Annotated in this window: 99 protein-coding genes, 1 tRNA gene, 2 other RNA genes and 1 pseudogene (1 of these 103 running past the window's edge); 19 read left to right on the top strand and 84 right to left on the bottom strand. The window is 42.3% G+C overall.

Going from position 1 to position 115,343, the window contains the following annotated elements:
• From ODU39_RS00515 to ODU39_RS00495, 5 genes are all read right to left on the bottom strand, one after another.
• On the bottom strand, positions 1-160 hold the 5' portion of the coding sequence (locus ODU39_RS00515; protein ID WP_398579619.1) for a 5-formyltetrahydrofolate cyclo-ligase. It extends 383 nt beyond the left edge of the window; the window shows 160 of its 543 coding nt (coding positions 1-160); it begins with the start codon at positions 158-160; the stop codon falls past the left edge of the window.
• 41 nt (positions 161-201) lie between these two features.
• Positions 202-1,329 (bottom strand): N-acetyldiaminopimelate deacetylase, encoded by a 1,128-nt coding sequence (locus tag ODU39_RS00510; RefSeq protein ID WP_398579618.1) that lies wholly within the window; start codon positions 1,327-1,329, stop codon positions 202-204.
• A 9-nt stretch (positions 1,330-1,338) separates the two neighbouring features.
• Complete coding sequence (dapD, locus tag ODU39_RS00505; RefSeq protein WP_136670536.1) at positions 1,339-2,037, bottom strand: 2,3,4,5-tetrahydropyridine-2,6-dicarboxylate N-acetyltransferase; 699 nt, start codon at positions 2,035-2,037, stop codon at positions 1,339-1,341.
• A 157-nt stretch (positions 2,038-2,194) separates the two neighbouring features.
• Complete coding sequence (locus tag ODU39_RS00500; protein WP_024399695.1) at positions 2,195-2,728, bottom strand: hypothetical protein; 534 nt, start codon at positions 2,726-2,728, stop codon at positions 2,195-2,197.
• 327 nt (positions 2,729-3,055) lie between these two features.
• Entirely contained in the window at positions 3,056-3,784 is a 729-nt protein-coding gene (locus ODU39_RS00495; RefSeq protein WP_398579617.1) for a metallophosphoesterase family protein, read from the bottom strand.
• A gap of 310 nt (positions 3,785-4,094) precedes the next feature.
• Between ODU39_RS00495 and ODU39_RS00490 the strand changes: the two genes are divergently transcribed.
• Positions 4,095-5,297, top strand: coding sequence for an IS110 family transposase (locus ODU39_RS00490; RefSeq protein ID WP_398579616.1), 1,203 nt, complete (start codon positions 4,095-4,097; stop codon positions 5,295-5,297).
• A 425-nt stretch (positions 5,298-5,722) separates the two neighbouring features.
• Here ODU39_RS00490 and ODU39_RS00485 read toward each other — a convergent pair whose 3' ends face one another.
• From ODU39_RS00485 to ODU39_RS00325, 33 genes are all read right to left on the bottom strand, one after another.
• The gene (locus tag ODU39_RS00485; RefSeq protein ID WP_398579615.1) at positions 5,723-7,072 is read right to left on the bottom strand and encodes a glucose-6-phosphate isomerase; all 1,350 of its coding nucleotides are present in this window, start codon (positions 7,070-7,072) and stop codon (positions 5,723-5,725) included.
• 81 nt (positions 7,073-7,153) lie between these two features.
• Positions 7,154-7,696, bottom strand: a complete 543-nt coding sequence (locus ODU39_RS00480) for a hypothetical protein (protein WP_105249389.1) — start codon at positions 7,694-7,696, stop codon at positions 7,154-7,156.
• A gap of 138 nt (positions 7,697-7,834) precedes the next feature.
• Positions 7,835-7,924, bottom strand: an RNA gene (gene ffs, locus ODU39_RS00475) — signal recognition particle sRNA small type.
• A 36-nt stretch (positions 7,925-7,960) separates the two neighbouring features.
• Positions 7,961-8,488: a tRNA adenosine(34) deaminase TadA gene (gene tadA / locus ODU39_RS00470; RefSeq protein ID WP_029170954.1), complete on the bottom strand. Its 528-nt coding sequence runs from the start codon at positions 8,486-8,488 to the stop codon at positions 7,961-7,963.
• A gap of 280 nt (positions 8,489-8,768) precedes the next feature.
• Positions 8,769-10,739, bottom strand: coding sequence for a transketolase (gene tkt, locus ODU39_RS00465; RefSeq protein ID WP_024399690.1), 1,971 nt, complete (start codon positions 10,737-10,739; stop codon positions 8,769-8,771).
• A gap of 211 nt (positions 10,740-10,950) precedes the next feature.
• Positions 10,951-12,042: an L-ascorbate 6-phosphate lactonase gene (gene ulaG / locus ODU39_RS00460; protein WP_002938500.1), complete on the bottom strand. Its 1,092-nt coding sequence runs from the start codon at positions 12,040-12,042 to the stop codon at positions 10,951-10,953.
• A 109-nt stretch (positions 12,043-12,151) separates the two neighbouring features.
• On the bottom strand, positions 12,152-13,840 hold the full coding sequence (locus ODU39_RS00455; protein ID WP_398579614.1) for a BglG family transcription antiterminator: 1,689 nt from the start codon (positions 13,838-13,840) through the stop codon (positions 12,152-12,154).
• Positions 13,841-13,964: 124 nt separating this feature from the next.
• Entirely contained in the window at positions 13,965-14,582 is a 618-nt protein-coding gene (locus tag ODU39_RS00450; RefSeq protein WP_398579613.1) for a hypothetical protein, read from the bottom strand.
• An 84-nt stretch (positions 14,583-14,666) separates the two neighbouring features.
• Positions 14,667-15,383, bottom strand: a complete 717-nt coding sequence (locus tag ODU39_RS00445) for an L-ribulose-5-phosphate 4-epimerase (RefSeq protein WP_398579612.1) — start codon at positions 15,381-15,383, stop codon at positions 14,667-14,669.
• Positions 15,383-16,246, bottom strand: a complete 864-nt coding sequence (locus ODU39_RS00440; RefSeq protein ID WP_398579611.1) for an L-ribulose-5-phosphate 3-epimerase — start codon at positions 16,244-16,246, stop codon at positions 15,383-15,385. The genes ODU39_RS00445 and ODU39_RS00440 overlap by 1 nt, the downstream gene beginning before the upstream one ends.
• Positions 16,247-16,251: 5 nt before the next feature.
• Positions 16,252-16,914: a 3-keto-L-gulonate-6-phosphate decarboxylase UlaD gene (locus tag ODU39_RS00435; RefSeq protein WP_002939878.1), complete on the bottom strand. Its 663-nt coding sequence runs from the start codon at positions 16,912-16,914 to the stop codon at positions 16,252-16,254.
• Positions 16,915-16,924: 10 nt separating this feature from the next.
• Positions 16,925-17,410, bottom strand: coding sequence for a PTS sugar transporter subunit IIA (locus ODU39_RS00430; RefSeq protein WP_014736516.1), 486 nt, complete (start codon positions 17,408-17,410; stop codon positions 16,925-16,927).
• Between the two features lie 62 nt (positions 17,411-17,472).
• Positions 17,473-17,751, bottom strand: coding sequence for a PTS sugar transporter subunit IIB (locus ODU39_RS00425; protein ID WP_009910950.1), 279 nt, complete (start codon positions 17,749-17,751; stop codon positions 17,473-17,475).
• Between the two features lie 58 nt (positions 17,752-17,809).
• Positions 17,810-19,258 carry a PTS ascorbate transporter subunit IIC gene (locus tag ODU39_RS00420; RefSeq protein WP_398579610.1) on the bottom strand — a complete coding sequence of 483 codons (1,449 nt, stop codon included), beginning with the start codon at positions 19,256-19,258 and terminating at the stop codon, positions 17,810-17,812.
• A 347-nt stretch (positions 19,259-19,605) separates the two neighbouring features.
• Positions 19,606-25,911 carry a pullulanase gene (locus ODU39_RS00415; RefSeq protein ID WP_398579609.1) on the bottom strand — a complete coding sequence of 2,102 codons (6,306 nt, stop codon included), beginning with the start codon at positions 25,909-25,911 and terminating at the stop codon, positions 19,606-19,608.
• Between the two features lie 184 nt (positions 25,912-26,095).
• Positions 26,096-27,034, bottom strand: coding sequence for a LacI family DNA-binding transcriptional regulator (locus tag ODU39_RS00410; RefSeq protein ID WP_398579608.1), 939 nt, complete (start codon positions 27,032-27,034; stop codon positions 26,096-26,098).
• Positions 27,035-27,399: 365 nt separating this feature from the next.
• Positions 27,400-28,146 (bottom strand): amino acid ABC transporter ATP-binding protein, encoded by a 747-nt coding sequence (locus ODU39_RS00405; protein ID WP_398579607.1) that lies wholly within the window; start codon positions 28,144-28,146, stop codon positions 27,400-27,402.
• Between the two features lie 9 nt (positions 28,147-28,155).
• Positions 28,156-28,815: an amino acid ABC transporter permease gene (locus ODU39_RS00400; RefSeq protein WP_136670464.1), complete on the bottom strand. Its 660-nt coding sequence runs from the start codon at positions 28,813-28,815 to the stop codon at positions 28,156-28,158.
• A gap of 12 nt (positions 28,816-28,827) precedes the next feature.
• Positions 28,828-29,631, bottom strand: coding sequence for an amino acid ABC transporter substrate-binding protein (locus tag ODU39_RS00395; protein WP_367303169.1), 804 nt, complete (start codon positions 29,629-29,631; stop codon positions 28,828-28,830).
• A gap of 341 nt (positions 29,632-29,972) precedes the next feature.
• A complete protein-coding gene (locus tag ODU39_RS00390; RefSeq protein WP_398579606.1) occupies positions 29,973-30,581 on the bottom strand; it encodes a CHAP domain-containing protein in 609 nt (202 codons plus the stop codon).
• A gap of 325 nt (positions 30,582-30,906) precedes the next feature.
• The gene (locus tag ODU39_RS00385) at positions 30,907-32,283 is read right to left on the bottom strand and encodes a PTS sugar transporter subunit IIC (RefSeq protein WP_253212901.1); all 1,377 of its coding nucleotides are present in this window, start codon (positions 32,281-32,283) and stop codon (positions 30,907-30,909) included.
• Positions 32,284-32,327: 44 nt separating this feature from the next.
• Positions 32,328-32,768: a DUF3284 domain-containing protein gene (locus tag ODU39_RS00380; protein ID WP_114866943.1), complete on the bottom strand. Its 441-nt coding sequence runs from the start codon at positions 32,766-32,768 to the stop codon at positions 32,328-32,330.
• A gap of 18 nt (positions 32,769-32,786) precedes the next feature.
• Complete coding sequence (locus ODU39_RS00375; protein WP_136670467.1) at positions 32,787-33,101, bottom strand: PTS lactose/cellobiose transporter subunit IIA; 315 nt, start codon at positions 33,099-33,101, stop codon at positions 32,787-32,789.
• Position 33,102: 1 nt separating this feature from the next.
• On the bottom strand, positions 33,103-33,414 hold the full coding sequence (locus tag ODU39_RS00370) for a PTS sugar transporter subunit IIB (protein WP_014638782.1): 312 nt from the start codon (positions 33,412-33,414) through the stop codon (positions 33,103-33,105).
• A gap of 12 nt (positions 33,415-33,426) precedes the next feature.
• The gene (locus ODU39_RS00365; RefSeq protein WP_398579605.1) at positions 33,427-35,421 is read right to left on the bottom strand and encodes a BglG family transcription antiterminator; all 1,995 of its coding nucleotides are present in this window, start codon (positions 35,419-35,421) and stop codon (positions 33,427-33,429) included.
• A 91-nt stretch (positions 35,422-35,512) separates the two neighbouring features.
• Positions 35,513-36,619 (bottom strand): DUF871 domain-containing protein, encoded by a 1,107-nt coding sequence (locus ODU39_RS00360; protein ID WP_398579604.1) that lies wholly within the window; start codon positions 36,617-36,619, stop codon positions 35,513-35,515.
• Positions 36,620-36,628: 9 nt separating this feature from the next.
• Positions 36,629-38,029, bottom strand: coding sequence for a glycoside hydrolase family 1 protein (locus tag ODU39_RS00355; protein ID WP_160864330.1), 1,401 nt, complete (start codon positions 38,027-38,029; stop codon positions 36,629-36,631).
• Positions 38,026-39,384 (bottom strand): 6-phospho-beta-glucosidase, encoded by a 1,359-nt coding sequence (locus ODU39_RS00350; RefSeq protein WP_105249375.1) that lies wholly within the window; start codon positions 39,382-39,384, stop codon positions 38,026-38,028. Before ODU39_RS00350 ends, ODU39_RS00355 begins: the two co-directional genes overlap by 4 nt.
• Before the next feature lie 205 nt (positions 39,385-39,589).
• A complete protein-coding gene (gene leuS / locus ODU39_RS00345) occupies positions 39,590-42,091 on the bottom strand; it encodes a leucine--tRNA ligase (protein ID WP_398579603.1) in 2,502 nt (833 codons plus the stop codon).
• A 102-nt stretch (positions 42,092-42,193) separates the two neighbouring features.
• A complete protein-coding gene (locus ODU39_RS00340) occupies positions 42,194-44,086 on the bottom strand; it encodes a M13 family metallopeptidase (protein WP_398579602.1) in 1,893 nt (630 codons plus the stop codon).
• Between the two features lie 55 nt (positions 44,087-44,141).
• Positions 44,142-44,981, bottom strand: a complete 840-nt coding sequence (locus ODU39_RS00335; RefSeq protein WP_105178875.1) for a metal ABC transporter permease — start codon at positions 44,979-44,981, stop codon at positions 44,142-44,144.
• Complete coding sequence (locus ODU39_RS00330) at positions 44,974-45,834, bottom strand: metal ABC transporter permease (RefSeq protein WP_044693436.1); 861 nt, start codon at positions 45,832-45,834, stop codon at positions 44,974-44,976. Before ODU39_RS00330 ends, ODU39_RS00335 begins: the two co-directional genes overlap by 8 nt.
• Positions 45,827-46,597 carry a metal ABC transporter ATP-binding protein gene (locus ODU39_RS00325; protein ID WP_398579601.1) on the bottom strand — a complete coding sequence of 257 codons (771 nt, stop codon included), beginning with the start codon at positions 46,595-46,597 and terminating at the stop codon, positions 45,827-45,829. Before ODU39_RS00325 ends, ODU39_RS00330 begins: the two co-directional genes overlap by 8 nt.
• A 43-nt stretch (positions 46,598-46,640) precedes the next feature.
• Here ODU39_RS00325 and ODU39_RS00320 point away from each other — a divergent pair, with 43 nt between their 5' ends.
• A complete protein-coding gene (locus ODU39_RS00320; protein WP_228377310.1) occupies positions 46,641-46,910 on the top strand; it encodes a hypothetical protein in 270 nt (89 codons plus the stop codon).
• 229 nt (positions 46,911-47,139) lie between these two features.
• Here the strand turns inward: ODU39_RS00320 and ODU39_RS00315 are convergent, their stop codons facing one another.
• Entirely contained in the window at positions 47,140-48,063 is a 924-nt protein-coding gene (locus ODU39_RS00315; RefSeq protein ID WP_044754415.1) for a metal ABC transporter solute-binding protein, Zn/Mn family, read from the bottom strand.
• Between the two features lie 125 nt (positions 48,064-48,188).
• Between ODU39_RS00315 and ODU39_RS00310 the strand changes: the two genes are divergently transcribed.
• Positions 48,189-48,848, top strand: a complete 660-nt coding sequence (locus ODU39_RS00310) for a metal-dependent transcriptional regulator (RefSeq protein ID WP_002942034.1) — start codon at positions 48,189-48,191, stop codon at positions 48,846-48,848.
• A gap of 416 nt (positions 48,849-49,264) precedes the next feature.
• Here ODU39_RS00310 and ODU39_RS00305 read toward each other — a convergent pair whose 3' ends face one another.
• The 3 genes from ODU39_RS00305 to ODU39_RS00295 form a co-directional block, all read right to left on the bottom strand.
• Positions 49,265-49,450 carry a hypothetical protein gene (locus tag ODU39_RS00305; RefSeq protein ID WP_024384320.1) on the bottom strand — a complete coding sequence of 62 codons (186 nt, stop codon included), beginning with the start codon at positions 49,448-49,450 and terminating at the stop codon, positions 49,265-49,267.
• 76 nt (positions 49,451-49,526) lie between these two features.
• Entirely contained in the window at positions 49,527-49,970 is a 444-nt protein-coding gene (gene dtd / locus ODU39_RS00300) for a D-aminoacyl-tRNA deacylase (protein WP_398579600.1), read from the bottom strand.
• Position 49,971: 1 nt separating this feature from the next.
• Positions 49,972-52,173, bottom strand: coding sequence for a bifunctional (p)ppGpp synthetase/guanosine-3',5'-bis(diphosphate) 3'-pyrophosphohydrolase (locus ODU39_RS00295; protein WP_014636726.1), 2,202 nt, complete (start codon positions 52,171-52,173; stop codon positions 49,972-49,974).
• 256 nt (positions 52,174-52,429) lie between these two features.
• Between ODU39_RS00295 and sntA the strand changes: the two genes are divergently transcribed.
• The gene (sntA, locus tag ODU39_RS00290) at positions 52,430-54,871 is read left to right on the top strand and encodes a heme-binding protein SntA (protein ID WP_398579599.1); all 2,442 of its coding nucleotides are present in this window, start codon (positions 52,430-52,432) and stop codon (positions 54,869-54,871) included.
• Between the two features lie 571 nt (positions 54,872-55,442).
• On the opposite strand, the gene ODU39_RS00285 is transcribed toward sntA, so the two are convergent.
• The 9 genes from ODU39_RS00285 to prmA all read right to left on the bottom strand — a co-directional run bounded on the left by ODU39_RS00285 (position 55,443) and on the right by prmA (position 71,514).
• Positions 55,443-56,267, bottom strand: a complete 825-nt coding sequence (locus ODU39_RS00285; RefSeq protein WP_174853522.1) for a class C sortase — start codon at positions 56,265-56,267, stop codon at positions 55,443-55,445.
• Entirely contained in the window at positions 56,264-57,121 is an 858-nt protein-coding gene (locus ODU39_RS00280) for a class C sortase (protein WP_398579598.1), read from the bottom strand. The genes ODU39_RS00285 and ODU39_RS00280 overlap by 4 nt, the downstream gene beginning before the upstream one ends.
• On the bottom strand, positions 57,099-57,986 hold the full coding sequence (locus ODU39_RS00275) for a class C sortase (RefSeq protein WP_044768085.1): 888 nt from the start codon (positions 57,984-57,986) through the stop codon (positions 57,099-57,101). Before ODU39_RS00275 ends, ODU39_RS00280 begins: the two co-directional genes overlap by 23 nt.
• Before the next feature lie 271 nt (positions 57,987-58,257).
• Positions 58,258-59,112 carry a prealbumin-like fold domain-containing protein gene (locus ODU39_RS00270; protein ID WP_044768084.1) on the bottom strand — a complete coding sequence of 285 codons (855 nt, stop codon included), beginning with the start codon at positions 59,110-59,112 and terminating at the stop codon, positions 58,258-58,260.
• Between the two features lie 23 nt (positions 59,113-59,135).
• Positions 59,136-61,070 carry an isopeptide-forming domain-containing fimbrial protein gene (locus ODU39_RS00265; protein ID WP_398579597.1) on the bottom strand — a complete coding sequence of 645 codons (1,935 nt, stop codon included), beginning with the start codon at positions 61,068-61,070 and terminating at the stop codon, positions 59,136-59,138.
• 44 nt (positions 61,071-61,114) lie between these two features.
• Positions 61,115-68,461, bottom strand: coding sequence for a SpaA isopeptide-forming pilin-related protein (locus ODU39_RS00260; protein WP_398579596.1), 7,347 nt, complete (start codon positions 68,459-68,461; stop codon positions 61,115-61,117).
• A gap of 1,225 nt (positions 68,462-69,686) precedes the next feature.
• Positions 69,687-69,809 (bottom strand): hypothetical protein, encoded by a 123-nt coding sequence (locus ODU39_RS00255; protein ID WP_044763406.1) that lies wholly within the window; start codon positions 69,807-69,809, stop codon positions 69,687-69,689.
• 3 nt (positions 69,810-69,812) lie between these two features.
• Positions 69,813-70,559, bottom strand: coding sequence for a 16S rRNA (uracil(1498)-N(3))-methyltransferase (locus ODU39_RS00250; protein WP_398579595.1), 747 nt, complete (start codon positions 70,557-70,559; stop codon positions 69,813-69,815).
• Between the two features lies 1 nt (position 70,560).
• On the bottom strand, positions 70,561-71,514 hold the full coding sequence (gene prmA, locus ODU39_RS00245) for a 50S ribosomal protein L11 methyltransferase (RefSeq protein ID WP_105121929.1): 954 nt from the start codon (positions 71,512-71,514) through the stop codon (positions 70,561-70,563).
• 213 nt (positions 71,515-71,727) lie between these two features.
• On the opposite strand from prmA, the gene ODU39_RS00240 reads away from it, so the two are divergent.
• Positions 71,728-71,832 (top strand): putative holin-like toxin, encoded by a 105-nt coding sequence (locus ODU39_RS00240; protein ID WP_221737275.1) that lies wholly within the window; start codon positions 71,728-71,730, stop codon positions 71,830-71,832.
• Between the two features lie 153 nt (positions 71,833-71,985).
• On the opposite strand, the gene ODU39_RS00235 is transcribed toward ODU39_RS00240, so the two are convergent.
• The 3 genes from ODU39_RS00235 to ODU39_RS00225 are packed head-to-tail and all read right to left on the bottom strand — an operon-like array spanning position 71,986 to position 73,148.
• Entirely contained in the window at positions 71,986-72,339 is a 354-nt protein-coding gene (locus ODU39_RS00235; protein ID WP_014636733.1) for an ASCH domain-containing protein, read from the bottom strand.
• Between the two features lies 1 nt (position 72,340).
• Entirely contained in the window at positions 72,341-72,811 is a 471-nt protein-coding gene (locus ODU39_RS00230; protein ID WP_024387820.1) for a DUF3013 family protein, read from the bottom strand.
• A gap of 1 nt (position 72,812) precedes the next feature.
• Positions 72,813-73,148: a MazG nucleotide pyrophosphohydrolase domain-containing protein gene (locus ODU39_RS00225; RefSeq protein WP_105121928.1), complete on the bottom strand. Its 336-nt coding sequence runs from the start codon at positions 73,146-73,148 to the stop codon at positions 72,813-72,815.
• A 69-nt stretch (positions 73,149-73,217) separates the two neighbouring features.
• On the opposite strand from ODU39_RS00225, the gene ODU39_RS00220 reads away from it, so the two are divergent.
• The 3 genes from ODU39_RS00220 (at position 73,218) to ODU39_RS00210 (ending at position 74,880) form a co-directional block, all read left to right on the top strand.
• Entirely contained in the window at positions 73,218-74,504 is a 1,287-nt protein-coding gene (locus ODU39_RS00220) for a replication-associated recombination protein A (RefSeq protein ID WP_398579594.1), read from the top strand.
• A 101-nt stretch (positions 74,505-74,605) separates the two neighbouring features.
• A non-coding RNA gene (gene ssrS, locus ODU39_RS00215) (6S RNA) lies at positions 74,606-74,799 on the top strand.
• A gap of 8 nt (positions 74,800-74,807) precedes the next feature.
• Positions 74,808-74,880, top strand: a tRNA-Lys gene (locus tag ODU39_RS00210).
• A gap of 103 nt (positions 74,881-74,983) precedes the next feature.
• Here ODU39_RS00210 and nrdG read toward each other — a convergent pair.
• The 9 genes from nrdG to argR form a co-directional block, all read right to left on the bottom strand.
• Entirely contained in the window at positions 74,984-75,541 is a 558-nt protein-coding gene (gene nrdG, locus ODU39_RS00205; RefSeq protein WP_002939123.1) for an anaerobic ribonucleoside-triphosphate reductase activating protein, read from the bottom strand.
• Between the two features lie 186 nt (positions 75,542-75,727).
• Positions 75,728-76,222 carry a GNAT family N-acetyltransferase gene (locus tag ODU39_RS00200; protein ID WP_398579593.1) on the bottom strand — a complete coding sequence of 165 codons (495 nt, stop codon included), beginning with the start codon at positions 76,220-76,222 and terminating at the stop codon, positions 75,728-75,730.
• 1 nt (position 76,223) lies between these two features.
• Positions 76,224-76,430: a metallophosphoesterase gene (locus ODU39_RS00195; RefSeq protein WP_172030092.1), complete on the bottom strand. Its 207-nt coding sequence runs from the start codon at positions 76,428-76,430 to the stop codon at positions 76,224-76,226.
• Positions 76,431-76,444: 14 nt separating this feature from the next.
• Positions 76,445-76,579, bottom strand: coding sequence for a hypothetical protein (locus ODU39_RS00190; RefSeq protein WP_275585335.1), 135 nt, complete (start codon positions 76,577-76,579; stop codon positions 76,445-76,447).
• 1 nt (position 76,580) lies between these two features.
• Positions 76,581-76,715 (bottom strand): hypothetical protein, encoded by a 135-nt coding sequence (locus ODU39_RS00185; protein WP_044763439.1) that lies wholly within the window; start codon positions 76,713-76,715, stop codon positions 76,581-76,583.
• Positions 76,716-76,807: 92 nt separating this feature from the next.
• Positions 76,808-78,979, bottom strand: coding sequence for an anaerobic ribonucleoside-triphosphate reductase (nrdD, locus tag ODU39_RS00180; RefSeq protein WP_398579592.1), 2,172 nt, complete (start codon positions 78,977-78,979; stop codon positions 76,808-76,810).
• Positions 78,980-79,119: 140 nt separating this feature from the next.
• Positions 79,120-79,293: a hypothetical protein gene (locus ODU39_RS00175; protein ID WP_002941962.1), complete on the bottom strand. Its 174-nt coding sequence runs from the start codon at positions 79,291-79,293 to the stop codon at positions 79,120-79,122.
• Between the two features lie 224 nt (positions 79,294-79,517).
• The gene (gene mutS / locus ODU39_RS00170; RefSeq protein ID WP_398579591.1) at positions 79,518-82,058 is read right to left on the bottom strand and encodes a DNA mismatch repair protein MutS; all 2,541 of its coding nucleotides are present in this window, start codon (positions 82,056-82,058) and stop codon (positions 79,518-79,520) included.
• A 14-nt stretch (positions 82,059-82,072) separates the two neighbouring features.
• The gene (argR, locus tag ODU39_RS00165) at positions 82,073-82,513 is read right to left on the bottom strand and encodes an arginine repressor (protein ID WP_002937036.1); all 441 of its coding nucleotides are present in this window, start codon (positions 82,511-82,513) and stop codon (positions 82,073-82,075) included.
• Between the two features lie 106 nt (positions 82,514-82,619).
• Here argR and argS point away from each other — a divergent pair, with 106 nt between their 5' ends.
• Together argS and ODU39_RS00155 are read left to right on the top strand one after the other, a co-directional pair.
• Complete coding sequence (argS, locus tag ODU39_RS00160) at positions 82,620-84,308, top strand: arginine--tRNA ligase (RefSeq protein WP_044763751.1); 1,689 nt, start codon at positions 82,620-82,622, stop codon at positions 84,306-84,308.
• 184 nt (positions 84,309-84,492) lie between these two features.
• Complete coding sequence (locus ODU39_RS00155) at positions 84,493-85,407, top strand: SH3 domain-containing protein (RefSeq protein ID WP_053866789.1); 915 nt, start codon at positions 84,493-84,495, stop codon at positions 85,405-85,407.
• Positions 85,408-85,460: 53 nt separating this feature from the next.
• Here ODU39_RS00155 and ODU39_RS00150 read toward each other — a convergent pair whose 3' ends face one another.
• Positions 85,461-85,985, bottom strand: a complete 525-nt coding sequence (locus tag ODU39_RS00150) for a hypothetical protein (RefSeq protein WP_172077770.1) — start codon at positions 85,983-85,985, stop codon at positions 85,461-85,463.
• A 111-nt stretch (positions 85,986-86,096) separates the two neighbouring features.
• Here ODU39_RS00150 and ODU39_RS00145 point away from each other — a divergent pair, with 111 nt between their 5' ends.
• Positions 86,097-86,279 carry a hypothetical protein gene (locus tag ODU39_RS00145; RefSeq protein WP_002937045.1) on the top strand — a complete coding sequence of 61 codons (183 nt, stop codon included), beginning with the start codon at positions 86,097-86,099 and terminating at the stop codon, positions 86,277-86,279.
• Between the two features lie 39 nt (positions 86,280-86,318).
• On the opposite strand, the gene malQ is transcribed toward ODU39_RS00145, so the two are convergent.
• Positions 86,319-87,839, bottom strand: coding sequence for a 4-alpha-glucanotransferase (malQ, locus tag ODU39_RS00140; protein ID WP_398579590.1), 1,521 nt, complete (start codon positions 87,837-87,839; stop codon positions 86,319-86,321).
• 301 nt (positions 87,840-88,140) lie between these two features.
• Between malQ and ODU39_RS00135 the strand changes: the two genes are divergently transcribed.
• The 6 genes from ODU39_RS00135 to pulA all read left to right on the top strand — a co-directional run bounded on the left by ODU39_RS00135 (position 88,141) and on the right by pulA (position 95,662).
• Positions 88,141-89,400: an extracellular solute-binding protein gene (locus tag ODU39_RS00135; RefSeq protein WP_044758459.1), complete on the top strand. Its 1,260-nt coding sequence runs from the start codon at positions 88,141-88,143 to the stop codon at positions 89,398-89,400.
• Between the two features lie 212 nt (positions 89,401-89,612).
• Positions 89,613-90,908 carry a sugar ABC transporter permease gene (locus ODU39_RS00130; protein WP_009911009.1) on the top strand — a complete coding sequence of 432 codons (1,296 nt, stop codon included), beginning with the start codon at positions 89,613-89,615 and terminating at the stop codon, positions 90,906-90,908.
• Between the two features lies 1 nt (position 90,909).
• Positions 90,910-91,752: a sugar ABC transporter permease gene (locus tag ODU39_RS00125; RefSeq protein ID WP_024407722.1), complete on the top strand. Its 843-nt coding sequence runs from the start codon at positions 90,910-90,912 to the stop codon at positions 91,750-91,752.
• Positions 91,753-91,883: 131 nt separating this feature from the next.
• Complete coding sequence (locus ODU39_RS00120; protein ID WP_228476549.1) at positions 91,884-92,594, top strand: hypothetical protein; 711 nt, start codon at positions 91,884-91,886, stop codon at positions 92,592-92,594.
• A gap of 9 nt (positions 92,595-92,603) precedes the next feature.
• On the top strand, positions 92,604-93,587 hold the full coding sequence (locus tag ODU39_RS00115) for a LacI family DNA-binding transcriptional regulator (RefSeq protein WP_002936122.1): 984 nt from the start codon (positions 92,604-92,606) through the stop codon (positions 93,585-93,587).
• A 23-nt stretch (positions 93,588-93,610) separates the two neighbouring features.
• Positions 93,611-95,662 (top strand): type I pullulanase, encoded by a 2,052-nt coding sequence (pulA, locus tag ODU39_RS00110; RefSeq protein ID WP_398579589.1) that lies wholly within the window; start codon positions 93,611-93,613, stop codon positions 95,660-95,662.
• Between the two features lie 151 nt (positions 95,663-95,813).
• Here pulA and nrdI read toward each other — a convergent pair whose 3' ends face one another.
• The 19 genes and pseudogenes from nrdI to ODU39_RS00015 form a co-directional block, all read right to left on the bottom strand.
• Positions 95,814-96,266: a class Ib ribonucleoside-diphosphate reductase assembly flavoprotein NrdI gene (gene nrdI / locus ODU39_RS00105; protein ID WP_009911016.1), complete on the bottom strand. Its 453-nt coding sequence runs from the start codon at positions 96,264-96,266 to the stop codon at positions 95,814-95,816.
• A 76-nt stretch (positions 96,267-96,342) separates the two neighbouring features.
• Positions 96,343-97,281, bottom strand: coding sequence for a YitT family protein (locus ODU39_RS00100; protein ID WP_398578138.1), 939 nt, complete (start codon positions 97,279-97,281; stop codon positions 96,343-96,345).
• A complete protein-coding gene (gene aspS, locus ODU39_RS00095) occupies positions 97,268-99,019 on the bottom strand; it encodes an aspartate--tRNA ligase (RefSeq protein ID WP_398579588.1) in 1,752 nt (583 codons plus the stop codon). The genes ODU39_RS00100 and aspS overlap by 14 nt, the downstream gene beginning before the upstream one ends.
• A 222-nt stretch (positions 99,020-99,241) precedes the next feature.
• Positions 99,242-99,694 (bottom strand): GNAT family N-acetyltransferase, encoded by a 453-nt coding sequence (locus ODU39_RS00090; protein WP_099809737.1) that lies wholly within the window; start codon positions 99,692-99,694, stop codon positions 99,242-99,244.
• Between the two features lie 9 nt (positions 99,695-99,703).
• A pseudogene (locus tag ODU39_RS00085) lies at positions 99,704-100,615 on the bottom strand (aldo/keto reductase family oxidoreductase).
• A 257-nt stretch (positions 100,616-100,872) separates the two neighbouring features.
• The gene (locus tag ODU39_RS00080) at positions 100,873-101,886 is read right to left on the bottom strand and encodes a glycosyltransferase family 2 protein (RefSeq protein ID WP_398579587.1); all 1,014 of its coding nucleotides are present in this window, start codon (positions 101,884-101,886) and stop codon (positions 100,873-100,875) included.
• A gap of 163 nt (positions 101,887-102,049) precedes the next feature.
• On the bottom strand, positions 102,050-103,414 hold the full coding sequence (locus ODU39_RS00075; RefSeq protein WP_398579586.1) for a metallophosphoesterase: 1,365 nt from the start codon (positions 103,412-103,414) through the stop codon (positions 102,050-102,052).
• An 82-nt stretch (positions 103,415-103,496) separates the two neighbouring features.
• On the bottom strand, positions 103,497-105,011 hold the full coding sequence (locus ODU39_RS00070; RefSeq protein ID WP_398579585.1) for a flavocytochrome c: 1,515 nt from the start codon (positions 105,009-105,011) through the stop codon (positions 103,497-103,499).
• A gap of 132 nt (positions 105,012-105,143) precedes the next feature.
• Positions 105,144-105,593 carry a thioredoxin gene (locus ODU39_RS00065; protein ID WP_398579584.1) on the bottom strand — a complete coding sequence of 150 codons (450 nt, stop codon included), beginning with the start codon at positions 105,591-105,593 and terminating at the stop codon, positions 105,144-105,146.
• 65 nt (positions 105,594-105,658) lie between these two features.
• Positions 105,659-106,270, bottom strand: coding sequence for a 30S ribosomal protein S4 (gene rpsD / locus ODU39_RS00060; RefSeq protein ID WP_002938227.1), 612 nt, complete (start codon positions 106,268-106,270; stop codon positions 105,659-105,661).
• A 211-nt stretch (positions 106,271-106,481) separates the two neighbouring features.
• Positions 106,482-106,733: a Veg family protein gene (locus ODU39_RS00055; protein WP_044754895.1), complete on the bottom strand. Its 252-nt coding sequence runs from the start codon at positions 106,731-106,733 to the stop codon at positions 106,482-106,484.
• A gap of 3 nt (positions 106,734-106,736) precedes the next feature.
• Positions 106,737-108,092 carry a replicative DNA helicase gene (dnaB, locus tag ODU39_RS00050; protein WP_029179684.1) on the bottom strand — a complete coding sequence of 452 codons (1,356 nt, stop codon included), beginning with the start codon at positions 108,090-108,092 and terminating at the stop codon, positions 106,737-106,739.
• Positions 108,093-108,123: 31 nt separating this feature from the next.
• Positions 108,124-108,576: a 50S ribosomal protein L9 gene (gene rplI / locus ODU39_RS00045; RefSeq protein ID WP_012775408.1), complete on the bottom strand. Its 453-nt coding sequence runs from the start codon at positions 108,574-108,576 to the stop codon at positions 108,124-108,126.
• 10 nt (positions 108,577-108,586) lie between these two features.
• Positions 108,587-110,548 (bottom strand): DHH family phosphoesterase, encoded by a 1,962-nt coding sequence (locus tag ODU39_RS00040; protein WP_398579583.1) that lies wholly within the window; start codon positions 110,546-110,548, stop codon positions 108,587-108,589.
• A 106-nt stretch (positions 110,549-110,654) separates the two neighbouring features.
• A complete protein-coding gene (mnmG, locus tag ODU39_RS00035) occupies positions 110,655-112,571 on the bottom strand; it encodes a tRNA uridine-5-carboxymethylaminomethyl(34) synthesis enzyme MnmG (RefSeq protein WP_398579582.1) in 1,917 nt (638 codons plus the stop codon).
• 2 nt (positions 112,572-112,573) lie between these two features.
• Entirely contained in the window at positions 112,574-113,029 is a 456-nt protein-coding gene (locus ODU39_RS00030; RefSeq protein WP_136670904.1) for an NUDIX hydrolase, read from the bottom strand.
• Positions 113,007-113,450, bottom strand: coding sequence for an NUDIX hydrolase (locus ODU39_RS00025; protein WP_136670903.1), 444 nt, complete (start codon positions 113,448-113,450; stop codon positions 113,007-113,009). The genes ODU39_RS00030 and ODU39_RS00025 overlap by 23 nt, the downstream gene beginning before the upstream one ends.
• A 16-nt stretch (positions 113,451-113,466) precedes the next feature.
• Complete coding sequence (locus ODU39_RS00020) at positions 113,467-113,919, bottom strand: NUDIX hydrolase (protein ID WP_136670902.1); 453 nt, start codon at positions 113,917-113,919, stop codon at positions 113,467-113,469.
• A gap of 141 nt (positions 113,920-114,060) precedes the next feature.
• Positions 114,061-114,387, bottom strand: a complete 327-nt coding sequence (locus ODU39_RS00015; protein WP_014638837.1) for a helix-turn-helix domain-containing protein — start codon at positions 114,385-114,387, stop codon at positions 114,061-114,063.
• A 126-nt stretch (positions 114,388-114,513) separates the two neighbouring features.
• Here ODU39_RS00015 and ODU39_RS00010 point away from each other — a divergent pair, with 126 nt between their 5' ends.
• Together ODU39_RS00010 and tnpA are read left to right on the top strand one after the other, a co-directional pair.
• Positions 114,514-114,903 carry a nuclear transport factor 2 family protein gene (locus ODU39_RS00010; protein WP_024389859.1) on the top strand — a complete coding sequence of 130 codons (390 nt, stop codon included), beginning with the start codon at positions 114,514-114,516 and terminating at the stop codon, positions 114,901-114,903.
• Between the two features lie 175 nt (positions 114,904-115,078).
• Positions 115,079-115,343, top strand: a 265-nt coding sequence (gene tnpA / locus ODU39_RS00005) for an IS200/IS605 family transposase (RefSeq protein WP_398579581.1), incomplete at its 3' end; no start/stop codon positions are given.

Raw genomic sequence — 115,343 nt, 5'->3', positions numbered from 1 at the left:
CATGGGGCATGGAAAGGTAGGTCCCAAGTGACGTTGAGCACTTATAGGTGTCAGTGGAAAGGAGCCTTTCTGTTAGTTGCTGACTCCATCTTGCTCGTTGACTACTAGTCAGGGCTTTCAATCTCTGCAAGACCTCTTGCCGAATTTCTTTTTTATCCACAGGAACTCCTTTCTTTTCAGAAAAAGACTGGAAAAACCAGTCTAGTTTGCTTTCATTTTCAAAAAATCGCTCAACTTATCCACAGCAAAGGAAAGCACTTCCTCTTTGGGACTGAGACGAGGATTGTGAAGGGGATAAGGCGTATCCACACCCAACCAGAACATAACACCTGAAACCTTGTTGAGCAGGTAGCCGAAGTCCTCACCCGTCATGGCTGGTGGACAATCAATCATCTCCACTCCGTCAACACCATCAAAGTAGGTCATCAACTCATCAGCCAGCTGAGGATTGTTCTCCACAGGCAGATAGCCGCTTGGATTGAGCTCAATCTCCAAGTCTACTCCAAAGGACAGGGCAATTCCCTCTGCCACTTCCCGTACCCGCTTTTGCACCAAGAGGCTCATGTTCTGGGTCAAGGCCCGAATGGTTCCGTGCAAAAAGGCCGTTTCAGCAATGACATTATTGGTCGTGCCTGCGTGCATGGAGCCGAAGGTCACCACAGCTCCCTCAATTGGATCAACATTTCGACTAACAACCGACTGCACTTGGGTCACAAAGTAGCTGGCTGCCACCAAGGCGTCATTGGCGGTATGGGGAAATGCTGCGTGGCCACCCTTTCCTGTAAACCGTATCTTGACTTCACAGGTCCCAGCAAAGAGGGTCGCACGGTTAGTGCCCATTTGACCGACTTTGAGGTCTGGTCGGACATGGAGCCCATAAAATTCATCTGGCAACCAATCCCCAAAGGCACCCGCTTCATACATAAGCATGCCACCTGCTAGATTTTCCTCCGCAGGCTGAAACAAGAAGAGAAGATTATTTTTCGGTTGCTGCTCTGCCATTTTCTCCAAAAGCCCCAAGGCAATGGTCATGTGAAAATCATGTCCGCAGGCGTGCATCCTGTCTGGGTGGAGGGACTTGAAGTCCAGGTCCGTTTCTTCCACGATAGGCAGGCCGTCAATATCTGCCCGCCAGCCAATGGTCTTTTCAGGAGCAGAACCTGTCAGATAGACCAGGATACCTGTCTTCCATGTACGGACTTGGGCAAAAGAGCAATCTTCCAGCAAGTTCTCAATGGTTTCCATGAGAAAGGCGTGGGTCTTGAACTCCTCCATGCCCAGCTCTGGAATCTGGTGGAGGGCCCGGCGTGTCGCGATTAAATCTAGCATAACTACCTCTTAGAGTGCCCGCAAAGCCTCTTCCAAGGCTGTTTTTTGTTGGGTTTGAGCGTCGATTTCCTTGATGATGCGGGCTGGCACACCTGCCACCACTACGTTTTCAGGGACGTCTTGGGTCACAATAGCACCGGCTGCGACAACAGAGCCGCTACCGATTTGCACTCCTTCGATGACAACGGCATTGGCACCGACCAAAACATTGTCGCCAACACGCACTGGCTCAGCCGAAGCTGGCTCGATAACACCTGCAAGGACCGCACCTGCACCGATGTGGCTGTTTTTACCAACCGTCGCACGACCACCAAGGATAGCACCCATGTCAATCATGGTACCTGGGCCGATTTCCGCACCGATGTTAATGACCGCACCCATCATGATAACGGCATTATCGCCAATGGTCACTTGATCGCGGATAATGGCACCTGGCTCGATACGGGCATTGATATTACGCTTGTCCAGCAAAGGCACAGCCGAATTGCGGCCGTCTTGCTCAACCACGTAGTCTACATTTTCAGTCAAGTTTGCCAAAAGTGGCTCGACATCCTTCCAGTCACCGAAGAGGACATTGCCAAGCTTTGTTACCTCAGCAGGAACAGACCCAGCCAATTCACCTTCAAAGGTTACCTTAACAGTCGTTTTTTTCACAGCATTACCAATAAAGGCAATGATTTCTTGTGCAGTCATTTTTTGTGCAGTCATAATATTTTCCAATCTAAAAATAATATTTTTTCTATTATATCAAAATTTTCTGAAAATTTGGGAAGAAATGCAAAAAAATGAAAAAGAGACCCTCAGTTCCCAATGTTATTAAGTTAGCTAACCTAATAACATTGAGCAGGAGCCAAATCTTTCTCTGTTATTCATTTAATAATGTTTGTGCCTGTTCATGCACAGTTGTCATCGTTTGTTTTAGTTGATCACGAACTGTTTTTAAACTATCTAAAACAGTAGCTCGTGCTTCTTCTGGAATCACTGTCGAGTCATCCCCTAATGTCGCAAATTGTGAATCCAGTGCTGATTTTTGTTGTTCAAGCATCGTTACAATTTGCTCACGATATGGTTTTAAAGTAGTCTGTGCTTCTTCTGGTAACTGAACGATTAGCCCATCAAAGTCAGCAACATAAGAGTCCATCAATGAGTTCAATGATGTTTTATATTCTCCGATAGTCTGAATCGCATCAATCTCTGCATCTGCCAGATAAGTCACTGTTGACTCTTTTAAAGTAACAGTCGAGGATTCAGATGTAGACTCTTTAGTAGAGGATTTCGTTGTGGATGTTTGTTCCGTTGAAGAGCTTTTTGACGTTGTTTCTTCCTTACTATTAGAGCAAGCCACCAAAGTAGTAACTGTTAGAAGAGCTGAGAAAATCAGCAACCATTTCTTTTTCATTATAAAACTCCTTTTGTTTATTACTACTATATAATATTATTTTTAAGTATGAAAGTCAAGTATACCTAGAAAACAATTTATCTTTTTAGAATATACAAACCAGTAACCCTCTCAAATGCAGAATCATTATGAGAATCGCTAGGTTTTGATGGGATATTTCATACCATTCCTGACTAAACACTCGGATAAAGCTTAATAAGCTTGCAATAGTAATCTGCCAGATTGACTAGAAATTTTATACCGAACAAATTAGCATATTCATCTCCTAAAAATTGTTAATATCCCTAGTATGTATTACCATGCAATTTTGTAAATTTTTACAGTAAGCTACTGGGTCGACTCCTTACAGCCCACTGCATAATCTCTAACCAATCCCTGTTGATTCAAGACTAGACCATGAAGAACTCCGCCGTAAACAGCCCCGCCATCAATTCCCATTTTCCCATCTGGACTGGTCCAGATTTGACTAATGCGAAGTTGAGTTTGAAAGAGGTTATACACAGGTGTATGTCCAAAGACAATTATTTTTCCTGTGGTATTTTCAGCCTCATGGAAAGGGGTGCGTAACCAAACCTTATCATGATTATTGGTTTCACGCCAATCTGGTAAGGTCAAATCAACTCCTGCATGGACGAAGATATAGCGCTCAGTCTCCATATGATAGGGGCAAGATTTGACAAAATCAATCAGGTCCTCATATTGTTCCATCACTGTATTGGCATCCACCAGGCCATCTACCGGTGCATCCAAGGGACGCCCCAGTAAGGAATTGATAGTCGTATCTCCACCATTTCTCCGATAGTGATCGTAGCGGTCTAAGGGGTCACGCAGCCAAGCCAAAAACATTCGTTCATGATTCCCAGTCAAGCAGATAGCACCTTTTTCTCGGACTAATTGCCAAACCAACTCTAGACAAGCCTTTGAATTTTCTCCACGGTCAATTAAATCCCCAAGAAAAATCAGCTGTTGCCGCTCTTCATCCCATTTCTTCAAAATATCAAGTAGCAGTTCAAATTTTCCATGGACATCACCGATTACAAAAAAATCTTTTTTCATAGACTCTATTCTACCATATTTAATAATCAAAGAAAAACTGGGAGTGTGATAGAACTCAAGACATAGAAACATACTAAGATTAGTAGTGAGGAAATCTCCGACGGGAGAAAGTACTCACTACTTTTTCTTTATGATAAAGTAGAGGTGTCTTGTTAAGTCGAGAACTCTTTTGACGCTAGACGTCGCAACAAAAACTGGCAAGGCACCTGTTTTAGAAAGAATGTTATCAAAGTATGTGGGACGCCAGACGTCAAGTATTGAAAATGACATCACTAAAGCAAGGAATCATTCAAGACAAAGAGGTAATATCATGCGAGTAGTATTTGGGATTGACGTGAGTAAGGTAAGTTCAGAAGTGGCCATTCTAGTCAATGGTGAGAAAGTTCATGGCTATACCATGTCCAATGACGCCATCGGCTTTACTCGGTTACTTGGAGATTTGAAAACCGTCCACAAGCCAGAAATCATCTTTGAAGCAACAGGTGTCTATTCTCGTCGTCTTCAAGCTTTTCTGGATGAGCACGGCTACGCTTATACGCGGCTCAATCCCTTAGAAGCCAAGAAGCAACTGGATAGCTTGCGTGTGAGAAAAACAGATCAAATTGACGCCGAAAAACTAGCTCAATCTCAGTTTGTACTGAATCGTAAACCAACCTATGTCCAAGAAGAAGTCTATCAAGATCTGCGGGATCTCAGCCGTTTCTATCAGAATCTGACCGAGGACATCGTTCGAGCTAAAAACCGCCTGCACAAGGTCTTACAGGTCACTTTCCCTGAATTGGAGACTATCTTATCAACACCAACTGGTGAACAATACTGGAACTTGGTCATAACCTTTCCTTGCAAGGACTTCGTGCTTGAGTTAAGCAAGGATAAACTCTCAGAAAGCATTCGTCAATCCACTTCAAAACGGATTTCGGACAAGCGTGTGGCGTACTTAGCCGAGAAACTGATAGCACTAGCTAATCAATCTTATTGTGCCGTCAAGAAAACCTCTCCAATGCTGGAAGAGGTCCGTTACTATACAAAAGAATTGCTTAGACTTTCTGAACAGAGACAGGCAGTCTTAGACGAAATGGTGGAACTGGCTCAGCCATTACCTGAATATGACATTCTGCTCTCTATTCCTGGAATAGCTGAGACTACTGCAACAAGTATTATTGGTGAACTGGGAGATATTCGCCGTTTTCAGTCTGCCAATCAAATCAATGCCTTTATCGGTATTGACCTGAGACACTATGAATCTGGTAACTTCATCGCTAAGGAACACATTACCAAGCGTGGCAATCCCTACGCTAGAAAGATTCTGTTCAAGTGCATTCATAATATCGCTTCAGCCAGTCATACCAATCCTTGCCATATCGCAGACTTTTATGAGAAACGAAAAAGACAATCGCAAACGACTTCTACGAAGCCATACACGATTGCCTCCATACATCGTCTCATTCGGACAATGTATTACCTCATTACGCATAATAAGCTTTACGATTACGCTTCAACCCAAAATCGGTAAAACTGTTTATGCTCTATCATTGTAACACCTTATCAAAAAATTTCAACATAAGGTGTTGGTTTTGTATGCACTTTTTACACTAAAATTTAGTCCAAAATAAAACAATTTCCTTATTTTGACTATTGAACTCAAAATATTTTTCGTCAAATACCTTGAAAGGCTTGACAAATGGTAGAAAAAGAGTTCGTCCTCACACCCCCGCACAGCTCAAAAGGTTCAGTGAACCTTTTGAGGTTGGAAATTAAGCGAACTCTATTCGCAACAGTCGTTAGGTCAGATTTGGAGTGTGAAACACGAATTGCTGAGATTTGCTTCGCAAATCTTATCTCCAACCTTTAACAGTCCACTGGACTGTTAAACCCAATCAACCACTGCGCTGAGATGTTGACACGAACTCTGATAGGCGGGCTTAAAGTTTCATTTTCTTACAAACGTGCGTTCAATTCTGCACCGAGTTCTTCAAATCCTGGTTTACCAAGAAGAGCGAACATATTTTTCTTGTAGGCTTCTACACCTGGTTGGTCAAATGGGTTAATCGCATTGAGGTAACCAGAGATAGCAATCGCCAACTCGAAGAAGTAGAAGGTGTAACCAAGTGTGAACTCATCTTGTTGCGGAAGGGTCACAAACATGTTTGGTACGCCACCATCTGTGTGAGCAAGAAGTACGCCGTCCGTTGCTTTTTTGTTTACAAAGTCAACGTCCTTACCTTGCAAGTAGCCAAGACCGTCAAGGTCCTCTGCCATTTCAGGAATGAGGATATTTTTTCTTGGCTTGTCAACACGAACCACTGTCTCAAAGATGTTGCGGTTTCCTTCTTGGATGAATTGTCCAAGAGAGTGCAAGTCTGTTGAGAAGTTAGCAGATGTTGGGTTGATACCTTTTTGGTCCTTACCTTCTGACTCACCTGCCAATTGTTTCCACCACTCGCTGAAGTATTGCAGTGATGGCTCGTAGTTAGCCAAGATTTCTGTTACATAGCCTTTTCTGTAAAGGATGTTGCGAACAGCTGCATATTGGTATGCTTCATTTTCAGCAATTTTATCAGATGTATAGGTCTTGCGAGCAGCATTTGCACCTTCCATAAGGGCATCAATATCCGCACCAGCTGCCGCGATTGGCAAAAGACCAACTGCAGTCAAGACTGAGAAACGGCCACCGACATCATCTGGAACAACAAAGGTTTCCCAACCATTTGCGTCCGCTTCAACCTTAACAGCACCTTTTGCCTTGTCAGTTGTCGCATAGATACGCTTGTTAGCTTCTTCTTGACCGTATTTCTTCACAAGCAATTCTTTGAAGACGCGGAAAGCAATGGCAGGCTCAGTTGTTGTACCTGATTTAGAAATCACGTTAACTGAGAAATCCTTGTCTGCCACGTAGTCTACCAGGTCTGCAAGGTAGCTTGATGAGATTGAGTTTCCAGCGTAAAGGATTTGCGGAGCTTTGCGCTCTTCACGTGTTTGCAAGTTTACAAAGGCATTGCTCAAGAAATCAATAGCTGCTTTAGCACCAAGGTAAGAACCACCGATACCGATAACCACCAAAACTTCACTTTCATTTTGGATTTTAGCTGCTGCTTCCTTGATACGAGCAAACTCTTCTTTGTCGTAGTTTTCTGGCAAATCCAACCAGCCAATAAAGTCGTTACCAGGACCTGTTCCTTGACGGAGCATTTGGTCTGCAAGGGTAACTTGTGGTTGCATGTATTCTACTTCCTGAGCTCCAACGAATTGGCCCAAGACTTTTGAATAATCAAATGTAATATGTGTCATGTTTTTCCTCCATTTATGTACCATAATATGATAACGCTTTATCATATTTTTTTCAAGAAATTTATCAATTTTCATTTATTTTCATGAAATATGTTGTATAAATCTTAATTTTTGTGAAAATCTAACGAAATTTTCGCGTTTGTAATAATCCTCCAAAGTCTCTCCCGACTGGGTTACTGTAATCCATTTCGGGAAAATCTTAGATAGTAGGTAAAGCGGAATGAGGGCAGGATACCAAATGAACATGACTTCAAAGATGAACCGGTTGTTGTTGCCTCTTGAAATATAACGTTGGCGGTATTCTTCTTTGAGAGAAGGGTGGGGAATATAGATATGAAATGGCACACCACCGCGTATAGACATGGCCAGCAACATTCTCATCAGAAAATTCAGCGCTACTAGGACTGTCTTCCCTTGTCTATGAAGAGTGTAGGCCTTATTGACATAGATTGTTTTATAGCGTTTATCCTTCAGTGGACGTTTGATGGATTTTCGCTCCTCTTTCGTTAAATGACGAACACTGCTATTATCGTACTTAATGTCGGACATTTCTAAGTCCACAACATCTGTATATTTCTTAGCAAGTGTTGTTTTTCCCATACCTGGAAAGGCAAATAAAAACATAGGCTTTCCTCCTTATTCCTCAGTAGAATAGCAGAGCATCCAAAAAGTTTTCTTAAGTTGCCCCTATCTTGCCCCTCATTTCTAAAAATAAGATAAGAAAAAACCTCTGAAAGCTTGATTTCAAAGGATTTTTAGATTATACGCAAAAAGAGCACACACTCGACCTCGCTTAGGGCTGCTGGATTCCTCCCCTGACCCGCTTCACGCACGAATGTTGCTCCGTTTATTATTATAACACAATTTGGCCAGAGTGCAAGTGGGGACCTAACAAGATGGATTGTCTGCATGGTCCTCTTGCGCCTTCATGATAAGTTTAGCAGCCTTCTGACTTTCTCTACGTTGTCTAAAAAAATCTTGCATGATATTGGCACATTCCGCTTCTAAAATACCTGTTTCTACCTTGACACGATGGTTGAGCCGCTCATCTGTCAGAATGTCATAGAGGCTCCCTGCAGCTCCAAACTTTTTGTTGGTTGCTCCATAGATGACCTGCGGAATGCGTGCTAGACCAATAGCTCCGCTACACATCACACAAGGTTCAATCGTCACAAAAAGGGTCGAATCAAGCAAGCGCCAATTCCCCTCAACATTGTTAGCCTCTTGGATTGCCATAACCTCAGCGTGCATGATTGCCTGATTGAGTTCCTCACGCGCATTATGCCCTCTGCCAATAATCTGGCCATCCTTGACAATCACACAACCAATTGGAATTTCATCCTTTTCTAGCGACTTTCTAGCTTCCTGCAATGCCTGAGTCATAAAATACTCTTTTTCTTCATGTGTATAGTTCATAAATCTATTATAGCACAGCCCTGATAACAGTTCAAAATCACTTCTTTATTTCTCTGCTATCAAAATTAATCTAACTCTACTTCTTCCTTGTCACACATTTCTTTCAAAACTCTGCCCCTCTATTAACTTAAAAATATAAAAATACCTCCTCATTCGAGAAGGTAGGGGGAGCAATATTGATATTTACAAATGTTAATATATCATTTATTGTCTATGTTGTCAAGAAAATTTTTAAAAAAATTCAAAAACAGCCCCGAAAGGCTGTCTCTGACATTTTCTATTACAATTCGCCAACTAATTTCACAACATTTTCTACTGTGAAGCCATAGTTGTCAATAACTGTTTGGGCTGGAGCTGAGGCACCGAACGTGTCGATACCAAGGACTTTACCGTCAAGACCGACATACTTGTACCAACTTTGAGTTGCACCCATTTCAATTGCCAAGCGACGACGGATAGCATTTGGGAGGATTTCTTCCTTGTAGGCAGCATCTTGGGCATCGAAGAGTTCAGTTGATGGCACAGAAACCACACGAACCTTAGTGCCTGCTGCTTCTAGTTCTTTGGCAGCTTTAACAGCCAAGTTCACTTCTGAACCAGATGCAAGAAGGATAGTATCAAAGCCTGCTGCTTCATATACAACATAAGCCCCTTTTGCAACCTTGTCAAAGTCTGTTCCTTCTTCAACTGTCAAGTTTTGACGAGTGAGAACAAGGGCTGATGGTGTAGACTTGCTGGTCAATGACAAGTACCAAGCTGCCTGTGTTTCACGCGCATCTGCTGGACGGAAAACGTTGAGGTTTGGCATAGCACGAAGTCCTGCCAAGTGCTCGATTGGCTCGTGAGTTGGACCATCTTCACCGACTGCAATTGAGTCATGAGTGAAGACATAAGTCACTGGAAGTCCTTGAAGAGCTGACAAACGAACTGCTGCTTTGACATAGTCTGAGAAGACGAAGAAGGTACCACCATAAACACGAAGTCCACCGTGGGCTGCCATACCGTTCAGGATAGTACCCATAGCAAATTCACGCACACCAAACTGGATATTGCGGTTGAGTGGATTTACTGAATCTTGCAAACCATCTTCCTTGATATAGGTCATGTTTGAGTGAGCCAAGTCAGCTGAACCTCCAAGGAAGGTTGGCAAAACTTTAGCCGCTGCGTTGAGGGCATCTTGTGATGAGTTACGAGTTGCTTGTGAGAAGCCATTTTCGTAAACTGGGAAGTCTTCTGGCTTGATTTCAACTACGTCACGACCTTCCAAGATAGCTGTTACTTCAGCTGCTAATTCTGGATGAGCTAATTTGTAGTCTTCAACTAATTTCACCCAGGCATCGTAAGCTGCTGCACCGCGATCAGCTACATTAGCTTTGAAGTCCGCATAAACTTCAGCTGGAATTTCAAATGGACCATAGTTCCAATCAAGCGCCTTACGAGTTGCTTCTGTTTCTTCTGCACCAAGTGGAGCACCGTGAACGGCATTTGTTCCTTGTTTGTTTGGTGAACCATGACCGATAACAGTCTTGATTTCGATAAGAGATGGCTTACCAGCTGCTTTTGCCTTTTCAATAGCAGCAAAGATGGCATCTACATCTGTACCGTCTGTTACGAGGTCTGTATGCCAGCCATAAGCATTGTAACGGGCACGTACATCTTCTGTGAAGGAGTCTTTTGTTTCGCCATCCAAGTTGATGTCATTTGAATCGTAAAGAACGATGAGTTTTTCTAATTTTTGAAGACCTGCGTAAGAAGCCGCTTCTGCAGAAACACCTTCCATCAAGTCGCCATCACCACAGATTACGTAAGTATAGTGGTCAAAGATTGGGAAACCATCACGGTTGTACTTAGCTGCAAGGAAACGCTCTGCTTGCGCAAAACCTGTCGCAGTTGAGATACCTTGTCCAAGAGGACCTGTTGTTGCATCTACACCTGCTGTGTGACCAAATTCTGGGTGACCTGGTGTTTTTGAACCCCATTGACGGAAGTTCTTGATTTCATCCATAGTGACATCTTCAAATCCTGACAAATGAAGAAGTCCGTAGAGGAGCATTGACCCATGACCTGCTGATAAGATAAAGCGGTCACGGTTCACCCAGTTTGGCTGAGCTGGGTTGATACGAAGTTCTTTAGTAAAAAGGCTGTAGGCCATTGGAGCCGCACCCATGACGACACCTGGGTGACCTGATTTTGATTTTTCGATGGCATCAATACCAAGGAAACGAATCGCATTGACTGAAAGATTTGACATGTTTTTCTCCTTTTTTAAAGTCATGAATTTATTATACCATAAAGCGTTTTCTATGTCTGTTTGAAATGAAGTAAGAAGCAAATTATCCGTAGAAAAGAGGCAGGACTTTCGTCCCGCCCTTGGAGTGAACAGTAGTAATTCGCACATTTCATACTTTATCAGAGTTTATAGCGCCTCTCCTCGTCTCTATGGAGCAAGAGAGTTCTCAATCTTATAACAAAGCCTTAAATTGAATATTTGAGTCTTCTAAGAAGCAATCATCAAAGCCACGTGGGTGGTGATATTCAATACGGTCCTTGTCCATCGGATAAGTATACTTGCCACCAACTTCCCAGATGAATGGATGGAAATCATATTGCAAGCGTTCCTTACGCATTTTCCAGAGCTGCAAGATTTCATCTGTTGACGCCATGAAGTTAGACCAGATGTCATAGTGAACAGGGATGATTACCTTAGCACGCAAGTTTTCTGCCATACGGAGAAGGTCGATTGAGGTCATCTTGTCTTGGATACCGATTGGGTTGTCACCGTAGTTGTTGATAGCAACGTCGATATTGAAGTCGCGACCGTGTTTTGCAAAGTAGTTTGAGAAGTGGGAGTCTGCACCGTGGTAGATGGTTCCGCCAGGTGTTTCAAAGACATAGTTGACTGCCTTGCGAGCCATGAGTTCATCTGTCACAGGAAGTCCTGCTAATTTACCACCATTTTCGTCGTAGCCTTCGATTGGCAAGGTCACCAAGCAAGTACGGTCGAAGGACTCAACTGCGTGGACCTTGATGTCTTTGAATTCAAAGCTATCACCTGGTGCGATGCGGATAATACGGTCAGCAGGCACACCCCATTTTTCCCAGATGTCGCCACTTTCAACTGGACCGACAAATTTGACGTGGTCCAACTTTGGATTGTTGATGATGGCAGCGGCTGTGCTGATGTCCATGTGGTCACTGTGGACGTGCGATACTAGGTAGTAGTCCAATTCATTGATGGCAAATGGGTCGATAACCATTGGCTGCACACGCAAGTTTGGTTGCAATTTGCGCACACCTGCCATGTTAGCCATCTGGTGTCCCCAAACCATATCTTTCACTTTTTTAGTGGATTTTCCACGTGATGACCAGAGGTCCATGACCACGTTCGCACCACCTGGTGTTTTAATCCAGACACCGCAGTTTCCAAGCCACCACATAGCAAAGTTGCCTTCTGGCACTACTTCTTCTTCAATTTCTTCATTGAGCCAAGTTCCCCATTCTGGGAAGGTTGAAAGAATCCAGGATTCTCTTGTAATATCTTGAACTTTAGCCATTTTCCATTCCTCCTATAAGGTACGTTTCTATGCTTCTAGTATATGCTCCAAAGGCAACAAAAAAAAGACCAAATAAAACACAGGCTTGTGTTCACACTTGGACTTTACCCTAATACAGATCTGTTTCAATATCTTGACTGGATAAATTGGTTAATAATTCATTGGTAATCAGTTTTTGTAGCCGTTGTTTGAGTTCTCGAGCGGTCCTTCCGTCTGCGATATATCCCGACAAAAGCTTGTCTAGTTCTACTGCAAAAACTTGTTTTTCATCTGCCAAACTACGATATTTTGCAAAATGAGTCATGTTTAGCACATCATCAAAATCTAAAATGGGGTGAACCTGAACCAAAGGGAAATCCGTTTCCAACCCATCGCTGGTTGTAATCAAGAAATCAACCTCTAGTAAATCTTCGACACTCTTGAATTGTTCAGTGGTAAAGACGGCGCCAATCTTCTTATCTGGCAAGTGATGCTGGCATTGTTTATAAAGTAAGCGTTGGACTGACACCCCTTCATCACAGATTAAATAGACAATCTGTGTCTGTGCCTTGCGCGTCCCACTACGTCGAATAGCACCTCCTAGATGAATCGTCAAATAGGCAATATCTCCATCGGATAACTCAATCTGCCACTCCTCCTCCAAAATCTTTCCAGAACCCCGTGTCATAGCAAACAGGGTGCCGTATTTATCTTGGATTTGTTGGACCATTGGATTTTTAGATAGGATGCCGTAGGTTTTTCTGAACAACAGAGCCTTGCAATGTGCCAAGAGATGTTTGGCTAATTCATCTGGATTTTCCAATTCAAATGGTGAATGTATCTCAAAATGATGAATAAATCGCTCTACCACACGCTTCAAGTCAATGAAATCTTGGCTGAATACATGAACATCGCTATCCTTTCGATAGGATAGAAGTAGAATGGCAATCAGGGAGATTTCTATTTCATCCAATTTCAAATCAAAGGTTTGCAACAAGGCATCTTTCAATTCCTGAGCAACTCGGTACTCTATACGCTCTCGAACTTGTTCAAATTCTTTGAGAATGGCTCGTTCTTCCAAGTCATCCAGCTCCATATTGCGATAGCTAAGGAGCAAAAAAGGCAATACTTTGAGCATAAACTCGATCTCGTAACGATTGATTTTCTTGCCTAGTTTCTTTTCTAACTGCGATACTTGTCCCTGTAAAAATTGTGCCATTTCTTCGGAGAAGAGCAACTGACACCCTACCAACTCAAATAACTTATCTTCTAGAACCTGCAAAAAACCTTTATTGGCGTCCAAGAAGATGGTATAGAGAAGCGAGTGGACATATTGGATTTTATTTAAAGGGTGACAAACCAGACTATAGCCCTGACTCTTAGATACATAGAGGGTCATCTTGTATTGTTCTTGAGCCAACTGGGTTCGAATTTCATTCAAATCATTTAAGACCGTATTACGAGAGACTTCTGTCAACTCCATTAGCCGTTCAATGGTCACTCTTTCTGGTGTGATACAGATATATACCAACATCAGCTGAATGCGCTCAGGCATGCTCATGACGTAGGTGTACGAATCAATGGAATCGAGAAGATCTCGACAGGCTATTTTTTGCGCTTCGGTAAGTCGAATACCGATGCGAGGTAAGCTTTCAATACTCTCTACAGTTGTTGGTAGGGCATCATTGATTTTTTCTAGATGATAATAGATTTTTCGACGTGATTGTTGCAAGCCCTTGGAAATAGCCATGATTGTCTCAGGTTCCTGCAGACCAATCAGGTACCTCAGTAGAGCGCAACTACTCTTATCTAATAACAAGATTCTCCTCCTCTTTCCCCCGTCCCGTTACTATCTTAACATAATTACCTTAGATATTCTAATAATTATTAAAATTCATCTGATTATTACTTGTTTTATATTGCATAAATATCTTTAGTTAGAATTAATAGATGCTTTTAATAATTTCTACTCGGGTAATCAATTCTCCGTGCATGTTATCTATCCGAAGGGCAACATTTTTCAAATATACACAAGCACCAATAGCAATGGTTTTCTCCTCTTCATTGAGTTTTCGTGTCACAAAATCTCTCAAAGTCTCGCTATCTTCACTTGGAATTTTTACTCGTGCGATGATATTAGCCACTTTTACTTTCTGGCTGGCACGCATGATGATGTTATTGGAATCATCAAACTGGGTAAAGAGATACTTTCTGACCGCAAACAAAATAGCGACCGAAATAATTCCAATCAAGTAATCACTACTAGAACCATGCTCTACAATCAGTTGGCGAGCAATGGCAACTAGGAGTACCTCAATCACGGTGCTAGGTGACTGTTTGCAAAGCATTTTGATAAATTCGACTCCGACCGCCAAGGTCATTGCACGACTCAGAAAATTTTGAATAAACGTATCCGCTTGAATATCACCAGCTAATGAGCTGAGTAGGTCTGCAAAAAGAAGCGTTGACAAGGCTAAAAGGGCTAAACCAAGTATGGCAGATAAAATCAATTCTAAATAGTAGGCTGTTTCTGTCAGACTATCCTGTAAAAATTTCCTCATCTTTCTCCTCATCAAAAGGGAAAAAGCAGTTCTCCCTTTTGGGGAGTCTGCTACTTTTCCCTACTGTTTTTTTCACACAAGAACTTAATGTTCGTCACCCTTTTGTCCATAGTAGGCATTAGGACCATGTTTACGGAGGTAATGCTTGTCCATGATATAGCTTGGCGCTGGCTCCACCCGTGGATTAATCTGCTCTGTGTAGCGGTTCATCCGAGCCACTTCCTCAAGGACAACGCTATGGTAAACTGCCTGAACAGGATCCTTGCCCCAGGTAAATGGTCCATGATTGCGGACAACAATTCCTGGAACAGCGACTGGGTCGATACCACGACGCTCGAATTCCTCGATGATGACTGCACCGGTTTCTTTTTCATAGGCCGCATTCACCTCTTCAGCCGTCAAGGAACGGGCACATGGTACCGGACCGTAGAAATAGTCCGCATGAGTTGTCCCATAAAATGGAATGTCACGACCAGCCTGAGCCCAACCCACTGCCTCTGTCGAATGCGTATGCACGACAGCATGGACATTTGGCCAAGCCTTGTAGAGGGCAACGTGGGTCGCCAAATCAGACGACGGATTCAGGTCTCCTTCCACTACATTTCCGTCCAAGTCGGTCACCACCATGTTTTCTGGGGACAATTTTTCATAATCCACACCAGAAGGCTTGATGACGATGCGACCAAGTTCACGGCAGACTTCTGATACGTTGCCCCAGGTAAATTTGACGAGTCCGTGAGCAGGTAGGGCGACGTTGGCTTCATAAACCCGTTGGCGCATTTCCTGTAAATCTTTTGGCATTAGTTCAACCCCGCTTTCTCAATCAATGGATAGAGGAAATCTTGTGCCTCTTTAATCGTTGCTCGTGTTTCCTCGACCGTTTCGCAGTTTTCAGACCACATCTCAATCAAGAATGGACCTTGGTAATTGGTCTTTTTCAATACTGCAAACATATTGTCCCAGTCCACACAGCCCTGACCGAATGGGACATCACGGAATTGCCCCTTGGAGTTCTCGGTTACCGCATAGGTATCTTTCAAGTGAAGAGCTGCGATGGAACGGTGTCCCAGATAAAATTCGCTGTAAATATCATTGTGCCAAGCAGACACATTTCCAGTATCTGGATAGACAAAGAGATAAGGCGAATCGATTTCTTTTTCAACGGCTAGGTATTTTTCAATGGAGTTGATAAATGGATCATCCATAATCTCAATAGCCAACATGACCTGAGCCTGTTCTGCCCAGTCGCAAGCCTGACGGAGATTCTTGATGAAACGCTCTCTAGTTTCAGGCGATTTTTCCTCATAGTAGACGTCGTAGCCAGCCAACTGGATGACACGGACACCAAGGTCTTGAGCCAGCTCGATACACTGTTTCATGGTTTCTAAGGACTTGGCTTCAAGAGCAGGATCATTGGAGCCAAGCGGGTAGCGACGGTGACCAGAGAAGCAAATAGTCGGAATGCGGACACCTGTTTCATAGATGGCTTTGACCAGCTCCAAACGCTCTTCCTTGGTCCACTCCAAACGAGCCAAACGTGCATCGCTCTCATCCACCGACATTTCCACAAAGTCGAAACCTAATTCTTTGGCAAACTCCAAGCGTTCCTTCCATGTGAAGTGCTTGGGCATTGCCTTTTCATATATTCCGATTGGTCGTGCCATAGGCCTTACCCCCAGATACGACGGATTTCGTCTTTGAATTCACGCGCCGCAGCTGCTGGATCCGCCGCTTCTGTAATACCGCGACCTGCGATAAAGGTGAAGACATCTACACCTTCGAAAAGCTTGAGCGTATCCACATCCAAACCACCTGTCACAGAAACACGGAAGCCCATATCAACCAATTTTTTCACTTTATTGAGGTCTTTTTCGCCCCAAGTTTCGCCAGCAAGGAGGGCGTCACGAGATTGGTGGTAAATCGCTTGGGAAATGCCAGCATCCAACCAGAGTTGAGCCTGTTCATAAGTCCAGTCACCGTAAAGCTCGATTTGGATTTCGCCCTTGTCACCACGTACTTCCTTGATAGCCTTCAAAGCAGCTTCCATAGTTGGAATAGTTGCAGAACAGATACAAGTCATCCAGTCCGCACCACGAACGGCATTGTTTTTGGCAACCGTACCACCCGCATCCGCACACTTGGTATCTGCAACGATAATTTTGTCTGGGAAAAGGCTGCGCAGCACTTCTACCAATTCGCTACCAACTTGAAGCAAACAAACGGTACCTGCCTCGATAACATCCACTTCATGACCAACGGAAACAGCTGCTTTAATCGCTCCCTGCAAGTCTGAATGGTCAAGGGCAACTTGTAAATTTGGAATATGTTTCATGTTTTTTCTCCTAACTTTCTAAATCTAAACCTTCTAGGTAAGGACTGTTTTTGGACTCTTCCACCATTGCCAAGACTTCCTCAGGAGTTTGACAAGCAATCAAACGCTCAATGGAATTTTCCAATTCAAAGAGGGCAATAATTTGTGGAATAGCTACAGATGTATGAATCTTTGGATCGGTAGCTGCAAGAGTGAGCAGAACAGACACTTCTTTCCCATCTGAGAAGACGACTGGTTTTGTCAAGGTAATCAAAGCAAAGGAATCCTTCAAGACGCCAACACCTGCTTGGGCGTGAGGCATAGCCATACCAGGCATGAGAACATAGTAGGGACCATATTCTTCTGTCGAGGCAATGATGGCATCATAGTATTCTTCTGTCGCAGCACCACTGTCAATCAGCGGTTCAACAGCCTTGTGAACAGCCTCCTGCCAGGTTTCCGCTGTCAATCCCAAGCGAATGGAATTATTTTCTGTAAATGATTTTTGTAAATTCATAGTTTTTCCCTTCTACACGCTACATGAAAGGGGGAGGGAAACTCCCTACCCCTAACGGCTATTTATAGCACTGCTTGTAATTTTGTTTTGATTTCGTTGTCGTCCATGAGGTTGTCAAGACCAACCAAGTGACCTTTCGTGCGACCTTCCAACTCAGAAATCAAGTGGTTAGAGGCTACGACAATATCATATCCTGCCGCCAAACCTTTTGCTTCACCAACTGAGCAGGAAGCTGATTGAAAATCTGTTACGCCGAGTTGACGAAGAGCGTTTTCTACCTTCATCTTGATGACCATAGATGAGCCCATGCCATTTCCGCAGGCTGTTAAAACTTTAACCATAATTTCACTCCTATTTTATTTTTAATACATTATGTTCTGATTTTACAGACCAAGGATACTATTCTGCTTGTGCCTCGCCACGATAGTATGCTTCCTTATCTTTTGCTTTCGCAAATTGAAGTTGCGGAATAGCCAATAAGAAGAGGCAGACAAGAACATAACCAGCAATACCGATGTACTTAAATGCAAGTCCAAATGGTAACCATGGCACTTCAAAGTCAATGTTTCCGTGGTAACCACCACTCAATTCAAGCAAGCCAACGCAGACTGCACCAAGAGCAACTTGAAGGACACCTGAGATGAAGGAAAGGATGGCCGCTGCTTTCCAACCACCACGTTTGTCAGCGTACACTGCGATAGCTGCGTTATCGAAGAATACAGGTACGAAACCAGTGATGATGAGGATTGGACTCTTGAAGACAATCAAGAGAACGATTGTAATCAATTGCCCAATCAAACCGAAGGCAAAACCTGAAAGAACTGCGTTAGATGAACCGAAGCCGTAAGAAGCTGCAACGTCCACCGCTGGGAATGAACCAGGAAGCAATTTGCTTGAGATACCCTGGAAGGCATTTGTCAATTCTGCTACGAACATGCGGACACCTTGCATCAAAATGAAAAGATATACTGAGAAGGTGAAGGCTGTTTGTAAAACATACATGAAGAAATCTTGTTTAGCTGGGTTGTATGGGGCACCTGAAGTGATAACTTCTGGATTTGCCATGATTTCTGGACCCAAGATGAACAAAATCACACCGAAGAACACAAGCATCAAGGTTGCTGAAGCAACAACTGTATCGTGGAAGATGTTGAGGAAGCTAGGCAACTTCAAGTTATCCAAGTTTTCTTCTTTTTTACCAAGTTTTGGTGCAATCTTATCGACAAACCAGATAGCGAATTGTTGTTGGTGACCGATGGCAAATCCACCGCCGCCTGTTAATCGTTGGGTTGGTTCAACTGTCATATTTGAGCTGACTGCCCAGTAAATACCACAGATGATACCGATCGCTGCTGTACCGAATTGGTTACGAAGAGCTGGAATGAGGAAGAGCACCATCAATGAGACTGTTGCCGCTTGTTGTACCATGATGTGTCCAGTGATGAACAGAGTACGTACTTTTGTGACCTTACGTAATGCCACCAAGAGGATGTTGACACCGAAACCAATCAAGAGTGCTGTAGTGGCTGTTGATACGAAATCAGGAAACTCCTCAGCAATTTTCCCATTTGCTGCTGCAAGACCGAAGTAAGGGTCAATAACTGCTGCATCAATTTGGAACTTATAGTTCAAAGCCGCCAAAATCGGACGAAAGGTTGTTACTAAACCACCAGCTGCTACGTTCAAAATCATATAGCCAACTGTCGCTTTGATAAACCCTGCAAAAACATCATGAGGTTTTTTCTTTAGGAGAGCATAGCCCACCAATACTAAAAGACCTACGAAGAAGGCTGGATTCTGCAGGATATTCTGTGAGAACCAGTTTAATGGGGTTTGAAGGAAATCCATTTTTCATTCTCCTTTTTGAAATGATTTTTATGGTTTAATTATAATTTATGTAAGCGGAAACAAAAAGACCAAATAAAACACAGGCTTGTGTTCACTATTGGACTATTTCCGAACTTTAATAGCTGATTTAATCAGAATTCCTCCCTATAGTTCACCAGCCCATTTATTCTAATAATCAATAAATAGACGTTATTTTATCTAAAAAATTAGAAGAACTTCAAAAAAACATAAAAGAAGAGGTTGGTTTAAAACCAACCTCTTCTAGAGGGAAGTGATACTCTCAATCCTTGTATTTATAAGAGATTTACAAGGTTTTGAGTAGTGCTCCTCTGGAGAGCCAAATATTATTACTCTTCCGATTTTTTATTTCTTCCTTGCGCAGCAACTGTCAATCCAAGTCCAACAAGTCCGAGACCTAGAAGTGCCAAATCGCTTTGTCGGTTACCCGTAATCGGCAGACTCGCCTTGCTTGCAGCACTTGTCGCTTGTCTAGATGCTTGAGCAGTAGTAGAAAGACTCGGTTTTTCAGCCTCTTTCTTAGCCTCCATACTGCCTTTCACAACAATACGTGTTTCGCTATCAACAACTGTTTCTGATAACAAGTTAGTAGCGACCACCTTACCGTCAACCAAAACATCTTGATAAACCAGAACTTTCTTACCTGCCTTACCTTCTTGAAGGACATAAGATTGACCTTTTGCAAGAGTGGTATCATAGCGAACTTCCTCTGCAATTGGAAGGACAGTTTCTTCTGTACGTTCTTTCCTAGTAAAGTCTAGAGTTGGTTTTTCTTCAGCAGTAGGTGCTGTATCTGGAGCTTCTGTAATAATATAAGGCAAACGAATCACTGTTGCAGTCAAAGGTGCAAGCACAACTGCATCATCTGTCAATGTCACACCTACCAAATCAGTCAGCGCTGCTATTCCAGCCCGCTTACCATCGACCAGCACTTGACCCTTCAGCAATTCTTTGTAACTATCAGAAAGAACAAAACTGCGCTCCTTGCTGTCTGCGTTGACAAAGACAGCATAGCGGTCCCCATTGCTTGCAATGGTTTGATAGGCAATGACCACATCATTTTTGGCAATACCATTTTGACCTGGAATTGAAATCAAGCTAACCTTCTGTTCAACTTCTTCTTTTGTTCCCAAACGGAAGGCATCTGTAGATTTGCGCAAGGCAATCAATCCTTTTGTAAAGGCCTGAGTACGGGTATTCTCTGGATAGAGCGCCTCATCTGTCGCTTTGGTCCAGTCAAACTTGTTGACCGCATCCGATGAATCGTAAGAGTCATGAATGTAGTATGGATAGTCAAATGGCGTTCCATCTGCATTGGTCAACAAATGCGCCTTGTTTGGTACCTTGTCCTCTGTAACAGGGTTCTTGTAATCAGGATGGCGGAACTGTTTGGTCCGTCCATACTCCTGACCAGAATGGATAAACGGTGTCCCTTGAGCAGTCAAGACTAGCAAATTACCCAAGCGTTGACGTTGGTGAATTTCAGTATAGTTTTCAGCAACTGACGGATCCTTCTTGATGGACTGAGCAATGATATCAAAGAGGGTCAAGTTATCATGCGCAGCAATATACTGGATCACATCACCTGGATCGTCTGCCAAGAAGTTGCCTGGTTGTGCCTTGATGTTATTGAAGACAGATTCTACACTCTTAGCACCGCCTGTGATAAAGGCTGGCTGACCTTCGTTTGGATAACCCGATTTAAGTGTATTGCGAATGTCATCTGAGAATACCGCAACCGTATCTGTTGAACTCATCCAGTCTTGGTCTGCTGGCTGAACAGGCTGATTGGCATCACCTGTAAAGGTTCTCCATCCTTCACCAAGCATAATAATATTTGGATTGAGTTTTTGAGCCTCTGTAAAGGCCAGCTCAATTGCTTCGGCATCATGATCCCCCATCATATCGAAACGGAAACCATCTACCTTAAACTCATCCACAAGATACTTGATGGAATCAACTAAGACACGACGGCTCATGTAGTGAGTGGTTCCCAGACGACCACCACCAAAGCTTGATTTAGCCGTACCATCTGCCTCCATGAAGTGGTAATAGTTTGGCTCCAAATCTTCAAATAAGAAGGTCTTAGAAGTGTGGTTATAGACCACATCCAAAATCACACCCATGCCTTGTTTGTGGATTTCATTGACTAGGTTTTTGAACTCTTCGATGCGTTTCATTGGATCTGTCGGATCTGTAGAATACATACCTGTAAAGGCAAAGTAGCTCTGTGGATCATAACCCCAGTTATAGTTACTGTTGCTTGATGCATACTCACTGAGACGCTCTGCATTTTTCAATTCATTGACAAAATAGTAGCTCATAATTGGGAGCAGTTGAATATGGGTCACACCCAAGTCCTTAAGGTAGCTGAGTCGCTCTGCAAAGGCTGCAAAGGTACCGAACTGAGCTGTCAATTCATCAGAAATAGCAGGGTCTGATGTGAAGTCACGAACATGGGCTTCATAGATAATGGCATCTTCACGCTGATTGAAGTTAGGAATTGTGGCATAGTTCAAATCACTTGGACCAACTTCTGATGGATCCACAATCGCAGCTTTTGCAATACGATAAGATGGATCTGTATCTGCCAAATCACTATTCCACTCAGCTAAAGACTTAGCATATGGATCTAAAACAAGAACAGCTTGATCCCCACGAGTGATTTCATAATGGTAGTAGTAACCACGATAGTCCGAAATACCAAGACCTGATTGACCATTCAATTCAAGATCCCATTGTCCCTTATCGCCCTTGGTCATGGCCAATTTACCGACCACCTTAGACTGGTCATCCTTATCATAAAGAACAACTGCTACGCTGTCTGCACTTGGAGACCAGAGAGTCATATCAACGACACTACCAGCCTGACGCACACGCGCACCAAGTTCTCCATCATAAGCATAGAGCTCATCCTTCAATTGCCAGCTCATAGTCGTTGTGAAGCTATCATTGCCATATTTGAGGGTATAGCCCGCATTTTCTTGGTTGAAATCCCCAAGGACTCGCACCTTGTTGCTAGTAGCATCCAAGACAAGGTCCGTCACAGCAACTGTCTGACCATTTTTATCTGTTACAGACAATTTCTCCAAGATGCTATCCTTATCAGCACCTTCCAGCGTTGTAAAGGCTGCTTCTAGAGCTGTTAGGCTAACATGAGAAACACCTGTCACACGGACATTATTGACAAAATAAGGGTTGGTGTAAATAGTCGCATCATCATCCTTGAGGAAGATTTGTGTCTGATTTTTCAAATCTTTAAAGCTATAATCTTTCTGCTGAATCTTCACATCATCTCCTGACTTGCTTTCATCCAATAGCAGGAAGCCAATGGAACTTGGTAAATCTGTCAATTTGACATCAATATAGGCACCGTACTTGCCTTGGTTTTCAAAATCAATACCATTTGGCCAGTCACCCAAGGTAACATCAGTCACATCTCCCCAAATCCAGAGACCTTTTTGGTCATAATTGCCATCGGTACGGAAGTAATTGATACGGATGTAGCCTTCTTTGAGCGGTTGATAGAGGCTGAGTTGGTAGTTTTCATCAAACCAAGCTTCATTCATCTTGGTGCTAATCCGTTCAATGGTCTTGTCACCTGTGATGTTATCACCAGAAGTGTTATTAATCAACAGACTAATCTTGCTGGCTGTTTCATCTTTCATCTTGATGTCCAGATAATAGCCATAGTCATCCTGTTTAGCCGTGCTGAAATTGGTTGCACCTGTTGGCCAAGCACCAACATCTGACGATGGTTTTTCGACATCATCCCATGTCCATAAACCTAGGCTAGATAGATTATCAGATGGTAGAGTTTTAAAGTGAACACGGAAGTAGCCTGCTTCAATTGGCTCTTCAGTCACTCCTTGCACACTTGCATTGACGATGTCACCTGCTTCTGTCTGAAGGAGCATGGTGCCACCTTGACCGATCGTTGGAAGTTCGACTTGAACAACCCATTTACCGTCTTTCTCGATAGCTTGATAAGATTTTCCTGTGTAGGCATCTGTGACAATCACATCTTTATCAGATACTTCAAGCGCCATTTCCTTGCTCTCGGTATTGGTTGAGAAGACAAGATAGGCAGCTTGATCTTGGTAACTGCGTTTGCTGATAAGCCAACCTTGGCTATCATTTCCAGCAAGGGTGCTTGTATCACCACGTGAGAGCAATGTTGAATTGGCATTGCGGAAAGCCAACAATTTTTGGTAATGGTCCTCTATGTCACTTGTCTCTACCTTACTCCAATCGAAATCGTACCGGTTGTCATAAACTGGCCAGTTGTTTTGTCCAGATTGACCTAATTCTTCACCGTAGTAGATGACTGGCTGACCTTTAGCAGTAATCAAGAGACTAGCAGCCAATTTCAGTTTATCCAGATTTCCTTCTTTTTCTGCGCCACCAAGACTGTAGAGGAAACCATCTTCGTCATGACTGCCCAAGAATTGACCCAGAGAAGCTGCACTAGTCAGAACCTTGCTACGTTCTTCCAGCTCTTTTCCAGCTGCTTTCAGTTGACCATTGACCAGATATTTAGCAATATCCTTGAAGCCAAAGTCCAACAAGCTGTCCATAGTACCGATACCCAAGTCACCCTTGGTATCTTTATAGTTAGCTCCCCAAGTTTCCCCAATCAAGTGGAAGTCAGGGTCTCTATCCACCAATTCATTTTTGAAATGCTGCCAGGTTGTATCATCAACGTGTTTGACTGTATCGACACGGAAAGCATAGATAGAGTTGCCCTTGGCAGTTGTTGAGCGTTCCAACCAAGATGCCTGCCAAGCAACCAACTGATTGCGAACGGTAGCTTCTTCTGTCTTGAAGTCAGGCAGTCCTGAAAGCGAACCGAGCTGATCATCTCCCTGCTTATCTTCTTCCTTAGTCCGCACCATGCCTGCAAAGGTTTCTTCTGTACCATAGCCAGCATGGTTAAGCACCACGTCAACAACAATGTTTATACCTTTTTCCGCCGCGGCATCAATTAATTCATGAAAATCAGCTAAACTTCCCAAATGCGGATTTAGTTTCTCAAAATTGGATGCCCAATAACCATGGTAAGCATAGTACTCTCCATCTGTTACGCTACCGACATTCTGTGGAATATTTTCCACAATTGGTGTCAACCAGATAGAGTCCACACCCAATTCTTTCAGATAGTCCAGCTTGGCTGTCACTCCTTTGAAGTCACCACCTTGGTAAAGACCGCGTGGGTTGGAGGCCGTTCCTTCCACCAGCTTGTCGTTGCTGGTGTCTCCATTGTAGAAACGGTCTGTCATCATAAAGTAGATAACTTGCTCGTCCCAGTCTTTTTCACCATCTGCCTTGATACGCTCTGTAATGGTCACATCCAATTTTGTTTCGTAGTAACCGTTGTCCTTGTCATAGACCTTTACAGGAAGACTATAGGTCCCTGGCGCTGTGCTAGACGTCGCTTTAATGGTCACACGATTGAGCTCAGTAGAGATTGGCACAAGACCTCCGCCGATGGCACTTGTATCGACTTCCATTTTGACAATCTCAGCATTTTCAGGGTTGGTGACAGTTACAGATACCAAGCCACTTTCATTGTAGTTGAATGGTGCTTTCACACTTGCCTCAAGTGTCACATTTTTTGTACCCGGAGTCGCCTTACTGGTATCGAGTTCTACTTTCTCTTCGATAAAATATGGATTTGTATAGACTTTGTTGTCACCGTTTCGAAGGAAAATTTGGCTATGCCGTTTACGATCTGCAAAAGCTAAATCAATCGATTTATTGCCAGCCAAATCTGGATTATTCTGATTGATTAGTAGAAATCCAAGCTTAGAATCTAAACCATTCGATAGAGGAATGTCAACATAAGCTCCGTATTTGCCAAGTTTAAAATCAACGGCACCTGTTGGCCAGCCATCACTCGCTTCAGTCGTATCGCCCCAAGTCCAAACGCCCCAACCTTCATAATTGTTGTCTTCACGTGTGTAATTGATGCGGAGAACATTTTCATCTTTGAGCGGCTCATAGCTAGACACGCTGTAGTCACTAGCGATCCAGGCTTCATTCTGTTCCGGAACAAGAAGCTCCACTTTTTGGTCCGATTCTGTTATTTTTTCCCCATTCTTGAGGACCAGATAGCCGATCGTTCCTGGTGTCTCAGATTTTTTAATATCAACGTAATGGCCGTAGTCATCTACCTGACTGCTTGAAAAATTCGCTGTATCCGTTGGCCATTGATTACCATCGGACGGCTCTGCCACTCCTCCCCAAGTCCAAAGTCCTTGACTTTCTGGTGCTGTTTCATCTACATTTTCAAAGTGCAGACGAATGCTGCCTTCTTCGATAGGAGCTTCCTCTGAAGCAGTTGCATCAGCTGTTTCTCTTACTGCTGTCGCTTCAGCTACCATAGAGTCTGTAGTTCCTATCGCAGTTGTGGTCGCTTCTACCGCGCCGCCATCCTGTTCCGAAAGAGTCGTTGAACTAGTTGACGCAGGGAGGACGACTTCCTCTGCCTGCACTAGTTGACCTGCTCCACTTAAAAACAGAGCAGCCGCAATCCCAACAGAGGCTACACCTACATTTAGTTTACGAATGCCAAAAATCTGTTTCTTCTCTAGCATCCCTGTTCGTTTCATATTCTGAACGGATTTCTTTTTCATAGACTCCTCCATATAAATAAGTTTGAATTGTACACTACCAGTATATACAATTCCAAGGAGTCTTTGCAAACGTTTTCTTAAATGTTAACGGTAACAAGTTTTGAACTACTATCTAACTAAAATAGAATAAATAGCTCCCCCCTCTTTTGCTCCTAGACGGCCCACTGACCAAAAAAAGAGACTACTAAGGTGTAGTCTCCCTTTCAATTAAGGTTGCCTGGCAGTAATGCCCCTGTTTAGCCAGAGGCTTGCCATCTAATATCGTCATTAAATGTTTGACGCTAAGAGCCCCCATTTGACGAATTGGTTGCTTCATCGTCGTCAAGGCTGGTCTGGACATCCGATCTAAAAAGAAGCCATCAAAACCAATTACCCCAACGTCATTCGGAATAGACTTTCCTAGAGCCTGTAAACCTCTTGTAACCCCAAGAGCGAGACGATCCGATGCGCAGATAAAGCAGGTGTTTTCTGGTAAATAATCAAGATTTTTCACAAATTCTTCCGCAACACGAGAACGATTTTCCAATCGATAGAGATGAGTTTCTCGGCCCTGCATCGCATCTTTGTAACCTTCTTCTCTCCCTTTTTCAAAGGCTTCTGGCAAGTCAATCCCTACAAAAACAATCCTCTCATAACCTTTTGATAAAGCAAACTGGGTTGCGGACCTAGTCGCCAAACGATTGTCTGAATCTACAAAAGGAAGGCCTTCTTGATTCTCCCCGAATAAAATCAATGGCTTCCGCAGACCTTTCAGCCAAGGGTAGTCATCCTTTCGAGCGCCAGTCACAATGTAACCATCACATTGATCAGTAATCTGACTGGGATTGGTCACCAACTGCAAGGTATAATTTCGATGATTGAGCTCATCAGCAATTCCTGCAAGAAGGTCGATATAGTACGGCTCTACCACATCCATCTTTTCGAGAATGACAGCCTGAACAATCAATGTCCGTTGCTGGGCCAAGGCCTTGGCAGCCACATTTGGCTTATAGTTTAATTCTTCCATCGCAGCTGTTACGAGTGTCCGTAGCTCTTGTGTAACTTGTTCTGGATGGTTGATGACACGCGAAACAGTCATCTTTGATACATTGGCTAACCTAGCCACATCGGCTAATGTCGTCATAGAACTCCTCCCTAATTCTATTTCTGTTACTTATCTTTTAGCAAGCAAACAGTCAAAATTGTGCAAACGTTTTCTTTAGGCTATTATATACTATTTATTACTAAAAAGTAAAGACCTTTCGAATACATTTATCGTCATTTAGTTTTCCTCCTATTACTTCCTTAGCTCACCTTACCTAACTTCATCTATGCCTGCGGCTCATCGCCTCGTGCTAAAAGTACTATATAAGAATATCGATTCCCTCTAAACAAAAAATACTCCAACCGCTAGACCAATCAATGTCTAACAATTGAAGTATCTTTGTTAAATTCTGTCCATTTTCTGTACGATTGTGGAAATAAATAAGATAAATTAATTTGCTTAGCTTACTCAACATCTACCTTTTGAATGCGAGCTAAGAATTGCTTAGTACGTTCTTCTTTTGGCTGGTCAAAAATGTCTTCTGGTCGACCTTCTTCGATAATCCGACCACCATCCATAAATATGACTCGATCAGCTACCGCACGCGCAAAGCCCATCTCGTGCGTCACAACCACCATGGTCATACCTTCTTTTGCCAACTGCATCATGACAGCCAGGACTTCACCGATTAACTCAGGATCCAAGGCCGAGGTTGGTTCATCAAAATAGATGACCTCGGGACTAGTTGCAATAGCTCTGGCAATGCCAACTCGTTGCTGTTGACCTCCTGATAGCTGGCTCGGATAAGAATCATATTTGTCCGACAGGCCAACCTTGTCCAAGGCTGCCTTACCAATTCTTTCAGCCTCTTGTTTGGGAACTTTCCGAGCTACAATTAAGCCTTCTGTCACATTTTGCAGGGCAGTCTTATTAGCAAAGAGATTGTAGTTTTGAAAAACGAAGGCTGTTCGCTTGCGGATACCTGCAATTTCCTTCTTTGTCATCTGAGCCAAGTCATAGCTGTCCTCACCGAAGACTAGGTGACCCGCGTCAGCTTTTTCCAAAAAGTTCAAGGAACGAAGAAGGGTTGTTTTTCCGGAGCCAGATGGTCCCAAAATAACAACCACCTCTCCTGGATTGACCTCTACATCAATGCCTTTTAATACCTCTTGACCATGGAAAGCCAGCTTTACTCCATTTGCTTGAATCATCTGAACCTCCTAATAGACCGCCAACTTCTTCTCGCCATAGGCTTGAAGCTTGGTCAAAATAGTTGAAAAGAATAGATAAATGAGAGCAACTTCACAATAGAGGGCAAATGGCTCATAGGTCCTTGCCGCAATCTGCTGAGTCGCCATAAACATCTCCAAGACCGTGATATTAGCCGCTAAAGATGTGTCCTTAACCAATCCAATCAAGGTATTCGATAAGGGCGGAAAGGCCACTCGAAAGGCCTGTGGGAGAATAATCCGACGCATGGTCTGGGCAAAACTCATCCCGACAGAATAGCCAGCCTCCAACTGCCCCTTAGGCACGGACTCGATAGAAGCCCGTATGGTTTCCGCAGCGTAGGCACCTGTATTGACAGAAAAAACCAAAACCGCCGACGGAAAGGCATCCAAGACAATTCCTAGACTTGGTAGCCCAAAGAATATCACATAGAGTTGAACCAAGAGTGGCGTCCCTCGAACAACCCAAATATAGAAACGAGCCACTTGTTTGAGAATGGGAATCTGAGCAATTTGCACCAAGGCTGTCCCAATAGCAATGATTAGACCAAAGACAAAAGACAAGATGGTCAGTGGGATAGTCACCAACAATCCTGGAACAAGTATTTGTGAAAATGAATCAAGCAATAGTTGCCATACTCTCTCTGTCATTGTTTCTCCTGATTACTTAGCTTTTGATACGTCTTCACCAAAGTATTTGTTTGAAATTTCAGCTAATTTTCCTTCACTAGCCAATTCTGCCAAGGCTGCATCAATCTCTTTCACAAGATCTTCATTTCCTTTTGCAACTGGGAAGGCTGTTGTTGACACATCATCCGTCAAGGTCACAACCTTAATCGGTGCATCAGCATGCTGTTTCACATAATCCAAGTACACCAAGTTGTCATTGATGGTAACATCCACACGCCCTGTGTTCAACAATTCAACTGCCTGAGAGAATCCATCCACACCGACAACTTCTGCACCATTTTCACGCGCCAAATCTGCCCAGTTACTTGTCAAGCTGTTGGCAGATTTTTTACCAGATAAATCTGCAAAGCTTGTAATATCAGTATTATCCTTCTGTGTTACCAAGGCTCCATAGATGTATGTATATGGTGTTGAAAAATCGTATTTTGCCTTACGCTCATCTGTAATACCGACTTGGTTAGCGATAGTATCAAAACGGGCTGCATCCAAACCTGCAATCATGGAATCCCATTCTGTTTCAACAAATTCCACCTTAACACCCAATTTCTCAGCAACGGCTTCGGCTACTTCTACATCATAACCGACCAGTTTTCCGCTCTCATCGTGGTAAGAGTAAGGAGCATAGGTACCTTCAGTACCGATTTGAATAACGCCTTCTTCCTTAATTTGTGTCAAGAGGGTTTGGTCTGTACTATTCGATGTACCTGCAGATGAATTGCAGGCTGCTAACACGATACCCGCAAACAATAAACTTGTAAACATAGCTATTTTCTTCATAATTAAAACACACTTTCTTTTTCATATTTTATAATAGTATCATGAATAACTATTTCCAGCCAATATATTTTTTCTATCAGGGACATTAAAAATTTTAATCAAGTATCGGAGCATAAAAAAAGACCTACTCGATCTCAGAACGTAGATAAACTCCTAAAAATATTAAAAATTGAAGAGGTTTGCGAAAGATAGCAAGTCATTAAACTCTTAGAAACATTGATATTTCATCGTTTCTGAGAGTTGTTCTATTTTCAACATAAAGAAAAAAGATTGAAGAAAATTGCCCAAAATGGACTTTTTCTTCAATCTGAGACCTACTCGGTCTTTATATCTCATATTAATTATACTCCAGCTGGTGGGTAAATATAGCTGACTGTTCCTTCGCTAGTCGTTGTTGGATCAAAGAAACCTCGGACATTACTTGGGGAGTATACCCCACCATAGTTTGATTCCTTAACTTGAATGTGCCCGTTAGCTGCCACATCTGTTACATAGGCAACATGACCGTAGCCTCCATCTGTCCATACAGCAATAGCGCCAACTTTTGGAGTAGTTCCTACTTCATATCCAAGCGCTGCCGCACTAGCTGCCCAATCTCCACCATTACCCCAATAGTTTCCAACCCAAGGAGCCATTTCTTTGGCACCCCAAGTACACTGACCAGCTGGATAGGTATTAGCAGTATATTCCACAGCAACCTCTGACACCATATTGGTAGCCAAAGCAGCCTTTGCAGCGGCAGCAGCTTTCTCAGCCACAATTTTTTCTGCAGCAGCTTTAGCTGCTATTTTTGCAGCTTCAACCTTTTTTGTTAACGCTGATACTGTCGGACTATCGCTTATAACTGTATCATCTGCACTGACATTCACCATTCCCAACCATAAAAGATTTCCTATGAGGGCTGTAAACAGTCCCAATTTGAATTGTTTTTTTATCATTTGATAACTCATAATATTTGATTCCTTCGTGTTTTTCTGCCCTATCTATCCTAAGGGATAATCCTTGCAGAGAGCTTAAAGAAATGTAACAAATATTACAGATAACTTGCAATCTCTTAACAATCACAGTGTTCGGACTTTTTGTCAAAAAAACGACCTCCAATACGGAAGTCGTTTTCAATTTAGTGTAATTATTTTCTCCTACTCCTAAGTACACTGATTAGAATAAAAACCAAACCAGATATAATGTTTAGATATTTATTCCCATAAAGCGGGCTAATCGCGATAAGGAAAAATCCTAGTGCTAATAAGAAGGGAGATTTGTTCTTGGAAAACATTATTCCTCACCAGCCTTAACCTTATTGGCTGCAATAACAAATGGTGTCCAAATCAGGAAGGCAACAAAGAGGTTGAAGAGTGAAACCAACGCAGCCATAATGTTACCACCTGTTGCTAGATAAGCGTAGAGTCCTGGAGGGGTAATCCATGGAACAGGAGCAAAGACTGGCGGAATTATACCTGCCGCTGTCGCTAAGTATGCGATAGTTGCACAAATCGGTGGAACAATTAGCCATGGAATAGCAAACAGTGGATTCAATACCATTGGTATACCAAAGGTAACTGGTTCGTTAATATTGAATACACCCATTGGAGCAGATAATTTAGCTACCATTTTGTATTCTTCTCGTTTTGAGAAAATGAAAATAGCAATAATCAAAGCTAGAGTGACGCCTGAACCACCCATTTGAGCATAGGCATCAAAGGAACCACGAGTCCAAAGCCACGGTAAATTCGCAGTACTATGAGTTGCAGTATAAACAGCCGCATTTTCATTTAGTGCAACCATGTAGACTCCGTCCATAATGGGCGCCAAGACATTGTGACCATGCAGACCGAAGAACCAAAAAAGTTGTACAAGGAAAGTTAAAAGAATGACTGACCCAAGACCTTGTGACAGACCAAGTAATGGCAGTTGAATATAAGTTGATACTAAATCTCCCAAAGATTGTCCTGTTAGAGTAAATGCAAGATATGCCACAATAGAAGAAGCATAAATCGCCGCTGTTCCTGGGATAATAGCCGCAAAAGCCTTGTTAACTGCCGGTGGAACAGAATCTGGCAATTTAATAATGACATTCCGTTTTACAAGACTTGCATAGACCCATGTAGCGAGAAATCCAATAAACAGTGCTGTAAACAAACCTGTTGCACCGCCATATTTCAATGCAATAGCTCCCCACTGGCTTGTTTCCAAGGTTGAAACTCCATCTGTCGTCACAATGGATAATCCCAAACCTTCCAAAGCAGTGATAACCGATTTGTCCACCCCTTCTAAAGCGGTTGAAACGGTGAGGCTTTGAGGAATAGTTGAAATGAAGGAGGCGAAGGAAATCAAACCACCCGCCAAAGGATTGACCTTGTACATCAAAGACAAGTTGTAACCAAAGGTAAAGGCAAAAACAAGCGCCATGATGCCAATGGTTCCAAAATAAACATAACCATTGATGTTAATAATTGGCTGCATGGCCTCTGCAAAACCTGTCCAGCCCATATTGTTTGGAATATCCCTCAGAAAGACATTCAAAAGAACGGCCACCGTACCTGCCATGGTAATAGGCATCATGGAAATAAAGGAATCACGAATCGCAATCAAGTGACGTTGCGAACCAATCTTACCAGATATTTCCATAAACTTTTCAGAAATATTTGACATAATCTGTCTCCTTTTCTATTTTTTTATTGTATATGATCGAAATATTAAGCTGAAGCCCCGTCTACAGAATGGCGAATAAGGGCTTCTAATTGGGCCTCTGTCTGACGCTTTATACTTTTTGAAAAAAGTTTTTCCATGAGAAAATAGTTGCCTTTTACAAAAATATCACCAGCTTCCATCTCATAAGAATATTCTATATTAGTTTGAGCATTCCCTAAATCTTCTAGCCGATAGCAAACATGTTCTTTACCTCGGTTAGAGTGAAAACAGACTGCGTAACAATTGGGTGCTGAAAACTCTTCGATGATCACTTTGACACTGTGCTGACCTTTATCACCAAAAACCTTTGTATAAGTAAGCCCTTGGATGATATCTTGATCTTGCAAAGTGGACCCCGTATTTTGCTGAAAATCATCTTTTAAGGATTGACGAATAGTAGCGAAAAGTCGCTCAATTGAAACTTGACCTATTTTCGATATCTTCATAACCCAGTCCTCCTATAATTATCCAATCTGTTTATAAAGATCTACGAATTCTTTCGCTAAATCAATAAATGTCAAAGCATTCATCAAGTGATCTTGTCCATGTACCATTAACAAAGATAATTCTACAGACTCTCCACCTGCTTCTTTTGCTAGTAATTGTGTTTGTGATTTATGGGCAATATTCAATGAAGCTGTTGCGTCTTGGAGCAGCTGTTCCGCTTCGTCAATACGACCTTCCTTGGCTGCTCGAATCGCCTGGCTAGCGAAGCCCTTTGCTTCACCACCGTACATGATTAGCCCCATAATCGCTTCAAGATACTCTGGAGAATTCATACTACCCCTCCATCATTTTTAGGGCAGCCTCTAGCACCTTAGCTCCATTCATCACTCCGTAATCCATCATATTGATAGCATCTACCTTAATAGCTGGCTCAAATTTTGCCTTATAGTCATTCAATAGGAATTTTACTTGTGGACCTAAGAGTAATACATCAATCTCTTTTTGAGCAACTTCATTATCGGCTTCAGATACTGGAACAGCCCAAATAGTTGCTTCAACCCCTGTTTCTTCTGCTGCTTTTTGCATCTTAGTTACAAGCATACTTGTAGACATACCTGCATTACAAACTAACATAATGTGTTTCATAAAAAACTCCTCCTACCCCTTTCTTTGAATGAGGGGAATAAAAATATCAATTAATTCTTTATAATTTGGATGATGTAACAAACGTTCTTGGAGAACTCTATCTTGAACAAAATCAACCAGACAAGGTGAGATATACTTCAGAAATGCATTTCGACCCTTTGACGGTGACAATAGGAAGACGAATTGAACTTGCTTTCCATGGCCCCAATCCACAGCATTCTTATATATCCCTACAACAATTTGTTCTGAATAACTCATCGGCAAGGCTGGATGAGGGAAGGCTAACCGTTCCCCAAAGACAACCGGGCTGTAAGATTCCCGTAAATTCACTTGTTCTATAAAGCGATCAATAAAATCAGGTTCAATGGATTCGTTCAAAGAAGCTACTAGTTTCTTCAAGGCTACTTCTCGGTTACAATCCTCCTCAAGGTAGACTATTCTATGTGGAGCAAATACTGCTTCTGCAATCTGCTTAGCCTGACCTACTTCCATTAGCACATTTTCCCCTTGGTCAGGAATAACTGGGGTCGTTTGCTGTAAATGAGATCGAATAGCCTCAATGTCCTTCTCTGATAAGAAGACGCTGACATTGATGACTGGGGTCATAAAAATTAGATTCGACAAGCTAATGGATGAAATAATCAAATCAACATCCTTCAGTCGTTCCTCTGTCACTTCATAATAACTAACCGTATCAAGAATTTCTAAGCTGGATGAAAATTCTTTCTCCAAGCGATTCTTTAACATCAATGCACTTCCAATTCCGGTAGCACAGACTACCAATACTCTGGTCTTCTTAAATCCCTGATAACGTTCTATTGCCGCCATCACATGTAAGGTAAGGTAAGCCCACTCATCATCCGAAATCGAATACCCCATTAGTTCTGGTATCGCTGCAAATGCTGTTTTTGTTAGTTCGAAAGCCTCAAAATATTGGTCTTTAATTTCAGTAGTTAAGGGATTTCCCAGTTGAATATTATTCTCCAAACGAATACGTAATGGCATCAAATGGACCAGAACTCCTTTGAATAGTTGCTGATCCTTTGACAACTCTAGGCCTGTTAATTGTGATAAATGCAGGAGACTGTTCTCCACATTTTGTCTAAATCTCTCTTCCACCTCACCATCTTGATTCGGATTCCCCGTTAGTTTTACCTTAAGGTGCAAGGCAATGTAATTTGCTTCCTCTGACGGTATCGTCACTTGAAACGTTTCTTCGATTCGTTCAATAATCCGCTGTGCTACAAGATACTCTTGAGACGACTGAATACACTCCGATATCGGGAATCGGTCTAGACCAGACCCAATTTTCATCCGTTGTAAAAGAAGAGCAATATGGAGCACTAGATTCTGCATGACAAAATCCGATAAACGTAATGTAGCATCCCGACACTCGTCTAAAACGATTAACATTAAGTCAGTGAATCGTATATCTGGCAATAGATTGGTTTCGACAACTCCATAAACAGATTGAACACTTCCCTCATCAAAAAAGTAATCCATAATAAAGTGACGGATAGCAGGTTCATCCCCTCTTAGCTCAATTCCTTTACGTGTCACTAGGAGTTCTAGTTGATAGGGTGCGAACAGTTTCCGAATATCCGCCAAAATGGAATGAAGTGTAGTCTTTCCAATGAATAGCTCTCTCTGTAAGCAATCTGGTGACTGAATCGGATCCTCAAACAAGAGTTTATTGAGAATATACCGTTGCCGATCACCCGCTTCTTCTAGTTGAGTTAAATCGGTTAATTGCTTTTTTAAGTGCAATTGCTCCTGCCAAAACATTTCAAACTCAACTGGCCGTTCAATCTGTAAACAATAACCACTACCCTGTTTTGAAAGGATATGAGCACCGCTATTTTCTAAAGAAGATGTCAGTTGATGAATATACGTTCTTACCGTTCGATCACTCACTGATAATACCTTGGCTAGCTCGATGCTTGGTACAAATGTCTCCTGTTTTGCAAGTAAAACCTCTAACAAGCGTACTTCTTTTTTAGATAACATGCTCCCTCCTTTCCTCCAACAGTCTTTGATTTCTTATAGGTACATTATAACATGAAAGCGATTTCTAGAGGTACCTACTTTTTCCGCATTATTAATGAAAGTGCTCGGAAGCTATGACCAGTTTAAACTCTTGCCACGGTTTAATAAAGCGTAACAAGGGAAGATAGTCTGGGCTGATTCGTCCGACCTTATTTACCTTTGGACTGATGGTAAATTCTTTGAGTGCAATTTGCAATTCACCCTTGTAGCGACCATATAAATCATTATCAATTAAGATATCTCCTCGTCCCACAGGAATTGCTTTGTCTGACCGAGCCGGTACAGATGCGTCCTTATACACCACACGAGGCATGGTTGAACGCAGAACATAAGCAGAAATATCACCTCGATAAACATGATCAAACGCTATAATCTCTCTTTCAACGGGAGTCAACCCCTCCTCAATATCAACCATGAGGCTGATTGTATCTTCATTTAAAACTGTTTGAATGGATTGTAGTTCCTCCTCCGAGATAAATTGGTTTGAAATCAAAATAGTATCAATAAAACCCGTTGCCTTCATCCAAGCAATTTGCAAGGGAAGAGGCCTGAACCGATGATCTTCTAAAGTTGGCAGGCCTTCAGATAATGGCCACGGTCCTTCAGAAGCTGTTTGTGCACTGACAAATGCCGCAGTTCTTATGCCAGATTGATGATAAAAGGATGACATCTCTAAGAAGTGCTCTTCGGATAAACCTGTAAAAGCATGAGGATAAAAATTATGGCAGGCAATAATATTATCCCTGTTTGCAATACTAGCCAAAAGATTGGACAACAAGGTCTTATCTGTACTCAAATTCAATTCAACTTTTATGTTGTATGGATTATGTGTCATCTCAATGATTTCTTCCAAAGGAAGAGCTTCATCAAGACGAATCCCAGCTAACCCCAGTTCAGCTGCACGATCCATCAATGCCCCATCCCAACCTTGCGCTGCGATAAAATGGGGACTGATATCTGCAATGACAGTCATCCCAAGTTGATTTGCATAGTCAATTAGTTTTTGATACAATTCGAAAACTGTTAAATCTCCATTTTCAAGTTGCAATAAACTCATAAATAGGCGCCTTGCTCCGTATTGGTGTAGAAGTTTAATGTAAGCTTGACTCTCTTCTAGCGAATAGTTTTCAGGATAAATTGAAAAGCCCAGTTCCACCATCATTTCCTCCTAGCGATGAAAACCATTAGCATCGCTCAATTTCTTGAACCACTTGCCTGATTTCTTAACAATTCTTTCTTGCGTGTCTAGATCCAGTTCAACTAATCCATATCGATTCTTGTATGCATTTAACCAAGACCAGCAATCAATAAAGGTCCATAACATGTATCCTTTACAATTCGCCCCTTCTTGGATAGCTCGATGTAATTCAATTAAATGATCTTCGATAAATTCAATCCGGTAATCATCTTGAATGAATCCATTGTCTTTAAACGCGTTCTCTCCTTCAACTCCCATACCATTTTCTGTTACAAACCATTCGATATTATGGTAATTTTCCTTAATATTTATCGCAATATCATAAATTCCTTTTTCATAAATCTCCCAACCTCTATGCGGATTCATTTTTTTACCTGGCATATCATACGGGGCAAAGAAATGTTCCGGAGTAAGAGGCTCTCCCTCTTTCCAACTATTGGTTGGAGCTTGTACCCGAAGGGGTTGATAATAATTCACCCCTAGGAAGTCCACACGATTTTCCTTAATAATGGCTAATTCCTCATCGCTGGCCTCTGGCATTAGACCATATGCATCAATCAGCTCGACTAATTCATCGGGATATTCTCCTAACACAGACGGATCTAGAAAACTCTTTGTTTGAAACAATTCTGCAATTCGAGCTGCTTTTATATCCTCTGCTTGCTCACTACGAGGGTAGGCTGGAGTTAGATTCAAGACAATAGCAATTTTTTTGTGAGGATTTACCTCATGGCATGCCTTTACAGCTAAAGAACTTGCCAACTGTGTATGATAAGCCACTGCAACTGCCGCTTTTGCATCAACCTTACATGGATAATGATAATTTCCTAGATAACCACACTCTACTGGAACAATCGGCTCATTAAAGGTAATCCAACGATCCACCAAGTCATCAAACAATTCAAAACATGTACGTGCATAAGCTTCGTAGGCTCGAACAATTTCCTTATTTTCCCAACCACCTTTTTCTTGTAAACAATAGGGAAGATCAAAGTGATAAAGATTGACAAAGAGCTGAATTCCCTTTGCTCTTACCAAAGAAAAAACCGAACGATAGAAGGACACCGCCTCTTGATTAATTTCTCCAGTACCTGTTGGTATAAGACGCGACCATTGAATGGAAGTCCGAAATACAGTGTGCCCAGTTTCAACTAATAAATCAATATCTTTTTCATAATGTTTGTAAAATGTTGATGTTTGACTAGGGCCAATTTTGTTATGAAATCGTTCAGGCTCAATACTATACCAATAATCCCAGTTGTTCTGTCCTTTTCCATCACCTGGCTCAATTCCCTCACTTTGAGGTCCTGATGTAGAAGAACCCCACAAAAAATTTGTTGGAAATTGATAAAATACCTTGTCTTTAGTCATTGATTGTTCCTTCTTTCTTTTATGTGCTGTATAGCTGGTGCGAATTGTGGCAAATAATTCTCATGTGCAAGTAACATATCTTGTAATAGCACTTCAGCTTGTGGTCCGTTTGAAATAAGCGGGTTGAGTGTAAAAGCTTGTAAAGCCAGGGAATAATCACCTGTCATTGCTGCCTGAACAGTGACAAGCTCCATTTGCTTCATCAGTTGTAAATAGCCGGTTACAATCGGCGGAGTTGGTGGACAAGCTAGTGGAGTTGCTCCTTGCGCAGAGATAATCGAGGTGACTTCTACCACACAATTTTCAGGTAGATAGGGAATAACTCCTCTATTTACAGTAGATACGGTCAATTCTTCTCTACTATCATTATGGATAGCACAAATAATTTGACAGGCAACATCACTATAGTAGGCACCCCCACGTAGTTCCAGCTGTTTTGGTTTGTCTTTCAATTGTGGGTCTTTGTAAAGCTCAAACAATTCTGTCTCTACTTCTTGCACAACCTTGGCTCGTACATTACCCTGACGATACTGTTCCAAAGCATCCTCTAACATTTCTTGTTCCAAAAAATAATAACGATGGTAGTCACAGGGCAACATTCCAATCGTCCGAAGCAATTGAATAGGAAACTCTAGATTGGTAATATTTTTGACTGCTTCTGGCGTCTCCTCTCTCAAATCCCCATACAATGTTTCTAAGACTACTTGCGTACGATTTTCCCCATACTTATCCCAAACTTCATGGAAGTGAAAATGATTTAACCCAATATGGCGCGTACTTAGGTCTCCTTCTGATTGGCCTAAAATCTGAGTAGCAAGTTTCTTTTGACCAATAGGGATATTACACAAACCAATAACTTTCTTCCAGTGGAGTTCATTAACAATGGCTTCCGTTACGATACCAGCAGGATTCGTAAAATTAATCAACCAAGAATTCGGACACAAGTCCTTCATATCCTTGATAATCCCTTTATATGCTTCAATGGTCCTAAAAGCTTTAAAGATTCCTCCAGCCCCATTGGTCTCTTGCCCCAGCATCCCATAACTCAAGGGAATGGTCTCATCTAAGTATCTTGCAGGTAGTTGGCCAACTCGGAACTGAGATGTTACAAAATCAGCCTCTATCAATGCTTCTCTTCTGTCTAAGGTCGACTCTATCTTCCAGTCCAGGCCTGCTTTTTCGACCATTCGCCGTGCTAACTCAACTACTATCTCCTGTTTTTTTGCGCCTTGTTCAACATCAACAAACCACCATTCTCGAATGGGTAATTGATGTGCACGAAGAATCATACCTTCAACCAATTCCGGAGTGTAACTTGAGCCGCCACCAATTGTCACTAATTTAAGAGTTTTCAATACACTTTCCCTCCCTCATCTTCTTTTATATTCTTATTATATTTCAGTGCACATCTATTGTAAACGGATACACAGACCCTCTTTTTCCGTATCACAACGGAAATTAAGACAACATGATTATTCTAGAAAATACAAAAACGACCTCCAATACGGAAGTCGTTTCTTGTTATTTACATTTATTTCGCCAGGATATTCACTAGTTTGGTTATTTCACAACAATATTAACCAATTTGTTTACAACCGTAATCACCTTCACCACTGTTTGCCCAGCGATTTCAGCTTGGACTTTTTCGTCTGCAAGGGCAACTTTTTCAAGTTCAGCTGGTGCTAAATCTTTGGCTACGGTCAAGCGAGCTTTTACTTTGCCCTTGATTTGGACAACGATTTCCACTTCGCTTTCTACCAGCTTGCTTTCGTCATATGTTGGCCATACGACATATGAGATAGACTCAGCTGACTTAGTCAAACCTTGCCATAATTCTTCTGCCAAGTGTGGTGCAAATGGGGCGATTAATTGGACAAAGCCTTTGGCGTATTCGACACAGAGCTTGTCTTCTTTATTGGCTGCGTTGATAAAAATCATGAGTTGAGCGATAGCCGTGTTGAATTTCAGGTCTTCGATATGCTCTGTCACCGTCTTCACAGTTTCATTGTAGACCTTATCAAGCGCTCCGCTATTTTCCGCCACAATCTCCTTAGTCGTCAAGAGGCGATAAACACGTTCAAGGAACTTACGGCTGCCCTCGAGACCTTCTTCTGACCAAGCGATTGACGCATCAAGTGGACCCATGAACATCTCATAAACGCGGAGGGTATCCGCACCAAATTGCTCGACCACATCATCTGGGTTGACCACGTTTTTAAGAGACTTGGACATCTTAGCAGGTGCCTGCTCCAACTCTTCACCAGTTTCGATATTGAAGAAAGAACCGTCGCGTTTTTCCACCTTGTCGGTCGCTACAAGGGCACCACGGCTGTCGCGATAGCTAGTTCCCAAAATCATACCCTGGTTAAAGAGTTTTTGGAATGGCTCTTTGGTTGGCACAACGCCAAGGTCATAGAGGAACTTGTGCCAGAAGCGAGCATAAAGCAAGTGAAGAACCGCGTGCTCAGCACCACCGATGTAGATGTCCACTGGCAACCAAGCTTTGAGAAGCTCCTCGTCTGCCAATTTCTCATCGTTGTGTGGGTCGATATAGCGGAGGTAGTACCAGCTAGAACCTGCCCATTGTGGCATGGTGTTGGTCTCACGGCGACCTTTTACGCCGTCTTCACGCACCACTTCCAACCAGTCTGTCAAGTTAGCAAGAGGGGACTCCCCTGTACCTGAAGGCTTGATGTCTGAGGTTTTTGGCAATACCAGAGGTAACTCATTTTCAGGTACTGCTGTGGAAGTGCCGTCTTCCCAGTGGATGATTGGAATTGGCTCACCCCAATAACGTTGACGGCTGAAGAGCCAGTCACGGAGGCGGTAAGAAATTTTCTCCTGACCAAGACCATTTTCTTCCAACCAAGCTACCATTTTGGCAATGGCTTCTTCCTTGTTAAGACCGTCTAGGAAGTCAGAGTTGATGTGAAGACCATCTTCTGTGTAAGGTGCTTCTTCTACATTGCCACCTTCCAAAACTGGAATGATGTCCAAACCAAACTGTTTCGCAAATTCCCAGTCACGCTCATCGTGGGCAGGAACGGCCATAATAGCACCTGTTCCGTAGCTTGCCAACACATAGTCAGCAATCCAGATTGGAATTTCACGACCGTTGACAGGGTTGATAGCATAGGCACCTGTCCATACACCAGTCTTGTCTTTGGCAAGGTCTGTACGGGCAAGATCTGATTTGAGGGAAGCTTGGCGTTTGTATTCTGCCACAGCTTCTGCCTGCTCAGGCGATGTAATGCTATCCACCAAGTCATGCTCAGGGGCAAGAACAGCATAAGTCGCACCAAAAAGGGTATCTGGACGAGTTGTGAAAACAGTGAAGTCCTTGTCTGTGTCCTTGATTTTGAAGGTCACATTGGCACCAGTTGACTTACCGATCCAGTTGCGTTGCATGTCCTTGATAGACTCTGGCCAATCAACTTCTTCTAGGTCGTTGAGCAGACGTTCTGCATAGGCAGTGATTTTCAACATCCATTGACGCATTGGCTTGCGAACAACTGGGTAGCCACCACGCTCAGATGTTCCGTCAGGAAGGACCTCTTCGTTGGCGATAGCTGTTCCCAATTCCTCCACCCAGTTTACAGGCACTTCTGCCTCGTAGGCCAGGCCTTTTTCATACAACTTAGTGAAAATCCACTGGGTCCACTTGTAATAGTTAGGGTCAGTCGTATTAACCTCACGGTCCCAGTCGTAAGAAAAGCCAAGGGCGTTAATCTGACGTTTGAAGTTGGCAATATTTTCTGCTGTAAAGTCAGCTGGGTCATTTCCCGTATCCATAGCGTATTGCTCTGCTGGCAAACCAAAGGCATCCCAGCCCATTGGGTGAAGAACGTTGTAGCCTTGGGCACGCTTGTAACGGCTGAGAATATCTGTCGCAGTATAACCCTCTGGGTGACCAACGTGAAGGCCTGCACCAGACGGATAAGGGAACATGTCTAGGGCATAAAAGTTTGGCTTGTCCGCATCTGTTCCCGTCTTAAAAGTATGATTTTTTGCCCAAAATTCCTGCCATTTGGGCTCGATTTCCTTGTGATTGTAGAAGCTCATGTCATTTCTCCATGTCAATAAATTATCTTTACTATTATATCACGTTTTTGGGGAATTGGGAAAGACAAAAACAGCCAGTTTTCACTAGCTGTTTTCCCATTTTTACCAAATAATCACGCGGTCTTCTTTTGCACGCCACATGCCGTCGCCTTCTTGAACGCCAAAGGTTTCATGGAATTCATCGAAGTTTGGCAACTGAATGTTAGTACGCAGATGACCTGGTGCGTGGACATCGACACTAGCCAACATCTGCATGAACTCAGGACGGGCCTTCATTCGCCAGATGCGAGCAAAGTTAGTGAAGAATTCCTCTGCGGAGAAGTCATCCTCTGACTTGGCTGCTTCTAAGGCCGCTGCAATCCCACCTAGGTCGGCAATGTTTTCTGACACAGTCAACTTACCATTGATTTTGGCACCATAAGAATCCTGACCTTCAAACTGGTCAATGACCTGCTGGGTACGGGCTTCAAAGGCTGCATAATCTTCCTCTGTCCACCAGTTATTGAGACTACCATGCTCATCAAAGGAAGCACCGTTGGAGTCAAAGGCATGGGAAATCTCGTGGGCAATAACCGCACCGATACCGCCGTAGTTAGCTGATGAAGACTGTTCTAGCGAGTAGAAAGGCGCCTGCAAAATGGCCGCCGGGAAGACAATCAAGTTTTTCTGTGGGTTGTAGTAGGCATTGACCATGTGAGCTGGCATACCCCATTCCTTAATATCCACAGGCTTGTTCCACTTGCTCCAACCATGAGCAATGTCAATCTTGTTTAGTTCGATGGCATTTTCCACCAAAGACTTGCTTGGGTCAACAATCTTTTTATAATAACGCTCTGGCAAGGCTTCTGGGTAGCCGATGTAAGGCTTGATAACATTGAGTTTGACAATGGCCTTGTCACGCGTTTCCTGAGCCAACCAGTCTGCCGTTTCCAAACGAGACTTGTAGACATCTATCATCTTGGCAACTTTTGCTTCCACATCCGCCTTGGCTTCTGGTGAGAATTTCTCCCCTGCATACCAAAGGCCGAGAGCCTGGTTAAAGTAACCTTGTGCCAAGTTGTAGGCTGCTTTTTCTTGGTTTTGAGCCTGCGGTGTACCAGAAAGGGCACGGCTGTAGGCTCCTGCTAGAATACGGATTTCATCCGACAGGAAGGCTGTATAAGCTCCTGCCGCTTTCAAAATCAAGGTCGCCTTCAAAAGCTCCCAATTATCCGCACTGTAAATGTCCTTAGCAGCCTGCCAGAAGCGTTCCTCAGGCACGATAATCTTGTCTGGCGTTTGCCCTAAAATAGCTGTGAAGAAATCATCCAAAGGCAACTCTGGTGCCAAGGCAGTAAAATCTGCCCACTCATACGGATGATAGAGTTTGGCATACTCAGACCCCTCTTCATTTGACAAGACATACTTGGCAATCTTAGCATCCAGTTCCAAACGTTTGTCTAATAGGTCCTTGATTTCCTCATCGCTGAAACCGAACTTAGGCAAGAGAGCTTCTTGACTCTCTCTCCACATTTTAAGTAATTCTGCTCCTTTTTCATGACCTTCTTCATAGTAGGTCGTATCTGGCAAGATAATGCCTAGAGAATCTGCCCACAGAACATTGGTTTGGGCATCCATAAAGTCAGGTGCCACACCAAAAGGCATGAGGTTTGGCTTGCCTGCCAACTCATATTCTGCCAGCTTGCTGGTAAATTCTTCGAAAGAGTTGAGAGCCTTGTACTCTGCAATTAAGGCTTGTGCTGGTTCTGCTCCCAAACGGTCACGGGTTGCATAGTCGGCTACTTGTTTGTGAAAGGCCACAAAGTTTTGCAAAACGCTATCTTCTGGGACGTTTTCTCCCGCCAACCAAGCATTGGTCGTGTCAATCATGAGCTTTTCAATCTCGTCCGCCAGGTCTGAGAAACCACCTGTTCTTGGCTTGTCATCTGGAATCACGGCTGTTTTTGCCCATTCACCATTGACGTATTCGTAAAAATCATCTTGTAAACGTGTCATTGATTTTCTCCTTTGGCTTTCTTAATGACTATAATAACAAAAAATTCTGACAATTTCACTTATCAGATGACCGTGACCAAGTATTTTTTAAAATAATACTCGAGCAAACCACAAGAAGGCTGATAACGGCACAGGTTCCTGACATGGTTAAATCCAGTTGATTGGCCACTAAAAAACCAAGCACAACCGTTAGAATAGCGATACCTTGCCCGAAAATAAGCAATTGCCAAAAGGATTTGACCCAATGTAGGGCAGCCATACTTGGTGCCACCAAGAAAACAATAACAGTCATCGAGCCAATCGCTTCAAAGGCCAGAACAGTAGTTAAAGAAACTAGAATCAAAATAACCATTTCTAACATCCTTGTTCGTAAGCCAGACAAACGAGCATGGTTGCTATCAAATAGGTACACTTGTAAACGATGGTAAGCCCAAGCAAAAAATAGAACAATAACCAACCAAGCCAAACTCGACTTGACCAGACTAACAGGGAGTGACCAGGCTAGAACATCCATACGATGGAGCGGAGCAAAAAGTACTTCCCCCTGCAAAACCAGATCCACATCCAAGTGAACATTGCGAGCAAAAAGAGAAATAAGCAAAACCGCCACTGCAAAAAAGAAAGAAAAAACTAGACCTGTTGCGGCATCATGCGCTATCTTTCGACTATGCAGACGGTCAATGGCAAGAACCGATAATAACCCAAACAGACTGGCACCAACTATTAGCAATGGCGAATCCAAACTATGACTAATAAAAAATCCCAGAACAATCCCAAGCAAGACAGAATGCGATAGCGCATCTGCCAACATCGATTGATTTTTTACAACCAGTATCGAGCCGAGCAAGCCACAAGAACTAGCAATAACCATCAAAATGAGTAATACTTCAAACACGACCATTCTCCTTTCTGACATAGGTAACATACACAAATGCAGACAGGGTCAGACCTGTCAGACAGACGATAATAGTCGGTCCGGTCGACAAACCAGATACACTGGAGCTAATCCAGGTCCCTACGAAAGCCGACCCAATTGCAACGATTCCTGCCAGTAACAGACTCTTGTGATACGATTTTCCCAGCATCAAGCCAAAGACAGCTGGTGCAATCAAAAAACTACTCATCAAAATAGCCCCGACTAACTTTAATCCTACTGCAATTAGACAAATCATCAAAAACATCGTCAACTGCTGTAAGTACTTTACACGAACACCAATAACCCTTGCAAAAGTTTGATCAAACAGATACAGCTTATAGTCTTGATAAAAGAAAGTAAACAATGCCAAAGCCAATAGAGAAATAATTCCGATGAGTATCACATCATCCAGCTGAATAAAGGCTGCCTGTCCAAATAGATAGGTTTGCAATCCAGCCTGGGAAGCCCCTGCAAAGGCTTCATTTCCCTGAATAGCATTTTTCAAGACCATTCCCAAACCAAAGAAAGAAGCAGACACCAATGAAAGGGCATTGACTAGGCTGTGACCACCTTTTCGACGCAGCCAATGGACAAGTGCATAAGAAAGGTAGCCTGACAACACTGCTCCTAACAGCAAGTAGAGAGGATGTCGCGACTGAAAAATCATGAAAGAGACAATCACTCCAGGATAAGAAGCATGCCCAAGAGCATCCCCAAGCAAACTCTGTTTAGTAAGAACAGATATACTTCCGATAGTACTGGCTGCTACAGCTAGACTAACGGTCCCTAAAGCGACTGTCCAGAAAGAATACTCTTTGAAAACCTCAAACATGACTGCCTCCTTTGGTATTTCCTAGAAACAGCCCATTTCCTATGCCGTAGGTCGCCTGATAATTCTCACTTGTCAAAGTCTCATCCATCGGACCAGAATCAATCACATGCTTATGAAGCCAGACAAGGTGATCAAAGTAGGCATCCAGCGTCGTTAAGTCATGATGAATGACAATGGAAGTTTTCCCTTCACATTGGAACTCCTTGAGCATATCCATGATCATGATTTCTGTTGCCTGATCAATCCCTGCTAGAGGCTCATCCATAAGGTACAATTCTGCTTCCTGTGCCAGGGCTCTGGCTAGAAAGACCCGCTGACGCTGCCCACCTGAAAGCTGATCAATCTGACGATGGCGTAAATCCGCAATTTTTAACCGCTCTAGAGCCTGCTCAACAATCTGTCTATCAGCCTTAGTCGGTCTTCGAAACATTCCCTTACTATGAGCGAAGCGTCCCATCAGAACAATTTCAAAAACTGTTGCAGGAAATTGCCAGTTTACTTGACTGGATTGGGGAATATAGGCTACTTTTTGAGCAATCACCCTCTCTAGACCTGCCTCCTGACCAAGCAAGCGAACCTGTCCTGTGATAGGTTTTTCCAACCCCAAAATGACCTTGAATAGACTGGACTTCCCAGCACCATTTGGTCCAACAATAGCCGTCCGACTCCCTTTGGGAATCACCAAATTGACATCTTCTAAAGCCATGGTCTGGCCGGCTGTATATGCTAAATTGACATCTTTTAATTCAATGATTGCTGACATATTTCCTCCTATTTTAAAAAACGATATACCTCATTCATACTCAATGAAAATCAAAATCAGACCAACCTACCAAGCTGAGAAAGTTGATAAGATTAAGATACCGTACCAACAAATTGCTGGAAAACCCTATACCTCGCTCATTTCAACACATCAGTACATGAATTTGATTTTCGCAGAGCACCAATGCTTCTTTCAATTGTATGTTTATAATTCTGTTAAAAATGGTCCAAAAACGGAAAGAACTCGACCTAGACCGAGTCCTTTTTACTACTCATTTGAAATCCCTATTCACGCACAGACTACTGATATATAAAGTCCCGCTGTGAACCAACAGCACCGAGGTCTACAAACAGTATTTCTAGTCAAGGACCTCAGATTTGCTACTAACGCCTATCCTCCCCCAAGCGTTGCCACCTCCTATGAAAAGAGTCCTATACTGCTTGTGCTCGAAACAATTGATTGTCCCTCATATTGGTACCTATCAACTCTACCTTCGGCAATTTCTCTAGTCTTCATTGAATAGCAAGTCCGTTCGACCTGTACTATTTCAGATATTTAACCATCAATGTAACATTATGTTTGTACATGTCGATAAAGGTATCCCCTTCCTCGCCTTCTGGTGCCAAGGAATCTGAGAATAACTCCTTACCTTCGCCAGTAACAACTTCAACCTGACCGCCTTTGGCTTTTACTGCCTCTTGCAATTTCTCCATGCGTTCTGGATTAGTTGTAGACTCTGTAAAGATAGCCTTGATATTATGGTCAATGATTAGGTTAACTGTCTCAATCATATCACTATTAGCCACTTCTGAGTCGGTGCTCACTCCTTGAGGAGCATAAAGAGTGAAGTCATAACTAGCAGCAAAGTAATTAAAGGCATCATGTGGCGTTACCAAATAGCGACTTTCTTTTGGAATCACACTTAATTCTTTTTCTACCCAGGCATGCAAATCATCCAGCTGCGCTTGGTATTTTTCTGTATTTTTCTGAATCATCTCAGCTTTAGCAGGCAAGAGTTTTTGTAGTTCCTCTGAAGCTACAGCTACAGCTGACTTGTACAAGGGAATTGAAAACCAAAAGTGCGGATCGACAATTTCTTCCCCATCCTCATCCATCGTATTCAAGTCTTTTGCATTAAAGTTTTTAGAAACAGCTACTCCGGTCTTCTCCAAAGCTTCAACCATTTTACCTTCAAAGTGCAAACCGTGGTAGAGAACAAGGTCAGCCTTTTGTAATTTTGATAAATCACTAGATTTGGCTACGTACAAATGAGGGTCTTCTCCTGCTGGAATCAGCAAATCACGTTCCACCTCATCACCCGCCAACTGATAGACCATGTCATTGAGAAAGGAAGTAGTCACAGCCACTCTTGGCTTACTAGAGCCTTCTGTGGTTTGCGATGGACGACAAGCTCCTAGTCCTATTAGGGACAATAGCAGAGCAAAACTGAACAATATTTTCTTCATATAGGTTCTCCTTTTATTTTTATTAAGCATACCTAACTTTATAATTAGATTAATCTAAAAAAATCATTTTGTCAACTGATTTTTAAATTTTTTGATATAATAGTCTCAGTAGAAAGCGAGTTCTCATGACACCAAACAAAGAAGATTACCTAAAATGTATTTATGAACTGGGTCAATTAGACCAAAAAATTACCAATAAACTCATCGCAGAGAAGATGGCCTTCTCCGCACCAGCCGTTTCCGAAATGCTCAAAAAAATGGTAGCCGAAGAGCTCATTTCTAAGGATGCCAAGGCAGGTTATCTCCTCAGCCAAACCGCCCTTGAAATGGTAGCCAGCCTCTATCGCAAACATCGCTTGATTGAAGTATTCTTAGTTGAGCAACTTGGCTACTCTCCAGAAGAAGTACATGAAGAGGCTGAGATTTTAGAACACACCGTTTCAGATCACTTTATCAATCGCCTAGACCTGCTACTGGAACAGCCCCAAACTTGTCCTCACGGGGGAAGCATTCCTCAAGCAGGACAACCGCTCATCGAACGCTACCAGACACGGCTGTCACAGCTAACTGAGACAGGGAACTACCAGCTTGTCCGCATCCATGACTTCTATCAACTCCTTCAGTACTTGGAACAACATGAATTAGCTGTCGGTGATTTACTAACCGTCACAGACTTCGACCACTTTGCCCAAACCATCACCATCCAGTACAAGGACAAAGAGCTCGCCGTCCCAACAGCCATCGCTCAACAATTATTCATCGAAAAAAGCAATCGCCCAGCCTAAACAAGCTGAGCGATTTTTTCTTCTAAAATAAATAGTTACCTCTTTTTCAAATTACGGAAAATAGATCTGGCCGCAAAAAATAGTTGCCCACATACATACACTAACCAAAGTAAGAACCCTATATAAAAACAGCCCAATAGAAAGTGAGGGTTATAAGTTAAAGGCTGCAAGACAAACATGAGAATCCCTACCAACCCCCACCGCATGCCCCAGGTCATCTTTCTCTGGATAACCCACTCCAGCCAATCTTCTCCAACTGAACTTCTGGTTTCCAGATACTCTTGATTAAGGTCTTGAAAAAATTTTCTCATATTCTTGCTCACCTCATCCTAACTTCAAAGCATAAACTACTACTTTGCGACAACATTATTATAGCACATTGTTTTCAAATAACCAATACTGTCGAAAAAACCAGCCTACTTGGGCTGGTTTTCTTGGAGTCGCTCTTTTAGGCGACGACGGTATAAAATCTGCGATGGAATAAAATAAAGAAAACTTGCCAAAATAATCCAACGTTTATCTATTCCACTAAAGTAAATCACTAAAATCAAAAGAAACGCAGTCGTCAAATAAAAGAAATGATTTTTGAGCAATTTTTTCATAGCAGCCTCCATACCTATTTTTTCAATATTAGTATATCAAAATACATAACTAGAGTACATACCATTGCCAAAAGTTTTACTTATTTTTCGTATCCAAAACAATGGTTACCGGCCCATCATTGACCAGGCTAACCGCCATATCCGCCCCAAAAACGCCCACTTCAACAGGCACAAAGGCTGACAGGGCTTTGTTAAAAGCATCATAGAGTTGGCTGGCTAGGGCAGGAGCTGCCGCTCCTGTAAAAGCAGGGCGATTGCCTTTTTTGGTGTCCGCAAAAAGGGTAAATTGGGAAATGGATAAAATCTTGCCCCCTATATCTTGAACAGACTTGTTCATCTTGCCTGCCTCATCTGAAAAAATCCGCATATTGACGATTTTTCGAACAGCATAGTCCAGGTCTTCCTGGCTGTCATCTGGTCCCACACCGACTAGGAGCAAAAGCCCTTGTTCAATTTGCCCATGGATATTTCCTTCGATGGTCACACTGGCCTGTGATACACGTTGTAGTACAATTTTCATCTTATCCGTTGGTCCTTTTCACTGAGTAAACTTCTGGCACCGACTTGATCTTGTCCACCAGACTGGTCAAGGTTGCCAGGTTGGAAATACCAAAGGAAACGTGGATGGTCGCAAACTTCATATCCTTGGTTGGCTGGGCATTAACCGAAGAAATGTTCTTGCTGGCATTGGTCAAAACCTTGAGGACATCGTTGAGAAGACCTGAGCGGTTGAGACCGTAAATGTCAATATTTGCCATATATTCCTTGGTCGAATTTTCATCCTCCCAGTCCACATCAATCAGGCGGACATCATAGTTTTCTTGGCTCTTGAGATTCATACAGTCTACACGGTGAACAGCTACCCCACGCCCCTTGGTGATGTAGCCGACAATTTCATCGCCAGGTACTGGATTACAACATTTAGCAATCCGTATCAGCAAGCCTGACGCCCCTTCAATGACCACACCACCTTCGTGACGGATTTTCAGACTATCTTTGTTGTCGTGTTTGACTTCGCCACCGTTGACCAATTCATCCGCGACAGCTTTAGCCTTAGCCCGCTCAGCTTCGCGACGCTCTTTTTCTGTCAGACGGTTAAAGATTGATATGGCAGAAACTTCTCCAAAACCAACTGCCGCAAAAAGGGATTCGTCGGTCTTATAGCTGGTCTTTTGCAGGACCTCATCCATGTGGCGACGGTCCAGGTATTGGTTGGGAACGTAGCCATTTTCTTGGAGTAGGTTCTGAAGCATCTCACGCCCTTTTGAAACAGACAATTCCTTGTCCTGATTCTTGAAGAACTGCTTGATTTTATTGCGAGCCTTGTGGGTTTTAACCAGATTGACCCAGTCACGACTTGGACCGAAAGAGTTGGCTGAGGTGATGATTTCCACCTGATCGCCTGTCTTAAGCTTGGTCGTCAGAGGCACCATACGGCCGTTGACCTTGGCACCTGTCGCCCGCTCGCCGACCTTGGTATGAATTTCATAGGCGAAGTCAATCGGTACGGAGTCCTTAGGCAATTCACGCACCGCACCATCTGGCGTGAAAACGTAAATACGCTCTGTAAAAATATCGTCCTTGACAGAATTTACAAAGGTTTGCGCATCCCCAGCTCCTTCTTGGAGTTCAATCAAGTTGTTAATCCAGCGTAACTCTTTTTCACTAGCAGTTGCCTTGCCACCACGCTTGTAAGCCCAGTGAGCTGCCACCCCGTATTCCGCCACCTGATGCATTTCCATGGTCCGAATTTGGAACTCAATTGGACCTCTCGGTCCGTAAACCGTGGTATGAATAGACTGGTATCCGTTAGCTTTTTGGTTGGCAATGTAGTCCTTGAAGCGACCTGGCATAGGTTTCCACAATTCATGAATATACCCTAACATAGCATAGACATCGCTCGGAGTATCCATGATACAACGAATGGCAATCAAGTCATAGAGTTGATCAAACCGCTTTTTCTTATCGTGCATTTTGCGATAGATAGAGTAAATATGCTTGGGTCTACCGTAAATCTGACCATGTAGATGACGCTCTTCTGTATAGTCTCTTAGCTTATCAACAACTTCATTGACCAACTCTTCCCGTTCACGACGCTTCTCGCTCATCATTCGAGTAATCTTGTAGAATTCAATCTCATTGAGATAGCGGAAAGACATGTCTTCCAATTCCCACTTGATAGAAGAAATACCTAGACGGTGGGCAAGCGGTGCATAGATTTCCATTGTTTCACGTGAAATACGTTCCTGCTTGTCCTTGCGTAAGTGCTTAAGAGTCCGCATGTTGTGCAAACGGTCGGCTAATTTGACCAGAATTACCCGCATATCTTGAGACATAGCAATCAGCATATTTCGGTGGTTTTCAGCCAACTGCTCCTCATGAGACTTATACTCAACCTTACCCAGTTTGGTAACACCGCCGACAATATGGCGAACCTCTGGACCAAATTCAGCCTCCATATCATCCAAGGTTACATCCGTATCTTCAACCACATCATGTAAGAAACCACAGGCAACCGTCACAGCATCCAGCTTGAGTCCTGCTAAAATACCTGCTACCTGGATCGGGTGTACAATATAGGGCTCGCCCGATTTACGAAATTGGGACTTGTGTGCCTCTGTCGCAAAATCCAAAGCTTTCTTGACAAATATAACATCTTCTTCCGGTAAATAGGTGGCTGTCAAGGCAACCACTTCCTCCCCAGTGTAGTTAATTTCTTTCATATCTCTACTCTTCCTCTTATATTTCCTACTATTCTACCATTTTCACGAAAAAAGAAAAAGGAATCTAACATAAGACTACTAATTACAAACAATCTAACCCAGACTCAGATTCAACGAACGTTCCTTTTTTCATTGTTTTTCTTACTATTTTCACTTATTTTTCAATCGAACGTTCAGAATTAGTCTTGAATTTTATATTTCTTAGCTGTATAATGATTGTAGAAGATTATTATAAAAAAGAAAATGGAGGATTCTTATGAATTTTCGTTTCAGTAAGTGTGCCGTAGCACTCACACTAGCTCTCTTAGCTGCAAGCAATCCAAAATTAGCTCAAGCCGAAGAGATTCTCAACACAACTCCAGCTTCTTCAACAGAAGCAAGTCAGACTGTACCAGTTGAAACTGACACCACAGAGAAAGCTGATAATACAGAATCTCCTGCTCCAGCCACTACCGAAGCTGAAAATCCAAGCTCTTCCGAGACAGCTGAAACTAGTGATCCTACGAGCGAGACAACTGACACAACTGCTTCAGAAGCACGCACGGTCACTCCTGCTGCAACTGAAACTAGTCAGCCTGTTGAAGGACAAACTGTTGATGTTCGCATTCTCGCAACAACTGACCTCCATACAAACTTGGTCAACTATGACTATTACCAAGATAAACCAGTGGAAACGCTGGGTCTGGCAAAAACAGCTGTTCTTATCGAAGAGGCAAAAAAAGAAAATCCAAATGTTGTATTGGTAGATAATGGAGACACCATTCAAGGTACTCCTCTTGGAAATTACAAGTCTATCGTTGATCCTATTGAAGAAGGCGAACAACATCCTATGTACGCCGCCTTAGAGACGCTGGGATTTGACGTCGGCACACTTGGCAACCACGAATTTAACTACGGCCTTGCCTACCTCGAAAAAGTAATTCGTACAGCCAACATGCCTCTAGTCAATGCCAATGTCCTCGATCCGACTACAAAAGACTTTCTCTACACCCCTTATACCATTGTGAAAAAGACGTTCACAGACACCGAGGGTAAAAAGGTTACACTAAATGTCGGTGTTACAGGGATTGTTCCCCCTCAAATTCTCAACTGGGACAAAGCTTATCTAGAAGGAAAAGTGATTGTCCGTGATGCAGTTGAAGCCGTTCGCGATATTATCCCAACCATGCGAGAAAATGGCGCAGACATCGTTCTGGTCCTTTCCCACTCAGGTATCGGCGATGATCAATATGAAGTCGGCGAGGAAAATGTCGGTTACCAAATCGCCAGCCTAAAAGGAGTTGATGCGGTTATCACAGGTCACTCCCACGCAGAATTCCCAGGAACTGCCGAAAAACCAAGCTTCTATGCTAAATACTCTGGCGTGGATGATACAAATGGTAAAATCAACGGCACTCCTGTCACCATGGCTGGAAAATACGGTGATCACCTCGGTGTGATTGACCTTAATCTAGTCTTTAAAGATGGCAAATGGACAGCTACTTCTAGCAAAGCGGCTATTCGTAAAATTGATACAAAATCATCTGTAGCAGATGGTCGCATCATCGACCTTGCTAAAGAAGCCCATAACGAAACCATCAAATATGTTCGTCAACAAGTCGGTGAAACAACTGCTCCAATCAACAGCTTCTTTGCCCTTGTTCAAGATGATCCTTCTGTACAGATTGTTAACAATGCACAGATTTGGTATGCAAAACAACAGTTGGTGGGGACTCCAGAAGCTAATCTACCAATCCTATCTGCGGCTGCACCATTTAAGGCTGGTACTCGAGGCGATGCTTCAGCCTATACAGACATTCCTGCTGGCCCAATCGCCATCAAGAACGTAGCAGACCTTTACCTCTACGACAACGTTGTAGCCATCTTGAAAGTCAACGGTGTCCAACTCAAAGAATGGTTGGAAATGTCCGCAGGACAATTCAAGCAAGTTGACCCAAGCTCAACAGAGCCACAAAACCTAGTCAACACAGATTTCCGCACTTACAATTTTGACGTTATTGACGGAGTAACTTATCAGTACGATATTACGCAACCAAATAAATACGATCGTGATGGTAAGGTAGTCAACGAAAACGCCAGCAGGGTTCGGAAGCTGCAATACAATGGGCAAGATGTGACAGCTGATCAAGAATTCATCGTTGTGACCAACAACTACCGTGCAAACGGTACTTTCCCTGGGGTTCGCGAAGCTTCTATCAACCGCTTATTGAACCTGGAAAACCGCCAAGCCATCATCAATTATATTATCGATGAAAAAGTTATCAATCCTACAGCAGACAATAACTGGACCTTTACAGATAGTATCAAGGGACTCGACCTCCGCTTCTTGACAGCAGATCGTGCGAAAGCTCTAGTTGCTGACCAAAAAGGTATTGTCTACCTACAGGCTTCAACTTCCAGCGAAGGGTTCGGTGAGTTCAAATTTGTCTACACTGAACCTAAAGTAGTGACTCCAGATGAACAGCAGTCAGATCAAGGTAACACAGGTCAAGATATTGTACTCGAATCTGGTCAACGAATTACTCTTCCAGCGGTAAATCCACCAGCTCCTGCTCCACAACATAAATTGGCTAGTCCACATTCACAAGCGAGCACCAAGACACTCCCTGCAACAGGAGAAGCTACTTCTATGCTTAGTCTGCTTGGTCTCACTTTGATTGGTTTTGTCGGTGCATGGACTAAGAAAAAAGAACATTAAAATAGACGAGACTGAGCAAAAACTAGCCCTTGTTCAAGCCTCATTGCTTTTGACTCGTCACGAACCTCTTAATACTCAATGAAAATCAAAAGTAGCCTAGGAAACGAAGTCGAAGATAGAACTCTGTTACTATCTTATTTCAAGGTAACAGGCTGAAAACCTCCACTGGAGCTTTTCACTCATCAAGACTCTTGACAACGGATAATTTTGATTTTCGAAGAGTATAAAGAGGCGTTCGTACGACTTGTCACTATACCAATACCCTTTTGCACTCAATAAAAAAACACAGATAGACTCAAGCTGATTTTGATGAAATCCAGCTAAGCTGTCTGTGTTTTTCTTTTGCTCCCATTGTTTTGGACTAATTTCTTAACCAATTTTCGTTAATACTCAATGAAAATCAAAATCAGACTAGGCGACGCAGATGCAGATAGAACTGAAGTTCATCAAATCAAGTTAATAACGTCTGCTTTTGGTTTTCGAAGAGTATAAATTCATGCTCACTAGGAGGAAACCTATCTTTGTTTCAACCCTCTTTTGACCTCTGCGTACACCAAAAACACCCTTCATCCTACCAAATACAGGTTCTAATAAAACGGTAAAGGATATAAAGCAACAAGACCCAACCAAACATCGTCAGGTAAAATACAAGACTGAATGAATATTGCTGAAACTGCTTTATTTCACGTTGACTGGTCTGGCTCACTTCATCAGCTTCCTCTATTACATCTGATTCGCGATAAGCATTGACTAACAAGCGATAATCAAAAGGAGGAATTAGTGGATCACATGTCAACAAGGTTACCATATCCTGACTCTCAACAGGTAATAACTTTTGCCAATCTGTTGCTTTTATCACTTCTGTATTTTTTACCAAATACGTCAGCGTCCTCCCGCCAACCTCAATAAAAATCTTATCGCCTTCTCTCAACTCTGACAGTCGGAAAAATCTGAGATCATTGTACCAACTACGGTGACCGGCAATGACACTTCGTCGACCTATTCCACCTATAGGTAAAGCTGTTCCTATAACAGAAGCAACTCCATCATTTAAATGTTCACTGGTCGCCCCAACATAAATAGGTTGTCGAATTTCAATTTTTGGAATACTCAAATAACCAATTGCCTCATCCATTAATTCAGAAAATAACACATCGGTACTATTTGAATCATTTTTCTCTGCAAAGGGATCAACTGTGGGTAAGTCACCACCACTAACCTGTTCCCCATAAGCCTTAATTTCTTCGAGTTGCTCTGTCGAAAAGAATTTAGAATTCCTACGATAAGACTGATACTGTTGGAAAACTTGAAACTCCTGCACTGACATATTTGTCAGTAACACTAAAGGAAGCAACAAACCAACCAACATGAAAATATATCCTATTCTTTTCATCATTTCATTTCCCCCTTTTGACACTTCTTCCTACGGAGAAGATAGAGGATAATAACAATCACTACTATGATTAATAGGGCTACCAAGTAGGATAGCGTTAGCATATCCAAAAAGAATGTCGGTTTTTGCTTGATGGCAACTTTCGGCTCATAAGGAACGCGATGGCCACGTACCAACAAACGATGGCTGTTAATCATATAAGGAGTACAGGTTAGCAAGGTTGCATAGTCTTTTCCGTTTTGAACTATAACAGGATCAAAATTATTCGGTTCAACAACTAAAATCTGGTCCACCTCATAAGCCAAGACCTCAGCTATATTATGAATGTAGAATTGATCCCCAACTTTTAAATGATCGAGATTGGTAAATAGCGAAGCATTAGGAAGACCACGATGCGCCGTAATCACAGTATGAGTACTTTCTCCATCAACTGGCAAGGAGGAACCTTCCAAATGCCCCGCTCCTTTTTGTAATACTTCCTCAGTTGTACCAGCGTATATAGGAATTCGCTCGTTGATTTTCGGAATTTCTACAAAACCAATTTTCTCCTTCACCTCAAGCATACGAGCGTATTCCACTACCCCAGCCTTCTCTTCTTCTGTGTAAGGATCTTGCAATTTGTGAGGTTCCAAGGTCTGGTTGTAGGCCCTAGCATGCTCCAACCTTTTCAGAACTTCTTCACTCGGTAACTGTTGTGCTTGTTCATAAAATGATTGGATTTTATAATCAGAGTCATAACGATAATAATATTGAGAAATCCACGGATACAGCGTCACTACTAAACCAAAGAGAAATAAAAGCTTCAAGAGTATGGACTGTTTAGATATTCCCTTTCTAAGTTGTGAACGTTTCATCATTACTCGTCACTTTCTTTTTATTTTTCCGCCTTTTTGTTAATAAGAAAATCAGTAAAATACCGACAAACATTCCAAGCGCATAAAGAAGATAACGAATAAGAATACGCTTCTCTGCATTTTCAGACGCTTTAAGATGCTCTTCTGCAACATAAGGAATACGATGGCCGCGTACCAATAAACGGTGCGTATTCACCATGTAAGGCGTACAGGTTAGCAAAGTTGCATAGTCCTGCCCAGGCTTGACCAGCAATTCCTCAAATTGAGTTGGTTCAGCAACCACTATTTGATCTACTTCATACGCTAATGTTTCTACGATATTGTGAATGTAGAAAGTATCACCGATTTTTACCTTCGTTAAGTCTGTGAATAACCGAGCTTTGGGTAAACCTGTATGAGCCGTTAAGACAGTATGGGTATCGCTCCCCCCAATCGGTAAGGATGTTCCTTCCAAATGCCCTACACCTTTTTGAAGAACGGTCTCAGAAGTTCCTGCATAAACAGGAAGCTTGACCTCAATTTTTGGAATTTCAACATAACCTATCTTTTCATGCAATTCCAGCATCCGTGCATACTCTACCCGTCCAGCTTCATGTCGTGATTTGGTATACGGATCCTCTGAAACCACATTATTCAGACTCTCATTAAAAGCTTGAGCCAAATCCATTCGTTCCTTAACCTCCTCAGAAGCTAAGGTCTTTTTTTCTTGGTCGAAAGAATTAGTCAGCTGATCCGACTCATATCGATAATAAAAATTAGAAACATGAGGATAAAGTAAAATCCCAAATCCAATCAAAAATACCAAGTAAAAGGGGATATTGCTTTTCTTTTTTCTCTTTGTAGTTTTTCCCGATTTTTTCTGTATCATAATCCGAACTTTATTATTCTTCCATTGTCTTTCTACTGCATTGCAAAGCTAATACTCAATGAAAACCAAAAGTAGCCTGGGAAACAAAGCCGAAGACAGAACTGGAGTTCATTAAGGCTAGCTGACAACGGATAATTTTGATTTTTGAAGAGTATAAAATCCCCTACATTCTGCTTTTATTATACCATAATCCAACTTTAAAACGAAAAATCCCATTGCCCCAGATTCAACCTGACAATGGGATTTTCCCTCTATTCTAGTCTGTCAAACGTTATCGCTTAGTATAAGTTACCAAGCGATAACCTAGCAAGAAGAGCAAAATACCGGTAGATAAAACTGCAATTACCACCACATTTCCTGTATATGGAATTTCAATTCCAGGAGGTGTAACAGGTTTATTCTTAATCTTAATGATCTCGGACACATGTGAATCCGAGGTTATTTCAAAAGGAATCGTATCTTGAGATAAAATGTAGCCAGTAGGGGCCTTGACCTCTTTTAAGTAGTAAGTACCATAAGGAAGAGGACCTACCACAAACTGACCATTCGAACTTGAAGTGACGTGATAAGAATTGCCGTCGACTATCACTTCCTTCAATTCTCCGCCTACTTCCTCAAGAACCGCAAACTCTGCCCCAGATAAAGGGGCGGTGCTGGTTGATACCTTTAAAAACGGCTTACTACCCTTTTCTTCGCTAGGTCTCCTGACCTTAGCCTCAATCTTTGTAACACCTCTACCTACATTCATCAAGAATGGGATAACTTCTAGACTCGTAGGCTTTCCTACTTGCCGAACATAATACCATCCCTTAGTCAATCCTCGAAAAGTGGCTTGACCTTCTGGAGAAAGAGCCTGAGAAGAAATTGGCTCACCATAGAGACTGGTCAACTCAGACCGACTTTTTTGATATAAAGAATCTGCCAACTGTTCAGAAGAAACAGGTTCTTCTGAAGCGATGTACCAAGCCTCCAAACCCGTCGAAACTTGACTGGCATCTATTCCATTAGGGAGAGGAATATGAACCTGAACATCAAAAGAATCTTGCGCTTGGAGTGAAAGCGAGGGCAATGATAATACACACATTATAGCGACAAGGCAACATATTATTTGTCTTACTGTTTTCATCTGCCCCTCCTTTCTAGTAATAATTAAGCTTCTTCAGATTGACGCTTTTTCATCGCGATAAAGGCAAATACCATAGTACTCAAACCTACAATTGTGAAGACAAGTGTACCGATACCACCCGTTTGTGGAATGGTTACTTTTTTGTTTTTAACTTGTTGGAAGTTTTCAGCAGTAATATCATCTGTTTGCCCCCATGTATTTGGACCTACAATAAATTTCACAGTTGTAGTAAGAAGCGCATATCCTTCTGGGGCTTTTGTTTCAATAAGTTCATATTGACCAGCCACAAGACCTTTGACTTCAAACTTACCATCTGTTGATGATACAAATTTGAAAGCACCATCTTTACTATCTACCCAAGTCCATTGCATGTTCATTGCTTCGTACGCTGCATCGCGCAAGGCTTTTTTCTGATCAATATCAGTAGCTTTTTCTTTGACGGCTGCAATATAGGCAGCTTCTTTTTGGGTATAGTCTGAAACTTCTGCATCTTTTGTAGCAGACGCTTTCAAAGCAAGGTATTTCTCTTCGCCCTCTTTACGAACAATAAACTCTGCACCGAGTAATTTCGTACTAGCATTCAATTCCTTATCATCAGTCTTCACAAAACGCTTACCATATGTGATAACTTTTGGCTCTTCTGGCTCAAGCGGAGTTGGGTTCGGGTTTTTCTTGTTTTTTACTTTGATTTTACCTTCTTCAATAACAGTGTAATCTGGAAGAGAGGCTGCTACATCCGTTTCCTCAATAACAAGGTACTCAACTCCTCCCTTAAGACCTGTTTTAGATACAGATTTTTGACCTTTCTGAAGTGTAATCTCATCAACTTTAACACCAGTAGCTTTTTCATAGATACCAAACTTAACATCAATTGGAGTTAAGCCTTCGTCCCATTCTTTTTCAACAGTGATTTCTCCATCTTTTGGTGTTGTTGATTTTGGTTCAGAGAACTCGCTTGGACGGTTACCGTAGATCAATTTAACCTTGTTAGGGATTCCAGAATCAACTTTAGCTGAGTCATTTAAAGTAGCCTTGTAGGTCAAAGTGAATTTCACTTCACCTTCCTTTGCTTTTTCTTCCAATCTCGCAAGGCCATCAGGATTCAATTGCACCATGAACCCACGTACAGTTTGTGTCAAAGTGTAGTCTGTAATTTTTTGAAGGTTAAGACCTTTATCATCTGCGATTTGTAGTGAGTCTAGCTTGAAGTCAAGACCTTTAAGCATGGTATCTTCCCAAGCAAATGTCTTATATGCTGCGTCCTTAGGAACTTTTGTCGTAATAGTGTAACCAATTTCTTGACCGATTTCAACATTTTTTACACCATTATCTCCAATATTTGCCTTATCAGTGAACGCTTTTGTGATTTCAGGTTTGTTTTCAGTGTTCTTTGGATACACATGAAGAGGAGTTTGGGTATCAAAGTATCCAGAACCATCTGTTTTAGCCTGTGGCAATTCAAGCTTGAATGGTACAGCTTTCATACCAGTCAATTCACTACCATTTTGGTTGTAGTATGGTGACTTTTCTTTATCTTCAGTGAAGATATAAATCCCATTAGCTAGAGTGAATATCGCACCGTTATCTTGTGTAATTGCAGTTTTATCGGTTTTTACATATTTATTTGTATCTCCAGTAATACCAAGTTCTGCACCTGTCTTAGCTTCTGGATCTGCCACATCTGTCTTTTTCCATACGTCAAATTTTACTCCCGCAACTTCCACGGCAGAATTACCAAAATAATTCTTCAAATCTCCGATTGAATTACCATTATATTTGGATAAATCTTCTTTATAGTTAAAGTTATTAAAGTCTGTTTCGTTCATCACAATTTTGTGAACAATAACGGTTGTGCTAGCCGTATCTTCGGCATGGACTAAGTGTTTAATATTTATCAGTGAACCGAGCACCGTTAGGAACACAGTAAACACCGAAAATAATTTCGTCAATTTTTTCATTGTATACTCCTATTTTTTATTTCTTATTTTGTTTACATTAGGAACTATCTAGTATATTTCCGACGTTGCTCAACGGCAAAAGCAATGAACATCATCACCCCCCCTAATGCAATATATGGAATGATACCCATACCACCTGTTTTCGGATATTCTCCTTTGCGGAGGTTTTTCACGATAATCAGGTGATTGTCCATATTGTCTAGACCGACGAGGTCCTCTCCATCTTGGATAGAGATAGCCCCGTCTGCGCCAATATTAATGTGGAATTCTTTCTCAATCTTTTGATAACCGTCAGGGGCTACTATCTCTTTCAAGATATAGGTTTTCCCTACTGCTAAGTTGTCAAAGAGGACTTCATCCCCTGCTGTTGTCGTTGTTTTTACAACTGCTGTCGCTTGAGGATTGTCACTTTCTCTTAGTTCAAACGTTGCTACAAGACGTTGCGTAGGATCGCTATAAGACCGTTTAGCAAGTTTGATGTGGGTTGTTTGTTTTGTATTCTTCATGTTAAAGAGAATAACATTATCGCCATCTACCCTTTCAGCTAAGGTAACCTGATTATCTCCATTATGAAGTTTGGTCGTTCCATCATGGTTTATCTGGAAACGGTATTTCTTAGGATTTAATTGATATCCCGTTGGCGCAACAGTTTCTTCCAAAATGTAGTAACCAAAACTCAAAGATGTTTCAAAGAGACCATTTTTCGTCACACCACTAGCAACTTCGGTATCCTCAACACCATCATTGTTTGGATCACTGTAAATTTTAAATGTTGCACCATTTAGAAGGTGATTCTCGTCACGATTATCTGTTTTTTGGAGTCTGAACTTAAATTGCTTGAAGTTCTTGATGGTGATTTCAAGGGTAGCACCTTGTGACGTATCAACTGTCACCATATTCGAATCTGACTCTAAAATTTGTAAACTACCATCTGGTCGGATTTCAAATTTGGTATCTTGTAATTGATTAACAGGGCGATAGCCTCCCGTAGGAACAACTGTCTCTTTCAAAATATAGACGCCAACTGGCAAGTTCGAGAAGGTGATACTGTTGTCAGCGCTATTTGTATTCCCCTTCATATTAACACCATCAATTACAACCGGATGACCAGCCTCTGTAACAAGTTCAAAGTGCGCATTTAAACCAAGAGTCGGATGGTGATAATCACGTTTTTTGATTTTAAGATTGTACCTACGCTCGTTATTTTTCACTTTAATGCTGATCGCATTTGCAAGAGCTCCACTAACATCAGGTAAATCTGTTACATTAACCGAATTAGTTTGACTTAAAACTCTAAAACGTGTCACAGCTTTCTGTTGCGTTACCGCATAAGCTTGCGTTGTTTCGTATAACTCCAACAATACCGGTGCACTCAAACCGTCATAACCTTCTGGTGCTTGTGTCTCTACAAGAACATATTTGCCAAGCGCTGTCGCAGTTAATCGTGTCAAACTGCTTTGACCTGTAAATGTCAAGGTCTGTACGAGATTGGTATCGTCAAGAGAGGCGCTTGATACAGTTGCCTCTGTTGTACTATCGTCAACTTTATAGAGCTTAAAGGTAACAGGTTTTGATATTTGCTTGTTATTCGCATCTACTTTCTCAATTTTGAACTCTGGATTTTCGATGTTACCGATTTTAATAACATTAGCGGCAACATCACTTCCACCTGCTTCAATCGTTTGGGTAGCATCTCGAACACTTACCTGCAATTCTCGGATTCCCAACCATCTATTTGTTCCCGTCTGTAGATTCCGTACACGAATGTATTGAGCATAGATATCTACAGTCTGAGTAAGGTCGGTCTCGGTGAAATTACCAATTGATTGATAGGTGATACCATCCGGTGAATACTCAAGGGCATAGCTATCCATTTTGTCATGGTCACTACCGTTTGTGGTATTTTTACCTTGAGCAAAGCGAATTTGCGTTACGCGCTGAGGCGAACCTAAGTTCACTCCCCACCATTGTCCCTCATTCAAAGTCGAACTTGAGAGTTGGTACAAGGCACCGGTTGTCAAATCACCGTCCAGCGCCTTATCTTCTGTACTAGAGCTATAGGTAGAGGCCATAGCAATCTCTGCAGATTTTATCACATGCAAACCACGTGCTATGTGACTACTTGTATCCGAGTCAGAGTAGAAACGGACACTGCCATCCCTATTAACATAAATCGTGTAGTTTTCTGTCGATTTGATATAGCCAGATGGGGCTTGTGTTTCTGTCAGAGTATAGACCCCAGGCTGGAGGTTTTCAAAAACAAAGTCTTGGTTTGCGGCTTGCTGTTTGACGATAGGAGCAAAGTTTACATCGTCATTCTTTGTCAAAGTAAAGGTCATTTGTCCAGTGATAAGGTTGGTCAAATCACTAATCCCTTTAACACGCTTGCTAACTTTGAATTTTCCGAGTGGATAGTTCTTGACTTTTATCGTAATCGTATCTGGCGAGCTCGTCGTCACATCAATACCTTCAAGATAATCACTATTCACTTCTACTATACCATCTGCCCGAATAGTGAATGGTACCAAACCTGATAAGCCGATATAACCCGATGGAGTTTTTTCTTCCTTGATATAGTAAGTCCCTGGGGCAAAGTTTTTAGAGAAGCTGAACTCTCCATTATCAAAGTTTGAAATTTGCTCATCAATTACATTCCCTTGGCTATCCGTAATACCAATACGTGTCTGCACAGTTACTTTCTGTCCAGTCAGTGCATCAATTTTCTGAACTTTAACTTTATAAGTTGGAGGGCGGTTAATAATACGCTCACTAGTACCAGATTCAAAACTGATAATTCCAGTCTCAGATACCGTAAATCGTGCCGCAGCTGTTGTTAACTTACTATAGCCTGCTGGCGCACTAGTTTCCCAAAGTTCATAGGTTGTACCACCTTGCAAGTGATCCACACGGAGCTTGCCTTGACTATTTGAAGTTAAGCCTGTTAGAACTCGTTTGTAGCCTGTTTGGGTTATCTGACGAAGCTCAAACACTGCATCTGCGAGTGGCTGACCTTGCTCATTTACCTTGGTGAACTCAGTACTAAAGTCCTCGTCAACAACATTTATACTAAAGTTTCCGTTGACAACTTCTACCGCTCCCGTCTGTGTATTGGAAGTGTCTGTTAATTTACGTACTTTTAGCTCTCCGTTTTCCTCATAAACCTCAATATCAAGAGGAGGAATCGTTTTATAACCCGCAGGAGCTTTTGTCTCCGTCAAAGTATACATGCCTTTTGCGAGGTTAGAGAAAATAAACTGACTTGCAGGAAGAACTTTTCCTATTGTGACATCATAATTTCCACCATTTTTACTCTGCAGTCTAAAGACAGCTCCTTTCAATGGCTTACTTTCACCAAATTCAAATTTATTGATTTGAAGTGTAGTTGATTTAGTATTAACAACTTCTGTTGGCTTATTGACATCATATTTTTTCCCGTCAATGGTAATATTTTGATTATCGGTTACAACAATAGTGTGCTCTGTCGGATCTAAGATATAGCCAGGTGGTGCACTAGTTTCCTTGAAGGTGTAGGTGCCGCTGATTATCTCCGAAAACTGAATATCTCCATTATCATCTGAAACTGCGGTTCGATATGGTTCATTTCCTTTATATAATGTGAAAATCGCACCTGAAAGTGGAATTTTCTGACCATTTTTAATTCCAACCTTTTTCAGTTTAAAACCATACCAATCTACAGGATAAGCACCACCTTGTGATACTGTATCTCCTTCACGACGATAGATATTAGTGGTTCTTCCTCCACCCATAACTGGACTATTCCATGGTACACTCATACCATTATAGTACAGACCATTTTTCTGAAACTTTTTCCGTTCTTTTAGACGGACTACAATTGCTTTATTACCTAGTTTCCAACCTTCTTGATAAAATTCGATTGTATGAGTGCTTTCAAATCCATCAAAAGCCGGATAAGAATTTCTCTCAGAATAAACTCGAACAGATATTCCAATATCCGTACCTGGTAGGTAATAATGGTGGATATTCCCGTTATTTGATGTTCCTTTATAAGTGAGCTTTTCTAAGCTATCCTTAGAATAGGACATAGCCTTGGTACCATCTGCTACATAGAGTTCGATAGATTGAGGAATACTATTTGCTACATTTCCATTTGGAAACAGCTCTAAACCTGGATGAAGAAAATCATAAAATTTTCTCCTATTACCTAGACCTCCAGTTATATTATTTCCTCCTGCATTATAAACTAATTCCCAAGTAAAAGTATCTACAGTCTGGCTATATTGATATTTATTTATTCCTCCAAACTTAGATAGCCCTCCCTCACGATTGTCGTTATTTGTAGCATCTAATCTTCCATCTGCTTGTATCGTCTTTTCACAATTCATTCCACTTCCATTATAGGTAGATTTGAAGCTCAGTTTCTTATTAATCAATGTCTGATTGCGAGTAGTCGTTGTATACCACTCGGGAAGGTTGGGAAGCACCCCTGTTTTATATAGTTCTGTAGTCGCTCTATTATTGATTTTAATCACATTACTGGTTGGAGCTCCAATCTCAAACCAACCATTGTACTCTTGTACGGAATAAGCCTCTGTAGTCAATACAAAGCGAATTAAATTATCTTTTTCGTGATAAACTTTTGCTATCACCTTACCATTTGCAGACACAGTGGACCATGCAACATTAGGATTTGCAACATGACTTAACTTTAACTCTGGTGGCAATTCTAAAGTAAATGAATCTCCTGCACGCGCAAAAGCAGGTATTTTCAAGTTCATTTTCATCGAACCGTCAAAACCACCCCAAATTTTAGAACCTGATTTATACATGACATAATTGATGCTTACAAGGTCTATACTGCTTACCCCATAGTTTCCGCAAGTATCTGGTGGGAATACTGGTGTCGTGGTATTATCCTTTTTATTTGTAAAGACATAGTAAAGATTTTCCCAGTCAGTCTGTGCGCTAGAAAGAATATAACCTGATGGAACAGCTTCGGTCACATCATAATATATCCTCTTTTTAGTTGCTGTGCTTCCCACACCAGAAAACTTATCAACATTAGCAATCGTAATTTGTGTATTATTTGCGCTAAGTGTTTCCTTACGATTAGTTAAACTTCCCCCATTAACCGTAAAGGTCACGTCTACCTTATCACTATCAGCCTCCCAATTCTTCTGGATTTTTATATCACCTTTCAGCGCTTCTAGTTGTGCTCCTGAAATGGTGTGATTAACTTTTTCGTCTTTCACATTTGTCACTGTCTTAACCAAAGCGACCGCACCTGCTGGAACATTGTCAACCGTAATCTGGTTCCCAGACGTAATGACCTTTTCAGCTTTAGTTTCAGTATAGGTTCCATTACTTGGTTCATATATATAAACCTTATATTCATGGACAGCTTGTGAGCTATCTAGAGCAACATCAAATGTAAACCTTTGGGTTGTCGACGTATCATTTAGTTGTGAACTAGTCCATTCGATGACCTTATCGTCATTATCACTATACTTACCAATTGTACGATTGGTATTGGAAGTATTGACCGTATCTACCTTTAAGTCCCCTAGAGGACCACCATCATTTTTAGCTGGAAGCGTAATGGTGTCTGCTGTTGATAAGGTACGTGTTTCCTTCTGAGTTAGGGTAACCGATGTACCATTATAGGTAAGCTTGCTCCCCTTTGGAGCATTAACAGTTACTTCCGACCGATAATCCAAACTATAGTTATCACTTGGAATCACCACAGGAGTCTCAATCGTATAGACATACGTCCCGTTTCCAACTGGTAAATTATCAGTAGCCGACTTAAAATTATCTGAACTACCGAAGTATGTCGTATTGGGCGTTATTGCAACTCCATCCTTCATGATAGAAGTAATTTTAGGTTCACCCAAACCAGAGTCAATTGTTGTTGAGAAGGCATTTCTAATGGAGGTGATATTGCTATTGGCACCACCTACCATAGTAGTGTATTCCCAAATGATTTTTGTGGTATTGGTATTTGAGTCAACCACTACCTCTTTTTTCTTCAAGACACCATCTTGTGAATAGCTTTGATAAACACCTGGAATTGAAATTGTAATAGGTTTAAAAATGTATTTTATATTTGACTCTTCACGCGTGATGGTTGTTGTTTTATTCCCGAATACGGTGGTCGTTGTAGTGGCATTTGCATTTCCTGTCACAGTAGGATTATCAAATAATGAAACATCAAGTAGCGAACGTGCTACTCTCGCTGAACGCGGCATCAAAGATGAATCCAATATTGAGTTCAGCATAAGTCCTTCTAAAGGATTTTTAGGGAAGTTGCTAATTGAGACGTTTTGTCTTGATTGAGCTACTGTTAACTCCACTACTTCTTTTGTGGCAGAAATCTCATAACCATCTATGGTAGATTTTTGAATTACCGCATAGTTTCCCAACGGAAGATTTGAAATCGTTAGGAGACCATCTTTATCTGTCTGACCAGTATAAACAAGATTTTCACTTTCTACATTACGCACCTCAAATGTAGCACCTTCGATGGCTTCATTTTCAGCATCCTCAATGCCCTCTTCTTGTTCAGAACTAGATTTTGTTAATTTGATACAGATAACTCCTCGTTGTTCGACCAAAGCATCCACAGATTGCTCTGACTCTGGAACTGTTGAACTTCCTTGTGATTCTGGATTGTCAGGTACATTTTCTTTTGTTTCAGAGACGGGTGGGTCTTGAGAAGGGCTTACTACATTGACATCCTCAGTAGATGAAGGCCTTTCATTAACTTGAGAATACTCCTTAAAGACACTCGGTTCAGCTTTAAAATATGCGATATGATCCGCAGCTACTACCGCTACTAACTCCCCCTTAATAACCTCACTAACCTTGGTAAAACTTAAAGTCAAACTTACATTATCTGCCGAATAATCCAATTCTGTTGTTGGCAGCAGTCTATAGGAATGATAGTTTTCTCCATACACTGGAAGTTCTTCTACAGTCTTTGACAATGCATCTAATTCATTTGAAAGAGAGCGTTTTTCTGTCTCACTCTTTGTTATAGCTAGGTCCTTCTCGTTATATGACTCATCTAGTTTCCAACCTTTTTCTAAATCATCTTTCTTTAACTCTAGCCCTTTTTGAGTGACAACTACTATACCTTTTTCGTTAAAATTCTGTGTAGCTAAACTCTGCTTATCTATTGTAATTTTTTGACCTATAGTCTTTGGACTAGACAACGATTCTACTAACTCAATATTTAATCTATCTTTGTCCTCCTTTTTGTCTTCGATATAGGTGCGTCTTATTCTTGAAGCACCATCGGTCGACAAACTTTCTGCCATGATACACATCGCATCTGTAAAACTATACGTGCATAGAAAAAAAACTGACATTAAACTAGCTAATTGAACTGCTTTCTTTCTAAATTCTATCATCTCGTACTCCTTGGTTTGTGTCTAAATCTGCTAAAGTTGAGATACAGGGACATTATCTTTTTCGGTTCTAAATATAAACAAAATCAACTTTAATACTTATTAAGCTTACATGAAATTGATAGTTCAAATACCATTATTTCAATTTACTATAATATAAACAGCAAATCACCGTAAGTTCCCTGCAATCTTCCTCTAGTTTTCACTTTTTACAATAACACTTATACAGATTTTTTCCATATACAATCTTACTTGATTTCCCTCTAAAATCAAGCGACATTTAGCGAGAAACACAGAAAAAATAGAAAAAGAACATCTGGAAATGACAAGAGTCACCTTAATATAAAAATAACCATATTTCAAAAAATATGCATCACACCATATTACATTTCAAACACTGACTCTCTAATGAGTCTAGGACAAAATGATTTGTTTTTTTGAAATACCTCATCTGGTCATTCTGCAGATTGATAAACAAAACAAAAAACGAACAATACTAGTTTCTAGATACCCTAAAACTAATTTTGTTCGCTTTTATATATAAAATTATACTTTTTCTCAAAATCATTAAGAGACTAATTTCGGATTCGATTGAATAAAAGATGTAGCTTAAATATTTCGGCGACGCTATTTTAGTTGCAGAAAACTCAGATTTCTGAGCTATTATATATGAGCCTGCCCTGAATTCTTGATAAAGAATTCCCGAACTACCTAAAAAGGACTTTTCACCTTTTAGCCTAACATGCATGAATAAAAAATTACTCACAGGCAATCTAGCACAAATAATAGCCCAGCTAGGTAAAAAGTACAACGCCACTTCTTTAAGTTAGTATCAATATCTCAGTGCAGTAGTTGATTGCTCTAGCAATCTGAGAGAATTGCTTGAGGTTAGAAATTGAACAAACAAAGTTTGTGCCGAGACAGCCCAAGAAACTGTTTCAGCCTGACCCTAGAAATCAAAAGTGAGGTAAAAAAGTTGGATATAGGATTTGTAAAGAAAATCACAGCAATTCGTATTTTATAGTCTTTTAATTTACTTTTAGTACGAGGCAATGAGCCGCAGGCATAACTGAAGTTAGGCAAGGATAAGAAGACGGACTCTACTAGGAATAGTCGTCTTTCCCACTTGCCTGGTTTTTTATCAGAATCAATTTCATTATTGAAACCAATCACCATTTAACTATCTATACCCCAATAATCAAAGGATTCTAACAGGTTCAAGAAAGACTCAAACATTCCCCATCGTCAACCCCGACTGATGCCGTTCTTTCAGTAAATGTCCAAACCAAGACTCTAGCAAACCTGCCAGGGCAATGACCACCGTATTGATAATCGTACCTAAAGCAAACATGGACTACCTCATCAATTCCGTCGCGTAGCTAATGGCAGAAAGGGCGTAGAGTGGAGCCGTCTCCGCTCGTAAGATACGAGGACCCAGACCTGTCTTGACCGCTCCTGCTCCTTCAAATGCGGCTACTTCCTCAGGCGACACGCCACCTTCTGGACCGACAATGACAAGGACTGATTGGCCGATTTCTAAGCCTGACAAGATTTTTACTAAGTTGACTTGTTCGCCTTCTTTTGCAGCCTCTTCATAGGCTAGGATAATCTGGTCAAATCCTGCCAACTGAGCTAGAAAATCCACTTTTTTCTCAAATAATCGAACAGCTGGAATGCGATTGCGTTTGCTTTGCTCGGCTGCTCCTTGGGCGATTTTTTCTAACTTTTCTGCTTTTTTTGCCAGTTTTTTACCGTCCCATTTGACCACAGACCAGTCCGCTGGAAAGGCCCATAAGGCGGTCATGCCTAATTCCGTTGCCTTTTGAGCGACAAACTCAAGCTTGTCTCCCTTTGGAAAGCCCATAGCAATGGTAACGGAAACGGGCAATTCGACATTGTCTGCCAGTTCTTCGATGATTTCAACAGATTGGCTCTGGTTGTCCACTACCCGTGCCAAGCGTTTGATACCATCGTCAAAGACCAGGACAATCTGGTCATCTGCCTGCAAGCGCATGACAGAAAACATATGCTTGGCAGTGTCCTTATCGGTAATCTGAAAAACGCCCTGCGGTGCTCTGCCATTGACAAAATACTGCTGCATCCTAGCCTCCAATCACACCTGAGCGATCAGCCGTTTTCTTGAAGACGCAGCAATTCCACTCGCCCTGAATCATGTGGGTCTCAAGGAAGAAGCCAGCCGCCTCCGCAGATGCTCGCACCATGTCCCACTTGTCCGCTATGATGCCACTCATAATCAAGTAGCCCTCGTCCTTGACCAGACGGTAGGCATCCTCGGTCAGATGAATGAGAATATCCGCCAAGATGTTGGCAACGATGACTTCTGCTTCAATGTCAACGCCACGGAGAAGGTCGCCTGCCGCGACATGAATATTGCGAGTATTGGCATTGAGGTCAATGTTTTCCTGGGCCACACGCACCGCCACTTCATCCAAGTCATAGGCGTAAATCTCCTTAGCACCCAAGAGAGAGCTGGCAATGGAGAGGACGCCTGAGCCTGTGCCGACGTCAATGACCGTTTCGCCACCACGCAGAATCTGCTCCAAGGCAAAGAGGCTCATCTTGGTCGTCGGGTGGGTGCCCGTACCGAAAGCCATGCCTGGGTCCAGGCGGATAATCTTCTCACCAGCAGTCGCCTCATAGTCGGTCCAAGACGGCACAATAGTCAAATCGTGGGTAATGCGGGCTGGCTCATAGTATTTCTTCCAGTTGTCCGCCCAGTCTTCCTCCGCCAGTTCCTGACTTTCTAGGCTGACCTGACCCGTTTCCAAGCCAAAGCCGGTCAAATCCGCCAGGCGAGTTGCTAAGTCTGCCTTAACTTCCTCAATATCCACAGTATCAGGATAATAGGCCGTAATCGCAATCATATCCGACTGCTCCACCTCTGGATAGAGTTCACCGAAACGGTCCTCCTGTCCCACATAGTCAGCTGAGTCGCTAATGGCCACCCCCTGACTGCCCGTTTCAATCATCAGATTTGAAACTGCTTCTTCTGCATCACGATGCACGTGAATCGTTAATTCTTGCCATGAGTTCATGTTTGTTGTTCCTTTTCTTTTCTATGCGTCAATCACTGTATTATTGTACCGATTTCTAACCCATTTTACAAGTTAATGTTATATGGTAAGTAAAATCAAAATAATTTTCGAATAAATGAAATGACAGGAAAATCTGAGCGGTGGTTCTGATTTCTGAAAGGTGGTGGTGCCTATGCAAATAGACACAAAATCCAACGGAAAGGAGAACCTGATTTGTCAGCAGATGAACTAATGGTCATCATAGCTTTTGCAAGCTTACTTGTAAATATGCTTGGTTTGATCATTACAATCATCGTAACCATGCTAGATAAAAAATAGACCGCCCAAGATTTCAAGCTGGCGGTCTATTTTGTCCAAAAGCTGAACCATCGTTATGGTCCTGTCAGGGCGTTGAGCTGGAACTCAGCGCCTTTTCTATTTTTATAGTAGCAAAAGTTTCACCCACAGTCAAGCAAGAGAGGAAACGGAATGTCAAATAGAATCTATTACCCTCAATTCTATACCTACTGCACCATATTGTTCTAACTGTTCTCGCGAATAGTAAACTTCCATATCTTCTGGTTTCGCCTCTCTGATACTGCTTTGCGTATACCCACAAGATAATAAATCCAGTTCTTTGTATAACTGAGCAAAATTATCAAATATGTGAAGATCTAATACTTGCACCTCGATCGTTTGCGTCTGATTCTCTGTACAATAAAAACGGATGCGATCTCCAATTTGTATATGCTTGCGCTTCTCATCGTAAAGTCGTAGCTCAATGGTCTTCTGACCAGACTTCATCATTTCAAAAGGTTTTGGAGCCAATAACATTTCATGAACCATCTCAATACCTCGGATATGGGTAGAACTCCCCTTCCACCAAGTCTGCTCTGCCTTTTTCAAAGGCCTCACCGTCCCAAGCAATCGCAAATTCTTGGGCTTCTGGGTCCGCCAAAAAGTCCATGAGGTCATCTAAACCTTGGTCGGCGGTGTCCTTGAGAAAACCTGCGAAGTAGGTCAGAAACTCTGCTGAAAAGCCCTTCTTGGCGTCAAATGGCAGAGCGACCAGGTAGTCTTCCTCGTCAAAGCGAGACTTGTCCTGGTTGTAGAAAAGGACATACTCCTCTAGGAAAATATCCTCCGCAGAGGCATTGCCTTCGTCGTCCACCGTTTCAATCCCAGCCGCGTTCTGTGCTTCCAAGATGAAAGCCAACTCAACTGCATGGTTTTTCTTGTCCCAGTTGAGTTCATAATCGTAGGTAAAATGTTTATCCAGCGCCGCTTCCAGCACATCTAAAAAGCCATGTTTTGCCATTCTATTTCCTCTTTTCTATAAATTCCAATAAATTTATTTCTCGACCATATTTGACGGAAGCCTGCTTGTCTTTCTCCAAAATGGACTTGGTTAAATCTAGTTGATTCACCGCTGCCAAGGCTACAGCATAGTGAATAACATCAGCTAATTCTTCTGCTAGACGAGCAGAGCTATCGTCTTCGCCATCCATCATCTTGCGGCCTGCACGTTGATTCAGTAGCTCTGCCACTTCACCAATTTCCTCCACTAATTTCATAAAGAGACTTTGCTCTGGAACTGTCGTCCCATAGTGGTCACGCAAGTATTCTTCCAAAACACTCACTGTCAACTCCGTCATCTTCGTTTCTCTCCAAATCCTAAAATTGTAGTATAATGATTATACCATAAATTCACTGAAAGGAAGCCTATGCCAGCCAATCTCGCCCTTCGTATGCGGCCCAAATCCATTGATGATGTCATCGGCCAGGAACACTTGGTCGGTCCTGGAAAGATTATCCGCCGCATGATTGATGCCAATATGCTGTCGTCCATGATTCTCTACGGTCCGCCAGGGATTGGCAAGACCTCGATCGCGTCCGCCATTGCTGGCACGACCAAGTATGCCTTTCGGACTTTTAATGCCACGACCGACAACCAAAAACGCCTGCAGGAAATCGCTGAAGAGGCCAAGTTTTCTGGCGGCCTGGTCCTCATGCTAGATGAGATTCATCGCCTCAACAAGACAAAGCAGGACTTTCTGCTTCCTCTCTTGGAAAATGGCAATATCATCATGATTGGGGCAACGACTGAAAATCCCTTCTTCTCAATTCTCCCCGCCATTCGTAGTCGGGTGCAGATTTTTGAATTGCAGCCTTTGCAAACCAGCCACATCCGACAGGCCTTGGAACTGGCTCTGACAGACAGCGAACGTGGTTTTGACTTCCCCATTACCATTGAGCCTGAGGCTCTGGACTTCCTAGCTAATGCTACCAACGGTGACCTGCGTGCCGCCTATAATTCGCTAGAGCTGGCTGTGCTTTCGACCAAGGAAAGCGACGACGGTAGCCGCCACATTGATCTAGACGCCGTGGAAAATAGCCTGCAAAAGTCCTACATCAGCATGGACAAGAACGGCGATGCCCACTACGACATCCTCTCAGCCCTGCAAAAATCCATTCGGGGCAGCGATGTCAATGCCAGCCTCCACTACGCCGCTCGTTTGATTGAGGCGGAAGACCTGCCTAGTCTGGCTCGTCGCTTGACGGTCATTGCCTACGAAGACATCGGCTTGGCCAATCCAGAAGCACAGATTCATACGGTGACTGCCCTTGAAGCTGCCCAGAAAATCGGTTTTCCAGAAGCACGGATTTTGATTGCCAATGTGGTCGTTGATTTGGCTCTTTCTCCCAAGTCCAATTCTGCCTATCTGGCTATGGATGCAGCTCTGGCTGATTTGCGGAAAAATGGTCATCTACCTGTCCCAAATCACCTGCGAGACGGCCATTATGTTGGTAGTAAGGAGCTGGGAAATGCTATTGGCTACCAGTATCCGCATGCCTATCCTGAAAAATGGGTGGAGCAACAATACCTGCCCGATAAGTTACTGAATGCGGACTACTTCACCGCCAACGACACCGGAAAATACGAGCGTGCCTTGGGTATGACCCAAGAAAAGATAAAAAATTTGAAAAAAAATAGACGCCAAAATCCTTGATAGAACTGGTTTTTTGGCACATACGCTTTGATACCGCTTACATTTTTGCCGTTTTTCTCTTGATTTTTCAAAAAAAAGTGGTATTATTAAATCATAAATAAGAACTGCTGTGGTATACGAATTCATACCTATGTGTTGACCGACTATTTTTGTATTACTAGGGAGACAAAGATCCTCTGACAGTATGCAAGCTGGCACACCCAGAAGCAACTAAGTTAGAAACGCGTCACCCACCTGCTTTTAGCGTGCGGGATCAATACAATCCATGGATAACCGGTACCAATACAGCATTTTTATTTTTTACCTTCCTTAGCTCAGCTGGCAGAGCAGCGGACTCTTAATCCGTGGGTCGTAGGTTCGATCCCTACAGGGAGGATTGGTTGATATGAGGAAAGTCTTGTTTTATCAAGGCTTTTTCTCGTTTTATAGTGAATTTGGTCAAAATTTGGTCAAAAAGAACCCTTTCACATTGTGAAGGGCTATTTTTTTAACTTATCCCACAGGACAACTCGTTTTTCCTGCAATGATTTCTGTACATCGATGATGCGTTGATTCGATGAGCCTCGAAATTGCAGCATAAGATTGCGCTTGGTACGGTCATAGCGACCGTCAACTAGAATATCTAAATAGGATAGCAACTCTAACTTATCCGGAGTTTCTAACATCATTTCTTCCCATGTGTAGCCTGTCCAAGACCAAATGTCCTTTTCTGGCAGTTCTTTCCGAATTCGCTTTACGAGTGGGAGGACCGTGCCCGTGTTCAGAAACGGCTCGCCACCCAAGAGGGTTAGGCCCTGCACATAGGGCTGACCCAAGTCTGCTAAAATGCGGTCTTCAAGCTCCTTGGTATAGGGAATCCCAGCTTTAAAAGACCAGGTTGCAACATTGTAGCAGCCCTCACAGTGAAACAGACAGCCACTAACATATAGAGAGCAACGGACTCCTTCTCCATCCACAAAGTTAAAGGCTTTGTAGTCCATTATTCGCCCTTGACTAAGTTCCTCGCTCTTCCATTCTTGTGGTTTAGGATTATTCATTTCAAATACCTGAGCATAAGCAAATGAAATCTGATCGTTTGGATGAATTCTGTTTTACCAGTACACAGACTGTTTTTATCCATAAATGGTACTTCCAATGCTTTAGCTCGGATTGATCCCATCAAGCCTAGTGCAGAACCAATCTCAATTCCTTTCCTGTTTTGATTCAGTAGTTTGTCACTCCCATTAATCCTCAATCCAGTATCTTTCTACCCCGTCTCGAACATCTTCCAAAACGCCACCACAAGCCACAATCGTGCGGCGACTGGCTTGATTGTCTGCCGAGCAGGTCACAAGGACCTTGGAAATATTTTTGGTTGCGGCTTCCTGCAAACCAAGTCGAAGTTGTTCCTTGGCATGGCCCTTTCCTCGCTCGTTCGGGCGAATGGAATAGCCAATATGACCGCCTTTATTGAGCAGGAAATCGTTGAGCCGTAGGCGTAGACTGAGAAAACCAAGGGCTCGACCTGTTTGGTCAAATGACACATATTGAATGGAAGGAACAAAACCGTCTGGCAGATTGAGACCTGCCTCATAATCTTGGTTTCTCAAAATCCAGTCTTCAAAGTCGACATCCCTAGAGATAAAACCTCCGTCCATAGCAGATCCTGCTGCTTCGAACTCGGCCAACATATCCAAAATCGTTTCCTTATCTGCCACAGTTGGTCTTCTTAGTTCCATTCTAACCTCCATATTGTCTTTTGAAAAATTCACTGATGATGTCAATATCCAGTCCCAAGTCCTGTATAATTTCTGCCTTGTGGAAATCGTCATAGTTATCCTTGCCGCTCCAGACAAAAGAGTTGGTCACAATCTGATAAACCTTGTCTAGCTCGACTGCTCTGCCATTGACCAGAAAACCCTCACCGCCTGGGACTATGCCCCACATCTGAGGGTGGAGACCTATCTGTAGCTCAGAATCCCCTTTTTCTCATTACCATCCCGAATATTCGCAATCAGTTGCGCCTTCTTAGGAAAATTCTCCATGTAGGAATGCATATCATTGGTATGGAGAATACTAATATCTGTATAGTCCATACTATTTTTGCTTGTTTTTTGCTTGTTTGAGCAATTCCTGCACACGCGCTTTTTTATCCTGCTTCACATTGGAATTCTTCTCATGATAGCGTGCCACCAGGGCCTTCCCCTTATCGTCTAGTTGATATTTTCCCATTGTTTTCTCCTCTTTTTTTATCTCTTGTTCGTTTATAATAAACTTCCACAGCTAACTGGAACTGTGGAAGCTCTACATAGTCTGTTTATTACTTATAAGCTCGACCCATTCATGTGTTTCACACGCGCCGAAATTTCCTTGTGACGTCCTTTTACCATCGGACGGGCCTGTGGATTGCCTAGATAACCACAAGTTCGTTTAACAACATCTACCAATTTAGGATCACTATTTCCGCAACTTGGACACTTGAAGCCACGCTCCGTAGGCTCAAAATCGCCCTCAAAATCGCAAGCGTAACAATGGTCAATCGGAGTATTGGTCCCCAAGTAACCTACACGGTCATAGGCATAGTCCCAAACAGCTTCCAAGGCCTTTGGATTTTGTTGCAGCACAGGGTATTCACAGTAATGGATAAAGCCACCGCTGGCACCTACAGCAGGATAAATTTTCTCAAAGTCCAGTTTTTCAAACGGTGTTGGATTTTTGCGTACATCATAATGGAAACTGTTAGTGTAATATTCTTTATCCGTAATGTCCTTAACGATGCCAAATTTCTCTGTATCCATACGGCAGAAGCGGTCTGTCAGGCTTTCAGACGGTGTTGAATAAACTGAGAAATGATAACCATATTCATCCGACCAGTCTTCAACCAAGTTTTTCATTTTCTTGATAATATCTACCGTGAAATCTTTTGCCTCTGGGTTGGTCTCCCATTCGCCACCGTAAAATACTGTCGCAACTTCATACAAACCAATGTACCCCAAAGATACGGTTGCTCGCCGATTTTTAAAGACTTCATCTACTGCGTCTGTCTTAGCCAAGCGTTTGCCGAATGCCCCATATTGATAGAGAATTGGAGCATTTGCTGGTGTTGCCTCTTTCACTCGTTCCACACGATAGACCAGAGCATCTTTGGCAATGGACATGCGTTCTGCAAAGATTTCCCAGAACTTATCCATATCTCCTGCAGACTCCATGGCAATCCGTGGCAAATTGACGGTTACGACACCTAGGTTCATACGACCAGATGTCACATCCTGCCCATTTTCATCCTTCCAACCTTGAAGGAAAGAGCGGCAGCCCATTGGCACCTTGAAGGAACCTGTCAACTCAACAATCTTGTCATAAGAAAGCATATCTGGATACATACGCTTAGTCGCACATTCAATCGCTAATTGCTTGATGTCATAGTTTGGAGAATCTGGCTCCAAGTTCAAGCCACGCTTAACTGTGAAAATCAACTTAGGAAAGATAGCTGTCCGACCTTCGCGCCCTAGACCCTTGATACGAATGTTCAAAATCGCTTTTTGAATTTCTCGCTCAAACCATGATGTCCCTAGGCCAAAACCGAGCGAGGTGAAGGGTGTTTGTCCATTGGAAGTAAAAAGGGTGTTGATTTCATACTCCAAAGACTGCATAGCGTCATAGATGTCTTTTTGCGTTTTAGCACGCGCATATTCTTCTTGCTTGTCTGCTAACACCCAATCCTTGGCGTCTTTCAAATGCTTTTGGTAGTTAAGTTCCGCATAGGGCGCCAAAACTTCATCGATACGGTCAGCTGAGCAACCACCATATTGACTAGAGGCCACATTGGCAATGATTTGTGAAATCTGAGCCGTAGCTGTTTGAATTGATTTTGGACTTTCTACATCCGCATTTCCTATCTTGAAGCCCTGTGCCAACATCCCTTTAAAATCAATCAAACAACAGTTCGTCATTGGTGTATAAGGGCTGTAATCCAAGTCGTGATAATGGATGTCCCCCTTTTGATGGGCATTAGCCACATGAGCTGGCAATAATTTGAGACCGATAGACTTGCCGACAATACCTGCTGTCAGGTCCCGTTGAGTGTTGAACACATCCGCATCTTTATTAGCGTTTTCATTGACCACAGACTGATCCTTGCTCAACAGCTTATGGATCTCAAAATTAATATCGGTAGCCTGATGACGGCGAAAATCACGGCGTGTTCGGTATTGAATATAAAGCTCTGCCAAATCATATAAATGAGCCTTTAACAATTCCTGTTCAACGACCGTTTGAATTTCGTAAATTTGAACATCTTTCTCAAATCGGCGACCAATTTCAGCCAAAACAGCTTCTAATACAATTTTTAACCCTGCCTCTGAAACAGGATGTTCTAATTCTTGGTTTGCCCGCCGAAGAGCAGAAAAAATCTTATCCTGGTCAAAGGATACTGTCCGTCCATCACGTTTCAAAACCAATAATTCTATACTCGGTAAGACATTTTCTTGCACATTCATCTGACAAACCTCCAAAATTCTTCACTTCTATTAGTGTAGCACTTCACAAAACAAAAATCAATATCTAGTATACAAAAAGTTAATTTTCTTTTTTTTACACAATATATAGTTCATATTCTAAAATAACTAAAAACAAGAGCCTATTCTGACTCTTGTTTTCTAGTCCATAAAAAGTACAGGTTAATAGCACAGGCTACTAAAATCACAGCAGGCCAAAGCAAATTTAACAAAGGAAGTTTACCGACATTATAGGCAATATAGAGAGTATTCCACACTACCCCCAAACTATAGACAATCGTCAAAATAATTTTCATAAGACACTCCGCTATTATACTACAAACGACCGTTGATTTCCTTAATTTGCCGCTCCATTTTCCGATAGTTTAGGAAAAATAGCAAAGCGTAGACCAAGATAAAAATCAGTCAGAAGAGGTAGATAAGTTCCTTGACCGACAATAGCAGAGGTTATGAGAGAAATAATGGTTCCGAGAGACTAAACGGCAAAAAAGCCAGAACAGCTGTCCTGACTTTCATTGTCTTATAATTTCTTCTTCAACTCCGCAACTGCCATCATGACTTCCATGGGGGTCATATTGTAGATGTCCAGTTTTGCCAGTTCATCAAGGACTGGGTGAGAAGGCGTGTCTGCGAAGAGGTCAATTTGACCAGACGGCTCTTCTACAACTGTCGGAACTGGGTGAGTTGGTGCAGTAGGAGCTTGGTTTTCAAGCGTCTGCAAAATCCTATCCGCCCGCTCCAATAGCTCCTCTGGCATTCCCGCAATCTTAGCCACATGAATCCCGTAGGACTTGTCAGCTGGACCTTGGGCAATCTTGTGGAGGAAGGTGACTTGGCCGTCCTTCTCCAAGGTCGATACATGGACATTCTCTAGGTGTTCCAAGGTCTGACTAAGGTCTGTCAACTCATGGTAGTGGGTGGCAAAGAGGGTCTTGGCTCCAATCTTGTCGTGGATGTACTCGATGATAGACTGAGCCAGAGCCATACCATCATAGGTGGCCGTTCCCCGTCCAAGTTCGTCAAAGAGGATGAGCGAACGATCTGTCGCCAGACGGACCGCCTTATTGGCCTCCATCATTTCGACCATGAAGGTTGATTGACCACTAACCAAGTCGTCTGCCGCCCCAATACGAGTGAAAATAGCATCGAAAATCGGCAATGCAGCCTGATCCGCAGGCACATAGGAGCCCATCTGCGCCATGATGACGATGACCGCCAACTGACGCATATAGGTAGACTTACCACTCATGTTAGGTCCTGTAATCAGTTGCATATGCGTATCCGTATCCAAATGAATGGAGTTGGGAATGTAGGTCTGCTTGCCCATGACCTTCTCCACCACCGCATGACGACCACGGTCAATGGTCAGTTCTCTTTGATCTGTAAAGCGTGGACAAACCAAATGTTGCTGCTCCGCCACAACTGCAAAGGCCTGCAAAACATCGATGGTTGCAATGGTCCGAGCCAACTTCTGCAAGCGACCAATATACTTCTCAACCTCTTGGCGAATCCGCATGAAAATCTCGTACTCCAAATTAGCAGACTTATCACGCGCCTCCAACATCTGCCCTTCGATCTTAGCCAACTCTTCCGTTCCATAGCGCTCCGAGTTTTTCAAGGTCGCCTTACGGAAGAAATGACTAGGCACATTGCCCAGATTGGAATTGGTCACATGGAAATAGTAACCGTCTTTTTTATTGTAATCAATCTTAAGATTGTTGATACCAGACGCTTCACGCTCCTTGGCCTCAATCTCCGCAATCCAACCCGCTCCCTCACGCATGACCAGACGGTACTGATCCAGCGTTTCGTCAAAGCCCGTACGGATGATGTTTCCATCTGTGATGGTCCCTTGGGCTTCTGGGTCAATAGCAGAGCTGATGAGAGCATGCAGTTCTGGAATTGGGTCCAATCCAGCTACCAGATTGCCTAGAGCAGGCTCATTGATTTGTAGCAAGATATTCTTGATTGCTGGGATATTTCCCAGAGTCTGGGAGAGCTGCAAGAGATCCTTGGGCATGGTTTTTCCAAAAGACACCCGACTGGCCAAGCGTTCGATGTCATAGACACCTTTTAAAGCCTCGACCAAGTCACTCCGTTCAAAGAAGTAATCCAGAAAAACCTGAACTACAGCCTGACGATTCTCAATCCGCTTAAGGTCAATCAAGGGACGATCAATCCATGTCCGCAATAGTCGCATACCCATGGCTGTCTTGGTTTCGTCTAGCAACCAGTACAAACTACCATGCCTCTTGCCTGTCCGACCGTTTTCAAGCAGGTCCAGACTAGACTTGGTTGCATAGTCCATTTGCAGATAGTCCTTGATTTCATAATGGACCACCTTTTGCAAGTGGCTCAGATCTCGCATCTGAGTCCGATGAAGGTAGCTGAGGACTTTACCCGCCGCAGCCTTTTCCAAATCCGTCAGCGAGTTGTCAATCAACTGAACATCCTCCGTCACCTCATCTTCAAAAGAGAGCAACAAGTTCATCTGATTCGAGAAGACCTGCTCCTCTTCCTCTGAGAGAGCATAGCCGATGACCAATTCACGTGCCCGTAAATTGCGGATTTCACCGCAAAGACTGGTAAAATCATCCAAACTAGTCACAAAAAACTGACCTGTTGACACATCCATATAAGAAAGTGCGAACTGCACTCCCTGACGGTCAATCGCAACCAAATAGTTACTGTCGGCTCCCATTTTGGACGAATCTGTTACCGTACCAGGAGTAATGACCTGCACTACTTCCCGCTTGACCACGCCGACTGCCTGCTTAGGATCTTCCATCTGCTCAGCAATAGCGACCTTATGCCCTAATTCAACAAGTGTGTCGATATACTGTTGTGCCGCATGATACGGTACCCCCGCCATAGGAATCGGATTCTCCGCATTCTTATTACGACTGGTCAAGGACAATTCCAAAATCTGTGCCGCTTCTACCGCATCTTCATAAAATAACTCATAAAAGTCTCCCATACGGAAAAGCAAAAAAGCATCTGGATACTGTGCTTTTATATCCAGATACTGCTGCATTCCCGGAGAAATTTTTTCTGTTGCCATCATCTCTCCCTGTTCTAATTCAAATAGTAGTTAATCTCCGCTTCAACTTGCTGAGCCGCTACATCATCTCGACAAATAACTAAAAGTGTATTAGCTCCCGCCAGCGTTCCCAAAATAGTCTCTGGCTTTTCTGCATCAATGATATTGGCCATCAAGGCCGCTTCTCCCAGCTCTGAATGAAGGACCAGAATAAAACTAGCCCTATCTACTTTATACGCATATTGTGCCAATAATTGGATAAAATTCACGCGCTCTTCTTCGATAGCTAAGGAATAAAATGAACGCCCATTTTCATGAATTTTTATCACTCCCAACTCACGTAAATCACGAGACAAGGTTGTCTGGGTTACCACTACCCCTCGAGCCTCTAAACCTTGCTGAATATCCGTTTGTCGCCCTATTTTTTCTTGACGAATCATGGCCTTTATTAAATCATGTCGTCCTGCTTTATTCATCATTTTACCTCAAAATGTATATTTATAGAAATATTATAACACTTTTCCCCGCTATTAGCCTAGAAATGTGTTAAAATAGAATCAATAACTTTGGAGGAAATCCTATATGAATCAAAAACAAGTGATTGCAGAAAGATTGGCTGCCATCCTTCCGAGTTTGGAAGTGGAAGCTATCTACAATCTGCTAGAAAAACCAAAATCATCAGAAATGGGCGATATTGCCTTCCCAGCCTTCTCACTTGCTAAAGTGGAACGCAAGGCTCCACAGGCTATCGCAGCGGACATCGTTGAAAAACTCGATACAACTGGCTTTGAGAACGTTGTTGCAACTGGTCCTTACGTCAACTTCTTCTTGGACAAGGCTGCTATCTCCCACCAAGTCTTGACAGATGTTATTACTGAAAAAGACCAATACGGTAAACTCAACATTGGTCAAGGACGCAATGTAACCATCGACATGTCTAGCCCAAACATTGCTAAACCATTCTCAGTTGGACATTTGCGCTCAACCGTTATCGGTGATGCCCTTGCTAACATCCACGAAAAGCTTGGCTACAAGCCAATCCGCATCAACCACTTGGGTGACTGGGGTAAACAGTTCGGTATGTTGATTGTTGCCTACAAACTTTGGGGTGACAAGGCTGCGGTCGAAGCAGACCCAATTTCAGAACTCCTCAAACTCTATGTGCGTATCAACGCTGAAGCGGAAGAAAAGCCTGAGTTGGACGAAGAAGCTCGTCAATGGTTCAAAAAATTGGAAGATGGCGATCCAGAAGCTCACGAGCTATGGCAATGGTTCCGTGATGAAAGCTTGGTCGAATTCAACCGCATTTACGACAAACTCGATGTAACTTTCGACAGCTATAATGGCGAAGCTTTCTACAACGATAAGATGGACGAAGGCATCCAAATCTTAGAAGAAAAAGGGCTTCTTCAAGAATCTAAAGGTGCGAGAATCGTTGACCTTGAAAGCTACAATCTTCCACCAGCCCTCATCATGAAAACAGACGGTGCAACACTTTACATCACACGTGACATGGCAACAGCTATGTACCGCAAACGCACTTACGATTTTGTGAAAAGCATCTATGTCGTTGGTCAGGAGCAAATTAACCACTTCAAACAGCTCAAGGCTGTCTTGAAAGAAATGGATTTCGACTGGAGCGACGATATGACCCACATCACCTTCGGTCTGGTTACCAAGGATAAGAAAAAACTCTCTACTCGTAAAGGAAATATTATCCTACTCGAGCCAACTCTAGATGAAGCTATTTCACGCGCCCTTACTCAAATCGAAGCTAAAAACCCTGACCTTGAAAACAAGGAAGAAGTGGCACACGCAGTTGGTGTCGGCGCTGTTAAGTTCTACGACCTCAAAACCGACCGTGACAATGGCTACGACTTCGACCTAGAAGCTATGGTTTCCTTCGAGGGCGAAACAGGTCCTTACGTACAATACGCATACGCCCGCATCCAGTCTATCCTGCGCAAAGCCAACTTTGTACCAAGCGCAGAAAATGACTACAAACTAGCTGACGCAGAAAGCTGGGAAATCATCAAGCACATCCAAAACTTCTCAAACGTTGTAGAACGTGCTGGCGACAAATTTGACCCATCTCTCATCGCTAAATATGCTATCAACCTAGCTCAATCCTTCAACAAGTACTACGCACACACGCGTATCTTGGATGAAAGCCCAGAGCGTGACAGCCGTCTAGCACTTGCCTACGCAACAGGACTTGTCCTCAAAGAAGCTCTACGTCTTCTCGGCGTAAAAGCACCAGAAAAAATGTAATCAAAGCCTTCGGCCATCAGCCGAGGCTTTTTTTCTACCACATTGCCTACTATCGTTTCCGATTCCTTATCACAACAACTCCTTATGCCAAATGAAAATCAAAAAGATTCATTTCAATTACGAATATATAGATGGGAGGTACACGTGATGCCTCTACATCTACTACACAAGGAGAAATGAAATAATGAAAACATTCTTGAGAAGAAAAGGAATCGCCTGTCAGCTTCTAGCCGCCATTTTCATTGTCGGTATCAATTTACAATCCCCACCTTCAGCCTCAGCCAATGCGCGAGGAGATGACTATCCCTACACAGCAATTGATGCAGTCGATCCATGGAGACTCTACACACGCCAGTGCACCTCCTTTGTAGCCTTTCGACTTAGCACAGTGAACGGTTTTACATTACCACCTGCCTATGGTGATGCCAATGTTTGGGGCCATCGTGCCAAACAAGAAGGTTATCAAGTTAACATGACACCTACTGTCGGCGCCGTTGCCTGGTGGGAAACTCCCATGCATGTCGCATGGGTTTCTGCAGTAAATGGAGATACCGTAGAGATTGAGGAATACAACTACGGCGTTCGCTATACCTACGGAAGGCGAGTTATCCCCAAAAATGCCGTTAGCGGCTACATTCATTTTAAAGACCTCGGAGCGGGAACAACCAACTCTCAACCCGCCTTAGCCCCAAGCGGCACCTATACTTTTACCAGCCAACTGGCCATCAAATCTCAAGCTAGTCTATCTAGCCCTACCCTCGATTACTATTATGCTGGCGAAAGCGTCCGCTACGACAAGGTTCTTGAAGCCGACGGACAACAATGGATTAGCTATATCAGCTATTCTGGAGCTCGGCGCTATATCGCTATCCAACCTACCATTACTCAATCTACAAACAACAGCCTACCAGCATCAGGAAGCTACACCATCCAGTCCTACTCTAGTGTCCGCAACAATCCAAGTCTGTCCAGTCCTGAAATCACCTTCTACGGAGCTGGCTCAGTCGTTCGCTATGATAAAGTTATTACTGCCGAAGGTCGCACATGGATTAGCTATATCAGTTACTCAGGTGCCCGACGCTACATCGCCATCTCCTGATCACAAAAAAGACAATATTTAAAAGCACAATCTTTTTAGACTGTGCTTTTTCATTAAATATCTGTCGAATTAATAGCTGTGCTCGGTTTTTCTTTCGGTTTACGTAGATGGAAGAAAATAGTTACCCCAAAATAGATAGCAAATAGGACAACTCGAATAATATAATTCATCATTGCCTGCGCCTCTACTGACTGACGCATAACTGAATCAGTATAAATTTGCCTCAACCCTTTCTCACCAATAAAAGCATAGGTCGAAAATAAGAGAGTTACAAAAAGATAACCCAGGTAGGCATAAGAAGCCTGCTCATTTTTCTTGAGGAAAAGCAGTACAATCGTCGCAATCACAGCAAGTAATAGCACAACTGCAAATGCCTTATTGACAAGATTCGTCTGGAAATTGATAGTTTCTCTCATGTAGGTAAAATATGCCTCATCAATCCCCTCAACATTAAAATTCTGCAACAATTGACGCACAGCTGCCTCATCGTACTTCGCAAAAAACACATTAAAGACACGCACTACGCTCGCAATAGATGACAGCACAACAAAGATATACAAATGAATTGGTCTTTTCATAATAGCCTCCTTTTTTCTATATTTTATACTCATATTTTTATATTGTCAATCATATATTTCATTTGACTGCAAATATAATTTTGTTATACTAAATTCAAAGGAGGAAAACTCATGAAGAAATTACCCACCTATATCGGAGTGATTATTTTTGTAGTTACTCTACTGATTAACTGGTTATTGCCAAGTCTTGCTAAAGTACTGAATACATTTTTCATTTGGACTATCGTAGCCTGCCTACTCTACACCATCTACTACTGGATTCGCTACTGGCTCTATGTCCGACAACAGAGATAACAAAGACTCCTCTAAGTTAGCTGCTTAGAGGAGTTCATTTTATTCTGACTTTTCATCAACCAAATGCACATTAACCCGACGATAGGTTTCTGTAAGATCTAGCAATTCCGCTTCAATCTCTGGTGTCAATTGATCTGCCGTCATTCTCCAAGTCCAGTTACCACCAAGTGTATTTGGCAAGTTCATGCGAGCTGAACCATCCAAACCAAGTAGGTCCTGCATAGTAGCCACCGCCATAAAGGCAGGCGAACCAAAGAGCAGGCGGAAGAGAGCATGACTAACCGTTTCGCCCTCACGACGATTGCTGTACTTATCTAAGAATGCACGCGATTCTTTCGTTGTTTCATTTTCGTACCAGCCAAGAATCGTATCATTATCATGGGTTCCCGTATATGCCACCACATTATTAGGATGGTTATGTGGCATTTCAATGCTGTCGCCCTCAGGGTCAAAGGCAAATTGCAGGACTTTCATACCAGGAAAACCTGTCGTATCACGTAATTGGATGACCTTATCTGTCACAGATCCCAAATCCTCAGCAATAATATTTAAGTCTCCGAGTTCACGCTTGATTGTATCAAATAATTCAAAACCTGGTGCTTCGACACGATAGCCATTTACAGCTGTTTCTTCACCTGCTGGAATTTCCCAGAAGGAGGCAAAGCCGATAAAGTGGTCGATACGAACCATATCGTAAATCTTGAAAGATTCTCGTAAACGTGCAACCCACCAAGTGAAGCCGTCTTGTTTCATCGCTTCCCAATCATAAATCGGATTGCCCCAAAGCTGACCAATTTCCGAAAAGGCATCTGGTGGGCATCCTGCAACCACACTCGGCTTGCCTTCTTCATCCGTTTTAAAGAAATGTGGATTAGCCCACATGTCGGCAGAATCAGCCGCGATATAAATCGGCATATCCCCAACAAACTCAACACCTTTGGCATTGGCGTAAGCCTTTAAAGCCTTCCATTGCGAAAAGAATAAATATTGTGTAATACGGTGATAATCAATTCGATCTGCCAACAAGTGACGATAATATTCCAAGGTATCGTGGTAACGTAAGCGCGCCCCTTGATCTTCCCACTCTGTCCAAGGTTTGAGATCAAAATGCTCTTTTATAGCCATATACTCCGCAAAGGTATGAATCCAAAAGTCATTCTCCCCTAAGAACATCCAATAATCTTCTGGCAGGCCTTGTGCCTTCATGTTGGCAACTGCCTTCTCCAGTAATGGACGGCGAGCATAAAAAATGGCTGCGTAATCTACCTCTGTAGGATTCTGCCCAAACTCAACACCTTGTAAATCCTCTGCTGCCAGCCAGCCTTTCTCAATCAATATATCGAAATCAATAAAATGAGTATTCCCTGCAAAAGCTGAAAATGACTGGTAAGGAGAATCTCCATAACTGGTTGTTCCCAAAGGTAAGATTTGCCAATAGCGTTGCTTAGTTCTTACCAAAAAATCAACAAATTCATAGGCCGATTGTCCCATGGAACCAATTCCATATTTTCCTGGTAATGATGAAATGTGCATCAGCACACCACTCTGTCTTACTTTCATAAGTTCTCCTATCTAATCCGCTTGCACAACGCAAACGTTTTCTCTTTTTTATTATATACTGAAAACGGTAACAAATCAAGAAATTTCCATTTAATTCTGTTAGTTCACATGCCATTCCATATTTCTTTTCATTAATATGTGCAAAAAAATTCTTATATTTTTTTAAACTCAAAAAAATTTTAAAAATTTTTATAAAAACGCTTGCAAACGGATTCAATCTAGTGTATAATGAAGTCAACTTAGGAAAACGTTTGCGCAAAGCAAGCGTCACACAAAACTATTTATCTTCGGAGGGAAGAAAATGAAACACAATCTCCTTAAGAGCGTTGCTCTTCTTGCTGCATCAACTGCTGTTTTAGCTGCATGCTCAAACTCAGGTTCATCAACAGAGGCATCTAAGTCTGCTGAAGGTAGCAAAGAATTGACTGTCTACGTTGACCAAGGTTATGAATCTTACATCAACGATGTCAAAGCTAGCTTCGAAAAAGAAAATGGTGTATCTGTTACCGTTAAAACTGGTGATGCTTTAACTGGTTTGGATAACTTATCATTGGATAACCAATCAGGTTCAGCCCCAGACGTTATGATGGCACCATACGACCGTGTAGGTAGCCTTGGTTCTGAAGGTCAACTATCTGAATTGACTCTTGCAGATGATAGCAAAGCAGATGACACAACAACTGCTCTTGTAACAAACGGTGGTAAAGTTTATGGTTCACCTGCGGTTATCGAAACACTTGTTCTTTACTACAACAAAGACTTGTTGACTGAAGCTCCTAAAACATTTGCAGAACTTGAAACACTTGCTAAAGACAGTAAATACGCATTTGCTGGTGAAGAGGGTAAAACTTCAGCATTCCTAGCTGACTGGACGAATTTCTACTATACATACGGACTTCTTTCTGGTTACGGCGGCTATGTATTCGGTGAAAATGGTACAAATCCAAAAGACATCGGACTTGCTAATGAAGGTGCCATCAAAGCAATTGAATACGCTAAAACTTGGTACGAAAAATGGCCTCAAGGTCTTCAAGACGGTACTGCTGCAAACAACTTGATTAACACTCAATTTACAGACGGTAAAGCAGCTGCTATCATCGAAGGTCCTTGGAAAGCAGCTTCATATAAAGAAGCTGGTGTAAACTATGGTGTAGCAACAATACCAACTCTTGTAAACGGCAAAAACTACTCAGCATTCGGTGGTGGTAAAGCATGGGTTGTTCCAGCAGGTGCTAAAAACCAAGAAATGGCTCAAAAGTTTGTTGACTTCTTGACTGCTACAGACCAACAAAAAGCACTTTACGACGCTACAAACGAAGTTCCAGCTAACACTGAAGCTCGTGAATATGCTGTAAGCAAAAAAGACGAATTGACAACTGCAGTTATCAACCAGTTTGCTTCAGCTCAACCAATGCCAAACATCTCAGAAATGGGTTCAGTTTGGACACCAGCTGGTAACATGCTCTTCGAAGCTGCAAGTGGTTCAAAAGACGCTAAGACTGCTGCAACAGACGCTGTGAAAGCTATTGCAGACGAAATTGCTCAAAAACACAGCAACTAGTCAAGTTTAAAGTTGGACTGGGAGTTCTCTTCCCAGTCTACTTTATTACTTAACGATAAACTGAATAGATATAGTCTTTTAGTTTACTTTTAGTACGAGGCAATGAGCCGCAGGCATAACTGAAGTTAGGCAAGGCGAGTTAACGAAGTAATAAAAGAAAAACTAAATGACGATAACATCCACCATCTATTCAGAAGCTATATAAGGAGACTATGACTATGAAACAAAATCCAGGTAAGGCACTCCTTTTGTCCCTGATCCCTGGTCTCGGACAAATCTACAATAAACAAAAAGCCAAAGGATACATCTTTTTAGGTGTTACGCTTGCCTTCCTTGTTTATTTTATTGCTATTGCAGCTGGTGAATTAGGCAACTTGATTACCCTCGGTAGTGTTCGTGGACAAGATAATTCGCTATTCATGCTGATTCGTGGTTCTTTCCACTTAATTATCACAGTTGTCTATCTCGCTTTCTATGCACTCAACCTAAAAGACGCACGTGATACTGCGAAACGATGGAATTCAGGGATGCCAGTGGCTACCACATTAAAAGAAATGGTAAAAGGTATCTATGAGAATGGTTTCCCATATCTCTTGATTATCCCATCATATATTGCGATGACCTTTGCTATCATCTTCCCAGTTGTCGTTACATTGTTTATCGCCTTTACAAACTACGACTTCAAACACCTGCCACCAAGCGCATTGTTGGATTGGATTGGTATTACCAACTTTACAAACATCTGGAAACTAAGCACATTCCGTACCGCATTTGGTTCTGTACTTGGCTGGACAATTATCTGGGCACTCTGCGCTTCAACAGCTCAAATTGTTATCGGTATCTTGACAGCCATCATCGCAAATCAACCATTCATCAAAGGAAAACGTATCTTCGGTGTTATCTTCTTGCTCCCATGGGCTGTTCCTGCCTTCGTAACTATCTTGACTTTTAGTAACATGTTCAACGATAGTGTCGGCGCTATTAACACACAGGTATTGCCATTCTTGAGCAAATTCCTACCATTCATCGATAATTTCCTTATCCCTTGGAAGACCGACCCATTCTGGACTAAAGTTGCTCTCATTATGATGCAGGCTTGGCTTGGTTTCCCTTATATCTATGTTTTGACCTTGGGTATTTTACAATCCATTCCAAACGACTTGTACGAAGCTGCTTACATTGATGGTGCAAGTGCCATTCAAAAATTCCGTAACATCACCCTTCCGATGATTTTAGCAGTAGCAGCTCCAACACTAATCAGTCAATACACCTTCAACTTCAACAACTTCTCTATCATCTACCTCTTCAACAATGGTGGTCCTGGTAGCGTCGGTGGTGGAGCAGGTTCAACTGACATCTTGATTTCATGGATTTATAAATTAACCACAGGTACATCACCTCAATACTCAATGGCGGCAGCAGTTACATTGATTATCTCAATGATTGTCATCAGTATTTCCATGATTGCTTTCAAAAAACTAAATGCTTTTGAAATGGAGGATGTATAAGATGAAATTATCTGTAAAATTTAGACGTAGAATCAATCAGACCTTAACCTATCTCTATCTGATTGTTCTGTCTGTTATCATCATCTATCCTCTCTTGATTACAATCATGTCCGCCTTCAAGTCTGGTAACGTGGTTGCCTTCAAATTGGATAGCAATATCAACTTTACACTAGACAATTTCAGCAAGCTCTTTAGCGAGACTCTATACGGAACCTGGTACCTCAATACGCTTATCATTGCTCTCTTGACAATGGTTATTCAAACAAGTATAGTGGTACTAGCGGGTTACGCTTATAGTCGCTATAACTTCATCGCTCGTAAGCAGAGTTTGGTCTTCTTCTTGATTATCCAAATGGTACCAACCATGGCTGCTCTTACCGCCTTCTTCGTTATGGCCCTCATGCTCAATGCGCTCAACCAAAGCTGGTTCCTCATCTTCCTTTATGTCGGTGGTGGTATCCCAATGAACGCTTGGCTCATGAAAGGCTACTTCGATACGGTGCCAATCTCACTTGATGAATCTGCAAAACTAGACGGTGCCGGTCACTTCAGACGGTTCTGGCAAATCGTCCTCCCACTCGTTCGTCCAATGATTGCTGTACAAGCGCTCTGGGCCTTCATGGGACCTTTTGGAGATTACATCCTATCCAAATTCTTGCTTCGTGAAAAAGAATTCTATACTGTAGCTGTCGGCCTTCAAACCTTCATCAGTGATGTGAAAAATATGAAGATTGCCTACTTTGCGGCAGGTGCCATTCTTATTGCCCTCCCTATCAGTATCCTATTCTTCTTCCTACAAAAGAACTTTGTATCTGGTTTAACAAGCGGTGGCGACAAGGGATAACCCTGTCCCACCTTTTCCCTTTTCAGGGGAAACATTGATATTTATGAAAGGTCCAACGAATGCTCCCATATCCTTTTTCCTATTTTTCTAGTATCTTCTCTCCAAGAAATATGTTTGCCAATCGTAGACTAATGAACCTTTGGCAACGGTTGTTTACAACGCTTTTTTTAGTGGCGCTCTTGCTCATTCCGAGCTCCCTACAGACTGTCAATCTCGAAACCTATCCTTTAGAAAATTTCGTAGAAGGTATCTATTCACCTCTGACAGATCAGGTCGTAGATGACCTCCGTCAACATGCAGTCATCGAAAACAACCACCTAACCTATACTGGAAATACTAACTGGGAGCAAGTGACATTTGGTGATACCGTTAGCTCTAGTTCTGACTTTACTTATCAATTCGCCAATCAGTCTCTGACTATTCGTAAAGGAAGTGATATTCTAAGCGAATTGACTTATGAAGGTTTGAATACTGACGATTTTGCTAGTAAGGAGACATTAACTGCAGCCATCTCTAAAAAATGGTATCAAGCCAACCGAGCAGCTGTCGGACTGTCCATCACTCTTATTTCGACCTTTATTTTAACAACAAACCTACTCTTCATCTTACTAGGAGCCAGCTTCTTCCTCTTTTTGACTAAAAAGTCTCGTTTCTTCCATTTTGAAACGTTTGCAGAGTGCTATAATTTTGCTCTCAACTGTCTGGGCCTGCCTACTCTTATAGCCTGTCTAATTGGACTATTTGGTCAACCTGTGACTACCCTTCTAACCATACAAAATATCCTATTTGTGCTATGCTTGTTATGGGTATTTTTCAAAACAAAATTCAGAGATGAAATCTAGGAGGTCTATATGCGTGCAACCATCAAAGATGTGGCTAAATTAGCTGGTGTCTCGCCATCTACAGTTACTCGTGTCATTCAAAATAGCTCTGCCATTAGCCAAAAAACGAAAGACTTGGTTAGGAAAGCCATGGCGGATCTCAACTACCATCCAAACCTCAACGCTCGAAGCCTAGTTTCTAGCTATACACAGGTTATCGGACTGGTTTTGCCAGATGACTCGGATGTTTTCTATCAAAACCCCTTCTTCCCTACTGCCTTACGAGGAATTTCTCAAGTTGCAGCAGATCATAATTATGCCATCCAAATCTCCACAGGAAAGAATGAAGAACAACGTCTAGAAGCGATTTCTCAGATGGTCTACGGCAAACGAGTGGACGGCCTCATCTTCCTCTATTCCAAGCCCGACGATCCATTGGTACAATTGGCTATCCAACACAAATTCCCCTTCCTCATTCTTGGTAAGGCGGATTCTCCATTCATATCACTAGTTGATAATGATAATATCCAGGCCGGCTTTGAAGCTACCAACTACTTCATCAATAAAGGTTACAAAAACATTGCCTTCGTCGCTGGTAACAAAGAGTTGGTCGTATCTCAAGACCGTTATACAGGTTACAAGAACGCCCTTAAATCACACAATATTCCCCTGGATGAAAACAAGGTCAAGTTTGTGTCTGGCTTCCTTCTCGAAGACAGTGCCTATAAAATTTCTAAGAAATTACTCAAACAAGACCTGGATGCAATCGTCACAACCGACACTTCCGTTGCCGAAGGTGTTGTCAAATATCTCAACGAAGTCGGAGTTAAACTTCCTATCATTTCTTTCGACTCCGTCAAGCCAAAACTAGATATTGAAGCCTACGTTGACGTCCACGCTATTAAACTAGGACGTGTCGCATTCAACACTCTGCACCAAATCATCAATGACAACAAGGAAGACAAGCAAGTCTGCTACCGACGTGTCATTCCACATACCATTACCGAACTCTAACTTAGAAAGGAGCCTTTTGGCTCATGGCATTACGACAATTCCAAGCATTCCTTGATGATGTAGCAACTATTCGCTTGGTCATGGAAAAACGATTCGACTCCGAACATATGAGCTTCTCACTCGAATCAAATGATGCTACGTCTCAACTTTTTATCCATTCCTGTCTAGAAGTAGATAATCTCGTTATCTATTATCTAACCAGCCTCCATGCATTGACATTGGACAAGGACTATACCATCTACGACCAGGACCGTAATAAAGCTGAACTCGGCTATGGTCATATCGTTCGCTCTACACTTTTTGAACAAAGTTATACATACAATGGGCAAGACTTGGGAGCAACCTATCGACCAGAGGCAACAACCTTTAAGTTATGGGCACCTATTTCTAAGCAAGTTTTTCTTGTTCTAGAAGGAAACCCACGTGCAATGACTAAGGGAGCAAAAGGAGTTTGGGAAATTACTGTTGAAGGAGACCTAGAAGCGCACAGCTATCACTATCTCCACAAAGTAAACGGTGAATGGATTTCCGTTCACGATCCCTACGCCCTGTCTTCCACAGCCAACTCAGGTGACAGCTACGTTATCAATCCAGATAAACTTCATAAAATCCGTCGTGCTAAGACCCAACAACCTATCTCTCAGGCCATTATCTATGAAATGAGCGTCCGTGATTTCTCATGGCAAAAAGAAGCTGGTTTCAAGCATCGCAGTCAATTTCTCGGATTGACAGAGTCTCCTATCATGGATGGAATGAAGCTAGGAATGGATTACATCAGAGAACTAGGCGTTACCCATATTCAATTATTGCCTGTTTATGATTTTGGCAGTGTGGATGAAAATAAACCCCAAGCTGTTTACAACTGGGGCTACGACCCTATGCAATACAATCTGCCAGAAGGTTCCTATTCTAGCCAACCAAATGATCCTTACGCACGTATTCTAGAGCTACAAGAAGCTATTCAGGCCTACCATGATGCAGATATTTCCGTTATTATGGACGTTGTTTACAACCACGTCTATCATGCTGAAAAGTACGCATTTGAGCTTATCGTTCCAGGCTACTTCTATCGCTATGATGACCACGGCATGCGAACAGACGGGACATTCTGCGGTAACGACGTTGCCAGCGAGCGCAGTATGGTCCGCAACTACATCAAACAATCCCTTCGCCAATGGCTAGAACTCTATGGTTTTGATGGCTTCCGTTTCGACCTTATGGGTATTTTAGATAGCGAAACAATCAACCAGATTCAAACTGAATTATCTGCCATTCACCCAAATGTCTACCTCTATGGCGAAGGCTGGAAAATGGCAACAGGCCTCGAATTTGAAAAGCTGGCTCACCAGTATAATGCAGAGCATTTACCTGAAATCAGCTTCTTCAATGACGATTACCGTGATACCTTTAAGAAACTCTTGCTCAATCCAAACCGTCTAGTAGATAAGCAATTGCACGAAAAGGTACAACATCTCCTGACTGGTAGCCGATTAAGCCATTTCTTAACGCCTCAACAGTCCCTCAACTACATCGAATGCCATGATAATGCTACAGCATTTGACTATTTCCATATTGAGAATCCAAACTGGACACCTCAACAGCAGAAACGTGCTGCAAGTTTTGGTCTCCAGCTCATCTTAATCTCTCAGGGTATGGCCTTCATTCACAGCGGACAGGAATTTTTCCGTACAAAAGATGAAATAGATAATACTTACAATGTCCCTGACCGTATCAACCGTCTGGACTGGACACGAGCTATTCGCTATAAGGAACATATCGAATTCATTCAGGAATTAATTACCTTCCGCAAAAATAATCCAATACTCAGCCAGGATAACTACGAAAGTATCCAAGAAACTTGTGATTTCTACTGGTTAACTGAATATGTTCTTCGCTATCAAGTGACAAGTGAAGAAAAGACCATTCAATTTATCATCAACTTTGCGGATAGCGACTTTACCTATGAACGTGAAAAAAATAAGACAGTTCTCTACAACTATCCTCCAGTCGAAGAGTGTGATCAGCAAAAAATCACAATTGCAGGACAGAGTATTTGCATTTTAGAAGACAAATAGGACTTTAGACCGATGAAACACGATATAGTCTGAGGTATACTATAGTCAATCCTAAATATTTTTCATAATCTCCTTAAAACTCACTGGTCACGCTGGTGAGTTTTTTTGTGTGACAAAAAAACAACCCAGCATAAAGCTGAGTTGAGGCTCTTTACATCAATTCCATTATCTTCCGACCAATGCGTTCAATGTCATTCTGCATCCCTCTAAGTTCAAAGGTGTCTATAACAGGAAAATTAAATCGCTCAGCATATTGCTTAGCAGTCAGACAATATTGGTTGTTGAAATTCCGATTGCCTGAGCCAACGACACCCAGACAGAGCTCTGCATTTGTCCCCAAAGCGATAAAATCTCCAAGAGGATTGGTCAGAATTTCCACATCTCCGTTGTCCACTCCATTTCCACCTTCTAAGTAGGTTGGTAAAAAGGCGACAAAGGGTGCATCTAGCTGATAGAAAGGAATATCCTGCTTGACCAAATCTTTAACATGGACCAGTTCAATCTCCCAGTCAGTTTGAAATTGGAAAAAGGACTTTAGGCGTTTCACAAAACTTTCTGTATTGCCACTCAAACTAATGTAAACCAAATATATTTTCTTCTTCATACATTTCCTCTTTATAATAAAAACACTACATGTAGACTGTAAATACTATTTTACTCCTACATGTAGTGTTTGTCAATCAGTCACTTTCCACAAACCGACCAATAATATTGACGTTGTCAGCTACCGATACAAAGGCTTCGGGGTCTGCCTTTTTCATAATATGCTTGAAATCATTGAACTCTGCACGAGTGATGATGGTAATGAGAATCGTCTTTTGCTCATGGTTATAAGCACCCTCAGCACCGTTGATAATGGTCACACCGCGATTGAGCTTCTTATGGATTTTCTTAATGACTCGTTCAGGATGATTGGTAATAATCATGGCCTGCATCCGTTTTTGTTTCACGAAAATCGCATCTGTCATGCGACTGGAAATAAACAGCGCAACCATTGAATACAGGGCATATTGCCAGCCAAAGGTCATCCCTGCAATCAACATAATCATAATGTTGACAATCAAGGAAATGGAGCCAACTTGACGTCCCGTCTTCTTGCGAATAATAATAGAGACAATATCAGTACCACCACTAGATACATTGTTCCTAAGCGCAAAGCCAATCCCAGTTCCCAGCATGAGACCACCGAAAATAGCATTGACTAACGGATCCGTCGTCAGGGTAACTGGCGGCATAAATTGGATAAAGAAAGAACTGAAGGATACCGTAATAAAGGTAAAGATAGTAAATTTATAACCAATTTTATACCAGGCTAAGATAAGCAAGGGGATGTTCAGACCGTAGTAGACCACCGCAATCGGTACATTCCAACCAGCGTAAGAAGCTGCCAGAGCAGAAACAATTTGTGCAAGACCAGTAACTCCAGACGAATAGACATTCCCTGGTCTAAAGAAAAAATTGACTGCAATACTAGATAGGAGTCCATAAATAATGGACCCCGATATCCGTTCAGCATATTTTTCCCGAGAAATTCCCAAAATGACCGACCAAAACTTATTCTTTCTGGCCTTTCTTAAAAAGCGTACACGCTGTTTTCTGAAAAATTTATTCATTTTCAAGTGTAATGTCTAAAGCTAATTCCTCTAATTGAGCTGACGCAACCGTACTTGGTGCCTGTGTCATCGGATCAGATGCCTTGTTATTCTTCGGAAAGGCGATAACTTCACGAATGTTATCCTCACCAGCCAATAACATGACAAAGCGGTCCAAACCGATAGCCAATCCACCGTGTGGTGGGAAGCCGTAGTCCATAGCTTCAAGCAAGAAACCAAACTGCTCATGCGCATCTTCAGGTGAGAAACCAAGAGCCTTGAACATCCGTTCTTGCATGTCTTTTTGGTTGATACGAAGGCTACCGCCACCCAATTCATAACCATTCAAAACAATATCGTAGGCAACTGCACGCACTTGCGCCAAATCACCATCCAAATGATGAGCTGTTTCTTCTGTCGGCAAAGTGAATGGGTGGTGGGCACTCATGTAGCGACCTTCTTCTTCCGACCACTCAAACATTGGCCAGTCTACAATCCAGAGGAAGTTGAATTTTCTTTCGTCAATCAAACCTTGCTCTTTTGCCAAGCGGTTACGCAAAGCTCCCAAGGTATTATTGGCTACTTCCAATTCATCCGCCACAAAGAGGACCAGGTCCTTATCTTCAAGTTGTAAACTTGCTGTCAACTTATCTGTAATACCTGTCAAGAACTTAGCAACTGGACCCGCTAATTCTCCCTTGTCTACTTTCACCCAAGCAAGTCCCTTGGCACCAAATTGTTTGGCGTATTCTGTTAATTTATCAATGTCTTTACGTGAGTAGCTATCCGCCGCACCCTTGACTACAATGGCTTTGACAACTGGTGCTCCTGAGAAGACTTTGAAGTCAACTTCCTTGACAAGTTCTGTCAAGTCTTGCAAAAGCATCTCAAAACGAGTATCTGGTTTGTCTGAACCATAGAAGTTCATAGCATGGTCATAGGCCATACGAGGGAATGGCAAGGTCACATCGATTCCTTTGGTATCTTTCAAGACCTTAGCAATCAAGCCTTCTACGATGTCTTGGATTTCAACTTCATTCAAGAATGAGGTTTCCAAGTCCACCTGTGTAAACTCAGGTTGACGGTCTCCACGCAAGTCCTCATCACGGAAACACTTAACGATTTGGTAGTAACGGTCGAAACCGGCGTTCATCAAAAGCTGCTTAGTAATCTGTGGACTTTGTGGCAATGCATAGAAATGACCTTTTGACACACGAGATGGCACCAAGTAGTCGCGTGCACCTTCTGGTGTTGACTTAGTCAACATTGGCGTCTCCACATCAATAAATTCCAAGTCATCCAGATAATTGCGAATGCTGTGGGTTACAGCTGCACGTAATTTGAAGTTGTTGAGCATTTCTGGACGGCGAAGATCCAAATAACGGTAACGAAGACGGGTATCATCACTAGCTTCAATGCCATCCTTGATTTCAAACGGAGTTGTCTTAGCCGTGTTCAACACTGTCAAGCTGGTTACTTGCAGTTCAACAGCTCCTGTCGGGATATTGTCGTTAGCTTGTTCACGCTCCACAACCGTTCCTGTTACTTCGATAACAAACTCGGAACGAAGACTCTCCGCTTTTGCCATCACTTCAGCTTCAACTGACTCAGGGTTAATCACCAATTGCATAATACCTTCACGGTCACGCAAGTCAATGAAAATCAGACCACCCAAGTCACGACGACGGCCAACCCAACCTTTCAAAGTAATTTCCTGTCCGACATGTTCTTTACGAACACGTCCAGCGTACATAGAACGTTTCATTTTCTTCCTCTTTTACTGATTTTATACCTATTCATTCTACCATAAAATGGCTGATTTTTGGGGGAAATTGCCGAGAAAAATCTAAGAAACTGTATTCACCGTCCAGCAGACCTATCTTAGACTTTTTATTCAGATACTCAGCCTTATTTTTTCTAAAAATACAGGCCGTATTCCTTCAAAAAACGATCTCTTATATGACATTACTTGTGAAAAAAACCAGCCTTAAACGACTGGTTTAGTATAAAGCATATCTAAATGAGGAATACCGTCCTCTAAATAGACTTCTGAAACTGGCTCAAAACCTAACGAACTATAGAACTTTTCTAAATGGGCTTGGGCACCGATTTTAATCTGACTTTCTTTCCATTCGTTTGTAATAAAGTGAATTGCCTGCCCCATCATTGGTCGACCTAAACCTTTGCCACGATGACTTGACTTGATGACCACACGACCGATGGAAACTTCATCATAACTTAGACCAGCTGGCAAGATTCTCAAGTAAGCCACTAACTCTCCTTCATCAGTTCCCAAAAGATGAAGACAGTTTGGATCCTTTCCATCAACTTCAGGATAGGGACAGGCCTGTTCAACAACAAAGACATCAACTCTCAGTGTCAAGATACCGTAAAGTTCCTGTAAACTTAATTGGTCAAATGCTTTTATTTCCCACTGCATAGCTTCCTCCTAGGGCAAGATGTTGCCTGCACTTTTATATATTTCGTACCATTCTGGCCGAGTCAAGGTAATCTCACTAGCTTGTGCAATCTTGGTCAAACGTTCTGGATTCATGGACCCAACAATGGTTTGAATCTTAGCTGGATGACGCAAAATCCAAGCCACGACAATTGTTTCATGTGAAACATTGTATCGCTCTGCTATTTCCCCAATCGTTTGATTTAAAAGAGCATAATCTGGATGATTGGCAAAAATACCTCGTTGCAAATCAATCAAGAAAGGAGACCAGGCTTGGATAGTGATTTTTTTAAGCTGGCAATAATCAATCAGCCCACCATCACGCATAGTTGCAGCATCATCTTTCATATTGACATGTAGTCCGGCATCAATCAAAGGCGTGTGAGCAGGAGATAGCTGCAATTGATTAACTGCAAGCGATTGATCGAGATAGGATTGCAATAACTCCATTTGGTAAATGTTTTGGTTGCTGACGCCGAAATGATGAACCTTCCCTGCTTTTTTCAAGAGATAAAAGGCTTCTGCCACTTCCTCTGCTTCCATCAGAGCATCCGGACGGTGTAAGGCGAGAACATCCAAATAATCTGTATCCAAGCGCTTCAAAATCCCATCTACAGATTCCAAAATATACTCTTTTGAGAAATCAAAATAGCCTTTACGAATGCCACATTTTGATTGGAGAAGCATGTCCTCACGTTTCAATCCTGCCAATTTTGCTCCCTGAGCAAAACGGATTTCTGACTCACCTCCACCATAAATATCTGCATGATCGAAAAAGTTGATTCCCTACCCAACGACTGTATCTAACACTTTAGCAGTTTCCTGCTCTGTCAAACTAGCCATTCGCATACAGCCTAAAGCAATTCGAGAAACCTGTAAACCTGTCTGTCCTAATTCTTGCATATGTCTTCTCCTTGTAAGCGTTTTTCTTCTATTCATTATAACAGAAAAGGGAGCGGGACAGAACTCGAAAATAAAAAGAGTTCGTCGTCTCGCCCCCACACAGTTGATTAGGTCAGATTTGAAGTGTGCAACACGAATTGCTGAGATTTGCTGTGCAAATCTTATCTCCAACCTCTAACAATCTCCCAGATTGTTAGAGCCAATCAACCACTGTGCTGAGATGTTGACACTAGCTTTGAGAAGTGGCATTCAACCTCCTAGTTAAAACCATAAATTCTTTTCGCGATTTTATAAACGGCATTGGAAATTTTTCGGCCTGGATAACCGTATAGGTTAGTTAATTGCCCGAGTAACCCTTTTCGAACGATTTTAAAGAGAGCCGGATTGTTATCACGAATATAGTGCCATAATTCCTGCTTTTTCATCATATGCTCAGCTGTTCCAGCACGATTGAGAAGGGCACAGGAGATAATGGTCGTAATCTCCATATGATTGAGCAAATAACTCCGTAAATCAGGATTGTCAATCGCCTCCAAGTCTAAATTATCTACCAAAATTCGATTGACTTTTAACTGCTGGTCAATGCGCTTAATCATGACGGATTCATTGACAGACTGGTCATTTCGCCCAATAAAGTAACGATAAAAATCTACTGGCAGATAGAACATGGTTTTCACAGCCTGTAAAGGGGTAAACACGAAAATATTATCCACATAGAAAGTATGCTCTGGTAAAATGAGACCAACCTCACGCAATAAATCTGTCCTGTAAATCAAGGAATGCATCATCATGTATTGACCCTTGGAAAAGGCACCTACATCCTCCCAACCGAAGATACGGTTCTCAGGTAGAGTGGATTGATAAGACATGGATTTTTTACGAGATTGTCCCTCTTTTTCGTAAACAAAATTGGAAATGAAGGCATCAACAGGTGTATTTGCTTCTTCTAAATCCTGTAAACTTTCCAAAATCTTCAAATAGGCCCTGGTATCAACCCAGTCATCTGAATCCACGACTTTAAAGTACTTACCCTTGGCCTCACGTATCCCTGTATTTACAGCTCCGCCATGGCCCTTATTGTCCTGATAGATGGCACGTACGTTTGAAAATTGATTCTCTAGTCCCTCTGCGATTTCCTGAGTCCGATCGGTCGACCCGTCGTTAACAATCAGAATTTCAACCTTGTCACCACCCATTACAAGGGAATGAACACAGTAATGAAGGTAGGCCTCCGAATTATAACTCGGAATGGCAATGCTTAGTAAGGTCATCTTTCTCTCCATTTGACACAATTTGTTACTATTTTATCACATTTTCAGGAAAGTTACTGAGTATTTTTGTTTGTAAAAACAGACCTGCTCGGATAGTTACTACGGTATAACTTATTCACAGCTTGTGGATAAGTCGTGGATTTTTTCAACAATCTGTGGAAAACTATTGGACAAAATCTTTTTCTGTTTTAATCTCTAGTTTTTCCACATCTCGACCTTGACTCCGTTTTATAATCACATCAAGATAATCAGCCAAGAAACTTCTCGGTGATGCCGCTTGCAAGGTCTGATAGACTTGGCTTGGAAATACCGTCTCATCAAGCCAAGTCTGGTCCAATTTTTCTCCTGAAAAATAAGCACGATTGGCTGGCATGATAAATTGTGAAATAGCATCTGCCGTCTCGCCATCATACCACCGTTCATCGTTCAACACATTGTGGACCATGATGTCGCTGGTATTGTCAAAGACGATTTGTAAGTAGCTTAGGTGATTCTGCAAATTTGGATTACTAGGTTGGTGCTTTTCTGTCCACGAAGCCATATCAAGTTGAGTTTTTTGATAGTGAATGCTTGCATCATCAAGGATCAATTGGCCGATAATAGCTGGGTAAATAGAAAATGCTCCATTGACCACTTCAGTATAGCTGACTTGTCCCAAGTCTTCTTCGACAATATTCTGAGAATGAGTGTGTCCCGAAAAACCAAATTGAATGCCATATTGATTGAACAAGGCCTTCAAATCGGCAGCATTATCCAAAGTATAGCCTTTTGAGAGCATGGCATGCTGTTGCAAGACATTGTGATGGACAACAGGTATCAAGCTCACTCCAGCTTCCTTGGCTGCCTGAAGCTGTACATCTATCCAATCCAAGGTCTCTTTTTTGATACGTCCATTGGTTGGAGGAGCTCCTTTGCCGTAGCCGTCAGAGTAGATGTTACTGTCTATCATCAGAAACCATGCATTTGAAAATGGCTTGGCCAGATAGCTCAATGAGGCTTGATCACGACTGCTGGCTTGTTGATAGCCATGATTGTCAAATGTATCTGAAAATTGCTGGGCGGTGACCTGATCCGTCACTATCTGCTGATCTCCCTTAAAGGCCCTAGCCCAGCCACTGGCAATATCATGGTTGCCAGGAATGACCAAAACCTCCGTTCCTTTTTCTTCAATCTGGGTAAAATACTGCGCCAATTCAACCATGCTCTGCTTTTCACCATTGAGAGTCAAATCCCCACTGACTAGTAACAAGGACGGTTGCTCACGCTCAACCCGCTCAACCAAGGCCTCCATCCGCTCTTTTCCATAACGTAAATCCTTGCCAGCAGCTGTTTTTTCGATATAAGAAAAAGCCTCTCCATCATCAAATAAATCCTGTGATAAATAATGCAAATCTGTGATAATCCAAATTTTATCTTGGTCTCTTAATTCAGCCTCGACATAGGATTGCTGACGCTGGCCAGCAATAGCAGACCAAATCAAAACAATGACTGCAATAGCTCCTAACAATAATACTATTTTCTTCTTCATACCTTAAAAGTATATCATCTTAGATGAACAGCGACAACACAGAAAGAGGAGTTAGACTGTAGCTAACTCCTCATATTAAAATTTATTTCTTAGCAAATCCAGCTGCTTGTTCACCAGCCTGACGACCAAATACGATGATGTCTGCTACAGCATTACCACCAATACGGTTTTGACCATGAACACCACCAGTTACTTCACCAGCAGCATAAAGACCAGAAATTGCTGAACCATCTGTTTTCAATACTTCAGTATTGGTATTGATTTTCACACCACCCATTGTATGGTGAACACCAGGTGCAACTTTAATCGCGTGGTAAGAACCAGTATTCAAAGCATGGTCCATACCTGATGTACGACCAAATGCCGCATCATTCTTATCTGCTACAGCCTTGTTCCAAGTATCAAGCGTTGTTTGAAGTGTATCCGCAGGTAGGTCAATTTCTTTAGCCAAATCTGCAAGTGTAGCACCCGTTTTTACAAGACCTTTTTCTTCGTATTGAGCAATAGCTTTCACACGATCTTTCAAGGCATCATCAAAGATAACATAAGCATAGTTTGGCTTCAAGCTATTGATAGCCGCAGAAACTTTATCACGAGTTTCCAATTCGTTAACAAAACGCTCACCTTTTGAGTTGACAAGGATAGCACCTTCGCCACGAACTGCTTCTGTAATCAAGTAAGAAGTTTCTTGCTCAACACTTGGGTGAATTTGGATTTGTTCCATATCAACAGTTGCTGCACCTTCTGATTCAGCAAGTGCAATACCGTCACCTGTTGAACCTTCTTGGTTAGTTGTAACATAACCTTTCAATGCTGGGTTTAATTTAGCAACCATTTCCAAATCAGCACCGAAACCACCAGTTGCCAATACAACTGCTTTAGCTGAGATTTTCTTAGTTTCACCAGCAATCTTCACTTCAACACCTGTCACAGCCCCATCCTTGTCTTGGAGTTTTTTAACATCTGCATTGACAAAAATTGGTACTTTACGTTCAACAAGATTGTGGTAAAGACCATTTACTAAGTAGCCACCAACAGCTGAACCATCTGCTGGACGGTGGGTACGTTTCTCACTCATACCACCAGTTGTAGTAAGGTTGCTAAGAGTAATTCCCATTCCATCCAACCAGTCAATTGCACTAGCAGAGTTATCTACAAGATAACGAAGTAATTCAGGACTATTTGTTCCCTTACCGCCTTTAAGTGTTTCTTCATAGAACTTATCGTTTGTATCAGCAATACCTTCCGCTTCTTGGAATTTAGTCTGTGAAGCATTCATACCAGCTGATGATTTAGCCGTATTACCACCGATAACAGGCATTTTTTCCAAGAGAGCAACACTAGCGCCAGCATCTTTAGCTGATATAGCTGCCGACATCCCTGCACCACCTGAACCAACTACGATAACATCATAGCTATCTTTCAACTCAGATGGATCTGTATATTCTTTCACAGATGCACCTGAAACAGCCTCTTCTGAAGAAGATGTAGTAGACGATGAAGAAGTTGCAGTTTTGTCAGATTTTCCTCCACACGCTACCAAAAACACAACAGCAAGTAGACTCATTAGTAAGCCTAACCAAGCTTTCTTTTTCATGATAAACCTCCAATTTTTATCTGATATTAGTATTATACAAGATTGTGAAATGTTTTTCAATTTGTTTTGAAATATTTTCACAAACATGAACAAAAAATGTATGATTCAAACATCACACATTTTATATAGCTATTACTGCCCTTGAAGAGATAAAAAGCTCGCTATTTCGGATATTGTTACTTGGCTCCCTTTACGAAGTATTCCAGATAATTTACCAGATTTATAATAGGTTAAGCTAGGAACCGTAGCAAGACCTTGACTCTGTCGAAATTGTTGTATTTTTCCTGTCGGATCCGACTCGCTATCTAAATAGTAGATAGTCGCATGTGATTGCTCTACCGCCTCTGTTAATTTAGGAACAAAGTCACGACAATAAGGGCATGTCTCACGACCTATGTATAATATAAATTCTTCCTCGTTTTGGATTTTTTGCTCCACTTCATCTATCGAAATAGCCTGATAACTCTTTACAGCCTTCACGTAGTCTGATTCATCTGGTGCAGCCGCTGATTGAGATAGAAAGAATGCCCCACCTACGACAAAAATAGTCAATACCACTAGCAAAGAATACTTACGCCACATAATCCCTCCTCAAATACAGACAAAAAGCCCTTGTAAATAGGGCTTTTAAAATATCGATACAAATCTTAGAGCATTTTGTTGTAGAATTCTACGACAAGAGCTTCGTTGATTTCTGGGTTGATTTCGTCGCGTTCTGGCAAGCGAGTCAATGAACCTTCAAGCTTTTCAGCATCGAATGATACGAAAGCTGGACGACCAAGAGTTGCTTCAACAGCTTCAAGGATAGCTGGAACTTTGATTGACTTCTCACGAACTGAGATAACTTGACCAACTTCAACGCGGTATGAAGGAATATCAACGCGTTTGCCGTCAACAAGGATATGACCGTGGTTTACGAATTGACGTGCTTGACGACGAGTAGTTGCCAAACCAAGACGGTAAACTACGTTGTCCAAACGACGCTCCAAAAGAAGCATGAAGTTGAAACCAAGAGTACCTTGTTTGATTTTAGTAGCTTGTACGAACAAGTTACGGAATTGTTTTTCACCCAAACCGTAAGAGAAACGCAATTTTTGTTTCTCAGCCAATTGCAAACCGTATTCTGACAATTTAGAACGGTTGTTTGGTCCGTGTTGACCTGGTACGTAGTTACGACGTGCCAATTCTTTACCTGTACCTGTCAATGACAAGCCAAGACGACGAGCTTGTTTCCAAGATGGTCCTGTATAACGTGACATTTGTTATGTCCTCCTAAAATAAAATATAAAAATTATTTGTAGGAAATAACGTTTTAAGCAAACCTGATTCGTGCAGGAGGCCTTCATCGAAACAGCAACGATTACTCTTCTTGCTGACCTTCTGTTGACGAGCTTCATTTTGCCCTGCTGTTATTTCGCACAAAGATTAGTATAGCACAAAAAAAAGGCTATGTAAAGCCTTTTTCATCGATTAGTCCAAATAATGAATCAAAATCTTTTCTGTCAAAATGTCTGAGTAAGTATAAGATTCTACAAAGGTATTGTTTGGATCTTCAAATTCAACGATAAACAAAGATTGATAAACTTCTGTAATCCGACCTTGCTTATTCTTCTCACGCTTACGACCATTCTCAAGAGTCAACTCGACAATTTGTCCCTCGTGGTCTTTAATGTCTTGTTTGATTTGCTTCATCTTAGCAACATCTGTAAATGCATCACTCATTCTCTATCCATCCTCTCTCTTGGAAATACTTGCAAATTTATTGTATTCTTTTTGGAACATGAGTTCCACGGTACCACGCGCACCGGAACGGTTTTTCTCGATGATGACTTCAACCGTATTATTGGGAATGCCACCGTCTTCCTGCTCACCGCGCTCATAGTAATCATCACGATACAAGAAGGCAACGATATCCGCATCCTGCTCGATAGACCCAGATTCACGAATATCAGACAGAACAGGTCTCTTATCCTGACGTTGCTCAACTCCACGAGACAACTGACTGAGGGCGATAACTGGTACTTTCAATTCCTTGGCCAAAATTTTCAACTGACGGGAAATCTCAGAAACCTCTTGTTGCCGATTTTCCCGACCTGTTCCTGTAATCAACTGAAGATAGTCAATCAAAATCAAGCCCAAGTTTCCAGTTTCCTGAGCCAACTTGCGTGACCGCGAACGAATCTCTGTAATCTTGATACCTGGTGTATCATCAATGTAGATGCTTGCCCGAGCCAAATTAGCCTGAGCCACCATGTACTTATTCCACTCTTCCTGCGTCAAATGACCCGTACGAATAGAACGCGAGTTAATGACCCCCTCAGAAGCGAGCATACGGTCAACCAAGCTCTCTGCACCCATCTCCAAAGAGAAGATGGCAACGGTCAAACCCAGTTTTGTACCAATATTTTGCGCAATATTGAGGGCAAAAGCTGTCTTACCAACCGCAGGACGAGCCGCAAGAATAATCAACTCTTCCTCATGCAGACCCGTTGTCATGGCATCAAGAGCAGGATAACCAGTTGCAATCCCTGTAATATCCGACGTCTGCTTAGCACGAGTTTCAAGGTTGTCAAAGTTGATATTCAAGACATCATCAATCCGCTTGAAACCACTTCGACTGGCTCCCTCACTGACATCAATCAAAGCTTTTTCAGCATTGGCAATAATGTCATCTGAACCATCCGCACCCTCATAAGCCTGATTAACTGCATCCGTCAAACGGGCAATCAGTTTACGGAGATTAGACTTTTCAGCAACAATCTTGGCATAGAATTCCGCATTGGCTGCCGTCGGCACGGAACTAATGATTTCAGCCAAATAGGCCAAGCCACCAATATTTTCCAAATCACCATGGTTCACTAAATAGTTACGCATGGTAGTCGCATCAATTGCCTCATTTCTATCAGAAAGAGCAATCATAGCTTTAAAAATTAGCTTATGAGCATGTTTGAAAAAATCTTCAGCTTCGATGTATTCACGAACGAAGACCAGCTTGCCTTCATCAAGGAAAATAGCTCCTAATACCGATTGTTCAGCTAGAATATCCTGCGGTTGCACCCGCAATTCATCCAACTCTGCCAAGATCTCACCTCCTCACTGGCTAGATAAATAATTAAGCTTCCTTAATACTCAAATTAATGATGCCTGTTACATCTTGATAGATTTTAACTGGTACATCAATGAGACCAATCGCACGAATTGGGTGATCCAGCTGAATATGGCGTTTATCAATCTTGATGCCAAATTGCTTGTCCAATTCTTCAGCAATTTTCTTGCTGGTAATAGAACCAAAGGTACGACCATCTGGACCAACTTTTTCGACAAATTTCACTAAAGTAGCTTCCTCAGCCAGCTTAGCCTTGATAGCCTCTGCTTCTGCAATCATCTCTGCATGAGCCTTTTCCTTAGATTTTTCCTGACCACGAAGGGCGCTGATCGCTTGGTTTGTTGCTTCCTTAGCCAAATTTTTCTTGATCAAGAAATTTTGGGCGTAACCTGTTGGAACTTCCTTAATCTCACCCTTTTTACCTTGACCTTTAACATCTGCTAAAAAGATTACTTTCATATCTGTTCTCCTAATTTCCATTTATTTCTTCGCGGATTTTATCCGTCAACTTTTCACATACTTCTGCGATTGTCTGGTCATATACCTGAGCGGCAGCTAGGTTAAAGTGGCCACCTCCACCCATTTCCTCCATAATGCGTTGAACATTGATCTTACTATGACTCCTTGCAGAAATAGATACATACCCTTTGGTATTTCTTGTTATAACAAATACCGCCTCAATTCCTGCCATGTCCAATATTGTATTGGCAGCCTTGCTCGGAATAATATTATCGTATTCTTTAGTATCATCTGCACACGCAATAACAACATTGGACTCAATTCTCTGCCCACTTAAAATCAGTTCATTGATTTGACGATATTCCTCAAAATCTGTCGCAGCAATCTGCTGAATTTCCAAGCTATCGCTACCACGAGTCCGCAAGTAACTAGCCACATCAAAAGTACGACTGGTCACACGAGATGTGAAATTTTTTGTATCAAGCATAATCCCAGCCATCAATAAACTAGATTGAATGCGATTAAGCTTATGGTGTTTGTCATTCTGGAACTGAATTAATTCCGTTACTAACTCACTCGCAGAACTAGCACCACTCTCTATATAAGTCAAAACTGCGTTATTTGGGAAATCTGTATCGCGACGATGATGATCAACCACCACAACCTGGGTAAATTGTTCATAGAAATCCTTATCCAAAGTCAAGCCAATCTTTGAATGATCTACCATGATTAACAACGACTGGAAAGTGACCATCTTCATGGCTTCCTCAACCGTTAGCAAATTAGAACAATTTTCATCACTCAACTTCTTGATGGCACGTGCAATATCTGGTGCTATTTCATCTGGATTATACACCGTATAGGCATTGTTCATAATATTTTGAGCAAAGTACTGCATACCGACCGCGGAGCCAAGCGCGTCCATATCTAAATTACGATGTCCCACCACAAAAACAGCATCAACCGATTTGAGTTTATCTGATACAGCAGTCATCATAGCACGAGTCCGCGTACGTGTTCGTTTAACGGAAGAAGCCGAGCCACCGCCAAAGAAAAGTGGCTGCTTACTCTCATCATTTTCCTTGACCACAACCTGGTCTCCACCACGAACCTCAGCCATATTGAGATTTTGGAGCGCAACCTGTCCGATTTGGTGATGATTTTCATTACCATACGCCAATCCCATACTCAAAGTCAAACCTAAATCTAACTTTTTAGCCTCCTCGCGGAACTTATCAATAACTGAAAACTTATTCTCTATCAATTTTTCCAACACAGCATAATCTGTAAAGAAATAGAATCGATCCATTGTGCCGCGTCGGTAGTAGATACCGTAATCGTGGCAAAATTCCGAAACAAATTGAGCCAAGAAGGAATTGACTTGGCTGATTTGAGAATCTGTTACAGCATCCTCAAGCTCATCATAGTTATCAACTGAAATAATCCCTATAACAGGACGGCTTCCGATCAAACTATTTGTCGCTGAATACTCTGTTGACGCATCAAAAAAGTAAAATAACCCTTGATCAAAATCAACGTTAACAGCGTATCTCTTGCCTGAAAAGTTCGCATAAATTCGCTCCTCATCCAGACCAACGTCAATAATTTCACGTAGTTTTTTTTGATCAAACTCACCATTTTCTTGAGCAAAAATCAGCTCAGCAAAGGGATTAAACCATTCTACCTGATTACTATCTGGTCGAACTTTGATAACTCCCACTGGCATTTTATCCAAGAGCATCATCAAACCAGAATTGGCCTGATTATTGAGATATTCAATCTGTTCTAGCTCACTAAATTCATAAGAATGTTTTTGATAAATAAACAGCGCAATCAACACCAATAGGCTGATGAGTAGCGCGAAAACTGTACTGGCACCAATTGGAAAAAGTCGGTGGACAAGAGCCACCAACCCAAATAAAATGACACCTATCATGACAAAGTGAATTGTCGAAAATCGAAATCTTTTCATCACTAACCTCTGCCTGCCATTCTACCATAAATTCAGTAAAAAAGCTACTTTTCACATGATTTTAAAGTAGTTGACATATAGCTGACATACAGCGAAAAGAACAGCCTTAGTGACTGTCCTTTGATTTGTTTTTAGCAATGGAACGACTGCGTCCTTCCAAGTAGACCATAAGAATGGAGATGTCTGCTGGATTGACACCGGAAATCCGACTAGCCTGGCCAATGGTTTCTGGTGAAATCAGCTTGAATTTCTGGCGAGCCTCGGTCGCTATGGAGTCAATATCATCCCAGTCGATGTCGGCTGGAATACGCTTTTCTTCCATGCGTTTCATCTTCTCCACCTGATCCAAGGCCTTGGCAATATAACCCTCGTACTTGACCTCTGTTTCAATCAATTCAATGGTCTTGGCATCCAAATCCTCTGCCGCGGGACCGATAAAGGCCACCGCATCTGCGTAAGTCACATCTGGACGGCGCATGAATTCCTTGGCGGTCAAAGCGTCTGTCAAGGGCTTGAAGCCCATAGCAACAACTTTTTCGTTGGTTTCCTTGATTGGCTTGAGTTTGATAGATTCCAAGCGTTTCATTTCATTGTCAAATTGATTTTTGTGAATCTGGAAAACCTGCCAGCGTTCATCATCCACCAAGCCAACCTGACGACCGATTTCAGTCAGACGCATATCGGCATTGTCATGACGCAGAATCAAGCGGTATTCTGCCCGACTGGTCAAGAGGCGGTAAGGCTCCACCGTTCCCTTGGTCACTAGGTCATCAATCATAACACCAATGTAGCCGTCGCTTCGTTTCAAAATTAACTCAGGCTTACCCTGTACCTTAAGGGCTGCATTGATACCAGCGACAATTCCCTGACCTGCTGCTTCTTCATAACCTGATGTTCCGTTGGTCTGACCTGCTGTAAAGAGCCCAGAAATCTTCTTAGTTTCCAGCGTCGCCCGCAATTGATGAGGCATAACCATATCGTACTCAATGGCATAGCCCGTCCGCATCATCTGAGCATTTTCCAAGCCTTTAATGGAGTGGATCAAGTCCTGCTGCACATCTTCTGGCAGACTGGTTGACAGCCCTTGGACATAGATTTCATCTGTATTGCGACCTTCTGGCTCTAGGAAAAGCTGGTGGCGTTCCTTGTCGGCAAAGCGTACAATCTTGTCCTCAATAGACGGACAGTAACGGGGCCCAATCCCTTTGACAATGCCTGAGAACATAGGCGCCCGATGAAGATTGCTGTTGATAATCTCATGGCTGGTCGCGTTGGTGTAGGTCAGCCAGCAAGGGATCTGGTCCTGCAAATAATCCTCGTCCTTGGACAAGAATGAAAAGTGATTTGGCTTTTCATCGCCTGGTTGAATCTCGGTTTCGTCGTAATTAATGGTGCGAGCATTGACACGAGGTGGTGTCCCTGTCTTGAAACGACCGATTTCAAGTCCCAATTCTTTCAGATTATCCGCCAGCGTGATAGAAGCTAGGCTATTGTTAGGGCCTGACGAATACTTGAGATCTCCGATGATAATCTCGCCACGCAGGGCCGTTCCCGTCGTCACTACAACCGCCTTGGCTGAGAATTTCTGATTGGTGGCCGTGCGAACACCGATAACCTTACCATCCTCCACCAAAATCTCATCAATCATGGTTTGACGCAGGGTCAGATTTTCCTGACGCTCCACCGTCCGCTTCATCTCCGCTGCGTACTCTGCCTTGTCCGCCTGAGCCCGCAAGGCACGTACAGCTGGCCCCTTGCCCATATTAAGCATTTTCATCTGAATATAGGTCTTGTCAATGTTGCGACCCATTTCGCCACCCAGGGCATCGATTTCCCTTACCACAATACCCTTGGCAGAGCCACCAATGGAGGGATTACATGGCATAAAAGCCACCATATCCAAGTTAATCGTCGCAAGCAGGGTCTTACAGCCCATTCGGCTGGCTGCCAAGCCTGCTTCTACACCCGCATGCCCCGCCCCGATCACGATGACATCGTAGTTTTCTGCAAATGTGTGTGTCATTTTTATTTCTCCTTTATGTTCATGATGTGTTTGACTTGCCCATTCAAATTTGGCAATTCTTGAGCCAGAAAGGCTGGTACGACATCTAGGTTGACAAGCTTGTCAAGTTCAATCCATTCACAAACTTGTTTCAAGTTATCTTCAATCATCTCCTTAGGCATTTCTCCAATAGGATCGACGATAAAATGAAACTCGATGTTGTGAAAACCTATATCTTCATGTGTAAACTGATTTTCAACGACAAAGGCTAGTTGGTTGACACGGCTGTCAACCCTTAATTCTTCTTTGACTTCCCGAGCAACCGCATCTTGCGCCGTTTCATTGACTGCAATCGCACCACCAATGGTATAATAACGCCCCTTAGCGTCCTTCGTGAGAAATATTTTCCCATCTTTTATGAGTAATGCAGTCGCACGAATACCGAAGACCTGATTGTCAATTCTGGTTCTGAAATCCATTCTTCCTTCTCTTTTCTAAAATTTCTTCGAGATATGAAACTAAATTTTCCTTGTTTTCATCGCGACTAGTAAACCATAGATAATCAGTATGCTCTTCTGGATCAAGAAGAGTTGTTGGGGGTTGTTCAGGAAGTTTCACTTCATAGACCAGCCTCGTAAATACCGTCTGTTTCTCCTCATCAAACTGACTATCTTCATGGATAATGGTCAGATTTTCCTTGGCTATCGAAATGCCAGTTTCTTCATAACATTCTCGAACAGCGGCATCACGAGGTAATTCATTCTCCTCGACGCGACCACCTGGGATGTCCCAATACTGAGGAAAAACGTTGGGCTTGCCACGCTTAATCTGAGAACGCTGAATAATCAGGTGACTGTCTGCAACAGTCAGTAAAACATGGGCAATCAGTTTGACAGGCATGGTTCCTCCCTTTTTTCTAATTATCCTTATTGACAAAATGCTGCAATTGTCCCTTCCAGCCAGCTAGCTCCGTCTTGAGAAAAGCAGGATTGAGGTCAAGATTTTTCAAGTCTGTAAAAGCAATCCACTCACACTGGCGGATAGAATCACCTTCTTCCAGATAGGTAACTGGCTCAGACAGTGGGGTAACAAGGTAGAGAAATTCAATCTGATGATAGGATTTCTCCTGCAAGCTAAACTGATTTTCAACAATGAAAGCCAGCGGTCCAACCTCCACATCAATTCCAAGTTCTTCTCGCATTTCCCGTTGCACAGCCTCTTCAGTTGTTTCACCAAGTTGAATAGCACCACCCAAGGTATAGTAGTTCCCCTCCGGTGCCCTTATAAGAAATAGTTTTTCATCTTTTACTATCAATCCTGTCGCACGAACACCAAAGGACTGATTGCCTATCACTGTCCGAAAGTCCATCTTCTCTCCTCAATAGCAAAAAATAGCCAAAACTCTCGAAAACTGCAGGACAAAAAAGCCTACAATTCCCATGAGCTTTGACCATCATGATAATTGTTACTCTTATTCTATCAAAAGATTTGTAGAATTTCAAATCTAGTGTTACGCTAACGTTTCAATATATTCTAAGCCCCAAGCCTCAACAGCATCCAGTACCGAACGAAATTTTTCGCCCATCTCAGTCAAGCTATACTCTACACGAGGGGGGACTTCTGCATAGACCGTGCGACTAATAATGCGATCCTCCTCCAATTGTCTAAGGTGCCTTGTTAACATGGTTTGAGTAATACCTGGAATCAGTCGCTGTAATTCATTGAAGCGTTTCGTTCCTGTACTGAGTTGGTAGATAATCACCAATCCCCACTTACCAGTCAAGACTTTTTGTGTTGTTGCAAAAGGGCAAATACCATATTCACTAACTTTTTTCAAAAAAAATTCTCCTTTATTTATCACAATAGTATCACTTTTGATACCAACGAATGCAAAAGTACCTACTTGCATAATGGAATGCTTCAGCTATAATTGTACTATATCAAAAAAATTGGAGGACATCAAATGTCAACAAACTTGGAAATTTTTAATGCCTATAATAATGCTCTCATCGCTGGTGATTTTGCAGCTCTTTTTGAAACAATGGCTAATGACATTATCTGGCATCAACCCGGAAATCATTCAACATCTGGTGCTAAAATTGGTAAGGAAGTACTCGGAGCACATCTAGCAACTTTCGCCGAAAAAACAAATGGAACTTTCAAAGTAGTGACAAACTGGGTATCCGATAATGATACTCTTGTTGCCGCTAACGTAACATTCCTCGGTACTCGAACAGATGGTGAAGAACTAAACATGAATGGCATCGATCTTTTCCGTATGGAAGATGGCAAAATCAAGGAAGTTTGGCTCTTCTCAGCCGACCAAAAAGCCGAAGATGCTTTCTGGGGATAAGATAAAAAGCTTAGCATGAGGGTGCTAAGCTTTTATTATGGCTTCGAGCCAGTTTTTCTCGTAGAGAAAAACAAGAAAACCACCAGCTATGCTGGTGGCTGACAAGGCTTTGAGCTTCCATTTCTTTTTCCTGATATAATCTAATTGTTCAGGTTAGATAAAGGAGGAAAAAGAAATGGCTAAAACCAGTTACAGTTTATCACATACCAAATGGATGTGCAAATATCACATAGTTTTCACGCCTAAGTACCGTAGAAAATCCATTTACTACAAAATTAGACAGGACTTAATTGATATTTTCCGTCATCTATGTCAATACAAAGGCGTGGAAATCATTGAGGGACACATGATGCCAGACCATGTTCATATGCTTGTCTTGATACCTCCGAAACTTTCGATTTCCGATTTTATGGGATATTTGAAAAGCAAAAGTGCTCTAA

Origin of the sequence: Streptococcus sp. 2021WUSS126 (assembly GCF_044427255.1) — a bacterium.
Lineage (GTDB): Bacteria > Bacillota > Bacilli > Lactobacillales > Streptococcaceae > Streptococcus > Streptococcus hashimotonensis.
The sequence above is the reverse complement of the archived record's forward strand: the minus strand, read 5'-3'. Positions and strand labels throughout refer to the sequence as shown.

Bases quoted from the DNA above. Each gene is read 5' to 3' on its own strand.
- ODU39_RS00510 (WP_398579618.1), bottom strand. From the start codon at position 1,329: ATGCTAGATTTAATCGCGACACGCCGGGCCCTCCACCAGATTCCAGAG.
- dapD (WP_136670536.1), bottom strand. From the start codon at position 2,037: ATGACTGCACAAAAAATGACTGCACAAGAAATCATTGCCTTTATTGGT.
- ODU39_RS00500 (WP_024399695.1), bottom strand. From the start codon at position 2,728: ATGAAAAAGAAATGGTTGCTGATTTTCTCAGCTCTTCTAACAGTTACT.
- ODU39_RS00495 (WP_398579617.1), bottom strand. From the start codon at position 3,784: ATGAAAAAAGATTTTTTTGTAATCGGTGATGTCCATGGAAAATTTGAA.
- ODU39_RS00490 (WP_398579616.1), top strand. From the start codon at position 4,095: ATGCGAGTAGTATTTGGGATTGACGTGAGTAAGGTAAGTTCAGAAGTG.
- ODU39_RS00485 (WP_398579615.1), bottom strand. From the start codon at position 7,072: ATGACACATATTACATTTGATTATTCAAAAGTCTTGGGCCAATTCGTT.
- ODU39_RS00480 (WP_105249389.1), bottom strand. From the start codon at position 7,696: ATGTTTTTATTTGCCTTTCCAGGTATGGGAAAAACAACACTTGCTAAG.
- tadA (WP_029170954.1), bottom strand. From the start codon at position 8,488: ATGAACTATACACATGAAGAAAAAGAGTATTTTATGACTCAGGCATTG.
- tkt (WP_024399690.1), bottom strand. From the start codon at position 10,739: ATGTCAAATCTTTCAGTCAATGCGATTCGTTTCCTTGGTATTGATGCC.
- ulaG (WP_002938500.1), bottom strand. From the start codon at position 12,042: ATGGCTAAAGTTCAAGATATTACAAGAGAATCCTGGATTCTTTCAACC.
- ODU39_RS00450 (WP_398579613.1), bottom strand. From the start codon at position 14,582: ATGAGGAAATTTTTACAGGATAGTCTGACAGAAACAGCCTACTATTTA.
- ODU39_RS00445 (WP_398579612.1), bottom strand. From the start codon at position 15,383: ATGCCAAAAGATTTACAGGAAATGCGCCAACGGGTTTATGAAGCCAAC.
- ODU39_RS00440 (WP_398579611.1), bottom strand. From the start codon at position 16,246: ATGGCACGACCAATCGGAATATATGAAAAGGCAATGCCCAAGCACTTC.
- ODU39_RS00435 (WP_002939878.1), bottom strand. From the start codon at position 16,914: ATGAAACATATTCCAAATTTACAAGTTGCCCTTGACCATTCAGACTTG.
- ODU39_RS00430 (WP_014736516.1), bottom strand. From the start codon at position 17,410: ATGAATTTACAAAAATCATTTACAGAAAATAATTCCATTCGCTTGGGA.
- ODU39_RS00425 (WP_009910950.1), bottom strand. From the start codon at position 17,751: ATGGTTAAAGTTTTAACAGCCTGCGGAAATGGCATGGGCTCATCTATG.
- ODU39_RS00420 (WP_398579610.1), bottom strand. From the start codon at position 19,258: ATGGATTTCCTTCAAACCCCATTAAACTGGTTCTCACAGAATATCCTG.
- ODU39_RS00415 (WP_398579609.1), bottom strand. From the start codon at position 25,911: ATGAAAAAGAAATCCGTTCAGAATATGAAACGAACAGGGATGCTAGAG.
- ODU39_RS00410 (WP_398579608.1), bottom strand. From the start codon at position 27,034: ATGACGACATTAGCCGATGTGGCTAGGTTAGCCAATGTATCAAAGATG.
- ODU39_RS00405 (WP_398579607.1), bottom strand. From the start codon at position 28,146: ATGATTCAAGCAAATGGAGTAAAGCTGGCTTTCCATGGTCAAGAGGTA.
- ODU39_RS00400 (WP_136670464.1), bottom strand. From the start codon at position 28,815: ATGACAGAGAGAGTATGGCAACTATTGCTTGATTCATTTTCACAAATA.
- ODU39_RS00395 (WP_367303169.1), bottom strand. From the start codon at position 29,631: ATGAAGAAAATAGCTATGTTTACAAGTTTATTGTTTGCGGGTATCGTG.
- ODU39_RS00390 (WP_398579606.1), bottom strand. From the start codon at position 30,581: ATGAGTTATCAAATGATAAAAAAACAATTCAAATTGGGACTGTTTACA.
- ODU39_RS00385 (WP_253212901.1), bottom strand. From the start codon at position 32,283: ATGTCAAATATTTCTGAAAAGTTTATGGAAATATCTGGTAAGATTGGT.
- ODU39_RS00380 (WP_114866943.1), bottom strand. From the start codon at position 32,768: ATGAAGATATCGAAAATAGGTCAAGTTTCAATTGAGCGACTTTTCGCT.
- ODU39_RS00375 (WP_136670467.1), bottom strand. From the start codon at position 33,101: ATGAATTCTCCAGAGTATCTTGAAGCGATTATGGGGCTAATCATGTAC.
- ODU39_RS00370 (WP_014638782.1), bottom strand. From the start codon at position 33,414: ATGAAACACATTATGTTAGTTTGTAATGCAGGTATGTCTACAAGTATG.
- ODU39_RS00365 (WP_398579605.1), bottom strand. From the start codon at position 35,421: ATGTTATCTAAAAAAGAAGTACGCTTGTTAGAGGTTTTACTTGCAAAA.
- ODU39_RS00360 (WP_398579604.1), bottom strand. From the start codon at position 36,619: ATGGTGGAACTGGGCTTTTCAATTTATCCTGAAAACTATTCGCTAGAA.
- ODU39_RS00355 (WP_160864330.1), bottom strand. From the start codon at position 38,029: ATGACTAAAGACAAGGTATTTTATCAATTTCCAACAAATTTTTTGTGG.
- leuS (WP_398579603.1), bottom strand. From the start codon at position 42,091: ATGAGCTTCTACAATCACAAGGAAATCGAGCCCAAATGGCAGGAATTT.
- ODU39_RS00340 (WP_398579602.1), bottom strand. From the start codon at position 44,086: ATGACACGTTTACAAGATGATTTTTACGAATACGTCAATGGTGAATGG.
- ODU39_RS00330 (WP_044693436.1), bottom strand. From the start codon at position 45,834: ATGTTTGAGGTTTTCAAAGAGTATTCTTTCTGGACAGTCGCTTTAGGG.
- ODU39_RS00325 (WP_398579601.1), bottom strand. From the start codon at position 46,597: ATGTCAGCAATCATTGAATTAAAAGATGTCAATTTAGCATATACAGCC.
- ODU39_RS00320 (WP_228377310.1), top strand. From the start codon at position 46,641: ATGAAAATCAAAATCAGACCAACCTACCAAGCTGAGAAAGTTGATAAG.
- ODU39_RS00315 (WP_044754415.1), bottom strand. From the start codon at position 48,063: ATGAAGAAAATATTGTTCAGTTTTGCTCTGCTATTGTCCCTAATAGGA.
- ODU39_RS00310 (WP_002942034.1), top strand. From the start codon at position 48,189: ATGACACCAAACAAAGAAGATTACCTAAAATGTATTTATGAACTGGGT.
- ODU39_RS00305 (WP_024384320.1), bottom strand. From the start codon at position 49,450: ATGAAAAAATTGCTCAAAAATCATTTCTTTTATTTGACGACTGCGTTT.
- dtd (WP_398579600.1), bottom strand. From the start codon at position 49,970: ATGAAAATTGTACTACAACGTGTATCACAGGCCAGTGTGACCATCGAA.
- ODU39_RS00295 (WP_014636726.1), bottom strand. From the start codon at position 52,173: ATGAAAGAAATTAACTACACTGGGGAGGAAGTGGTTGCCTTGACAGCC.
- sntA (WP_398579599.1), top strand. From the start codon at position 52,430: ATGAATTTTCGTTTCAGTAAGTGTGCCGTAGCACTCACACTAGCTCTC.
- ODU39_RS00285 (WP_174853522.1), bottom strand. From the start codon at position 56,267: ATGATGAAAAGAATAGGATATATTTTCATGTTGGTTGGTTTGTTGCTT.
- ODU39_RS00280 (WP_398579598.1), bottom strand. From the start codon at position 57,121: ATGATGAAACGTTCACAACTTAGAAAGGGAATATCTAAACAGTCCATA.
- ODU39_RS00275 (WP_044768085.1), bottom strand. From the start codon at position 57,986: ATGATACAGAAAAAATCGGGAAAAACTACAAAGAGAAAAAAGAAAAGC.
- ODU39_RS00270 (WP_044768084.1), bottom strand. From the start codon at position 59,112: ATGAAAACAGTAAGACAAATAATATGTTGCCTTGTCGCTATAATGTGT.
- ODU39_RS00265 (WP_398579597.1), bottom strand. From the start codon at position 61,070: ATGAAAAAATTGACGAAATTATTTTCGGTGTTTACTGTGTTCCTAACG.
- ODU39_RS00260 (WP_398579596.1), bottom strand. From the start codon at position 68,461: ATGATAGAATTTAGAAAGAAAGCAGTTCAATTAGCTAGTTTAATGTCA.
- ODU39_RS00255 (WP_044763406.1), bottom strand. From the start codon at position 69,809: ATGTTTGCTTTAGGTACGATTATCAATACGGTGGTCATTGCCCTGGCA.
- ODU39_RS00250 (WP_398579595.1), bottom strand. From the start codon at position 70,559: ATGCAGCAGTATTTTGTCAATGGCAGAGCACCGCAGGGCGTTTTTCAG.
- prmA (WP_105121929.1), bottom strand. From the start codon at position 71,514: ATGAACTCATGGCAAGAATTAACGATTCACGTGCATCGTGATGCAGAA.
- ODU39_RS00235 (WP_014636733.1), bottom strand. From the start codon at position 72,339: ATGGTTCATGAAATGTTATTGGCTCCAAAACCTTTTGAAATGATGAAG.
- ODU39_RS00230 (WP_024387820.1), bottom strand. From the start codon at position 72,811: ATGGCAAAACATGGCTTTTTAGATGTGCTGGAAGCGGCGCTGGATAAA.
- ODU39_RS00225 (WP_105121928.1), bottom strand. From the start codon at position 73,148: ATGACGGAGTTGACAGTGAGTGTTTTGGAAGAATACTTGCGTGACCAC.
- ODU39_RS00220 (WP_398579594.1), top strand. From the start codon at position 73,218: ATGCCAGCCAATCTCGCCCTTCGTATGCGGCCCAAATCCATTGATGAT.
- nrdG (WP_002939123.1), bottom strand. From the start codon at position 75,541: ATGAATAATCCTAAACCACAAGAATGGAAGAGCGAGGAACTTAGTCAA.
- ODU39_RS00200 (WP_398579593.1), bottom strand. From the start codon at position 76,222: ATGGAACTAAGAAGACCAACTGTGGCAGATAAGGAAACGATTTTGGAT.
- ODU39_RS00195 (WP_172030092.1), bottom strand. From the start codon at position 76,430: ATGTGGGGCATAGTCCCAGGCGGTGAGGGTTTTCTGGTCAATGGCAGA.
- ODU39_RS00190 (WP_275585335.1), bottom strand. From the start codon at position 76,579: ATGGACTATACAGATATTAGTATTCTCCATACCAATGATATGCATTCC.
- ODU39_RS00185 (WP_044763439.1), bottom strand. From the start codon at position 76,715: ATGGGAAAATATCAACTAGACGATAAGGGGAAGGCCCTGGTGGCACGC.
- nrdD (WP_398579592.1), bottom strand. From the start codon at position 78,979: ATGAATGTGCAAGAAAATGTCTTACCGAGTATAGAATTATTGGTTTTG.
- ODU39_RS00175 (WP_002941962.1), bottom strand. From the start codon at position 79,293: ATGAAAATTATTTTGACGATTGTCTATAGTTTGGGGGTAGTGTGGAAT.
- mutS (WP_398579591.1), bottom strand. From the start codon at position 82,058: ATGGCAACAGAAAAAATTTCTCCGGGAATGCAGCAGTATCTGGATATA.
- argR (WP_002937036.1), bottom strand. From the start codon at position 82,513: ATGAATAAAGCAGGACGACATGATTTAATAAAGGCCATGATTCGTCAA.
- argS (WP_044763751.1), top strand. From the start codon at position 82,620: ATGAATCAAAAACAAGTGATTGCAGAAAGATTGGCTGCCATCCTTCCG.
- ODU39_RS00155 (WP_053866789.1), top strand. From the start codon at position 84,493: ATGAAAACATTCTTGAGAAGAAAAGGAATCGCCTGTCAGCTTCTAGCC.
- ODU39_RS00150 (WP_172077770.1), bottom strand. From the start codon at position 85,985: ATGAAAAGACCAATTCATTTGTATATCTTTGTTGTGCTGTCATCTATT.
- ODU39_RS00145 (WP_002937045.1), top strand. From the start codon at position 86,097: ATGAAGAAATTACCCACCTATATCGGAGTGATTATTTTTGTAGTTACT.
- malQ (WP_398579590.1), bottom strand. From the start codon at position 87,839: ATGAAAGTAAGACAGAGTGGTGTGCTGATGCACATTTCATCATTACCA.
- ODU39_RS00135 (WP_044758459.1), top strand. From the start codon at position 88,141: ATGAAACACAATCTCCTTAAGAGCGTTGCTCTTCTTGCTGCATCAACT.
- ODU39_RS00130 (WP_009911009.1), top strand. From the start codon at position 89,613: ATGACTATGAAACAAAATCCAGGTAAGGCACTCCTTTTGTCCCTGATC.
- ODU39_RS00125 (WP_024407722.1), top strand. From the start codon at position 90,910: ATGAAATTATCTGTAAAATTTAGACGTAGAATCAATCAGACCTTAACC.
- ODU39_RS00120 (WP_228476549.1), top strand. From the start codon at position 91,884: ATGAACCTTTGGCAACGGTTGTTTACAACGCTTTTTTTAGTGGCGCTC.
- ODU39_RS00115 (WP_002936122.1), top strand. From the start codon at position 92,604: ATGCGTGCAACCATCAAAGATGTGGCTAAATTAGCTGGTGTCTCGCCA.
- pulA (WP_398579589.1), top strand. From the start codon at position 93,611: ATGGCATTACGACAATTCCAAGCATTCCTTGATGATGTAGCAACTATT.
- nrdI (WP_009911016.1), bottom strand. From the start codon at position 96,266: ATGAAGAAGAAAATATATTTGGTTTACATTAGTTTGAGTGGCAATACA.
- aspS (WP_398579588.1), bottom strand. From the start codon at position 99,019: ATGAAACGTTCTATGTACGCTGGACGTGTTCGTAAAGAACATGTCGGA.
- ODU39_RS00090 (WP_099809737.1), bottom strand. From the start codon at position 99,694: ATGCAGTGGGAAATAAAAGCATTTGACCAATTAAGTTTACAGGAACTT.
- ODU39_RS00080 (WP_398579587.1), bottom strand. From the start codon at position 101,886: ATGACCTTACTAAGCATTGCCATTCCGAGTTATAATTCGGAGGCCTAC.
- ODU39_RS00075 (WP_398579586.1), bottom strand. From the start codon at position 103,414: ATGAAGAAGAAAATAGTATTATTGTTAGGAGCTATTGCAGTCATTGTT.
- ODU39_RS00070 (WP_398579585.1), bottom strand. From the start codon at position 105,011: ATGAAAAAGAAAGCTTGGTTAGGCTTACTAATGAGTCTACTTGCTGTT.
- ODU39_RS00065 (WP_398579584.1), bottom strand. From the start codon at position 105,593: ATGTGGCGTAAGTATTCTTTGCTAGTGGTATTGACTATTTTTGTCGTA.
- rpsD (WP_002938227.1), bottom strand. From the start codon at position 106,270: ATGTCACGTTATACAGGACCATCTTGGAAACAAGCTCGTCGTCTTGGC.
- ODU39_RS00055 (WP_044754895.1), bottom strand. From the start codon at position 106,733: ATGAGTGATGCATTTACAGATGTTGCTAAGATGAAGCAAATCAAACAA.
- rplI (WP_012775408.1), bottom strand. From the start codon at position 108,576: ATGAAAGTAATCTTTTTAGCAGATGTTAAAGGTCAAGGTAAAAAGGGT.
- ODU39_RS00040 (WP_398579583.1), bottom strand. From the start codon at position 110,548: ATGAAAAGATTTCGATTTTCGACAATTCACTTTGTCATGATAGGTGTC.
- mnmG (WP_398579582.1), bottom strand. From the start codon at position 112,571: ATGACACACACATTTGCAGAAAACTACGATGTCATCGTGATCGGGGCG.
- ODU39_RS00030 (WP_136670904.1), bottom strand. From the start codon at position 113,029: ATGGATTTCAGAACCAGAATTGACAATCAGGTCTTCGGTATTCGTGCG.
- ODU39_RS00025 (WP_136670903.1), bottom strand. From the start codon at position 113,450: ATGCCTGTCAAACTGATTGCCCATGTTTTACTGACTGTTGCAGACAGT.
- ODU39_RS00020 (WP_136670902.1), bottom strand. From the start codon at position 113,919: ATGGACTTTCGGACAGTGATAGGCAATCAGTCCTTTGGTGTTCGTGCG.
- ODU39_RS00010 (WP_024389859.1), top strand. From the start codon at position 114,514: ATGTCAACAAACTTGGAAATTTTTAATGCCTATAATAATGCTCTCATC.